General features: G+C 74.6%; 101 protein-coding genes and 1 pseudogene (1 of these 102 running past the window's edge). 26 read left to right on the plus strand and 76 right to left on the minus strand.

What is annotated here, in order from left to right:
* Positions 1-531: 531 nt before the first annotated feature.
* The 10 genes from tyrS to argC form a co-directional block, all read right to left on the minus strand.
* Entirely contained in the window at positions 532-1,878 is a 1,347-nt protein-coding gene (gene tyrS, locus FH969_RS00005; RefSeq protein WP_108719724.1) for a tyrosine--tRNA ligase, read from the minus strand.
* A 48-nt stretch (positions 1,879-1,926) separates the two neighbouring features.
* Positions 1,927-2,568, minus strand: coding sequence for a DNA-3-methyladenine glycosylase (locus FH969_RS00010; protein WP_234417992.1), 642 nt, complete (start codon positions 2,566-2,568; stop codon positions 1,927-1,929).
* A 136-nt stretch (positions 2,569-2,704) separates the two neighbouring features.
* The gene (locus tag FH969_RS00015) at positions 2,705-3,397 is read right to left on the minus strand and encodes a uridine kinase family protein (protein ID WP_246071605.1); all 693 of its coding nucleotides are present in this window, start codon (positions 3,395-3,397) and stop codon (positions 2,705-2,707) included.
* Positions 3,398-3,413: 16 nt separating this feature from the next.
* Positions 3,414-4,814: an argininosuccinate lyase gene (gene argH / locus FH969_RS00020; protein WP_218975222.1), complete on the minus strand. Its 1,401-nt coding sequence runs from the start codon at positions 4,812-4,814 to the stop codon at positions 3,414-3,416.
* Between the two features lie 119 nt (positions 4,815-4,933).
* Positions 4,934-5,533 (minus strand): arginine repressor, encoded by a 600-nt coding sequence (locus FH969_RS00025; protein ID WP_108719723.1) that lies wholly within the window; start codon positions 5,531-5,533, stop codon positions 4,934-4,936.
* Positions 5,530-6,654: an ornithine carbamoyltransferase gene (gene argF / locus FH969_RS00030; RefSeq protein WP_139985277.1), complete on the minus strand. Its 1,125-nt coding sequence runs from the start codon at positions 6,652-6,654 to the stop codon at positions 5,530-5,532. Before argF ends, FH969_RS00025 begins: the two co-directional genes overlap by 4 nt.
* Positions 6,651-7,925, minus strand: a complete 1,275-nt coding sequence (locus tag FH969_RS00035; RefSeq protein WP_139985279.1) for an acetylornithine transaminase — start codon at positions 7,923-7,925, stop codon at positions 6,651-6,653. Before FH969_RS00035 ends, argF begins: the two co-directional genes overlap by 4 nt.
* Positions 7,922-8,932: an acetylglutamate kinase gene (argB, locus tag FH969_RS00040; RefSeq protein ID WP_108720289.1), complete on the minus strand. Its 1,011-nt coding sequence runs from the start codon at positions 8,930-8,932 to the stop codon at positions 7,922-7,924. The genes FH969_RS00035 and argB overlap by 4 nt, the downstream gene beginning before the upstream one ends.
* A 20-nt stretch (positions 8,933-8,952) precedes the next feature.
* On the minus strand, positions 8,953-10,125 hold the full coding sequence (gene argJ, locus FH969_RS00045; protein ID WP_139985281.1) for a bifunctional glutamate N-acetyltransferase/amino-acid acetyltransferase ArgJ: 1,173 nt from the start codon (positions 10,123-10,125) through the stop codon (positions 8,953-8,955).
* Positions 10,126-10,171: 46 nt separating this feature from the next.
* On the minus strand, positions 10,172-11,251 hold the full coding sequence (gene argC, locus FH969_RS00050; protein WP_139985283.1) for an N-acetyl-gamma-glutamyl-phosphate reductase: 1,080 nt from the start codon (positions 11,249-11,251) through the stop codon (positions 10,172-10,174).
* A gap of 94 nt (positions 11,252-11,345) precedes the next feature.
* Here argC and FH969_RS00055 point away from each other — a divergent pair, with 94 nt between their 5' ends.
* Positions 11,346-12,326, plus strand: a complete 981-nt coding sequence (locus tag FH969_RS00055; protein WP_108719718.1) for a quinone oxidoreductase family protein — start codon at positions 11,346-11,348, stop codon at positions 12,324-12,326.
* A 1-nt stretch (position 12,327) separates the two neighbouring features.
* On the opposite strand, the gene FH969_RS00060 is transcribed toward FH969_RS00055, so the two are convergent.
* The 5 genes from FH969_RS00060 to FH969_RS00080 all read right to left on the minus strand — a co-directional run bounded on the left by FH969_RS00060 (position 12,328) and on the right by FH969_RS00080 (position 18,695).
* Positions 12,328-12,855 (minus strand): flavodoxin domain-containing protein, encoded by a 528-nt coding sequence (locus FH969_RS00060; protein ID WP_108719717.1) that lies wholly within the window; start codon positions 12,853-12,855, stop codon positions 12,328-12,330.
* A gap of 88 nt (positions 12,856-12,943) precedes the next feature.
* Positions 12,944-13,822: an SDR family oxidoreductase gene (locus FH969_RS00065; protein WP_108720288.1), complete on the minus strand. Its 879-nt coding sequence runs from the start codon at positions 13,820-13,822 to the stop codon at positions 12,944-12,946.
* Positions 13,815-16,484, minus strand: a complete 2,670-nt coding sequence (gene pheT / locus FH969_RS00070; protein ID WP_139985285.1) for a phenylalanine--tRNA ligase subunit beta — start codon at positions 16,482-16,484, stop codon at positions 13,815-13,817. Before pheT ends, FH969_RS00065 begins: the two co-directional genes overlap by 8 nt.
* Positions 16,484-17,623, minus strand: coding sequence for a phenylalanine--tRNA ligase subunit alpha (gene pheS, locus FH969_RS00075; protein ID WP_139985286.1), 1,140 nt, complete (start codon positions 17,621-17,623; stop codon positions 16,484-16,486). The genes pheT and pheS overlap by 1 nt, the downstream gene beginning before the upstream one ends.
* 262 nt (positions 17,624-17,885) lie before the next feature.
* The gene (locus FH969_RS00080; protein WP_376783474.1) at positions 17,886-18,695 is read right to left on the minus strand and encodes a TrmH family RNA methyltransferase; all 810 of its coding nucleotides are present in this window, start codon (positions 18,693-18,695) and stop codon (positions 17,886-17,888) included.
* A 70-nt stretch (positions 18,696-18,765) separates the two neighbouring features.
* On the opposite strand from FH969_RS00080, the gene FH969_RS00085 reads away from it, so the two are divergent.
* Positions 18,766-18,930 (plus strand): ribbon-helix-helix domain-containing protein, encoded by a 165-nt coding sequence (locus tag FH969_RS00085; RefSeq protein WP_108719714.1) that lies wholly within the window; start codon positions 18,766-18,768, stop codon positions 18,928-18,930.
* The gene (locus FH969_RS00090; RefSeq protein WP_139985288.1) at positions 18,927-19,796 is read left to right on the plus strand and encodes a hypothetical protein; all 870 of its coding nucleotides are present in this window, start codon (positions 18,927-18,929) and stop codon (positions 19,794-19,796) included. Before FH969_RS00085 ends, FH969_RS00090 begins: the two co-directional genes overlap by 4 nt.
* Positions 19,797-19,926: 130 nt before the next feature.
* On the opposite strand, the gene rplT is transcribed toward FH969_RS00090, so the two are convergent.
* The 3 genes from rplT to infC form a co-directional block, all read right to left on the minus strand.
* Positions 19,927-20,310, minus strand: coding sequence for a 50S ribosomal protein L20 (rplT, locus tag FH969_RS00095; RefSeq protein ID WP_108719712.1), 384 nt, complete (start codon positions 20,308-20,310; stop codon positions 19,927-19,929).
* Positions 20,311-20,339: 29 nt separating this feature from the next.
* On the minus strand, positions 20,340-20,534 hold the full coding sequence (gene rpmI / locus FH969_RS00100; RefSeq protein WP_108719711.1) for a 50S ribosomal protein L35: 195 nt from the start codon (positions 20,532-20,534) through the stop codon (positions 20,340-20,342).
* Positions 20,535-20,625: 91 nt separating this feature from the next.
* The gene (infC, locus tag FH969_RS00105; protein WP_246071606.1) at positions 20,626-21,672 is read right to left on the minus strand and encodes a translation initiation factor IF-3; all 1,047 of its coding nucleotides are present in this window, start codon (positions 21,670-21,672) and stop codon (positions 20,626-20,628) included.
* A gap of 278 nt (positions 21,673-21,950) precedes the next feature.
* Between infC and FH969_RS00110 the strand changes: the two genes are divergently transcribed.
* Complete coding sequence (locus FH969_RS00110) at positions 21,951-22,325, plus strand: DUF1844 domain-containing protein (protein ID WP_139985479.1); 375 nt, start codon at positions 21,951-21,953, stop codon at positions 22,323-22,325.
* A gap of 35 nt (positions 22,326-22,360) precedes the next feature.
* Here FH969_RS00110 and FH969_RS00115 read toward each other — a convergent pair whose 3' ends face one another.
* The 3 genes from FH969_RS00115 to FH969_RS00125 are packed head-to-tail and all read right to left on the minus strand — an operon-like array spanning position 22,361 to position 24,803.
* Positions 22,361-23,239, minus strand: coding sequence for an ADP-dependent NAD(P)H-hydrate dehydratase (locus FH969_RS00115; RefSeq protein ID WP_342776981.1), 879 nt, complete (start codon positions 23,237-23,239; stop codon positions 22,361-22,363).
* On the minus strand, positions 23,232-23,951 hold the full coding sequence (locus FH969_RS00120; protein WP_139985292.1) for a histidine phosphatase family protein: 720 nt from the start codon (positions 23,949-23,951) through the stop codon (positions 23,232-23,234). Before FH969_RS00120 ends, FH969_RS00115 begins: the two co-directional genes overlap by 8 nt.
* A 42-nt stretch (positions 23,952-23,993) precedes the next feature.
* Entirely contained in the window at positions 23,994-24,803 is an 810-nt protein-coding gene (locus tag FH969_RS00125) for an alpha/beta hydrolase (protein WP_139985294.1), read from the minus strand.
* Positions 24,804-25,048: 245 nt separating this feature from the next.
* On the opposite strand from FH969_RS00125, the gene FH969_RS15035 reads away from it, so the two are divergent.
* Positions 25,049-25,795, plus strand: a complete 747-nt coding sequence (locus FH969_RS15035) for a hypothetical protein (protein WP_180359601.1) — start codon at positions 25,049-25,051, stop codon at positions 25,793-25,795.
* A gap of 136 nt (positions 25,796-25,931) precedes the next feature.
* On the opposite strand, the gene FH969_RS00140 is transcribed toward FH969_RS15035, so the two are convergent.
* The 6 genes from FH969_RS00140 to FH969_RS00165 form a co-directional block, all read right to left on the minus strand.
* Positions 25,932-26,942, minus strand: a complete 1,011-nt coding sequence (locus FH969_RS00140; RefSeq protein ID WP_139985296.1) for an SseB family protein — start codon at positions 26,940-26,942, stop codon at positions 25,932-25,934.
* A 7-nt stretch (positions 26,943-26,949) separates the two neighbouring features.
* Entirely contained in the window at positions 26,950-27,702 is a 753-nt protein-coding gene (priA, locus tag FH969_RS00145; protein WP_108719708.1) for a bifunctional 1-(5-phosphoribosyl)-5-((5-phosphoribosylamino)methylideneamino)imidazole-4-carboxamide isomerase/phosphoribosylanthranilate isomerase PriA, read from the minus strand.
* Positions 27,703-27,839: 137 nt separating this feature from the next.
* A complete protein-coding gene (gene hisH, locus FH969_RS00150; protein WP_425462439.1) occupies positions 27,840-28,568 on the minus strand; it encodes an imidazole glycerol phosphate synthase subunit HisH in 729 nt (242 codons plus the stop codon).
* Positions 28,565-29,347, minus strand: coding sequence for a hypothetical protein (locus FH969_RS00155; RefSeq protein ID WP_139985298.1), 783 nt, complete (start codon positions 29,345-29,347; stop codon positions 28,565-28,567). The genes hisH and FH969_RS00155 overlap by 4 nt, the downstream gene beginning before the upstream one ends.
* A complete protein-coding gene (gene hisB, locus FH969_RS00160; RefSeq protein WP_139985300.1) occupies positions 29,344-29,952 on the minus strand; it encodes an imidazoleglycerol-phosphate dehydratase HisB in 609 nt (202 codons plus the stop codon). The genes FH969_RS00155 and hisB overlap by 4 nt, the downstream gene beginning before the upstream one ends.
* On the minus strand, positions 29,949-31,112 hold the full coding sequence (locus FH969_RS00165) for a histidinol-phosphate transaminase (protein WP_139985302.1): 1,164 nt from the start codon (positions 31,110-31,112) through the stop codon (positions 29,949-29,951). The genes hisB and FH969_RS00165 overlap by 4 nt, the downstream gene beginning before the upstream one ends.
* Positions 31,113-31,201: 89 nt before the next feature.
* Here FH969_RS00165 and FH969_RS00170 point away from each other — a divergent pair, with 89 nt between their 5' ends.
* On the plus strand, positions 31,202-33,790 hold the full coding sequence (locus tag FH969_RS00170) for a RecQ family ATP-dependent DNA helicase (protein ID WP_139985304.1): 2,589 nt from the start codon (positions 31,202-31,204) through the stop codon (positions 33,788-33,790).
* Between the two features lie 75 nt (positions 33,791-33,865).
* On the opposite strand, the gene FH969_RS00175 is transcribed toward FH969_RS00170, so the two are convergent.
* From FH969_RS00175 to FH969_RS00185, 3 genes are all read right to left on the minus strand, one after another.
* Positions 33,866-34,171, minus strand: a complete 306-nt coding sequence (locus FH969_RS00175; RefSeq protein WP_139985306.1) for a PspC domain-containing protein — start codon at positions 34,169-34,171, stop codon at positions 33,866-33,868.
* Between the two features lie 109 nt (positions 34,172-34,280).
* Positions 34,281-35,624 (minus strand): histidinol dehydrogenase, encoded by a 1,344-nt coding sequence (gene hisD, locus FH969_RS00180; protein WP_139985308.1) that lies wholly within the window; start codon positions 35,622-35,624, stop codon positions 34,281-34,283.
* 140 nt (positions 35,625-35,764) lie between these two features.
* Positions 35,765-36,427, minus strand: a complete 663-nt coding sequence (locus FH969_RS00185; RefSeq protein ID WP_246071607.1) for a P-loop NTPase family protein — start codon at positions 36,425-36,427, stop codon at positions 35,765-35,767.
* A gap of 46 nt (positions 36,428-36,473) precedes the next feature.
* Between FH969_RS00185 and FH969_RS00190 the strand changes: the two genes are divergently transcribed.
* On the plus strand, positions 36,474-36,695 hold the full coding sequence (locus FH969_RS00190; RefSeq protein ID WP_108719701.1) for an RNA-binding S4 domain-containing protein: 222 nt from the start codon (positions 36,474-36,476) through the stop codon (positions 36,693-36,695).
* A 46-nt stretch (positions 36,696-36,741) separates the two neighbouring features.
* Here FH969_RS00190 and dnaE read toward each other — a convergent pair whose 3' ends face one another.
* Positions 36,742-40,317: a DNA polymerase III subunit alpha gene (dnaE, locus tag FH969_RS00195; protein ID WP_139985310.1), complete on the minus strand. Its 3,576-nt coding sequence runs from the start codon at positions 40,315-40,317 to the stop codon at positions 36,742-36,744.
* A 94-nt stretch (positions 40,318-40,411) separates the two neighbouring features.
* Between dnaE and FH969_RS00200 the strand changes: the two genes are divergently transcribed.
* Together FH969_RS00200 and FH969_RS00205 are read left to right on the plus strand one after the other, a co-directional pair.
* Complete coding sequence (locus FH969_RS00200; protein WP_180359602.1) at positions 40,412-42,199, plus strand: ATP-binding cassette domain-containing protein; 1,788 nt, start codon at positions 40,412-40,414, stop codon at positions 42,197-42,199.
* 7 nt (positions 42,200-42,206) lie between these two features.
* A complete protein-coding gene (locus FH969_RS00205; RefSeq protein ID WP_139985314.1) occupies positions 42,207-43,349 on the plus strand; it encodes a hypothetical protein in 1,143 nt (380 codons plus the stop codon).
* A gap of 12 nt (positions 43,350-43,361) precedes the next feature.
* On the opposite strand, the gene FH969_RS00210 is transcribed toward FH969_RS00205, so the two are convergent.
* A complete protein-coding gene (locus FH969_RS00210) occupies positions 43,362-44,003 on the minus strand; it encodes a hypothetical protein (protein WP_108719697.1) in 642 nt (213 codons plus the stop codon).
* Between the two features lie 182 nt (positions 44,004-44,185).
* Here FH969_RS00210 and FH969_RS00215 point away from each other — a divergent pair, with 182 nt between their 5' ends.
* Entirely contained in the window at positions 44,186-45,625 is a 1,440-nt protein-coding gene (locus FH969_RS00215) for a cryptochrome/photolyase family protein (protein WP_139985316.1), read from the plus strand.
* Positions 45,626-45,646: 21 nt separating this feature from the next.
* On the opposite strand, the gene FH969_RS00220 is transcribed toward FH969_RS00215, so the two are convergent.
* The 22 genes from FH969_RS00220 to FH969_RS00325 form a co-directional block, all read right to left on the minus strand.
* A complete protein-coding gene (locus FH969_RS00220; RefSeq protein WP_108719695.1) occupies positions 45,647-46,570 on the minus strand; it encodes an RluA family pseudouridine synthase in 924 nt (307 codons plus the stop codon).
* Positions 46,567-47,286 carry a signal peptidase II gene (locus FH969_RS16005; RefSeq protein WP_139985318.1) on the minus strand — a complete coding sequence of 240 codons (720 nt, stop codon included), beginning with the start codon at positions 47,284-47,286 and terminating at the stop codon, positions 46,567-46,569. Before FH969_RS16005 ends, FH969_RS00220 begins: the two co-directional genes overlap by 4 nt.
* Before the next feature lie 125 nt (positions 47,287-47,411).
* Positions 47,412-48,083, minus strand: coding sequence for a DivIVA domain-containing protein (locus FH969_RS00230; protein WP_139985320.1), 672 nt, complete (start codon positions 48,081-48,083; stop codon positions 47,412-47,414).
* 163 nt (positions 48,084-48,246) lie between these two features.
* Positions 48,247-48,543, minus strand: a complete 297-nt coding sequence (locus FH969_RS00235) for a YggT family protein (RefSeq protein WP_370445296.1) — start codon at positions 48,541-48,543, stop codon at positions 48,247-48,249.
* 27 nt (positions 48,544-48,570) lie between these two features.
* Positions 48,571-49,020 (minus strand): cell division protein SepF, encoded by a 450-nt coding sequence (locus FH969_RS00240; RefSeq protein WP_108719692.1) that lies wholly within the window; start codon positions 49,018-49,020, stop codon positions 48,571-48,573.
* A 53-nt stretch (positions 49,021-49,073) separates the two neighbouring features.
* Positions 49,074-49,976, minus strand: coding sequence for a laccase domain-containing protein (locus FH969_RS00245; protein WP_246071608.1), 903 nt, complete (start codon positions 49,974-49,976; stop codon positions 49,074-49,076).
* A 6-nt stretch (positions 49,977-49,982) separates the two neighbouring features.
* A complete protein-coding gene (gene ftsZ, locus FH969_RS00250; RefSeq protein WP_108719691.1) occupies positions 49,983-51,257 on the minus strand; it encodes a cell division protein FtsZ in 1,275 nt (424 codons plus the stop codon).
* Positions 51,258-51,424: 167 nt separating this feature from the next.
* Complete coding sequence (locus FH969_RS00255) at positions 51,425-52,444, minus strand: cell division protein FtsQ/DivIB (protein WP_139985322.1); 1,020 nt, start codon at positions 52,442-52,444, stop codon at positions 51,425-51,427.
* 185 nt (positions 52,445-52,629) lie between these two features.
* Positions 52,630-54,180 (minus strand): UDP-N-acetylmuramate--L-alanine ligase, encoded by a 1,551-nt coding sequence (gene murC / locus FH969_RS00260; RefSeq protein WP_246071609.1) that lies wholly within the window; start codon positions 54,178-54,180, stop codon positions 52,630-52,632.
* Positions 54,173-55,312 carry an undecaprenyldiphospho-muramoylpentapeptide beta-N-acetylglucosaminyltransferase gene (gene murG, locus FH969_RS00265; RefSeq protein ID WP_108719689.1) on the minus strand — a complete coding sequence of 380 codons (1,140 nt, stop codon included), beginning with the start codon at positions 55,310-55,312 and terminating at the stop codon, positions 54,173-54,175. Before murG ends, murC begins: the two co-directional genes overlap by 8 nt.
* Positions 55,309-56,637 (minus strand): FtsW/RodA/SpoVE family cell cycle protein, encoded by a 1,329-nt coding sequence (locus FH969_RS00270; RefSeq protein ID WP_246071610.1) that lies wholly within the window; start codon positions 56,635-56,637, stop codon positions 55,309-55,311. Before FH969_RS00270 ends, murG begins: the two co-directional genes overlap by 4 nt.
* Entirely contained in the window at positions 56,634-58,190 is a 1,557-nt protein-coding gene (murD, locus tag FH969_RS00275; RefSeq protein ID WP_139985324.1) for a UDP-N-acetylmuramoyl-L-alanine--D-glutamate ligase, read from the minus strand. Before murD ends, FH969_RS00270 begins: the two co-directional genes overlap by 4 nt.
* On the minus strand, positions 58,187-59,284 hold the full coding sequence (gene mraY / locus FH969_RS00280; protein ID WP_108719687.1) for a phospho-N-acetylmuramoyl-pentapeptide-transferase: 1,098 nt from the start codon (positions 59,282-59,284) through the stop codon (positions 58,187-58,189). Before mraY ends, murD begins: the two co-directional genes overlap by 4 nt.
* Positions 59,281-60,810, minus strand: a complete 1,530-nt coding sequence (locus FH969_RS00285; RefSeq protein ID WP_139985326.1) for a UDP-N-acetylmuramoyl-tripeptide--D-alanyl-D-alanine ligase — start codon at positions 60,808-60,810, stop codon at positions 59,281-59,283. The genes mraY and FH969_RS00285 overlap by 4 nt, the downstream gene beginning before the upstream one ends.
* Complete coding sequence (locus tag FH969_RS00290; RefSeq protein WP_234417556.1) at positions 60,807-62,609, minus strand: Mur ligase family protein; 1,803 nt, start codon at positions 62,607-62,609, stop codon at positions 60,807-60,809. Before FH969_RS00290 ends, FH969_RS00285 begins: the two co-directional genes overlap by 4 nt.
* An 11-nt stretch (positions 62,610-62,620) precedes the next feature.
* Positions 62,621-64,384, minus strand: a complete 1,764-nt coding sequence (locus tag FH969_RS00295; RefSeq protein WP_159096592.1) for a peptidoglycan D,D-transpeptidase FtsI family protein — start codon at positions 64,382-64,384, stop codon at positions 62,621-62,623.
* 551 nt (positions 64,385-64,935) lie between these two features.
* Complete coding sequence (gene ftsL, locus FH969_RS00300; RefSeq protein WP_108719684.1) at positions 64,936-65,349, minus strand: cell division protein FtsL; 414 nt, start codon at positions 65,347-65,349, stop codon at positions 64,936-64,938.
* Positions 65,346-66,404: a 16S rRNA (cytosine(1402)-N(4))-methyltransferase RsmH gene (rsmH, locus tag FH969_RS00305; protein ID WP_139985328.1), complete on the minus strand. Its 1,059-nt coding sequence runs from the start codon at positions 66,402-66,404 to the stop codon at positions 65,346-65,348. Before rsmH ends, ftsL begins: the two co-directional genes overlap by 4 nt.
* 211 nt (positions 66,405-66,615) lie before the next feature.
* Complete coding sequence (mraZ, locus tag FH969_RS00310) at positions 66,616-67,044, minus strand: division/cell wall cluster transcriptional repressor MraZ (protein WP_108719682.1); 429 nt, start codon at positions 67,042-67,044, stop codon at positions 66,616-66,618.
* 633 nt (positions 67,045-67,677) lie between these two features.
* The gene (locus FH969_RS00315) at positions 67,678-68,064 is read right to left on the minus strand and encodes a DUF3040 domain-containing protein (protein ID WP_108719681.1); all 387 of its coding nucleotides are present in this window, start codon (positions 68,062-68,064) and stop codon (positions 67,678-67,680) included.
* Between the two features lie 29 nt (positions 68,065-68,093).
* Positions 68,094-69,467 carry a DNA polymerase IV gene (gene dinB / locus FH969_RS00320; RefSeq protein WP_234417555.1) on the minus strand — a complete coding sequence of 458 codons (1,374 nt, stop codon included), beginning with the start codon at positions 69,465-69,467 and terminating at the stop codon, positions 68,094-68,096.
* Between the two features lie 117 nt (positions 69,468-69,584).
* A complete protein-coding gene (locus FH969_RS00325; RefSeq protein WP_139985330.1) occupies positions 69,585-70,103 on the minus strand; it encodes a DinB family protein in 519 nt (172 codons plus the stop codon).
* A 98-nt stretch (positions 70,104-70,201) separates the two neighbouring features.
* On the opposite strand from FH969_RS00325, the gene FH969_RS00330 reads away from it, so the two are divergent.
* Positions 70,202-71,053, plus strand: a complete 852-nt coding sequence (locus FH969_RS00330; protein ID WP_139985332.1) for a spermidine synthase — start codon at positions 70,202-70,204, stop codon at positions 71,051-71,053.
* Positions 71,054-71,104: 51 nt separating this feature from the next.
* On the opposite strand, the gene FH969_RS00335 is transcribed toward FH969_RS00330, so the two are convergent.
* On the minus strand, positions 71,105-71,308 hold the full coding sequence (locus tag FH969_RS00335; protein ID WP_098468506.1) for a cold-shock protein: 204 nt from the start codon (positions 71,306-71,308) through the stop codon (positions 71,105-71,107).
* A 230-nt stretch (positions 71,309-71,538) separates the two neighbouring features.
* Complete coding sequence (locus tag FH969_RS00340) at positions 71,539-72,726, minus strand: PAC2 family protein (RefSeq protein WP_246071611.1); 1,188 nt, start codon at positions 72,724-72,726, stop codon at positions 71,539-71,541.
* A gap of 207 nt (positions 72,727-72,933) precedes the next feature.
* On the opposite strand from FH969_RS00340, the gene FH969_RS00345 reads away from it, so the two are divergent.
* Positions 72,934-75,273: a HelD family protein gene (locus tag FH969_RS00345; protein ID WP_246071612.1), complete on the plus strand. Its 2,340-nt coding sequence runs from the start codon at positions 72,934-72,936 to the stop codon at positions 75,271-75,273.
* A gap of 86 nt (positions 75,274-75,359) precedes the next feature.
* Entirely contained in the window at positions 75,360-76,562 is a 1,203-nt protein-coding gene (gene serA / locus FH969_RS00350) for a phosphoglycerate dehydrogenase (protein ID WP_139985336.1), read from the plus strand.
* Between the two features lie 159 nt (positions 76,563-76,721).
* Here the strand turns inward: serA and FH969_RS00355 are convergent, their stop codons facing one another.
* The 3 genes and pseudogenes from FH969_RS00355 to FH969_RS15040 form a co-directional block, all read right to left on the minus strand.
* The gene (locus FH969_RS00355; protein WP_108719677.1) at positions 76,722-76,910 is read right to left on the minus strand and encodes a DUF5302 domain-containing protein; all 189 of its coding nucleotides are present in this window, start codon (positions 76,908-76,910) and stop codon (positions 76,722-76,724) included.
* Between the two features lie 407 nt (positions 76,911-77,317).
* Positions 77,318-77,773, minus strand: a pseudogene (gene nrdR, locus FH969_RS00360) (transcriptional regulator NrdR); the annotation flags it as partial.
* Between the two features lie 264 nt (positions 77,774-78,037).
* Positions 78,038-78,322 carry a LysM peptidoglycan-binding domain-containing protein gene (locus FH969_RS15040; RefSeq protein ID WP_180359603.1) on the minus strand — a complete coding sequence of 95 codons (285 nt, stop codon included), beginning with the start codon at positions 78,320-78,322 and terminating at the stop codon, positions 78,038-78,040.
* Between the two features lie 344 nt (positions 78,323-78,666).
* Here FH969_RS15040 and lexA point away from each other — a divergent pair, with 344 nt between their 5' ends.
* On the plus strand, positions 78,667-79,422 hold the full coding sequence (gene lexA / locus FH969_RS00370) for a transcriptional repressor LexA (RefSeq protein WP_108719674.1): 756 nt from the start codon (positions 78,667-78,669) through the stop codon (positions 79,420-79,422).
* 124 nt (positions 79,423-79,546) lie between these two features.
* On the opposite strand, the gene FH969_RS00375 is transcribed toward lexA, so the two are convergent.
* The 3 genes from FH969_RS00375 to hflX form a co-directional block, all read right to left on the minus strand.
* Positions 79,547-80,584: an L-lactate dehydrogenase gene (locus FH969_RS00375; protein WP_139985342.1), complete on the minus strand. Its 1,038-nt coding sequence runs from the start codon at positions 80,582-80,584 to the stop codon at positions 79,547-79,549.
* A 9-nt stretch (positions 80,585-80,593) separates the two neighbouring features.
* Positions 80,594-82,597 (minus strand): ATP-dependent DNA helicase, encoded by a 2,004-nt coding sequence (locus FH969_RS00380; protein WP_370445363.1) that lies wholly within the window; start codon positions 82,595-82,597, stop codon positions 80,594-80,596.
* A gap of 156 nt (positions 82,598-82,753) precedes the next feature.
* Positions 82,754-84,274: a GTPase HflX gene (gene hflX / locus FH969_RS00385; RefSeq protein WP_108719672.1), complete on the minus strand. Its 1,521-nt coding sequence runs from the start codon at positions 84,272-84,274 to the stop codon at positions 82,754-82,756.
* A 218-nt stretch (positions 84,275-84,492) separates the two neighbouring features.
* On the opposite strand from hflX, the gene FH969_RS00390 reads away from it, so the two are divergent.
* Complete coding sequence (locus FH969_RS00390; RefSeq protein ID WP_139985344.1) at positions 84,493-85,104, plus strand: class I SAM-dependent methyltransferase; 612 nt, start codon at positions 84,493-84,495, stop codon at positions 85,102-85,104.
* Positions 85,105-85,171: 67 nt separating this feature from the next.
* Here FH969_RS00390 and dapF read toward each other — a convergent pair whose 3' ends face one another.
* The 3 genes from dapF to FH969_RS00405 form a co-directional block, all read right to left on the minus strand.
* A complete protein-coding gene (dapF, locus tag FH969_RS00395) occupies positions 85,172-86,134 on the minus strand; it encodes a diaminopimelate epimerase (protein WP_139985491.1) in 963 nt (320 codons plus the stop codon).
* Positions 86,135-86,409: 275 nt separating this feature from the next.
* Positions 86,410-87,345 (minus strand): tRNA (adenosine(37)-N6)-dimethylallyltransferase MiaA, encoded by a 936-nt coding sequence (gene miaA / locus FH969_RS00400; RefSeq protein WP_139985346.1) that lies wholly within the window; start codon positions 87,343-87,345, stop codon positions 86,410-86,412.
* Positions 87,346-87,356: 11 nt separating this feature from the next.
* Positions 87,357-88,049 (minus strand): endonuclease/exonuclease/phosphatase family protein, encoded by a 693-nt coding sequence (locus tag FH969_RS00405; RefSeq protein ID WP_108719668.1) that lies wholly within the window; start codon positions 88,047-88,049, stop codon positions 87,357-87,359.
* A 493-nt stretch (positions 88,050-88,542) separates the two neighbouring features.
* Here FH969_RS00405 and FH969_RS00410 point away from each other — a divergent pair, with 493 nt between their 5' ends.
* On the plus strand, positions 88,543-88,959 hold the full coding sequence (locus FH969_RS00410; RefSeq protein WP_139985348.1) for a YbjN domain-containing protein: 417 nt from the start codon (positions 88,543-88,545) through the stop codon (positions 88,957-88,959).
* 8 nt (positions 88,960-88,967) lie between these two features.
* Positions 88,968-89,681 (plus strand): type III secretion system chaperone family protein, encoded by a 714-nt coding sequence (locus FH969_RS00415; RefSeq protein WP_139985350.1) that lies wholly within the window; start codon positions 88,968-88,970, stop codon positions 89,679-89,681.
* On the opposite strand, the gene miaB is transcribed toward FH969_RS00415, so the two are convergent.
* On the minus strand, positions 89,678-91,252 hold the full coding sequence (miaB, locus tag FH969_RS00420) for a tRNA (N6-isopentenyl adenosine(37)-C2)-methylthiotransferase MiaB (protein ID WP_139985493.1): 1,575 nt from the start codon (positions 91,250-91,252) through the stop codon (positions 89,678-89,680). The two genes, FH969_RS00415 and miaB, sit on opposite strands and share 4 nt — an antisense overlap.
* A 279-nt stretch (positions 91,253-91,531) precedes the next feature.
* Between miaB and FH969_RS00425 the strand changes: the two genes are divergently transcribed.
* The 5 genes from FH969_RS00425 to FH969_RS00445 all read left to right on the plus strand — a co-directional run bounded on the left by FH969_RS00425 (position 91,532) and on the right by FH969_RS00445 (position 95,659).
* Positions 91,532-92,365, plus strand: a complete 834-nt coding sequence (locus tag FH969_RS00425) for an amino acid ABC transporter ATP-binding protein (RefSeq protein ID WP_108719665.1) — start codon at positions 91,532-91,534, stop codon at positions 92,363-92,365.
* 91 nt (positions 92,366-92,456) lie between these two features.
* The gene (locus FH969_RS00430; RefSeq protein ID WP_139985352.1) at positions 92,457-93,371 is read left to right on the plus strand and encodes a glutamate ABC transporter substrate-binding protein; all 915 of its coding nucleotides are present in this window, start codon (positions 92,457-92,459) and stop codon (positions 93,369-93,371) included.
* Between the two features lie 82 nt (positions 93,372-93,453).
* The gene (locus tag FH969_RS00435; RefSeq protein ID WP_108719664.1) at positions 93,454-94,140 is read left to right on the plus strand and encodes an amino acid ABC transporter permease; all 687 of its coding nucleotides are present in this window, start codon (positions 93,454-93,456) and stop codon (positions 94,138-94,140) included.
* Entirely contained in the window at positions 94,137-95,015 is an 879-nt protein-coding gene (locus tag FH969_RS00440) for an amino acid ABC transporter permease (protein WP_139985354.1), read from the plus strand. The genes FH969_RS00435 and FH969_RS00440 overlap by 4 nt, the downstream gene beginning before the upstream one ends.
* 308 nt (positions 95,016-95,323) lie before the next feature.
* Entirely contained in the window at positions 95,324-95,659 is a 336-nt protein-coding gene (locus FH969_RS00445; protein ID WP_139985356.1) for a hypothetical protein, read from the plus strand.
* Positions 95,660-95,741: 82 nt separating this feature from the next.
* Here the strand turns inward: FH969_RS00445 and FH969_RS00450 are convergent, their stop codons facing one another.
* From FH969_RS00450 to FH969_RS00460, 3 genes are all read right to left on the minus strand, one after another.
* Complete coding sequence (locus FH969_RS00450; protein ID WP_139985358.1) at positions 95,742-96,464, minus strand: regulatory protein RecX; 723 nt, start codon at positions 96,462-96,464, stop codon at positions 95,742-95,744.
* Positions 96,445-97,512, minus strand: a complete 1,068-nt coding sequence (gene recA / locus FH969_RS00455; RefSeq protein ID WP_108719660.1) for a recombinase RecA — start codon at positions 97,510-97,512, stop codon at positions 96,445-96,447. Before recA ends, FH969_RS00450 begins: the two co-directional genes overlap by 20 nt.
* A 238-nt stretch (positions 97,513-97,750) precedes the next feature.
* The gene (locus FH969_RS00460) at positions 97,751-97,990 is read right to left on the minus strand and encodes a DUF3046 domain-containing protein (protein WP_108719659.1); all 240 of its coding nucleotides are present in this window, start codon (positions 97,988-97,990) and stop codon (positions 97,751-97,753) included.
* A gap of 54 nt (positions 97,991-98,044) precedes the next feature.
* Between FH969_RS00460 and FH969_RS00465 the strand changes: the two genes are divergently transcribed.
* Both FH969_RS00465 and FH969_RS00470 read left to right on the plus strand, forming a co-directional pair.
* Positions 98,045-103,162, plus strand: coding sequence for an Lhr family ATP-dependent helicase (locus tag FH969_RS00465; RefSeq protein WP_180359604.1), 5,118 nt, complete (start codon positions 98,045-98,047; stop codon positions 103,160-103,162).
* Positions 103,149-103,937, plus strand: coding sequence for a DNA-formamidopyrimidine glycosylase family protein (locus FH969_RS00470; protein WP_139985359.1), 789 nt, complete (start codon positions 103,149-103,151; stop codon positions 103,935-103,937). Before FH969_RS00465 ends, FH969_RS00470 begins: the two co-directional genes overlap by 14 nt.
* 96 nt (positions 103,938-104,033) lie before the next feature.
* On the opposite strand, the gene FH969_RS00475 is transcribed toward FH969_RS00470, so the two are convergent.
* Positions 104,034-104,348, minus strand: a complete 315-nt coding sequence (locus FH969_RS00475) for a helix-turn-helix domain-containing protein (protein ID WP_108719656.1) — start codon at positions 104,346-104,348, stop codon at positions 104,034-104,036.
* A 370-nt stretch (positions 104,349-104,718) separates the two neighbouring features.
* Here FH969_RS00475 and FH969_RS00480 point away from each other — a divergent pair, with 370 nt between their 5' ends.
* Positions 104,719-106,053, plus strand: a complete 1,335-nt coding sequence (locus tag FH969_RS00480; RefSeq protein WP_246071614.1) for a CapA family protein — start codon at positions 104,719-104,721, stop codon at positions 106,051-106,053.
* Positions 106,054-106,066: 13 nt separating this feature from the next.
* On the opposite strand, the gene FH969_RS00485 is transcribed toward FH969_RS00480, so the two are convergent.
* The 6 genes from FH969_RS00485 to FH969_RS00510 all read right to left on the minus strand — a co-directional run bounded on the left by FH969_RS00485 (position 106,067) and on the right by FH969_RS00510 (position 114,243).
* Entirely contained in the window at positions 106,067-106,630 is a 564-nt protein-coding gene (locus tag FH969_RS00485; RefSeq protein ID WP_246071615.1) for a CinA family protein, read from the minus strand.
* Positions 106,627-107,214 carry a CDP-diacylglycerol--glycerol-3-phosphate 3-phosphatidyltransferase gene (gene pgsA, locus FH969_RS00490; RefSeq protein ID WP_234417549.1) on the minus strand — a complete coding sequence of 196 codons (588 nt, stop codon included), beginning with the start codon at positions 107,212-107,214 and terminating at the stop codon, positions 106,627-106,629. The genes FH969_RS00485 and pgsA overlap by 4 nt, the downstream gene beginning before the upstream one ends.
* A gap of 65 nt (positions 107,215-107,279) precedes the next feature.
* Positions 107,280-110,300, minus strand: coding sequence for an FtsK/SpoIIIE family DNA translocase (locus FH969_RS00495; protein ID WP_139985361.1), 3,021 nt, complete (start codon positions 110,298-110,300; stop codon positions 107,280-107,282).
* 157 nt (positions 110,301-110,457) lie between these two features.
* Positions 110,458-112,143, minus strand: a complete 1,686-nt coding sequence (locus tag FH969_RS00500) for a ribonuclease J (RefSeq protein WP_139985363.1) — start codon at positions 112,141-112,143, stop codon at positions 110,458-110,460.
* 59 nt (positions 112,144-112,202) lie between these two features.
* Complete coding sequence (dapA, locus tag FH969_RS00505; protein WP_108719652.1) at positions 112,203-113,111, minus strand: 4-hydroxy-tetrahydrodipicolinate synthase; 909 nt, start codon at positions 113,109-113,111, stop codon at positions 112,203-112,205.
* A 76-nt stretch (positions 113,112-113,187) separates the two neighbouring features.
* Positions 113,188-114,243 carry a M15 family metallopeptidase gene (locus FH969_RS00510; protein WP_139985365.1) on the minus strand — a complete coding sequence of 352 codons (1,056 nt, stop codon included), beginning with the start codon at positions 114,241-114,243 and terminating at the stop codon, positions 113,188-113,190.
* A gap of 163 nt (positions 114,244-114,406) precedes the next feature.
* On the opposite strand from FH969_RS00510, the gene FH969_RS00515 reads away from it, so the two are divergent.
* On the plus strand, positions 114,407-114,788 hold the 5' portion of the coding sequence (locus tag FH969_RS00515) for a GNAT family N-acetyltransferase (RefSeq protein WP_199916483.1). The gene runs 263 nt beyond the window's last position; 382 of the gene's 645 nt are visible here — the first part of the coding sequence; it begins with the start codon at positions 114,407-114,409; its stop codon lies beyond the right edge, outside the window.

A 114,788-nucleotide genomic window follows, 5' to 3' on the forward strand; every position in this document is an offset into this window, starting at 1 on the left:
TGTTGAGTTCTCAAACAACACACCACACCAGCCACACCAACCCACCAGGGCCAGCACCACCGGGGCAACCTCTCCAACTTACACCGGCCAGTTCGTGACTGTCAAATCGTCATTCGCTGATCTGTGTGAGTGGTGGATCTCCGTCCGGCTTGAGGCCGTCCGTTCCGATCCTGGCTGCAGCTCTCGAGTCCGGCTTTCGCTCGACCTCTCGGCGCAACGGGATGAAAACTTACGCGGTGATTCGCGCTCCCGCAAATCGAGTGAATCTCGGGCGTGTCGCGCACCCTCGACCACTGCTGACCTGCACGGATGCCGCCGGCGCCGGCCTTGGCGGGCGGCCGGCCGCACCGCCGTCGCGCTGACGGGGGCGTGTGGCGCGGACGACACTCCTACGACCGAGCGCGCCTGCTGCGCGCGCCGGCCGCGTCCCACCAACGTCACCGGTCGGTCCGCACTCCCGTCGAGCGCCCTCCGTGCGCCGGGTGGAGCGCGCGCCGGCGCTCGCACTCCACCCGGCAGGGCCTCGCTCGCTCAGGCGTCGGCGCGCGTGAGCACCCCGAGCGTGCGGCGCCCGCGGCGAACGAGGACGTGGCGCCCGTGCAGCAGGTCGTCCGCGCCGAGCGCGCGCTCGCCGTCGTCCTGCTTGACGTTGTTGACGTAGGCACCGCCCTCGGCGACGGCACGGCGAGCGTCGTTCCGTCCCCGCACCACGCCGGAGGCGACGAGCGCGTCGACCACGGTCGTCCCGGGCTGCCACGTCCCGCTCGGCAGCTCGGACACCGCGGCGTCCAGCACCCCCGCGTCCAGCTCACGCAGGTCGCCACGGCCGAACAGGGCCTGGCTCGCGCGTTCCACCGCCTCGGTGGCCGCGGCCCCGTGCACGAGCGTGGTGACGTCGCCCGCCAACGTGCGCTGGGCCAGGCGCGCGGCCGGCCGCTCGGCGTGCTCGGCGGCGATCGCCTCCAGCTCCTCCCGCGGCCGGAAGGTGAACGTCCGGAGCCAGCGCACGGCGTCGTCGTCGGCCGCGTTGACCCAGTACTGGTAGAACGCGTAGGGCGTCATCATGTCCGGCGCGAGCCAGACGGCTCCGCCCTCGGTCTTGCCGAACTTCGTCCCGTCCGCCTTCGTGATGAGCGGCGTCGTCCACGCGTGGACCGCGTGACCCTCCGCCTTGCGCACGAGTTCGACGCCGGCCAGGAGGTTGCCCCACTGGTCGCTCCCGCCGGTCTGGAGCGTGACGCCGTGCCGCCGGTACAGCTCGAGGAAGTCGTTGCCCTGGAGCAGCTGGTAGGAGAACTCGGTGAAGGAGATCCCCTCCTCCGACGCGAGCCGCCGGGCGACCGTGTCCTTCGCGAGCATCGTGCCCAGCCGGAAGTGCTTGCCGATGGTGCGCAGCAGGTCGATCGCCGTGAGGTCCCCGGTCCAGTCGAGGTTGTTCACCATCCGAGCCGCGTGCGGTCCGGTGAAGTCGAGGAACGGCTCGATCTGCGCACGCAGGCGGTCGGCCCAGCCCGCCACGACGTCGGCGGAGTTCAGCACGCGCTCCCCCGACTGGCGCGGGTCCCCGATGAGCCCCGTCGCCCCACCCACGAGCGCCACGGGGTTGTGCCCGGCGAGCTGCAGGTGGCGCAGCAGGATCAGCTGGACAAGGTGGCCGTGGTGCAGGCTCGGCGCCGTGGGGTCGAACCCCGCGTAGTAGGTCACCGGCCCGGCCGCGAGCGCGGCGCGCAGGGCGTCCTCGTCGGTGGTCTGCTGGAGGAGACCGCGCCAGCGCAGCTCCTCGATCAGGTCGGCGCCGGGGCGGGCGGCCTCGGCGGCGTGGTCGCCGTCGGGCAGGGCGGTCTCGGGCGTGGTGGTGGGGGCGTTCGTCTCGGTCATCTCGGTTCTCGTCGTCAGGAAGGTCACGGGGGCAGGGGTCGGCGGCGGCTAGACGGCGCGATATCGCGACACGGTCGTCTCCCCTGACAGCCAGTACCGCCAGGGGTACTCAGCACCGCTGCCGCCTGCGCCGGAGACACCGGTGCGCGGTCCGTGCTGCCACGGCCCCGGGCGCACCTCCGGCACGCGCAGCGAGGCGCTCACGTGTCCGGGCATCACGTGCCCGTCCTCGGCGTCGACGCTCGTACCGTCGTGCAGGCCAGTGAGGCCGAGCGCGGCGGCCAAGCGCGCGGGACCGCTCGCGAGGTCGCGGTCCTGCTTGGACGTCACGCGGCGGTGCCGAGCGAGCTCGTCGCCCCCGACCACCTCGCCGGCGCGCAGCAGCACGGCCGACGCCGTGCCCTCCGGCCCGGTCACGAGGTTGACGCACCAGTGCATGCCGTAGGTGAAGTACACGTAAAGCCGACCCGGCGGTCCGAACATGCTCGCGTTGCGCGCGGTGCGTCCGCGGTAGGCGTGCGAACCCGGGTCGTCCGAACCCCCGTAGGCCTCGACCTCCGTGAGCCGGACGGTCACCGTGCCCTCGGGCGAGGTCACCGAGAGGTGGGCCCCGAGCAGGTCGGGGGCGACCTCCAGGACGCTGCGCGCGTACCACGACCGCCCCGGCACGTAGAACGAACGGGGGGTCACCTGGCTCACGGCAGCGTCCTTCCTCTCTCGCTCTGCGGCCCGCCCGAGACCGGCAGAAATGACCCCGGCATCCTCCCACAGCAGCCGGGCGCGCCCTCCCATCGTCCGCCCCACGACCGCTCCGCCGGGGCCGCCCTCACGAGGCGGGCGGCCCGTGCACCCGGTCCGGCCACGGGCGCCCGCCGCCCCAGCGGACCACGGCGCCACGCTCGTCGAGCACGACGTCCGCCCTCGCCGTCGTGCCCTCGCGCGCCTCGAGCGTCGCCTCGTCCGCCATGAAGGCACGCCAGCTGGCCTCGAGCGCCTCGCCGTCGCGCGCGATCCCCCGGGCGAGACGCACGTCGTCGGGCGCGACCACGCGCACGACGAGCGCGGCGACGTCGTCGACCCCGCGCGGGGCGCTCCCGCACCCCTCGAGGATCACGACGGCGCAGCGCGGCACGCGCACGTGACCTCGCCATCCGCCCTCGATCCAGTCCCAGCGGCGGGCCTGCCCGTCCCGGCCGGCCGCCAGCGGGTCGACGACCTCCCGCAGCACGGTCCGCCCGACGTCGAGTAGACCCGTCCAGCCCTCGTACAGGTCGTCGAGGTGGACCACCGCGACGTCGGCGCCCGCGTCTGCCCACGCCTCGCGCAGCCGCTCCGCGAGCGTGGTCTTGCCCGCCCCGGCCAGGCCGTCGACGCAGACCAGGCGCGTGCCGGGGGTGATCTCGGGGCCGCGGGCGGCGAGGGCTGTCAGCGCAGCAACGACCTCGGCCGGCGCGCGCGGATCCTCGGGTCCGCCGGCGGCGCCGTCGGTCGCGCCGGGCGGAGGCACCGGCAGCGTCATGCGGATCGCCGCGCGGTCACTCGGCGTCGGCCCACTCCCGCAGCCACGCGGCGGCGTCGCCCGCGCTCGCGAGCTGCTCCACCACGCGCAGCGGCGCGGTGCCTCCCCGGCCGTTACGCGAGGCGATCGAGCCGGCGACCGTGAGCACCTCGCGCACCTGCGGCACCAGGCGCGGGGAGATGGCGGCCAGCTCGGCGTCGGCGAGCTCCTCCAGGCCGATCGGCGGGGTGTGCGCCTCGCACGCGCGCACGCACGCCCCGGCGAGCTCGTGCGCCTCCCGGAACGGCACGCCCTGGCGCACCAGCCACTCGGCCACGTCGGTCGCGAGCGAGTAGCCCTGGGGGGCGAGCTCGGCGAGCCGGTCGGTGTGGAACGTGAGCGTCGCGACCATCCCGGCGACGGCGGGCAGCAGGACCTCGAGCTGGTTGACCGCGTCGAACACGGGCTCCTTGTCCTCCTGCAGGTCGCGGTTGTACGCGAGCGGGAGGCCCTTGAGAGTCGCCAGGAGTCCGGTGAGGTCGCCGATCAGTCGCCCGGCCTTGCCACGCGCGAGCTCGGCGATGTCGGGGTTCTTCTTCTGCGGCATGATGCTCGACCCGGTCGAGTAGCCGTCGTCCAGCGTGACGAAGCCGAACTCCTTCGTCGCCCAGAGCACGACCTCCTCCGCGAGCCGGGACAGGTCGACGCCGATCATCGCCGCGACGAACGCGAACTCGGCCACCACGTCGCGTGCGGCCGTCCCGTCGATCGAGTTCTCCACGGACGTCGTGAAGCCGAGGTCGCGTGCGACGGCCTCGGGGTCGAGTCCGAGTGAGGACCCGGCCAGCGCGCCCGAGCCGTACGGCGAGACCGCCGCGCGGGCGTCCCAGTCGACGAGGCGGTCGACGTCGCGCAGGAGCGGCCACGCGTGGGCGAGCAGCTGGTGCGCGAGCAGGACGGGCTGGGCGTGCTGAAGGTGCGTCCGGCCGGGCATGGGCGCGTCGGGGTGCGCCGCGGCCTGGTCCACGAGCGCGTCCACGACGTCGAGCACACCGCCCGCGATCGTGCGCGCGTGGTCGCGCAGGTACATCCGCACGAGGGTGGCGATCTGGTCGTTGCGCGAGCGGCCCGCGCGGATCCGACCGCCGACCTCGGCGCCGACCCGTTCGATGAGGATCCGCTCGAGGGCCCCGTGCACGTCCTCGTCACCCGGGTCCGGGGTCAGCGCACCGGAGGCGACGTCGGCCGCCATGGCCTCCAGCGCGGCCAGCAGCGTGGCGAGGTCGGCGTCGGTGAGCAGGCCGGCGCGGTGCAGCGCGCGAGCGTGGGCACGCGAGCCGGCCAGGTCGACCTCGGCGAGGACCCAGTCGAACTGCGTGCTGCGCGACAGCGCGGCGAGCGCCGGGCTCGGGCCCGAGGCGAACCGGCCGCCCCACAGGGCGCCCGTGTTCGTGGTGCCGGGGGTCGCGTGGCCTGACTGCGCCGGCTCGTCGGCCGTCTGGTCGGCCGTCTGGTCAGCCCTCTGGTCGGCCGTCTGGTCGGCCGTCTCGTCGGTCGTCACGCGGTCGTCTCCTGGTGCTGGGCGGGGTCGGATGCGGGGGGCGCGCCGTGCGGCGCCGTCTCGGGTGCGCCGGTCGGTGCGCCGGCCTCGTCCGCGACGTGCGCCGCGAGCTCGAGCAGCCGCTCGACGACGAGCTGGGCGACGTCGGCGTCGCGCGTGATGACGAGCACGGTGTCGTCGCCGGCGATCGTGCCGAGGACTCCCGGCAGGATCGAGTGGTCGATCGCCGAGGCGAAGAAGTGAGCGGCGCCAGGCGGCGTGCGCAGCACGGCGAGATTGCCGCCGAACTCCGCGGACACGAGGAGGTCGGCCGCGAGACGCTCGAGCCGGCGGGCCAGCACGGTCTCCTGCTCCGCCAGGCGTGGGCCGTGGTAACCACCGCCCTCGGGCGGCAGCGTGTAGACGAGACCCTCCGGCGTGTGCACCTTGAGCGCGCGCAGCTCCAGGAGGTCGCGCGAGAGCGTGGCCTGCGTGACGCTCACGCCGTGCTCGGCGAGCGCCTGCGACAGGTCGCTCTGGGACCGGATCGTGCCCCGCACGATCGCCTGGGTGATGAGGGCCTGACGGGCCGCCTTCGTCGCCGGGATCTGACTCACGGCTCCTCCTCGAGGCCCGGACCTCGCGCGCCGGCCACCGTCGCTCCGGCCGCCGAGGCCGCCGAGTCCGCCGAGTCCGCCGCGTCCGCCGCGTCCGCCGCGTCCGCCGCGTCCGCCAGGCTGCGCCGCGCGAGGAACGTGAGCACCGCCTTCTGCGCGTGCAGCCGGTTCTCCGCCTCGTCCCACACCACCGCGCGAGGTCCGTCGAGCACCTCGGCCGAGATCTCCTTGCCGCGGTAGGCCGGCAGGCAGTGCAGCACCACGGCCGAGGGGTCGGCCACGTCGAGCAGGTCCTGGTCCAGCCGGAACGACACGAACGGCGCCTCGCGCAGCGCGGCCTCACTCTCCTGGCCCATCGACACCCACGTGTCGGTCGCGACCGCGTCGGCGCCGGCGACGGCGTGCCGCGCGTCGTGGTGCACCGCCACCGCGGCGCCCGTCTCGGCCGCGATGGCCTCGGCCCGGGCCAGGATGTCCGCCCGAGGGGCGTACTCGGGCGGGCAGCCGATGTGCACGTCCATCCCCGCGAGCGCGCCCGCGAGCAGGTAGGAGTGCGCCATGTTGTTGCTGCCGTCCCCGACGTAGGCGAACGTCCGCCCGGCGAGCGCCGGGCCGCGCGCCGTGAGGCCCCCGGTGTGCTCCGCGACGGTGAGTAGGTCCGCGAGGCCCTGGCACGGGTGGAAGTCGTCGGTGAGCGCGTTGACCACCGGCACGCCCGAGAAGGACGCCATCTGCTCCAGGTCGCGCTGGTGGAACGTGCGCCAGACGATCGCCGCGACCTGACGCCCCAGCACCCGCGCGACGTCCTCGACCGACTCGCGCGTCCCGATCCGCGCGAGACTGCCGTCCACCATGAGCGGGTAGCCGCCGAGCTCGGCGACGCCCGTCGTGAACGACACCTGGGTGCGCAGGGTCGGCTTGTCGAAGATGATCGCGACGCTGCGCGGCCCGGCGTAGGGCTGCTCGGCGTGCCGGTCGGACTTGAGCACGAGCGCAAGCTCGAGCACCTCACGCTGCTCGGCGCTCGTGAGGTCGTCGTCCGCGAGGAACGAGCGGGCTGCGGGCCGCGCGAGCGCCTGCGCCTGCGCCTGCGCCTGCGCCTGCGTCGAGTCGTCGGTCATCGCGTCTGCTCCTGGTCCGCGGCCCGGTCGAGCACGCTGTCGAGCGCGGCGGGCAGCGCCGCGGTGAACGAGGCCGCCTGGGCGGCCGTGAGGATGAGCGGCGGCGCGAGGCGCAGCGTCGTCGGCGTCGGGGCGTTCACGATGAAGCCCGCCTCGAGCAGCGCGGCCTGCACCGTGGGTGCCACGGCGGCGCCGAGCTCGACCCCGATGAGGAAGCCCTCGCCGCGCACCTCCCGCACCGCTGAGTGGGCGGCGGCGAGCTCCTCGCGCCATGACGCGCCCAGGTAGCGGACGTGCTCGAGCAGGCCGTCGCGCTCGATGACGTGCAGCGTCGCGAGCGTCGCCGCGGCCGCCACCGGGTTGCCCCCGAAGGTCGTGCCGTGGTTGCCCGGGCCGAACAGCGCGCCGGCCGGTCCGAACCCGATCGCCGCACCCACCGGGAAGCCGCCGCCGAGGCCCTTGGCGAGCGTCACGACGTCGGGCGTGACGCCCTCGCCCACCTGGGGCAGCTGACTGGCCAGCCACGCGCCGCAACGCCCGACGCCGGTCTGCACCTCGTCGAGCACGAGCAGCGCGCCGCTGCGCCGGGTCAGCTCGCGCGCCGCCGCGAGATACCCGGCGCGGTGCGGCCGCACACCCGCCTCGCCCTGGATCGGCTCGATCACCAGCGCCGCGACGTCACCTGCCGCGAAGGCCGCCTCGAGGGCGGCGACGTCGCCGAACGGCACGAACTCCACGCCGCCCGGCAGCGGCTCGAACGGCTCGCGGTACGCGGCCTTGGAGGTGAGCGACAGCGCCCCCATCGACCGACCGTGGAACGCCCCCTCGAGCGCGAGCACCCGGTGCGTGCCCGTGGCACGCCCGTGCAGCCGGATCATCTTGAGCGCGGCCTCGTTCGCCTCCGTGCCGGAGTTGCTGAGGAACACCCGGGAGCCGTCCTGCGCGCCCGCGCCGGTCAGGTCGAGGAGCCGCTCGGCCATGGTGACCTGGGTGGGGGTCGCGAAGAAGTTCGAGACGTGCCCGAGGGTGCCGAGCTGGGCCGAGATGGCCGAGACCAGCGTGGGGTGGGCGTGCCCGAGCGCGTTCACCGCGATGCCGGCGAGCAGGTCGAGGTAGCGTCCGCCGTCGGCGTCCCACACGTAGGCGCCGTCTCCGCGCACGAGCACGCGCTGCGGTGCGCCGAAGGTGTTCATCAGCGCTCCCGCGTACCGCGCCCCGATCTCCGCACCCGATCCGCGGACCGCTGTGCTCGCCGTCGTGACCTCGCTCATGCGAGCCCTCCCGTCTGTACCGACACGGCGTCCGCGCTCTCCAGCTCGGCCGGGCGCGAGCCCGGCAGCACCATCGTGCCGACGCCGTCGCTCGTGAAGATCTCCAGCAGCAGCGCGTGCGGCGCGCGCCCGTCGATGACGTGCGCGCGGCCGACGCCGCCGGTCACGGCCCGCAGGCACGCCTCCATCTTCGGCACCATGCCGGAGGACAGCGTCGGCAGCATCGGGGCGAGTTCGACGGCGCCGATCCGGCGCACGAGCGAGCCGCGGTCCGGCCACGCGGCATAGAGCCCCTCGACGTCGGTGAGCACCACGAGCTTCTCGGCACCGAGCGCGACGGCGAGGGCCGCGGCCGCCGTGTCGGCGTTGACGTTGAGGATCTGGGTCGGGTCGGACTCGTCCACCGCGATCGTGGACACCACCGGGATCCGGCCCGCCGCGAGCAGGTCCGTGACCGCCGCCGGGTCGACGCTCGTCACGTCCCCCACGAGGCCGACGTCGACCTCGACCCCGTCGACGACGGCGGAGCGCCGCGACGCGCGGAACAGGCCGGCGTCCTCCCCGCTCAGGCCCACGGCGAGCGGGCCGCGCGCGTTGAGCATCGTGACGAGGCGGCGCTGCACCTGACCGGTGAGCACCATCCGCACGACGTCCATCGCCTCGGGCGTCGTCACCCGCAGGCCGCCGCGGAACTCCGAGGCGATCTGCAGCCGGGCGAGCATGTCGCTGATCTGCGGGCCGCCGCCGTGCACCACGACGGGCCGCAGGCCCACCCGGCGCAGGAACTGCACGTCCTGGGCGAACGCCCGCTCCAGCTCGGCGTCGACCATGGCGTTGCCGCCGAACTTCACGACGACGACGGCGCCGGCGAACTTCTCCAGCCACGGGAGCGCCTGCACGAGCACCTCCGCCTTCTGGTAGGCGAACAGGTCTCGCTCGGTGTCGAAGTAGAAGTCGGAGCTCTCGCCCCCACCGTCGTCGTCGCTCACCACCGTCTGCGCGGCCATCCCGGTCTCCGTCCGTCGCGTCACGTCGAGTAGGCGCTGTTCTCGTGCACGTAGTCGTGCGTGAGGTCGTTGGTCCACACCGTCGCCTCGCTGTCGCCGGCGTGCAGGTCGATCCGGATGTGCACCTCGCGCGCCGCGGCGAGGTCCACGAGCGAGCGGTCCTCGCCGACGCCGCCCGCGCGGCACACCTGGACGCCGTTGATCGCGACGTCCAGCGTCAGCGGGTCGTACGGCGCGACCTCCTCCGGCACCGTGCCGACGGCCGCGAGCACGCGGCCCCAGTTCGGGTCGTTGCCGAACACGGCCGCCTTGAGCAGGTTGGACCGGGTCACGGCCCGCGCGACGGCCACGGCGGCCTGCTCGCTCGAGGCGTGCACGACCGTCACGGCGATGTCGTGGCTCGCGCCCTCGGCGTCGGCCACGAGCGCGCGGGCGAGCTCGCCGCACGCCCGCTCGAGCGCGACGGCGAACGCGGCCTGGTCAGGCGTCTCACCGCTGGCTCCCGAGGCGAGCAGCAGCACCGTGTCGTTGGTCGACATGCAGCCGTCGGAGTCGACGCGGTCGAACGTGCGCGCCGTCGCGGACCGCAGCGCCGCGTCCGCCTGCTCGGCGTCGAGCACGGCGTCGGTGGTGAGCACGACGAGCATCGTGGCGAGGCCGGGCGCGAGCATCCCGGCGCCCTTCGCCATCCCCCCGATCGACCAGGACGCGCCGTCGGGCGCGGGCACGTGGGTGCGCTTGGGCACGGTGTCGGTCGTCATGATGGCCGTCGCGGCGTCGTCCCCGCCGTCGGGCGAGAGCGCAGCCGCGGCCGCGTCGACCCCGGCCAGCAGCGTGTCCATCGGCAGCCGTTCGCCGATCAGGCCGGTCGAGCAGACGAGCACGTCGCCGAAGTCCACGCCGAGCGCCGCGCCCACGTGCTCCGCGGTGCGGTGCGTGTCGGCGAACCCCTCGGGACCCGTGCACGCGTTGGCGCCGCCGGAGTTGAGCACCACGGCGCGCGCCACGCCGTCGCCCACGGCGACGCGCGACCACGTCACGGGGGCGGCGACCACCCGGTTGGAGGTGAACACGCCGGCCGCGACGGCGAGCGGACCGTCGTTCACGACGAGCGCGAGGTCGGGCCGGCCGGACGGCTTGAGGCCGGCGGTGACGCCGGCGGCCCGGAACCCGGCGGGGGCGGTGACGGTCATGCGGTCCTCCTGGTGCGCGTGCGCGAGCGCGTGCGCGTCGAGCGTGTCACGGGGCCACGCCGAGGAGCGGCAGGCCCGCCGTCTCGGGCAGGCCGAGGGCGAGGTTGAGGGACTGCACGGCGGCGCCGGCGGTGCCCTTGACGAGGTTGTCCAGCGCGCAGGTGATCACGGCGCGGCCGGCCCGCTCGTCAAGCGCGACCTGCACGAGCACGGTGTTCGCCCCGACGACCGACGCGCTGGTGGGCTGCTGCCCCTCCGGCGGCAGGTGCACGAAGGGCTCGTCGTCGTAGGCGGTGGCCCACGCGTCGCGCAGCTGCGCCGCGGTGGTGCCCTCGGCGACGGGCGCGGTGACGGTCGCGAGGATGCCCCGGGACATCGGCACGAGCACGGGCGTGAAGGACAGCCGGACCTGCTGCGCGCCCGCGACCTGCAGGTTCTGCACGATCTCGGGGTTGTGCCGGTGCGTGCCGCCCACGCCGTAGGGCACGGCCGCTCCGTGCGCCTCGCTCGCGAGCAGGTGGGTCTTGGGCGCCTTGCCGGCGCCGGAGTACCCGACGGCGAGCACGGCCACGACGTCGTCGCTCGCCACGAGGCCGGCGGCCACGCCGGGCTGCAGCGCGAGCGTCACCGCGGTGACGTTGCAGCCCGGGACGGCGACGCGGCGCGTGTCGGCGAGCAGCGCGCGCTGCGCGCTCGCCGTCCGCTCCCCCGCGTGCAGGAGCTCTGGCATGCCGTAGGTCCAGGTCCCCGCGTGCTCGCTGTGGTAGTAGTCCCGCCAGGCCTGGGGGTCCACGAGCCGGTGGTCCGCGCCGACGTCGAGCACGAGGACGTCGGGGTCGACCTCGGCGAGCGCGGCGGCCACGGCACCGGAGGCGCCGTGCGGCAGGGCAAGGAACACGACGTCGTGCCCCGCCAGCGCGGGCGCTGAGGTGGCGTCGAAGCGGCGGCCGACGATCGCGGGGTGCGCTGCGAGGTGCGGCTGGTGCGCCGCGACGCTCTCGCCCGCGTTGCTGTGCGCCGTGAGCGCACCGAGACTCAGGTCCGGGTGGGCCAGGACGAGGCGGGCGATCTCGCCGCCGGCGTAGCCACTGGCCCCGGCGATCGCAACGGATACGGTCACGCGCATAACTATACACACGAGGGTGGGCGGCGCCGTCCCACGACGTGAGCCACCCTGATCGGACGCACCGCATCGTGGGCACGCGCGTAGGTTGACGACCATGAAGGCGATCCAGGCCCGCGCGGCGGGCGACCCCGACGTCCTTGCCCTCGTCGACCTCCCCGACCCCGAGCCCGGCCCGGGCGAGCTGCTCGTCGAGGTGGCCGCGGCAGGCGTGAACTTCATCGACACGTACCGGCGCTCGGGCGTGTACCCCGTGCCCTTCCCGCACGTCCCGGGCAGCGAGGGCGCCGGCCGCGTGGTCGCGGTGGGCGACGGCGTCGCGGACGTCGCGGCCGGGGACCGGGTGGCGTGGAGCGATGCGGCCGGCTCGTACGCCGAGCGGGTCCTCGTCCGCGCCGACCGTGCGCTGCCCGTGCCCGACGGCGTGCCGGACGACGTCGCGGCCGCACTCCCCCTCCAGGGCATGACGGCGCACTACCTCGTCGCGTCCACGTTCCCGCTCGAGCCGGGTCACCAGGTTCTCCTGCACGCGGGAGCCGGCGGGGTCGGCCTCCTGCTCACCCAGCTCGCGGTGTCCCGTGGAGCACGTGTGGTCTCCACCGTGTCGACCGAGGAGAAGGCAGAGCTCGCGCGCGCGGCGGGTGCCGCGGAGGTCATCCGGTACGACCAGCTCGAAGACCTGACCCGCGAGCTTCCGCCGCTCGTGCGCGAGGCCACCGACGGCGGCGCTCACGTGGTGTACGACGGCGTGGGGCGCGCCACGTTCGACGCCTCCCTTGCGAGCCTGCGTCGCCGCGGGCTGCTCGTGCTGTTCGGCGGGTCGAGCGGTCAGGTGCCGCCGCTGGACCTGCAGCGGCTCAACGCCGCCGGATCCTTGTTCGTCACCCGGCCCACGCTCGGCGACTACGTCGCCACCACCGAGGAGCTGCGCGAGCGCGGGTCGGCGCTGTTCGACGCGGTGCTCGACGGCTCGCTCGACGTCCGCATCGGGGCGCGCTTCCCGCTCGGCGAGGCAGCACAGGCGCACCGCGACCTCGAGGGCCGGCGCACCACCGGCAAGGTGCTGCTGGAGCCGTGAGTCAGGCGGAGCCGAGGCCCGCCGAGGGTGCGCTCGCGAGCGCGGGGTCCGCCGCGACCGCACCCGCCCAGGCGCGCACGCCGTCCCAGTCGGTGAACTCACCCTCCTTGGCGCGCACGACGGCGAGCAGCGAGCGCTCACGCATCGAGAGCGCCGAGCGGTCGATGATGCCGGCGAAGGTCACCCGAGCGCTGGCCGTCGCGGTCGTCCGCGGAGCCGTCACCGCCGGGTCCAGCACGTCCGGCGTGACGTCCAGCACCCCGACCGCGAACGCGTAGGTCCGCACGCCGCGCTCGATGAGCAGGGCCTGGGCGATCGTGGCGCGGGCGAGCCAGCTGCCGGTGTACACGGATCCCCCGATGACGGCGGCGTCGATGTCGGCGGTCTGGAGGACGGCCGCGACGTCGTCGTCCTCGAACACCTCCAGGCGCGTGACCACGTGACCTGCGTCCGCCAGCACACCTGCGATCACGTCGCCGATCCGCGTGGTCGCGCCGTGTCGGGACGCGGTCGCCACGAGGATCCTCATGGCGATCAAGGATTCCTCGACCCGTGTGCGACCGCGTGGGCCGAAGGTCCCGCACCCGTCGAGCACGCCGCGACCGCTCGCACTGACCTCAGCGCGCGGGCGGGACCAGACCCTCGCCGGCGTTCGGGTCGTCCTCGCCCCACGGGGTGATCCCCAGCCGGCGCGCCCCCGGCGCAGGGGTGCCGTGCGCGCGGAGGCTCGTGACGTCGTCGTGCGTGACGCGCAGGTAGCGCCCGGACCAGTCGTCGAGCTCACCGCGGCCGATGGCGGCGACGAGGTCCACCGTGCGCTCGACGGGCGTGAACTCGGTCCTGTTGCGGTGCACGAGCATCGACGTCGACATTCGCGTCTCGACCGTGCCCGGCGCGACGCCGAACGCGCGCAACCCACGCGCGAACCCCGCCTCGTGCACGTGCCCGACCAGCCGCAGCTGGCCCGCCTTCGTCGCCGTGTAGGCGGAGGCCACGTCCCAGTCGCGCGCCCCGGCGCCCGAGACGATGTCGACCGTCCGGCCACCGCCGCGCGCCACCATCGCGGGCAGCACGGCGCGCGAGACGTGGAAGGACCCGAGGAGGTTCGTCGCGACGACGCCGTGCCACTGCTCGACGTCGGCCTCCCACAGCGGGACCTCGGCATCGATGCGGCCGGCGTTGTTGACGAGCAGGTCCACCGGGCCGAGGTCGGCGACGAGGGCCGCGACGGCGTCGCGCACGGCCTCGGCGTCGCTCACGTCGGCGACGGCGAACGCGGCCCGTCCCCCGGCCGCGGTGAGCTCGGCCGCCGCCTCGGCGAGCGCCTCGCCGTCGCGCGCGAGCAGCCCGACGCGCAGCCCGGCGCGCGCCAGGCCGAGGGCCACCGCGCGGCCGATGCCGCGCGAGGCACCGGTGACGAGCGCGACCTCGGCCGGAGCCGGGCTGACGGCGGGCGTGCCGCCGTCGGCCGTGTCGTCCGCCGTGGCGTCAGCCACGGAGCACGCCGCCCACGCGCTCGGCCGCGAGGCGCACGACGGCGTCACGCACCTGCGCCGTCTCGGCGGCCGTGAGAGTGTGGTCACCCGCCCGAAGCCGCAGCGCGAACGCGAGCGACTTGCGGCCCTCGCCGACCTGGTCCCCGACGTAGACGTCGAACAGCTCGACCGACTCCGCGAGGTCGCCCGCGGCCTCGAGCACCACCTGGCGCACGTCCTCCGCGGGCACGTCGGCGGCCACGACGAGCGCGACGTCCTCCTTCGCCAGCGGGTACGTCGAGAGCTTCCCGGCGAGGGCGACCGCGTCGCGGGCGTGCTCGCACAGCGCGTCCAGGTCGAGCTCGAGGGCCGCCGAGCGACGCGGCAGCGCGAACGCGGCCGCGACCTTCGGCGCGAGCTCCCCCACGTGACCGAGCACGAGGTCCTCGGGTGCGTCGGCACCCGTCAGCACGACCTCGGCGCACCGCCCGGGGTGGAACGGGGCCCACGGCTCGGGCACGGGGCGCGCCCGCAGCCGCACGTCGGCACCGAGCGCGGCCGCGAGACGGTGCACGACGCCGATGAGCGCCTCCGCATGCTCCGCCGAGGTGGCCGAGCCGACCGGGCCGCCCAGCACGGCGGCGACGTGGCGCTCCTGGGCCGGCACCGACTTCAGCACCGCCGCGAGCACGTCCGGCTCGGGCCGGACGCCGCCGGGCGGCAGGACCCCGGGGCCACCGGGACGCGCGTGCGTCACCGAGCCCGTCTCGAAGACGGCCACCTCGGTGGCGCCGCGGGCGATGTTCCGCGCCGCGACCGGCAGGAGCGTCGCGAGCAGGCTCGTGCGCAGCTCGGGCTGGTCCTCGGTGAGCGGGTTGGCGAGTCTCTCGGCCCCGCGGCGCGGGTCCTCGGCCGGCTCGCCCAGCTGGTCGTGCACGTGCGGGGACACGAACGGGTACGACAGCACCTGCACGAGCCCCGACTCGGCCAGCGTGCGCTCGGCCGAGCGGCGCAGCCGCTGCGAGCGGGTCAGCCCGGTGCCGACCTGGGCGTGCGGGAGCACGGAGGGCACCTGGTCGTACCCGCGCAGCCGGACGACCTCCTCGATCAGGTCGACGGCCGCCGTGAGGTCCGGACGCCAGGTCGGGGGCACGACGACGAGCTCACGGTGGTCCGCCGTCGTGCTGCCGTTCGCCACCTCCACCACGATGTCGGTGACGGACGCGCCGAGTTGAACGAGGACGTCGTGCACCTCGTCGTAGGTGTAGGCGACGCCCACGCGCGCGGAGACCGAGGCGGGGTCGAGCGTGATCGGGGCGGGCGCCGTCGTGCGGTCGACGTCACCGACCCGGGCGTCGTCGGCCACGCCGCCGCCGTAGCGGACGAGCAGGTCGACGACGCGCTGCGCGGCGACCGCCTGCAGCCGCGTGTCGACGCCGCGCTCGAAGCGCCGCGAGGCCTCGCTCGGCAGCTTGTGCCGGCGGGCGGACCGGGCGATCGTGATCGGGTCGAAGTGTGCGGCCTCGACGAGGACGTCCGTCGTGGTCGCCGTCACCTCGGTGCTCTCCCCGCCCATGACGCCCGCGATGCCGATCGCCCGCTCGCCGCGCGCACCGGCCGGGGAGTCGGTGATGAGGAGGTCCTCGGCGTCGAGCGCGCGGTCGACGCCGTCGAGGGTCGTCATCCGCTCGCCGGGGCGCGCCCGGCGCACCACGATCGGGGCGTGCACGGTCGCGAGGTCGTAGGCGTGCAGGGGCTGCCCGAGGTCGAGCATCACGTAGTTCGTGGCGTCGACGGCGAGCGAGATCGGACGCATGCCGGCCTGCCGGAGGCGGCGCTGCAGCCACTCCGGGCTGGGCGCGGCCGCGTCCACGCCGCGCACCACGCGCGTGACGAACCGGTCGCAGCCGGGCACGCCGTGGATCGGGGCGGCGTCCTCGAACGCGACCTCGAAGGCCTCGGGCGTGGTGGGCGGCACCGCGGGGCCGCTGCCGGCCGGTGCGGACAGGCCCGGGTCGACGAACCGCGCGCCGGTGGCGTGGCCGTACTCGCGGGCGACGCCGCGCACGCTGAAGCAGTAGCCCCGGTCCGGGGTCACGTTGATCTCGAGCACCTCGTCGGCCAGACCGAGCAGCGCGAGGGCGTCGGAGCCGGGCTCGGGGGCCTCGGGCGCGGCGTCGGCGCCCTCGGAGGCGGCGTCGGCGCCCTCGGAGGCGGCGACGGAGACCGACCCGCGGGCGAGCACGATGATGCCGTGCTCGCCGTCGTCCTCCAGGCCGAGCTCGGCGGCGGAGCAGATCATCCCGTCGGACACGTGCCCGTACGTCTTGCGCGCGGCGATCGCGAAGTCGCCGGGCAGCACCGCGCCGGGCAGCGCCACGACGACCGTGTCACCGGCGTCGAAGTTGTGGGCGCCGCAGATCACGCCGCGCGGCACCACCGCCCCGGCGTCGTCCCGCTCACCGGTGTCCACCTGGCACCAGTTGACGACCTTGCCGTTCTTCTGCGGCTCGGGCGTGCGCTCGAGCACGCGGCCGACGACGACCGGGCCCGTGACGCCGCTGGTGTGGACGGCCTCCTCCTCCAGCCCGACCCGGACCAGGTCCGCGGCCAGCTGGTGCGCGGTGCGGTCGGCGGGCAGCTCGACGTGCTCGGCGAGCCACGGCAGCACGACGTACGGCATCAGGCCACTCCTCCGGTCTCGCCCGCCAGCGCGAACGCGCGCGAGAACCGCGCGTCGCCCTCGAGCAGGTCACGCATGTCCTCGATGCCGTAGCGCAGCATCACCGCTCGCTCGATGCCCATCCCGAAGGCGAAGCCCTGGTAGACGTCGGGATCCACACCGACCGAGCGCAGCACGTTCGGGTTGACCATCCCGCAGCCGCCCCACTCGATCCAGCCCGCCCCGCCCTTCTTCTGCGGGAACCACAGGTCCATCTCGGCGCTCGGCTCGGTGAACGGGAAGAAGCTCGGCCGGATCCGCGTGCGGGCCTGAGGGCCGAACATCGCGCGCGCGAAGTGGTCGAGCGTGCCCTTGAGGTGCGCCATCGTGAGGCCCTTGTCGATCGCGAGCCCCTCCACCTGATGGAAGACCGGCGAGTGCGTCGCGTCGAGCTCGTCGGTGCGGAACACCTTGCCCGGGCACGCGATGTAGACGGGCAGGTCGCGCTCGAGCAGCGCGCGCGCCTGCACCGGCGAGGTGTGCGTGCGCAGCACGAGGTGCGCGTCCTCGGCGGGGTCGGTGGCGCCGTCGGGCCCGGTCGGGTTCGCGAGGAAGAACGTGTCCTGCATCTGCCGCGCCGGGTGGTCCGGGCCGAAGTTGAGCGCGTCGAAGTTGAACCACTCGTGCTCGACCTCGGGACCCTCGGCGATCTCCCAGCCCATCGCGACGAAGAGGTCGGCGACCTCCTCCGCGATCCGCGCGATGGGGTGGCGGGCGCCGACCTGACCGGTGCTCGCGGCGCCGGCGCGGCCGCGGGCAGCGGCGAGCGTGACGTCGATCGTCTCCTCGCGCAGGATCTGCTGCGCCCGCTCGTCCTCGAGCACGGCCTCCCGCGCCTGGACGGCGGCGGTGACCTGGCCGCGCGCGCCGCCGAGCAGGCGGCCGGCGGCGGCCTTCTCGGAACCCGGCAGGTCCTTGATCCCGCGGTTGGCGAGCGCGAGCGGGCTGCGGTCGCCCGTGTGGGCGAGCCGCGCCTCCTTCAGCTCCTCGAGCGTGCCCGCACGCTCGACGGCGAGCAGGGCCTCCTCGACGGCGCGCGCGACTCCCGCGGAGTCGGTGGGGTCGAGGGCGCTGTCGTCGGCGCCGTTCTCGGTGGTCATGCGGGTCCTTCCGGAGTCGGTCGCGCGTGCGCGCCAGTCAGCGGCGGGGTTCGGGGCGCGTCCGGCACGGCCGGCGGCACCCCTCGGCACGGGCGAGTGCAGCGACAATCCTGCCACGGTGACCACCGAGGGCCGCCCCGGCCGCCGGGCGTCGGCGCGGCCGTTGGGAACCGGGCTCGGCCCCAGCTCGGTCCCAGCTCGGGCCCAGCACGGTCCGAGGTCCGGTCCCGAGCCCCGTCGCGCGCTCGGTCCCGGGACGGGCTCACCTCGAGCGGGCGTGCGCGAGCGAGGAGGCGTACAGCGTGATCGTGGCCGCCATCGCGACGTTGAGGCTCTCGGCCCGGCCGCGCAGCGGCACCCGGACCGTCGCGTCGGCGAGCGCCCGCGCGTCGTCGGAGAGCCCGTGCGCCTCGTTGCCGAAGATCCACGCCGTGGGGCGGTCGAGCAGGCTGGTGCTCTCGATGTCGTGCTCGCCCTGGCCGTCGGCTGCGAGAACGTCGAGGCCGGCGCCGCGCAGCGTCGAGACGACGTCGGCGAGGCCGACGCCGGAGATCACCGGCAGGTGGAACACGGAGCCGGCACTGGAGCGCACGACCTTGGGCGACGTCACCTCGACGCTGCCCGTGGTGAGGACCACCGCGTCGGCCCCGGCAGCGTCGGCAGCGCGGATGATCGTCCCCGCGTTGCCCGGGTCACGCACCTCCTCGCACACCGCGACGAGGCGAAGGCGACCCAGGTCAAGCGCCGACAGGTCGCTCGCCCGCAGGTCGAGCACGGCGAGCACGCCCTGGGCGTCAGCAGACATGCGCTCGAGCGCCTCGGTCGACGTCGGGTGCACGTACAGGCCGGCGTCGAGTGCGGCGTCGACGATCTCGGGCCAGCGGCTGGACGCCTGCTGCGTCACGTAGACGTCGCGCACGTCCGCTGCCGCGTACCGCACGGCCTCGCGCACCGACTGCGGGCCCTCGGCGACGTACCGGGAGGTGCGCAGCCGCGCAGCGCGCTGCCCGAGCGCGCGCACGCCCGCAACGCGCTCCGAGCGAGCGTTCGTCAGCGGGTCGGTCAGCGGCACGTGCGCAGTCTCCCATGCACGCTCACGAGAGACGGTCGCTTCCGTCGCTCTAGGTTGCTAGCATGCTGGCATGAATCCGGTGACCGAGGAGTCTCCGCCCCGCAAGGTGCAGTTCAACGTCTACCTGCCGCCGGACCTCGTCCGCGCGGTCAAGCACCGCAGCATCGACGAGGGGCTGTCCCTGTCCGAGCTCGTGCGCCAGGCGCTCGAGCGCTATCTCGAGGAGGAACGATGATCGTCCGACCCATCCACCGCACGAGCGAGCTCGCGCGCTGGCGGGAGCTCGCCGTCGCGCTCGGCGGCGTCGTCACGCACGAGTCCGACGGCTGGATCGAGCTCACGTACGGCTCCGGTGCGCTCGCGCTGCACCACGCCGAGGCCGGCGCACCCGACGACGGCGTCACCGACCTGCGACTTCTCGTCGAGGAGGACAGCCTGCCCGCGCTCGAGCGCCGGCTGGGTCCCGCCCTGGCAACGCACGGCGCGCGGCTCGAGCGTCGCGTCATGGGGCACGGCGAGGAGCTGCGCGTGATCGCGGCCGACGGCGCGGTCGTGACGTTCGATCCGGTGCTCGCGCCGGCAGCCGAGCCGCCCGCCGCGCACTCCCCCGCAGACCCGGCACCCGCGGGCCCGACGCCCACGACGGCGGTGCAGGCGATCTGGTACACCCCGGTCGTCCAGGAGGCCGCGGACCTGCTCGAGACGCTCGGGCTGCGGCGTCGGATCGCCTCCGACTCCGGCGGCTGGGTCGACCTGCGAGCCGACGGCGGGGGGCTCGCCGCGGTGCACGCCGGACGGACGGTGGGAACCGAGCTGGCCTTCGAGATCGCCGGACCCGGCGCCGTCGGCGACGCCGGAGCAGGCGACGGCGACGGCGGGCTGCTGCACGAGCTGCACGCGCGACTCACCGCGAGCGGCCACGACGCCGCGCTCATCGACGAGAGCTACGGCGTCACGCTGCGCGTGGCCAACCCCGACGCGCCCGACGACGTCGACGCTCGGATCTGGGTCAGCGAGTGGCAGGGCGAGCTGTACGGCTACACCGTCGCCCACGACGACGGCGCCGTCGACGACGCCGAGCACGAGACCGCGGCCGGCTGACGCCCGCGGCGGCGCGGGCGCCCCAGCGGGCGCCCCGACGGGCGCGCCCGACCCGATCGGCGAACGAGCGCCCGCGCACGAGAAACGGCCCGTCCCCCGAGGGGGACGGGCCGTGTCGTCTCGCAGGAGGTCAGGCCGCCTTGGGGGCGTTGACGTCCTCGGGGAGCGCCTTCTTGGCCAGCTCCACGAGCGCCGTGAACGCCGCGGGGTCGTTGACCGCGAGCTCGGCGAGCATGCGACGGTCGACCTCGATCTCCGCGGCCTTGAGGCCCTGGATGAACCGGTTGTACGTGATGCCGTTGGCGCGGGCCGCGGCGTTCACACGCTGGATCCACAGGCGACGGAAGTCACCCTTGCGGGCGCGACGGTCGCGGTAGGCGTAGCCGAGGGAGTGGGTGACCTGCTCCTTGGCCTTGCGATACAGACGCGAGCGCTGCCCGCGGTAGCCGGACGCCTGCTCGAGAACGACCCGGCGCTTCTTGTGGGCGTTGACCGCCCGCTTCACGCGTGCCACGTGAGTCTCCTTCTAGTAGTACGCGCGGCTCAGCGGCCGAGCAGCTTCTTGATCTTGCGGACGTCGGCGCTGTCCACGACCTGGTCGGAGGACAGGCGGCGCTTGCGGGTGGAGGTCTTGTGCTCGTTGAGGTGACGGATGCCCGTCTGCTCGCGCATGATCTTGCCGCTCCCGGTCACCCGGAAACGCTTCTTGGCACCGGAGTGCGTCTTGTTCTTCGGCATCTCGCCATCCTCGGTAGGGCCGCACCGTGCGGTGCGGGGCTTGCGGGTCGTGCGGGCGGGGATCCGCCCGGCAGGTGCCGGCCGGAGCCGGTCAGGACTTGGGTCGCGGTGCGGGCCGCGCGGGACGCGGTGCACCGGGCTTGGGAGCCGCGGGCCGGGGGGCCTGCGGCCGGGGTGCGGCCGACGACGTCGTGCTCGCCGTGCCAGCCTGCTCGCTCGGCCGGGAGGCGGGTCGCGGAGCCGGACGCGGCGTGGCGGGACGCGGGGCCGCGGGGGCCTTCGCGGCCGGGGCGCTCGCCTTGGCCGGCGCGCTGACCGGTGCGGGCTCGCTCACCTCGGCGACCTCCTCGACGTCGTCGCCCTGCGGCGCGACGGCCTCGGCCCGGGTCTCGGCCGGCGCCGCGGGAGCCTCGACCGTCGCGGGCGTGGCGGTCTCGGCGACCTGCTCGGCCGCCGGGGCCTCGACGACGGACTCGGGCTCGGGTGCCGGCGCCGCCGCTGCGCTCCGGTCGCCGTCCGCGGGCGACGCCACCGGGGCGTCCTCGCGGGTGCGCTCGGCGCGAGCCTTGCGCTGCTCCTGGATGGCGTCGGCCTTCCGCTTGGTCGGCGCGATGACCATCGTCATGTTTCGCCCGTCCAGCCGCGGCGAGGACTCCACCGTGCCCAGCTCGGAGACGTCCTCGGCGAGCCGCTGCAGCAGGCGCATGCCCATCTCCGGACGGGACTGCTCCCGGCCGCGGAACATGATCATGACCTTCACCTTGTCGCCGGCCTTGAGGAACCGCTCGACGTGGCCCTTCTTGGTGCCGTAGTCGTGCGGGTCGATCTTGAGCCGGAAACGGATCTCCTTCAGCACGGTGTTGGCCTGGTTGCGGCGCGCGTCGCGCGCCTTCTGGGCCGTCTCGTACTTGAACTTCCCGAAGTCCATGAGCTTGCAGACCGGGGGGCGCGCGTCCGGCGCGACCTCGACCAGGTCGAGGTCCGCCTCCTCGGCGAGGCGAAGCGCGTCCTCGACGCGAACGATGCCGACCTGCTCACCGTTCGGGCCGACCAGACGTACCTCGGGCACGCGGATCCGCTCGTTGATGCGGGGCTCGCTGATGCTGTGCTCCTTGGGTCTCTCGTCGGATGACCTCACGCACAGGAAAGGCCCCCGCACGTGAGCGCATGCGGAGGCCTCGAGCTCGGCGCACCGGGGTGCACCTGCTGGGGTGCGCGACGGCGTCGCGAACCCCGACCGAGGACCTGCTCCCCGTCGCCGCGAGGGCCGGGAGCGAGGTGGGAGGATCTCCACTTGCGCACCGATCTCGCCGTCGTGCGCCGCCGGACGGCGGGCATGAGTGAGCGTGACCGGTTGGTCGACATGCAAGACTACCAGACGTGACCGATCCCCACTCCACCGCCGCCGACGCGCCCGTGGCGGGCGGCTCCGACGAGGCCGTGGCGGGCGGCTCCGACGAGGCCACCCGCGACATCGCCGACGTCCCCGCCGTCGAGATCATCAGCTCCGCGGCCGTCCACCTCATGAGCGCGGCCGCCGTGAAGTGCGGCCTCGCGCCCGACTCCGACGACGTGCGGGGCGCCGACCTGCGCGACCTCGACGAGGCGCGCAAACTCATCACGGCGCTCGCCGGACTGGTCACCGCCGGAGCCACGGAGATCGGCGACCGGCACGCGCGCCCGCTGCGGGACGGCCTGCGCACGCTGCAGCTCGCGTTCCGCGAGGCCTCGCCCTACCCCGACGCACCGGGCGACGGCCCCGGCGAGAAGTGGACCGGCCCGGTCCGCTGACCCGCGGTCGCTGACCTCCTCGGGCGCGGTGTCGCTCAGCTCACCTCGCGCACCGCGAGCGCGAGCTCCGGGGCGAGCTCGCGGGCGAGGAAGCCGAGCCCGAGCCGTTCGGTGAGGCGCTCGCCGGCCCGCGCGTGCACCCAGGTCCCCCACACCGCGGCGCGCGCGAGGTCGAGCCCGCGGGCCGCGAACCCGGCGATCGCGCCGGACAGCACGTCCCCGCTGCCCGAAGTGCCCAGGCCGGGGCCGCCGTCGGGCACCCGCCACACGTGGCCGGTCGGGTCGGCGACCGTGCCGTAGCACGTCACGACGGCGCCGTACCGGCGCGCCACCTCGACGACGTCGGCGAGCTCGTCCCCGTCGGAGCCGTCGGACTCGCCGTCGGAGCCGTCGGACTCGCTGTCGGATCCGGCCTCCCGCAGCAGCGTGAGCTCCTCGCGGTTCGGCGTGAGCACGAGGCGCTCGGGCAGCGCCGACCGCTCGGCTCGAGGCAGGACGCCGAGGCCCCACGCGTCGAGCACGAGGCACCTCGGGTGTGCCTCGGCGACGGCGACGAGCGTGGCCAGGGTCTCCTCGGCGTCGTCGAAGCCCGGCCCGAACAGGACCGCGTCCGCCGCCGCGAGCTGGTCGCGCGGCGGCCCCTCGACCGGATCGGTCGGGTCGTCCGGGAGGGCGAAGATCGCGGCCTCCGGCAGGACGGCGCCGAGCTGGGCGTCGATCGACCCGGGCGCGAGCACGGCGAGCCGGCCCGCGCCGACCCGGAGCGCCGCCTCGCCGGCCAGCATGACGCCGCCAGGCGTGCGGCGCGACCCGCCGACGACGACGACGTCGCCGCGGTCCTTCTTCGACTCCCCCGGGTCGGGCAGCCCCCACGAGCGCAGCAGCTCGGCTGTGACGGAGACCGGCTCACGCATGGTCGACATCGGGGCTTCCCGGGTGCACGGTGACGTCGGCGCCCTCGCGCTGCAGGTGGTCGACGTCGGAGAACACCGCGAGCTGCCAGCCCTCCTCCGTCAGCTCCACGCGGGTGAGGGACGCGTTGAGCACCGTGTGCTCCGCCGCGAACGGCATGAGCTCCTCCTCGGTCATCCCCAGCAGCGCGGCCACCACGAGCATCACGACGGCGTCGTGCGCGACGACCATCGCCGTGCCCTCGGGCGTGGCGAGGGCGTCGTGCAGGAAGGACCGCAGCCGCAGCTGGACGTCCGCCCACGACTCCCCGCCGGGTGGGCGGTGGTAGTACTTCCCCAGCCGGCGCCGCCGCTCCGCCTCCTCGGGGTACCGCGCCTGGACGCCCCGCCAGGTCAGCAGGTCGAGCACGCCGAGCTCGCGGTCCCGCAGCCGTTCGTCCACGCGCGCCGGTGCGTCCAGGTCGGCCGCGGCGATCTCGAGCGTCTGCCGTGCCCGGCGGTACGGCGACACGAAGAACACGTCGATCCCGGTGCGGTGCTCCGTGAGCCACGCCCCGAGGGCCTCGGCCTGCTCGACCCCGACGTCCGACAGCGGCACGTCGGCGTCGCGCAGGTCGAGCTCGATCCGCTCGAGCCCCGCGCGCTCGGCGCTCGTCGCGGCCTGGTTGCCGACGCTCTCGCCGTGCCGGACGAGCCAGATCGTGTGGAGCGTCATGCCGCCAAGGCTAGCCACCCGGGTGGCGAGGGCGCGTCGCGCTCAGGCTGAGGCGGTGCCGGGCGCGGTCCCGGGTCCGCGGTCGGCCCCGGCCAGGGGCAGCCAGGCGAGCACGTCCTGGATGCGCGCGTCCCAGTACCCCCACTCGTGCTGCCCCGGGCCGAACGACGTGGTCACGTCGATCCCGCGCTCGGCCGCGACGGCGAGGAAGGACTCCTGCATCGGCCACAGGTCGTCCTCGGTGCCGCAGGCGACCATGAGGGCGGGCAGCGCCGCCGGGTCGGCCTCGCGCAGCAGGTGCAGCAGGTCGGCCCCTGTGCCCTGGACGTCTGCCTCGCCGAACGCGTTCGTGTAGAAGTCCTCGCGCGCGTCGCGGACGAACGGGTGCGCGATGTCGAGCGCGCCGGACAGCGACGCGGCCGCCGCGAACCGGTCGGGCCGGGCGAGCCCGAGCCGCATGGCGCCGTAGCCGCCCATCGACAGGCCCGCGACGAACGTGTCCTCGCGCCGGCTCGACACCCGGAACAGCTGCTGGACGATCGCCGGCAGCTCCTCGCTCACGTAGGTCCAGTACCGCTCACCGTGTGCCATGTCCTGGTAGAAGCTGCGCTCCACGCGTGGCATCACGACGGCGATCCCGTAGTCGGCCGCGTAGCGCTCGATCGAGGTGCGGCGCAGCCAGATGGTGTCGTCGTCGGAGAGGCCGTGCAGCAGGTAGAGGACGGACGGGTCCGCCGCGGTGCGTGTGCCGCTCATCCCGATCTGGGCGTTCGTCGCCTGCGGCAGGATCACTGTGAGCGAGGTGCTCATGAGCAGGGACTCGGAGAAGACGTAGGTGTGCGCGAGAGCCATGGCCGCAGTCTCGCCCATCCGACCGCGGTGGCGGCACCGAACACGCACCGCAGACGGGTCGAGCACCCGGTCGCGCCGACTCGTCGCCGGACCGCCGGGCGCGTCTGCGCCGCGATCCGCCGCTACCCGCCCGGCCCGTCCGCCCTGCGACACCGGCGCGCGCCTCGCCGGGTCGTCGAAGCCTGGTTGCTAGCGTCGAGACCAGGTCGTCCTGGCCGGGGCGGCCCCCCTGTTGAGGAGCAGTCATGTCAGCGCAGCCCACGTCCGCCCGCCCGACCTCCCCTCTCGCCGCGCTCACCGAGGCGGCCTCGCGCGCGCTCGGCGTCAGCCGGGTGTTCGGCGACCCGATCGAGACCCCCGCGGGCAGCGTGATCCCGGTCGCCACCGTCTTCGGCGGCCACGGCCTCGGGTTCGGCGAGGGCGACTTCACGGCCGCGGCCGCCGCCGGTGCCGGGGCCGACACCGACGCCGGTGACGGTGCGGCCAGGCCCGCCGGCTCCTCCCCCAGCGGGTCGGGCGGCGGCGGCGGGTTCGGGGTCGTCGGGTGGCCGGCGGGCGCGTACGTCACGACGAACGGCGAGACGCGGTGGCGCCCCGCGGTCGACGCCAACCTCGTCATCCTCGGCACGGCCGCGTTCGCCGGTGCCGTGGTGGCGTCCGTCGCGGCGGTCGCCGCGGCCACGGTCGTCACGCGGGGCGCGACGACGATCGCGACCGCCGGGTTCGCCGCCTTCGCCTCGGCCGCGGGCTCCGCCGCCGGCGCGTTCGGCGCGGCGACCGACCGCGTGAGCCAGGCCTTCACCTCGGTGGCAGGCTCGGCCGCCGGCGCTTTCGGCACCGCGACCGAGAAGGCCGGCGAGGCGTTCGTGGCCGGGGCCAACGCGGCGGCGCAGGCCGCGCTCGGCGTGAGCGAGCACGGCGCGCAGGCCCTGCGCGACACCGTGCCGACGACGGCGGAGAAGGTCGCCCACGCGATCGGCCGGCGCCGGTAGGCGCTGCGGCTCGCGCCGCGGCGCTGCCCCGGCGGCGCTGCCCCGGCGGCGCTCAGCCGGGTCGCCGGAGCAGCGTCCGCGCTCGCACGCGCAGTGCGGGCGCGGCGTGGGACGCCTGCGCCGTCTGCCGGCCGGGTCAGGCCGAGGTGAGCGCCAGCTCGAGGGAGTCCACGCGCTCGGCGACGACGGCGCTCTCGCCGAGCGCGGTCGCGACCGCCTGCGCCACCCCCTGAACCTGCTCGCGCGACAGCCCGGGCACGACGGCGAGGCTCACCTTGACCTCGGCGCGCGCCCCGGGTGCGACGGCGGCCGACCGCACGCCGTCGACGCCGCGCACGGTGTCGACGAGCTCGCGCACGACGGTGGGATCGGCCAGCGCTGGGACCCACGCCTCGCGCCGGGCGAGCGCCCAGACCGCGGGCCGCGGGATCAGCACAGGTGCGGGTGACCCGGCGTCGAGCACGAGCACCCCGCCGGCCTCGTCCACGGCGGCCATCGCGGCCCGGACCGCCTGGTGCGGCACGGGCCGGGCGTCACGGCGCCATGCGGTGAGCGCCGCGACCGAGGAGAACACGGGCAGCGCCTCGCGGCCGTCCGGCGTGCGCACGGTGACCATCGACGCCGAGGCGTGCCGGTCGCCGTCGTGCGCCTCGCCGTGCTCGTGCCCCGCGCCCGGGTGAGCGTCGTGTCGATGGTGCGCGCCGCCGTCGTGCGCCACGCCGTGGTGCGCGCCGTGCTGATCGTGCGCGCCGCCGTCGTGCGCTGCGTCCTGATCCGCTCCGCTGCCGGTCGGCACGCCGGGGCGCGAGTACGTGCGCCGCTCGCGGTGACCGGTCAGGCGTTCGCGGACGTCGCCGTCGTGCGCGGTCTCCTCGTGCGCGACGACCGGCACGAGCACGCGGGCGCTCGCGAGGGCCGCGACGACCGCGCGCAGCCGCTTCGAGCCGGCCACGGCGCCGGCTTCGGGGCCCGCTCCGGGGCCCGCTCCGGCGTCTGCCTCCGGGTCGGCCTGGTCGACCGGGACCGCGAGCGCGGCCGCGAGCTCGGGCGGGCAGGTGCCGTCGTCGCCGGCGAAGGCGGAGACGGGCGGCAGCTCACGGGGCGCGCGCTGCTCCCCCGTGCGCGGGAGGAAGTCCGAGATCGGCATCGCGGGCTCAGGCGCGTCCGGCGACGTCGAGCGCCTCGTCGATCGTGAAGGCGCCCGAGTACAGCGCCGTGCCGACGATCGCCCCCTCCACGCCCTCGGCCACCAGCGTGCGCAGCACGCGCAGGTCCTCGAGCGTCGAGATCCCGCCCGAGGCGATCACGGGTGAGGAGGTGCGCGCGCACACGTGTCGCAGCAGGTCGAGGTTCGGGCCGCGCAGCGTGCCGTCCTTCGTCACGTCCGTGACGACGTAGCGCGCGCAGCCGGCGGCCTCGAGCTGGTCGAGCACGTCGTCGAGCTCACCGCCCTCCTGGGTCCAGCCGCGCGCCGCGAGGCGCGACCCGCGCACGTCGAGCCCGATCGCGATCCGGTCGCCGTGCTCGGCGATCACCCGGGCGGTCCAGTCGGGGTCCTCCAGGGCGGCCGTGCCGATGTTCACGCGACGCACGCCCGTGGCGAGCGCGCGGGTCAGCGACGCGTCGTCCCGGATGCCGCCGGACAGCTCCACCTGGATCCGGCCGCTCACCCGCTCGACGATCGAGGCCAGCAGCTCGTGGTTCGATCCCCGGCCGAACGCCGCGTCGAGGTCCACGAGGTGCAGCCACGGCGCGCCCGCGTCCACCCAGCGCAGCGCCGCGTCGTACGGGTCGCCGTACTGCCCGCCCGAGCCGGCCACGCCCTGGACGAGCTGGACGGCCTGGCCCTCCGTCACGTCGACGGCGGGCAGCAGCTGGAGCACGGGGAGCTCGGCGGGGGCGGTCATGCGGGTTCACTCTCCAGGGAAGGTCGCGGCGCACGTGCCGCGGACGGGGGTCGGACGAGTCGGGTCGGGGTCGGATCAGGTCGGACGACGGCGCGCGCGCCGTCCCGAGGGAACGTGCCGCCGGCGGTGCCCAGCGGTCACAGCGCCTGGACCCAGTTGCGCAGCAGCCGCGCGCCGGCGTCACCGGACTTCTCGGGGTGGAACTGGGTGGCGGACAGCGGGCCGTTCTCGACGGCGGCGACGAACGGGCTGCCGTGCTCGGCCCACGTGACCAGCGGCGGCGAGAGCGGCGTCTCACCCGCCGCGGCGAGCGCGGCGGCCGGGTCGGTCTGCACGCCGTAGGAGTGGACGAAGTAGAACCGCTCGTGCTCGACGCCCTCGAACAGCACCGACCCCTCGGGCACGCGCACCGGGGACCACCCCATGTGCGGCACGATCGGCGCGTCGAGCCGGTCCACGCTGCCGGGCCACTGGCCCAGGCCGTCGGTGCGCTCGCCGTGCTCGACCCCCTCGGTGAAGAGGATCTGCAGGCCCACGCAGATGCCGAGCACGGGTCGCCCGCCGGCGAGCCGACGCTCGATGAGCTGGTCGCCGCGCACCGCGAGCAGCTGCTCCATCACGGCGCGGAACGCACCGACGCCGGGGACGACGAGCCCGTCGGCGGCCGCGACCGCGCGGGGGCTCGAGGTGAGCGTGACGTCCGCGCCCGCTCGCTCGAGGGCGCGCACGGCCGAGTGGGTGTTGCCCGAGCCGTAGTCCAGGACGACGACGCTGGGACGCGGGCCCGGTGTCTCCACCGGCAGCTCGGTCGCCCGTGCCGGCTGCGTCGCCCGTGCCGGCTCGTTCGCACCGGTCGCCGCGGTCACGCGTCGTCACCGCCCTTGCGGCGTCGGCCGAAGAACGAGCGGCCCGCGGGCTTGGCGAGGTCGGCCGAGCTGACGTAGCCCGGCACCTCGGGCGCCTGCACCAGGCCGATGAGGAGTCGCTCGGCCACCTGGTCCGCCTGCGCGAGCACGAGTCCCGGCGGCGGCTCGTCCGCCACCTGACCCCCGCGGTAGCGCCGGGCCTTGACCTGGCCGGCGATCTCGCCGTCGACCTCGTCGACGCGCGCCGCGAGCAGCACCACCTCCGAGCGCGTCGCGACCGACAGCGCCGCACCGAGCGCCTCGGCCTCGCGCGGGATGCCGCTGAGCGCCTCGGCGGGGTCGACGTCGGCCGCGGCCTGCTCGACGTAGCGCACCGCGAGCGCGCCGCGTGCCGAGGGCACCACGGCGGCCTCGATGCCCGTCAGGGCGAGCACACCGGCGAGCACCTTGGCCTGACGCACGGACGTGAGCACGACGGCGGTGGTGCGGACGATCGGGTCCGCGGCCTCTCCCTCGGCCGGGCCCGCGTCGGCCGCGGCAGCGGTCCCGCCGTCGCGCAGGTCGGCTCTGCCCGCGGCGTCCGCCCCCTCCGACGGCGCCGCGGCCGGAGCGCTCGCCGCTCGCGGCTCGACCCCCGCGGGCGGCGACCCGGCCGCGGACGCCTGGTCCGCCGTCGTGCCCTCGGTGTCGCCGAGGAGCGCGGACAGGTCGTCGGGGATGACGACGTCGTCGGGCCAGTCGGGCAGGTCGTCCCGCGGGTCGCCGGGCTCGCGCGTCACAGCGCACCCTTGGTCGAGGGCACGCCGACCACGCGCTCGTCCGGCGCGACCGCCGCCCGCAGCGCCCGGGCCAGCGCCTTGAACTGGGCCTCGACGATGTGGTGCGGGTCGCGTCCGGCGAGCACGCGCACGTGCAGGCAGATGCCGGCGTGCAGCGCGAGGGACTCCAGCACGTGCCGCGTGAGCGAGCCCGTGAAGTGGCCACCGATGAGGTGGTACTCCTGGCCCTCGGGCTCACCCGAGTGCACGCAGTAGGGGCGCCCGGAGATGTCCACGACGGCGAGCGCGAGCGCCTCGTCCAGCGGCACCGTGGCGTCGCCGAAGCGGGCGATCCCGGTCTTGTCGCCGAGCGCCTCGCGCATCGCCTCGCCCAGCACGATCGCGGTGTCCTCGACCGTGTGGTGCACGTCGATGTGGGTGTCGCCGCTGGCCCGCACCGTGAGGTCGAACCGCGCGTGCGTGCCGAGGGCTGTGAGCATGTGGTCCCAGAAGCCGACCGTGGTGTCGACGTCGACCACGCCGCTGCCGTCCAGGTCCAGCTCGACCAGGACGGTGGACTCCTTGGTCGTCCGCTCGATGCGGGCGTACCGCCGTCGTTCGCTCATGCCTCTCGTCCCTCTCCCGGCCCGCGCAGCACGTCCGCGAGCGCCTCGCAGAACGTCCGGGTCTCCTCCGGGGTGCCGACCGACACCCGCAGCCAGCCCGGCGGGCCGACCTCCCGGATGAGCACGCCGCGGTCCAGCAGCTGCTGCCAGACCTCGTGCCGCGCCTCAAACGTACCGAACAGGACGAAGTTGGCGTCGCTCGGGACCACCTGCAGCCCCTGTGCGGCGAGCCACGCGACGAGGCCGTCCCGCTCCTCGCGCAGCGATGCGACCTGGGCCATGAGCGCGTCGGTGTGCGCGAGCGCCGCGAGCGCGACCGCCTGCGTCACCGCCGAGAGGTGGTAGGGCAGGCGCACCACGCGCAGCGCGTCGACGAGGGCGGGCGCGGCGGCCAGGTAGCCGAGCCGCGCTCCGGCCATGCCGAACGCCTTGGACATCGTCCGCGTCACCGCGAGGTGGGGGTGCTCGGCGAGCAGCGTGAGGGCGCTCGGGGTGCCGGCGCGGCGGAACTCGGCGTACGCCTCGTCCACCACGACGACGCTCGCGGTGGGCGCGCCGTCGGGCCCGTCCGGGCCCGTGGTGCGGGCGGCGGCGAGCAGCGTGCGCACGGTCTCGAGCGGCAGCGCGGTCCCGGTGGGGTTGTTCGGACTGGGCAGGAGCACGACGGCGGGACGCACCTCGCGCAGGAGGCGCACCGCCGCGTCGGGGTCGAGCGTGAAGTCCTCCTCGCGGCGGCCCGCGACCCAGCCGGTGTTCGTGTCCCGGGCGTACTCGGGGTACATGGAGTAGGTCGGCGCAAAGCTCAGGGCCGTGCGGCCCGGGCCGCCGAACGCCTGCAGCAGGTGCAGCATGACCTCGTTCGACCCGTTCGCGGCCCAGAGGTGGTCGGCGTCCAGGCCCGTCACGCCGGCCTCGCGCGCCAGGTACGCGGCGAGCGCGGTGCGCAGTGTGCGGAACTCGCGGTCCGGGTACCGGTTGAGGCCGCGGGCGGCGTCGGCGACGGCGGCGGCGATGCTCGCGACGACCTCCTCGCTCGGCGGGTACGGGTTCTCGTTGACGTTGAGGAGCACCGGGACGTCCAGCTGCGGGGCGCCGTAGGGCACCTCGTCCGCGAGCTCGGGACGGACGGGCAGCACGCAGCCCGTGGTCGAGGGGGTCACGGGGGCAAGTCTAGGAGCCTGTGGACGACGGCACTCGGCGAGCTCCTCCGGGTCCGTCCTTGTCGGCGCCGGGACGTAGCGTTCCTCGCATGCCGATCTCTCCCGACTCCACCGGCGGGCTCGACGCCTCCGACCGGCTCGAGGTCCCGCTTGACGAACCGCCGTACGACCCGGAGTACGACGCCGCCCCGCCGGACCTGGCGGACTGGGGCGGCGCCGGTGGCCCGGCGGCGCCGTCGACCACGCCGCGTGGCCCGGCGCGGTCCCCGCGCAGCGGCGGACGAACCACCGGCCCGACGGCGCAGCGCACCGGTGACCGGACGCCTCGCCCGGCCGCTCAGCACACCGGCGACCGGTCGGTGGCTCCGACCGGCGACGCGTCCGCGACGCCGCCGGCGCGCACCGAAGTCCGCGCCGTCGACGTCACCGACGTCGACTCCCCCGAGCTGCGGGAGGAGGCGCAGGCGGCGCTGCGGGCGCTCGTCGGTCGGGACGACGCGGCGCTGCGGGAGGACCAGTGGCGCGCCGTGCACGCGCTGGTCGCGGAGCGCCGGCGAGCGCTGGTCGTGCAGCGCACCGGGTGGGGCAAGTCGGCGGTCTACTTCGTGGCCACCGCGCTGCTGCGCGCCCGCGGCGCCGGCCCCACCGTCATCGTCTCGCCGCTGCTGGCGCTCATGCGGGACCAGGTCGCGGCCGCCGCCCGGGCCGGGATCCGGGCGGAGACGATCAACTCCGCGAACGTCACCGAGTGGCAGTCGGTGCACGCCGCGATCGCCGCCGGTGACGTCGACGTGCTGCTGTGCTCGCCCGAGCGCCTCAACAACCCCGGGTTCCGTGCCGAGGTGCTGCCGCGCCTGGCCGCCGAGGCGGGGCTCGTCGTCGTGGACGAGGCGCACTGCGTCTCGGACTGGGGGCACGACTTCCGGCCGGACTACCGACGCATCCGCACGCTGCTTGCCGACCTGCCCGCGGGTACGCCGGTGCTCGCGACCACGGCGACGGCGAACGCCCGGGTGAGCGCCGACGTCGCCGAGCAGCTCGGGGTCTCGGCGGACACGGCCGGCGGAAGCGGCGTCGGCACGGGCGCGGGCATGGGCATGGGCATGGGCGCGGGCGGCGGGAACGGGCCGGACGCGGCGACCGCACCGCACGAGGACGTGCTCGTGCTGCGCGGCTCGCTGGACCGCGAGTCGCTGCGGCTCGCGGTGCTCCCGCGCGCCGACTCGGCGGTGCGCGTCACGTGGCTCGAGGGCTACCTGCGCGAGGCGGCCGCGGCGGGCAGCGGCTCCGGCATCGTCTACTGCCTCACCGTGGCGGCCGCCGAGGAGGTCGCGAGCCGGCTGCGCGCGGCCGGTCACGAGGTCGCGGCCTACACCGGACGCACCGATCCGGCCGAGCGCGAGCAGCTCGAGGCGGACCTCCTGGCCAACCGGGTGACGGCGCTCGTCGCGACGTCGGCCCTGGGCATGGGGTTCGACAAGCCGGACCTCGGGTTCGTCGTGCACCTCGGCGCACCCGGCTCGCCGATCGCCTACTACCAGCAGATCGGACGCGCCGGCCGCGGGGTGGCTCGAGCCGACGTCGTCCTCGAGCCCGGTCCCGAGGACGCCGCGATCTGGGCCTACTTCGGCTCACTCGCGTTCCCGGCGGAGGAGACGGTGCGCACGGTGCTGGACGCGCTCGAGCACGCGCCGGACCGCACGGCCTCGACCGCGCGGCTCGAGACCGAGGTCGACCTGCGGCGCTCCCGCCTGGAGATGATGCTGTCCGTGCTCGACGTCGACGGCGCCGTGGAGAAGGTGCGCGGCGGGTGGCGGGCCACGGGGCGGCCGTGGACGTACGACGCCGAGCGGTACGCCCGGGTGGCCAGGGCGCGCGAGGACGAGCAGGCCGCGATGCTCGCCTACGAGCGGCTTGCCGGTTCCGACGCCTGCCGGCTGGGGTTCCTGCGAGCGCAGCTCGACGACCCCGACCTCACGCCCGGGTGGCGGTGCGGCCGGTGCGACCTGTGCGCCGGGGCGTGGTTCGCGCCGCTGCCGGACGCCGCCGCGGTCGAGGAGGTGCGGGTCGCGCTCGCCCGGGCCGGCGTCGAGGTCGTCCCGCGGCGGCAGTGGCCGACCGGCATGGCGACGCTCGGCGTCCCGCTCGCCGGGCGGATCGCCGTCGAGGAGCGCGCCGAGGCCGGGTCGGCCGTGGCGCGGCTCGACGGCGTGGGCCTGTCCGCGGCGGTGCGCGACGCCGTCGGGCCGGGCGCGGGTGACGGACCCGTCCCGGCCGACCTGCGCCCCGCGGTGCGCTCGCTGCTCGAGCGGCTCGTGGCCGAGCGGACGAAGATCGACGGCGTGGTCCTCGTCGACTCGACGACCCGGCCGCAGCTCGTGGACCACCTGGCCAAGGGTGCCGCGCACGTGCTGGGCGTCCCGGTCGTCGGGCGGTTCGTCGCTCGGGGCGACGCCCCGCCCACCCGCCACGACGTGAACTCGGCGCAGCGGCTCGCCGCGGTCCAGCAGCGGTTGGAGCTGGACCTGTCACCTGCGGCCGCGGCGGGCCTGCCGGGCCGGTCGGTGCTGCTGGTCGACGAGTACACCGACTCCGGCTGGACGCTCACGCTCGCGGCGCGCCTGCTCCGGCTCGCCGGTGCCCGGGCCGTCCACCCGTTCGTGCTGGGCGTGCGCTGACCTCGACGACGGCCGAGGGCAGGTGCCTCGGCGGGGCACCGGCGCCTTGATCCCTCGGCCGAGGGATCTGGTGCCTCAGCGGTCCTGAGCGTGCGGCACCTGCTCGACGCCGCTCGCACGGTCCGCGTTCTGCGGCCGCACCGACCCGGTGAGCATGCTCTGCAGCGGGATCGTGCCGTCCTGCCACGGCAGCAGGAGCCAGGCGATCGCGTAGACGACCCAGCTGAGCACCGGGAGGAGCAGCAGGACCGCGACGACGAGCCGCACGATCCAGACGTCGAGACCCAGCTGACGGGCGATGCCGGCGCAGACGCCGCCGAGGATGCGGTCCGGACCACGGCGGAAGCCGGTCCGACGGATGAGGTCGAAGAAGGAGTCCATGTCCTTCACGGTAGGCGAGCGCACGCGCGGGGCGGATCGGGGCGATCCCCCATCCGCGACCCTGATCTTGGTGCCGGCGTCGGCGTCGGCGCGGGACCTCGGCTCGACGTCAGAGGAAGCGGGCCTGCGCGGCCTCGCCGTGCGCGGGCAGGTCCTCGACGTTCGCGAGCGCCACGAGCGGTCCGGTCACCTCGGCGAGCGCGTCGCGCGTGTACTCGATCACCTGCACCGACTTCGTGAAGCTCATGACGCCGAGGCCCGAGGAGTAGTGCGCGCAGCCGCCGGTGGGCAGCACGTGGTTGGACCCGGCGACGTAGTCGCCCAGGGAGACCGGCGAGTAGGCGCCGACGAAGATCGCGCCGGCCGAGCGCACGCGCTCGGCCACCGCGGCGGCGTCGGCCGTCTGGATCTCGAGGTGCTCCGCGGCGTAGGCGTCGACGACGGCCAGGCCGTGCTCGACGTCGTCCACGAGCACGATCGCGGACTGCGGGCCACCGAGAGCCGCGCACACGCGAGCGGTGTGCTTCGTCGCCGCGACCCGCTGGTCGAGGCGCTCCTCGACGGCGTCGGCGAGCCGGGTCGAGTTGGTCACCAGGACCGAGGCCGCGTTCGGGTCGTGCTCGGCCTGCGAGACGAGGTCGGCCGCGACGTGGGCGGCGTCGGCGCTCGCGTCGGCGAGGATCGCGATCTCGGTCGGCCCGGCCTCGGCGTCGATCCCGACGGCGCCGCGCACCGCGCGCTTGGCCGCCGCGACGTAGACGTTGCCCGGCCCGGTGATCACGTCGACGGGTTCGCACAGCACGGTCCCGACCGTGCTCTCGTCGCCCGCCACCGCGTCGTGCTCGACGGCGCCGTACGCGAACATGCCGATCGCCTGCGCGCCGCCGACGGCGTAGACCTCGGTCACGCCGAGCAGCGCGCACGCCGCGAGCACGGTCGGGTCGGGCAGGCCGTCGTTGTCCTTCTGCGGCGGGCTTGCGACCGCGAGGCCCTCGACCCCCGCGACCTGCGCCGCGACGACGTTCATCACCACGCTGGACGGGTACAGGGCCAGCCCGCCCGGCACGTAGAGCCCGACCCGGCGGACCGGGACCCAGCGCTGGCGCACCACCGCGCCGGGTGCGAGCTGCGTCGTCGTGGGCTGCGGGAGCTGGGCCTCGTGGCCGCGGCGCACGCGCGCCGTCGCCAGTTCGAGCGCCGCCCGCAGCTCGGGGTCGAGCGCCTCGAGCGCGGCCGCGAGCGCCGACGCCGGGACCCGCAGGTGCACCGGGCGCACGCCGTCGAACCGCTCGGCGAGGTCGCGCAGCGCCACCGAACCGGTGTCGCGGACGGCGGCGAGGATCGGCTCGACCACCCCGGTGGCGGCCTCGACGTCCAGATCCGCGCGCGGGATCGCGCGGCGCAGCTCGGCGGCGGTCAGGGTCCGACCACGCAGGTCGATGCGGGAGATCACGGGCACCGAGTCTAGGGCGCGAGCCGCCGGCGCGCCGCGAGGGCCGACCCGCGCAACCGTCGGGTCAGGACCGCCGGCCCAGGTGGTGGCGCAGAGGCACTGGCCCTGGCGTGTCAGCCCAGCGTGTCGGCTCGGGCGGGTCAGCCCAGCGTGTCGGCTCGGGCGGGCCCGAGCGAGTCCAGCCACGCGGCGACGGCGCGCCGACCACCGAGCCGCAGGAACGTCGGGTCACCCACCCGCGGGGCGAACCGGGTCCGGGTCGGACCGTGCTGGGTCCAGCCCCACAGCAGGATGTTCTCCTCCGGGTCCCGCCGGATCCAGTCCGCGGGGTTCTCCCGGTTGCCGTGCCACAGCTCCTCGCGCAGCACGCCACGCCGCACGGTCCGGCGCACCAGCCGGGACATCACGAGCGCACGCGAGTGGTCCAGCCACACCACGAGGTCGGCTCCCCCGGGTGTGCCCGGCTCGAGGAGACCCTCGAGCCTCGTGCGCCAGTTCCCGTCCGCGACCCAGCCGTCCGGGTGCGCCGCGACAAACTCCCGCACCAGTGCACGCGCCTCCTCGACGTCCCGGAACGTCCAGTCCCGGTCCCAGAACACGGCGTCGAGCTCGAGGTGCGCGACGCCGAGCCGACGCGCAGCCTCGGCGGCGAGCGTCGTCTTGCCGGCACCGGAGACCCCCACGATCCGCACCCGTCGCTTGCGGGCGGGCTCGCCGTCGGGCGTCGGGGCCGAGCGGTCCGGCCGAGGAGGCGGCGACGCCGGAACCGGCTCCGGCGACGGGTGCGCAGCGGACTCGTCCACCGCTCGATCCTGCCAGCCCCCGGCGGCCGCGGGGCACAATGGCCGGATGGACATCCCGATCCGCGATGAGTCGATCCGCCTCGGTCAGCTGCTCAAGCTGGCCGGGCTCGTCGAGGACGGCGCCCAGGCCAAGGAGCTTCTCGCCGACGACGCGGTGACGGTCGACGGCGAGCCCGAGTCCCGCCGAGGACGTCAGGTCGCGGTGGGTGCGGTGGTCGAGGTGTCGCTGCCCCGCGGCGTCGAGCGCGTCGTCGTCACCTCCGCCTGAGCCGTCGCCGACCTGAGCGCCCGCCCGGGCGACGTCAGGTGCGACGTCAGGACGCGAGGCAGTTCGGCCCGAGCAGCGCCTTGAGGTCGCCGAACAGCGCGGAGGAGCGCTCCACCCGCAGCGTGTCCTCGAGCCGCATCACGGTGGCCCGCCCGGGCTGAGTGATCCGCAGGTGCACCTCGGTCCCGCCCGGGTGCGACTCGAGCACCTCACGCAGCCGCGTCACCAGGGGCGCGGTGCACCGCATCTCGGCGAGCTGCAGCGTGATGGGGGCGGTGTCCGCCGTCGTGAGGTCGGGCAGCGAGAGCTCCTGGGCCTGCAGCGAGATGGCCTCGTCCCGACGCCGCACGCGTCCCTTGAGCACCACCACGGCGTCCTCGGCCAGCACGGTGGAGTACGCGACGTAGGTCTCGCCGAAGAACATCACCTCGACGCTGCCCTCGAGGTCCTCGATCGTGACCGCGGCCCACGGGTTGCCGTTCTTGGAGATCTTCAGGGCCACGGAGGTCACCAGGCCGGCGATCGTCACCATCGACCCGTCGGGGCGGTGCTCGTCGGCGAGCAGCGTGGCGATCGAGACGTCCGCCGCGGACGTGAGCACGTGCTCGACCCCGGCGAGCGGGTGGTCGGACACGTAGAGCCCGAGCATCTGCCGCTCGAAGGTGAGCTTCTGCTTCTTGTCCCACTCCGGCAGGTCCGGCACCGTCACGGCGAAGGCCGACGTGCCGCCCGGTCCCCCGCCCCCGCCCATGAGGTCGGCGAACAGGTCGAACTGACCCTCGGCCTCCTTGCGCTTGACCCCGATCACGGCGTCGACCGCCTGCTCGTGCACGAGGAGGAGCGAACGCCGGGTGTGTCCGAGCGAGTCGAACGCGCCCGCCTTGATGAGCGACTCGATCGTGCGCTTGTTGCAGACGACGGCGGGCACCTTGTCCAGGAAGTCCGTGAACGAGGTGAACTCGCCCTTCTCCTCCCGCGCCGCGACGATCGCGTCGACGACGTTCTGACCCACGTTGCGCACCGCGGCCATCCCGAACCGGATGTCCTGGCCGACCGGGGTGAACGTCCCGGCGGACGCGTTGACGTCCGGCGGCAGCACCGTGATCCCGAGGTGACGGCACTCGTTGAGGTAGACCGCCGACTTGTCCTTGTCGTCCCGCGTCGAGGTCAGCAGCGCGGCCATGTACTCGGTCGGGTAGTTCGCCTTGAGATAGGCCGTCCAGTAGGACACGAGGCCGTAGGCCGCGGAGTGCGCCTTGTTGAACGCGTAGTCGGAGAACGGGACGAGGATGTCCCAGAGGGTCTTGATCGCCGCCTCGGAGAAGCCGTTCTTCTTCATGCCGGTGGAGAACGGCACGTACTCCTTGTCGAGGATCTCCTTCTTCTTCTTGCCCATCGCGCGCCGCAGCAGGTCGGCCTCGCCGAGCGTGTAGCCGGCCAGGTGCTGGGCGATCGCCATCACCTGCTCCTGGTACACGATGAGTCCGTACGTGGGACCGAGCACGTCCGCCAGCGCGGTCGCCAGCTCGGGGTGGATCGGCTCGATGTCCTGCAGGCCGTTCTTGCGCAGGGCGTAGTTCGTGTGCGAGTTCGCGCCCATCGGGCCGGGCCGGTAGAGCGCGCCGACGGCGGAGATGTCCTCGAAGTTGTCCGGGCGCATCTGCCGCAGCAGCGTGCGCATCCCGCCGCCGTCGAGCTGGAAGACCCCGAGCGTGTCGCCCCGGCCCAGCAGCGCGTAGGTGGGGGCGTCGTCGAGCGGCACCTCCTCGATGACGAGCCGGTCCTTGCCGTTGACGACGATGTTCTCGAGCGCGTCGTCGAGGATCGTGAGGTTGCGCAGCCCGAGGAAGTCCATCTTCACCAGGCCCAGGTCCTCCCCGGCGGGGAAGTCGATCTGGGTGATGATCGCGCCGTCGGCCTCTCGGCGCATGATGGGGATGACGTCGAGCAGCGGCTCGCTGGAGATGATGATCCCCGCGGCGTGCACGCCCCACTGGCGCTTGAGCCCCTCGATGCCCTTCGCGCGGTCGGTGATCTTGCGGGCGTCCGGGTCGGCCTCGTACAGCGCGCGGAACTCCGCAGCCTCGGCGTAGCGCTTGTCCTGCGGGTCGAAGATGCCGCTGAGCGAGATGTCCTTGCCCATCACCGCGGGCGGCATCGCCTTCGTCAGCCGGTCCCCCATCGCGAACGGGTAGTCCAGCACGCGGCCGGCGTCCTTGAGCGCCTGCTTGGCCTTGATCGTGCCGTACGTGACGATCGAGGCGACGTTCTCCTCGCCGTACTTCTCCGTCACGTAGCGGATCACCTCGCCGCGCCTGCGCTCGTCGAAGTCGATGTCGAAGTCGGGCAGGCTCATCCGCTCGGGGTTGAGGAACCGCTCGAAGATGAGGCCGTTCGCCAGCGGGTCCAGCTCGGTGATCTTCATCGCGTACGCCGCCATCGACCCGGCACCGGAGCCACGCCCGGGCCCGACCCGGATCCCGTGGTCCTTGGCCCAGTTGATGAAGTCCGCCACCACGAGGTAGTAGCCGGCGTAGCCCTTGGAGGTGATGACCTCGATCTCGTAGGCCGCCTGCTTGCGCACCTCCTCGGGCACGTTCTCGCCGAACCGGTGCACGAGGCCCTGCTCGACCTCCTTGACGAACAGCGAGATCTCGTCCTCGCCCGGCGGCACCGGGAAGTGCGGCATGTACTTGCCCACCTGCTCCGTGAACGTGACGTCGCACCGCTCGGCGATGAGCAGCGTGTTGTCGCACGCCTGCGGCAGCTCGGCGAACAGGCTGCGCATCTGGGCGCTGGAGCGCACGTAGTAGGTGTCGCCCGTGAACGCGAAGCGGTTGCCGCCCTGCTCGTACGTGGGGTCCTTGAGGAGCGAGTTGGACTGCACCGCGAGCAGCATCTCGTGGGCGGCGGCGTCCTCCTCCTTGACGTAGTGCAGGTCGTTCGTCGCCACCAGGGGCGCACCGATGTGCCGGGACAGCTCGATGAGCTGCGTGACCACGCGGGTCTCGAGGTCCAGCCCGTGGTCCATCAGCTCGATGAAGTAGCTCTCCTTGCCGAAGATGTCCTGCATCTCGGCGGCCGCGCGGACCGCCTCGTCCCACTGCCCCAGCCGGATCCGGGTCTGGACCTCGCCCGACGGGCAGCCGGACGTCGCGATGAGCCCCTCGGAGTACCGCGTGAGCAGCTCGCGATCCATCCGCGGCTTGAAGTAGTACCCCTCGAGGCTCGCGAGCGACCCGAGCCGGAACAGGTTGTGCATGCCGCGGGTGTTCTCCGACCACAGCGTCATGTGGGTGTACGCGCCGCCACCGGAGACGTCGTCGCCCTTCTGGTGCGGCTCGCCCCACCGCACCCGGGTGCGGTCCTGGCGGGCCGTGCCGGGGGTGACGTAGGCCTCGAGGCCGATGATCGGCTTGACGCCCTCGGCGCGCGCTCGCTTCCAGAAGTCGTACGCCCCGAAGAGGTAGCCGTGGTCGGTGATCGCCACGGCGCCCTGGCCCTGCGCCTTCACCTCCGCGATGAGAGCGGGCACGCGCGCGGCGCCGTCGAGCATCGAGTAGTCGGTGTGCACGTGGAGGTGGACGAAGTCTTTCCCAGGGGTTCCCACGGCGTCCGGCATGGTCTCGATCCTAGGTCGGGTCCGGGGCGTCCCGGGGGGACGCCCGAGGCATTTCCCTGGACGCCGTGTGGGTGCGGCGACCTACGGTGGCTCGATGCGCGACACAGCCCGCGGGATCCGGTTCGTTGTCGCCCGCACCTGGCGGGCCTCGCCGCCCCGGGTCATGGTGTCCGCCGTCGTCACCCTGCTGCTCGCCTTCGTGCCGGCGCTGCAGGTGCTCGCGCTCGCCACCCTCGTCGAGCGGCTCGACGGCGAGCACACCCTGCGCGACGTGCTCGCCCCGCTGCTCGTCATCGTCGCGATCGTCGGCCTGGCCAACCCGGTGCGCGCCGTCGCCACCACGCTGCGGGTGGACGCCGATCACACCGTGATCGCCGACCTCGAGCGCGAGCTCATGCTGCGCGCCGCCCGCACCCCGCCGCGCGACCTCGCCCGCGCGGAGACGACGGCGCGGCTGCAGAAGCAGGTGGAGGTCGCCCACGCCTCGGCGCAGTACCTGTACGGGCAGCTCGTCGGCGCGATCGAGTCGGTCGTCGCCACGATCGCCGTGGTGGCCGCGCTCGCGACCTTCTCGAGGCTTGCCGCCCTGCTCACCGTGCTCGCGCTCGTCCCGGCGCTGATCGCCGGTCGACTCCTCGCGGGCGTGTGGCGGCGGTACTGGGACGTGGTCGGGCCGATCTTCGGCCGCCAGCGCTACCTGAGCAACCTGCTGGTGCGTCAGCGTTCGGCGGTCGAGCTCGCGACCCTCGGCGCGGGAGACGCGGTCGCGGCCCGCCACGGCCGGCTGTGGCGCGACCTCGTGGGGCACCGCATCCGGCTGTCGCGCCGCGAGCTCGCCTCCGACTGGATCGTCGGCGCCGTGTCCACGGTGTTCGTGCTGGGGGCGCTCGTGGCGCTCCTGGTCGGCACCGACCTGTCCCCCGTCGCGGTCGCCGGCGTCACGGGTGTCACGGGGGCCGCCGCGTCGGTCGGGATGGCCGGCGTCCAGATCGGCCGCGTGCTCAGCGCGGCGCCGCAGGTCACCGAGATTGCCGACTTCCTCGCCGGCGTCCCGCTCACGGACGACGACGGCGCGACCCGGCCCTCGCCGTCGGGCATCGAGGAGCTGCGCGTCCGGGGCCTCACGCACACCTACCCGGGACGGGCCGCGCCGGCCGTGGCCGACGTCGCCTTCGAGGCACGGCGCGGTGAGGTCGTCGCGCTGGTCGGCGCGAACGGCGCCGGCAAGACCACGGCGCTGCACGCGCTGCTGGGTCTGCTCACGCCGGACGCCGGGACGGTGACGCTCGACGGGCTGGGCCCCGACGAGGTGGGCCAACGCCCGTGGCTGCGCCGGTTCGCGACGATGGTGCAAGAGTACGAGCGCTACGAGTTCACGGTGCGCGAGAACCTCCAGCTCGGGCGCTCCCCGGACGACGCCGTGCCGGACGAGGCGCTGTGGCGCGCGCTCGAGCTCGCCGGGCTCACCGACCTCGTGCGCTCGCTGCCCGACGGCCTCGACACCCAGCTCGGGGAGCAGTGGGACGGGACCACGCTGTCGGGCGGGCAGTGGCAGCGGCTCAGCGTGGCGCGCGTGGCCGTGCGGGACGCGCCGGTGTGGGTGCTCGACGAGCCGACCTCCGCGATCGACGCCGAGAGCGAGGAAGCCATCCTCGAGCGGCTCGTCGCGGGCAAGGAGGAGCGGATCACGGTGCTCGTGTCCCACCGCGCCTGGACACTTCGCGCCGTGGACCGGATCTACGTGCTCGACGGCGGACGCGTCGTCGAGCACGGCTCCTACCGTGCGCTCGTGGCCGCCGACGGCCCGTTCTCGCGGCTGTTCCGCAACCAGCTCGCCGGGGCGGCGGACGGGTCGGGCGTGACCGACCGCGCGCTGCCATGATCGGCGCGTGAACGCACTCTCGACGCCGGACGCGGTCGTCTTCGGCCTCGTCCTGGCGGCGCGGCTGCTCGTGCCGCTGCTCATCCCCCGGTTCCCGCTGCCGGCGGTGCTGGCCGCGATGGTGATCGACGGCGTGGACGGCGGCATCTTCTCCTCGTTCACGTCGATCGACATGGGCTTCTACCAGTCCTACGACAAGGCGCTGGACGTCTACTACCTGGCGATCGCGTACCTCGCGGTGCGGCGCAACTGGCCCGGACGATTCCCGGTCGCGCTGCTGGCGGGGCTCTGGTACTACCGGCTCGTCGGCGTGCTCGCGTTCGAGCTGACCGGCGCCCGCTGGCTCCTCATGGTGTTCCCCAACACGTTCGAGTACGCGTTCATCGCGCTCGAGGTGGCACGCACCCGCTGGTCCCCCGTGCGGCTGTCCCGTCGCGCGCTCGTGCTGACGGTGGCCACGATCTGGATTGTCGTCAAGCTCCCCCAGGAGTGGTGGATCCACGTGGCCCAGCTCGACTTCACGGACGAGTTCACCCGCGTCACGTCCACCTGGCCGTGGACGTGGGCCGTGATCGCCGCCCTCGTCGCCGCTCTCGGCGTGCTCGCCCGGTGGGGACTCCCGCGGCTGCCTCGGCCCGACTGGTCGGTGACGCTCGACGCCGACGTCGTGGCCGAGCGCACGGGCTGGCGCCCGGTTCGCGAGGTCGGACCGCGCGGCTCGATGTGGAACCTCGCGCTCGTGGAGAAGCTCGTGTTCGCGGCGCTGCTCACCGCGATCCTCGCCGAGGTCTACCCCGGGGTCTCGGCGCCGGTGTCGCGGGTCGTGCTCGTCGTCGGGCTCGTGGTGCTGGCCACGGCCGCGCTCGACGTGACCCGGCGCCTCGTGCGGGCGTCGCTGCCGACGTGGGCGCGCGCCCTGGTCGCGTTCGCCCTCACGGCGGCGGCACTCGTCGTGTTCGCCGACCTCGTGGCTGGCCGGCGGGGTGCGCTCGGCTGGGTGGACGCGCTGGTCTTCGCGTACGTCATCACGCTCGTCGCGAGCCTGTACGACGTCTTCGAGCTGCGCCGCCTGCGCCGGGCGGGCTCGGTCGAGGTGCGCTCGGACGTGCCGTCCGGCGCCGCACGGACGCCGGCCGGCGCGCCGGGGTGAGGCCCGGCGGCGTCAGCCCGCCAGCCGCCGCGTCAGCTCCTCTGCCTCGGCGACGGTGAGGCGGATCTCGACGTCGCCGCGGCCGTCCGACCCGAGCGCCGCGAGCAGCTCACGGCGCGCGGCCTCGGCGTCGCCGGCCCGCCGCGCCCGCTCCGCGGGCTGCCGGCGGGCCGCGGCCGTCCCGCGGTCCACGACCGTCCGGGCGGCCTGGTAGGCGATCAGCGGCCGCGACAGCGGCACGAGCTCGAACCGGATCCCCGGCTCACGCGTCGCGCACCCGAGCGGGCGCGACCGGTCGGGGTCGAGCGGGAGCCGGAAGATCGGCGGGGGGTTGTCCGGGCCGTAGGGCGGGTACTGCGCGAGCACCCGCTCGAGCTCCTCGACGTCCACGGGTCGGCCGACGGAGCGCAGGACCAGCACGCCGACTCCTCCGCCGGGGGGCACCGGTGCGGTGTCGGCGGCGCGAGGCGTCACGCGGAAGCGGCCCATGCCGCGCTGCCAGCGCGGCGGCACGGCGGTCCACAGCGTGTCGGACGCGACCACCATCGGGGCCGGCGTGGCGCTGGCGTACCGGTTGACGGCCGTCGTGACGGCGGCACCCCGGCGCAGGGCGGCGGGGTCGAGCAGGGCGGGAAGGTCGGCGGTTGCGGTCATGGATCACCTCGGGCGCGGGGGGATCGTCCCCCGCGGATCGCGGGTCGGGAGCATCGGTCGGACCGGGCCGCGAGGGTCCCACGGCCGGGCCGCTCCTTCCAGGGTGCCACCGCCGCATGTGCGTGGCCCGCACGTCGGCGCCGTCCGCGCGTGAGGTTCGCCACCCGACGTAGGGTCGTGCGATGGCGCGCACCGTGATGTGGTTCCGCCGCGACCTGCGGCTCGCGGACAACCCCGCCCTGCTCGCCGCGGCGGGTCGGCTGGGCACCCGGGAACCGGGCGCACCGGGCGATCAGCGCGAGGTTCTCGCCCTCTACGTGCTGGATCCGCACCTGCTCTCGCGCGCCGGCGCGCCGCGCCGCGCCTACCTCCACGAATCCCTGCGTGCCCTCGCCGAGGCGATCGAGGACGCCGGTGGCCGGCTCGCCGTCGTGACCGGTGACCCGGTCGTGGAGGTTCCGCGTGTCGCGAACAGAGTCGGAGCCGAGGAGGTCCACGTCGCGGCCGACTTCGCGCCGTACGGCGCCGCCCGGGACGACGCGGTCGAGCAGGCGCTCACCGCCCAGGACCGGCGGCTCGTGCGCACGGGGTCGCCGTACGCCGTCGCGCCCGGGCGGGTGCGCAAGGGCGACGGCGAGCCGTACCGGGTGTTCACCCCGTTCCGCGCCGCGTGGCTCGACCACGGCTGGCGTGCGCCGGTCCCCGCTCCCGACGGCGTGCGCTGGCTCGAGAAGCCGCGCGGGGCGGGCGGTGCGGCCGACGGCGAGGGCACCCGTGCGCTCGCGGCGCGCCCCGACGTCGACGTGCCCGAGGCGGGCGAGGGCGCCGCGCGTGCGCTGTGGGAGGAGTTCCTCGACGACGGGCTGGACCGCTACCAGCAGGACCGCGACCGCCCCGACCTGGCCGGCACGTCGCGCCTGTCGATCGCGCTGCGCTGGGGCGAGATCCACCCCCGCACGCTCCTGGCCGACCTCACACGCCTCGGGCAGGACGGGCGACGCTCCAGCGGGATGCACGACGGCGTCGCCTCCTTCCGCTCCGAGCTCGCCTGGCGCGAGTTCTTCGCGGACGCGCTCTGGCACACCCCGACGTCCGCGCGGACGTCCCTGCACGCCGTCGTGCCCGAGGACGCCTGGGTGGACGGCGTGGACGAGGACGCCGCCCTCGAGGCGTGGGCCGCGGGCCGCACGGGCTACCCCTTCGTCGACGCCGGGATGCGCCAGCTCGCCGCGGCGGGCTGGATGCACGGGCGCGTCCGGATGGTCACGGCGTCCTTCCTCGTCAAGGACCTGCACGTGCGCTGGCAGCGCGGCGCACGCCACTTCATGCGCCACCTGCTCGACGGCGACCTCGCCTCCAACCAGCACAACTGGCAGTGGGTCGCCGGGACCGGCCTGGACGCCGCGCCCTACTTCCGCATCTTCAACCCCGTCACGCAGGGCACGAAGTTCGACCCGCACGGGGACTACGTCCGTCGCTGGGTGCCCGAGCTGCGCGACGTCCCCGGCGCCGTGGTGCACGAGCCGTGGCGGCTGCGCGAGACACCCGCGGGCTACCCCGAGCGCATGCTCGACCACGCCGTCGAGCGCAAGGTCGCGCTCGACGCGTACGGGCGCCGGTGACGAAGCCGGCCAGGTGCGCGCCTAGGCCGACCGCAGCGTCTCGAGCGCGTGGGCGAGGTCCGGCGGGTACTGCGACGTCACCACGACCGGGAACCCGGTGGTCGGGTGCTCGAAGCCCAGCCGCACGGCGTGCAGCCACTGCCGACTCAGGCCGAGCCGGCGTGCGAGCACCGGATCGGCGCCGTAGGTCACGTCGCCCACGCACGGGTGCCGCAGCGCGGAGAAGTGCACCCGGATCTGGTGGGTGCGGCCGGTCTCGAGGTGGATCTCGAGCAGGCTCGCCGCGGGCATCGCCTCGAGCGTCTCGTAGTGCGTCACGGACGGCTTGCCCGACGCCACGACGGCGAACTTCCAGTCGTGCTTCGGGTGGCGGCCGATCGGGGCGTCCACGGTTCCGGCCGACGGGTCCGGGTGGCCCTGGACGAGCGCGTGGTAGGTCTTCTCGACCGTGCGCTCCTTGAACGCGCGCTTGAGCACGGTGTAGGCGTGCTCGCTCTTCGCGACCACCATGAGGCCGGACGTGCCGACGTCGAGCCGGTGCACCACGCCCTGCCGCTCGGGAGCGCCCGACGTCGAGACCCGCACCCCCGCGGCCGCGAGGCCGCCCACCACGGTCGGACCGGTCCAGCCCGGTGACGGGTGGGCCGCGACGCCCACGGGCTTGTCGACCACCACGAGGTCGTCGTCCTCGAGCACGATCCGCATGCCCTCGACGAGGACCGGCTCGGCCACGACCGCCGCCGGCGGCTCGGGCCGCTCCACCTCGAGCCAGCCCGCCGTGACACGGTCGGACCGGCCCAGGATGCGGCCGTCCAGGCGCACGCCCCCGTCGTCGGCCAGCTGTGCCGCGCGCGAGCGCGAGAGCCCCATGAGCCGCGCCAGCGCGACGTCGACGCGCTCGCCGACGAGGCCGTCGGGAACGGGCAGCGCCAGGGCCTCGCTCACGCCGGCGAGCCGTTCGGCGCGGGACGCTCGGTGTCGGCGACGCCGACCTGCGAGGGCGACCGCTCGCCGTCGGGCGCCAAAGCGCTCGAGCCGGCGATGGCGCCCCGCGAGGGCGACCGCTCGCCGTCGGGCGTGGTCGGCTCGTCGCCCTCCCGGGCGGGGTCGGGCTCGCCGTCAGACGCGCTGTCGGGCTCGCCGTCGGACGCGTCGTCTCGCTCGTGCGGGAGCCGGCCCGGCCGGTCCCAGCCGTACCCGAGCAGCGAGAGCAGCACCATGAGCAGCGCCGAGCCGACGATCGCGATGTCGGCGACGTTGCCGATGAAGACGCCGTAGTCGATGAAGTCGACGACGTGCCCGACGCCGAAGCCCGGCTCACGCGCGAGCCGGTCCACGAGGTTGCCCATCGCGCCGCCGAGCAGCGCGCCGAGCGCAAACGCCCAGGGGCGGGAGTAGATCCGGCGCGCACCGACGAGCACCGCGACCGCGACCACGCCCATGACGACCGTGAAGATCCACGTCACGCCGGTGCCGAAGGAGAACGCGGCGCCCGGGTTGAAGACGAGGCGCCAGCCGAGCCACGAGCCGAGCACGTCGGTGCGCTCGCCGGGGACGAGGCGCTCGAGCGCGATCGCCTTGGTCGCCTGGTCGAGCAGGAGCGTCACGAGCGCGGTGACGCATAGCAGCATCACGTGGCGTCGCGGAGTGGAATCAGTCATCGGTCACATCCTGCCGCACGCACGACGGCCCGGATCCGCACCAGGTGCGGTCCGGGCCGTCGTGACGACGCGCGTGGGCGTCTCAGTGCTGCCTGGGGCAGGCTCAGCGCCGTCTCAGGGCAGCGTCAGAGCTTCGGCGTGGGGCCGTCCAGGCCCACGGTGCTGGCCTGGGAGTCGAGCTGCTCCACGAGGGTGCCGAGGTAGCCCTTGAGGCGCATCCGGTAGTCCCGCTCGAAGCTGCGCAGACCGTCGATCTTCTGCTCGAGGGTCGCCTGCTCGGTCTCGAGCTGCTTGAGCGTGCGGTTGCGCTGGCTCTCCGCCTCGCCGATGAGGCGCTCGGCCTCGGCGCGCGCCTCGGAGACCAGGCGGTCGGCCTCCTCCTTGCCGTTGCGCACGTACTCGTCGTGCAGACGCTGCGCGAGCTGGAGCATCCCCGTGGCCGACTCCGGCTCGCTGGCACCGGACGTCGCGGCGAGCGCGGCGGCCGGGGCGGCAGCGGGCTCCGGCGTAGGCTCGGGGGCCGGCTCGGGCTCCGGCGCCGCCTCCTGGACGGCGGGCTCGGGCGCGGGCACCTCGTCCTGCACCGCCGGGGTGACCTCGGTGGCGTCGACCGCCGCGGGGGCACCCTGGCCGGACTCGAGCTGCGACTTCAGGTCCGCGTTCTCGTTCTGGAGGACGCGGAGGGTGTTGACGATCTCGTCCAGGAAGTCGTCGACCTCGTCCTGGTCGTAGCCCTCCCGGAACTTCGTCGTCTGGAAGGTCTTCTTCAGCACGTCGTCTGCGGTCAGCAGCGTCATATCGTCACCTCGGTTGGGTCGAGACGCACGCACACGCACATGCGTCGATCGCGGACAACGGTAGCGGATGGGGAGGCGCGGTGCCGTCGGGAGCGTCCGCGAGTCCGGTGGTCGGACGGGTGGGGAACGGACAGGCGGGGTGCGGTCGAGGACCGGGCGGTGCTCACCGGGTCGCCAGCACCCCGAGGACCTGGAGCAGGATCCAGGCCACGAACATGACGATCAGGAACGCCAGGTCGAGCGCGACGGCGCCCAGGCGCAGCGGCGGCACCCACCGGCGGACCAGCCGGAGCGGCGGGTCGGTCGTGGTGTAGACCGCCTCGGCGGCCACGAGCGCGAGCCCGCGCGGGCGCCACTCCCGCGCCACCATCTGCACGACGTCGTACACGACCCGCACGAGCAGCGCGACCACGAACAGGAGGACCACCACGTAGGCGATCGTGGCGAGGAGGGTCAGCACACGGTCACCGTACCCGGTGGTCGCGGGTCAGCTCTGGTTGAAGACGCGCGTCCCGGTCTCGGCCGAGTACGTGTCGGACGCGACCTCCACCGAGGAGGGCGAGAGCAGGAAGACCCGCGGCGTGACGCGCTCGAGGGTGCCGTGCAGCCCGAACACGAGTCCGGCGGAGAAGTCCACGAGCCGCTTGGCGTCGGCCTCGGACATGTCCGTGAGGTTCATGATCACGGGCGTGCCGGAGCGGAAGCTCTCGCCGATCACCTTGGCGTCGTTGTACGTGCGCGGGTGCACCGTCGCGATGCGACGCAGGTCCCCGGGCGCGGCCGAGCGCGCGGCGGAGATCGGGGTCACCGGCGCGTGGTGGACCGGCTCGAGAGCCATGTCGTCGTAGCTCTCGTCGGGCACGTCGTACTCCACCTCGTCGACTCGCTCGGGCTCGGACAGCCCGAGGTACTCCATCGTCTTGCGCAGCGCTCCCATGGGCGTCCACTTCCTCCTCGTGGGACTCCCGTCGAGTCCTTCCGTCCAGGACGCTACCGAGCGGCGGGAGGACGCTGCGGGATATCCCACGGCGTGGCGTGTCGCAGCGCGACGACTCCGGCGAACCTCCCGGTCGGCGCACCACCGCGGTGGGAGAACAGCCACGGGGTCTCGAGCGTGCACAGCGCGAGTCGGCTCACCTCGACGCCGGCGCTCACGAGCTGGCGCACGACGGCGCCCGGCAGGTCGAGCGCGGGCGTCCCCGCCCGCGTGGTCGCCCGGGCACCGGGCTCGACGGCGCAGACCTCCTCCTGCAGCTCGGCCGGCACCTCGTAGCACGCGCCGCACACCGCGGGGCCTACGACGGCGCCCACCCGCACCGCGCCCGCGGCCTCGAGCGCTCGGGCCGCCGCCGGCGCCGCGCCCGCGACGACCCCCCGTCGCCCCGCGTGCGCCGCGGCCACCGCGACGGCGTGCCCCGCGGCGTCGTAGCCGGCCAGCAGCACCGGCACGCAGTCGGCCGCGAGGGCCGCGAGCCCCCGGCCGGGCGAGGAGGTCACGAGGACGTCAACAGGCGGGGCCGCGGGGTCGAGCCAGAGGTCGCGCTCGCCGTCGTGCAGGCCAGCGGTCCCGGCCGCGGCCGACCCGGGCGACGGCGAGCCCCCGGCCGGGTGCACGAGGCGCGCCTCGCCGTCGGGCAGGACGAGCGCGACGTCGGCCGCGTGCACCGGCCGCGGCCAGGTGACCGGCGCGCCAGCCACCCGTGCCACCGCGGCCCGGTTGGCGGCGACGGCGGCCGGGTCGTCACCGACGCCGGCGCCGAGGTTGGCGCCCGCGTAGGGCGGGCGGCTGACCCCGCCGCGGCGTGTGGTGAAGAACGCGCGCACGCCGGGGCCGAGGTCGGCCGCCAGCACCGCGAGGCCCGGACCGCCGTCGCCGGGACGGACGTCGGTCACGTCGGCCTACTTGAGGAAGTCGGGGACGTCCAGCTCCTCGTCGCGACGGTTGCGCACCGGCACGTGCGGCACCGGCTGGAAGGCCTGCGTCTGCGCCACCGCGACCGGCTCGGCGTCGGTCGTCACGGGGATCTCGGGCTCGTCCACCGACACCGGCACGGGCGCCGCGTTCGTGCCCGCGCTCGCGTAGGAGCCGTTCGACGAGCCGTTCGAGTGCCCGGTCGAGGAGCCGTTGGCCGACCCGTTCGAGGCGCCGTTGGCCGATCCGTTGCCCGAGGCCGGCGGCCGTGAGACCTGCCCGACCCCGCGCCGGTCGGCCGGGCGCCGCTCGGGCGTGCCCGAGTCGAAGCCGGCGGCGATGATCGTGACGCGGACCTCGTCGCCGAGCGTGTCGTCGATGACCGTTCCGAAGATGATGTTCGCCTCGGGGTGCGCGGCCTCCTGGACGAGGCGCGCGGCCTCGTTGATCTCGAACATGCCGAGGTCGCTGCCGCCCTGCACGGACAGCAGCACGCCGTGAGCGCCGTCGATGCTCGCCTCGAGCAGCGGCGAGGAGATCGCCAGCTCGGCCGCCTGCAGGGCGCGGTCCTCGCCGGTCGCCGACCCGATGCCCATGAGCGCGCTGCCGGCGCCCTGCATCACCGACTTCACGTCGGCGAAGTCGAGGTTGATGAGGCCGGGGGTGGTGATGAGGTCCGTGATGCCCTGCACGCCCGAGAGCAGCACCTGGTCGGCCGAGCGGAACGCGTCGAGCACGGAGACGCTGCGGTCGCTGATCGAGAGCAGGCGGTCGTTGGGGATCACGATGAGCGTGTCCACCTCGGCGCGCAGCTGGTCGATCCCGCTCTCCGCCTGGGTGGCCCGGCGGCGCCCCTCGAACGTGAACGGGCGCGTCACCACGCCGATCGTCAGGGCGCCGAGCTGCCGCGCCATGCGGGCCACGACGGGCGCGCCGCCGGTGCCGGTGCCGCCGCCCTCGCCGGCCGTCACAAACACCATGTCGGCGCCGCGCAGGACGTCCTCGATCTCCTCCGCGTGGTCCTCGGCGGCCTTCTTGCCGACCTCGGGGTCGGCGCCGGCGCCGAGCCCGCGGGTCAGCTCCCGGCCGACGTCGAGCTTGACGTCCGCGTCGCTCATGAGGAGCGCCTGGGCGTCGGTGTTGATGGCGATGAACTCCACGCCCTTGAGTCCGGCGTCGATCATCCGGTTGACGGCGTTCACGCCGCCGCCCCCGATGCCGACGACCTTGATGACCGCCAGGTAGTTCTGCGGTGCCGTCACGTGTGATCCCTCCGTCCGTGCCGACCGCCGGCCGACCAACCCTCACCCTCAGGTAGAGGGTGATACTTATGTCACTTTCTGACGTCGATGACGCTAGGTCGGGCGTTCGCGGTGAGCAACGACCGTCGCGGGCGTGTCGCGCGTGTCGATGTGGGAGGGAGGCTCGCTCAGCGGGTGAGCGGGGCCTCGGGCGCGCTCACGTCGTACGTGGACGCGTCCACGGGCAGCAGCGTGAGCAGCACCTGGGCCTTGAGCGCGTTCTCCTCCGCGCTCCCCCATCGCACGGTGTCCCCGCTCGTGAGGGTGAACGTCACGTCGTCCTGCGACGTGGCGCCGGCCTGCGCGACCTGGCCGAGGAGCTCCGGCGGCAGCGACGCGAGGACGTCGAGCACGGCCGTCACGGCGGAGCCGGACGCCGGGTCCGTCATGTCCACCGTGATCCGGGGCAGGTTCTCGGGCGCCGCGTCCGGGTCGACGGTCGTCACCACGACGCCGTCGGAGGCGACGAGCGACGCGGCGGAGCCGTCCGCACCGAGCGACACGGCGACGACCTCGCGCGGCACCAGCGTGACGGTCGCGCCGTGCGGCCACGAGCGCACCACGCTCGCCTCCGCGACGGCCGGCATCGCCTCGAGCTGCGCGGTGATCCCCGCGGTGTCCAGCCGCGCGAGAGGCTCGCCCTCCTGCGCGGTGGCGACGGCGAGCACGGCCGGGGCGTCCACGTACGGTCCCGCGCCGTCCACGACGACGTCCTCGGCGCGCAGCGCGAGCCACGAGGACCCGAGCAGCACCCAGCCCAGACCCGCGAGCAGCGCGAGCACCCCGACGCCGGCGGCGATCCGGACACCCGCGACCCGCCGGCGCGCGCGGCGCTTCTCCTGCAGACGGACCTGGAGCGTCTCGACGGGCGCCGGGACGTCCGCGTCGGACCAGGCGTCCGCGTCTGACCAGGCGTCCGCGTCGTCCACACCGGTCTCGTCGCGACCGTCGTCGCCGAGGAGGGCGCCGCCCGGCTCGGCGTCGCGGGCGTGCCGGTCGCCGCGGGCACCGCCGCGGCGGGACTGGCCGCCGACGCGGCGGACCGCGGGCGCGGACGTCACCAGGGCGCGCGAGCCGATCGGGCCGGTGGGGGCGGCGTCGTCCCACTCCCCCGAGCTCCAGGCGGCGAGCTCCTCCTCGCTGAGCACGAGGTCGTCGCCCGTGCGAGCGTCGACGGCCGGCCGTGGGGGGGCCGGCGTGCCACCACCTGCACCTGCACCTGCACCAGCACCTGGACGAGCACGGTGGGCGGCGCGCGGGTCGGCGCCCCCGCCTGCCCCACGCGCGCGCCCTGCGTCGCCCGGTCGCCCGGCCCGCGGCGCGCTCGGCGGCCTCATGCCGACCCCTCACGGGCGCGCAGCTCCGCCAGCACGACCGGCGCGAGCAGGGTGACGTCGCCGGAGCCCACGGTCATGACGAGGTCGCCCTCCCACGCCAGCGCCGCGACGCGCCGCGCGGCGGCGAACCGGTCCGGCACGAGCTCGTAGGGCGTGGCGCCGCGCTCGGCGCGCGCGGGCGGCTCCGCCTCGGTCACGAGGGCGGAGGTCACGCCCTCGATCGGCGATTCGCGCGAGCCGAAGATGTCGGTGACGACGACGGCGTCGGCCAGGTCCAGCGCGTCGGCGAACTCCTCGGCGAAGTCGCGCGTGCGGGTGAACAGCGCGGGCTGCAACAGCACCAAGAGGCGCCCGTCGCCGACCGCGAGCCGACCGGCCCGCAGCGCGTTCTCGACCTTGCGCGGGTTGTGCGCGTAGTCGTCCACGACGCGCACCCCCGCGGCCTCGCCGACCACCTCGAACCGGCGCCCGGCCCCGTGGAAGGCGCTCAGCGCGTCCGCCACGCGCTGCGCCGCGTCGGGTGAGCCGTCGGTCGCCTCGAGGGCCGCGGCCCACGCCGCGGCCGCGTCCAGCACGGTGTGCAGCCCGGGCGAGGCGATCGCGACGCGCACGGGCGGGAGGATCGGGACGCCGCCGCGGCCCAGCACGAACGTCGCCGCCGCCGACCCCCCGGTGAGGGTGACGTCCTCGATCGCGACGTGCTCGACGTCGAGCCGGCCGCCGAGATCGCCCGAGGCGACGTCCGCGCCCGAGCCGTCGTTCGCCGTCGTGCCCTGGTCCGCCGGCGCCTCGGCGAGGGCGGCCGTCGCGAGCCCGTAGGTCCGCACGCGGATCCCCTCGCGCGCCGCGGTGCGCAGCACCGACCGGGCGCCCGCGTCGTCGCTGCACGCGACGAGCAGCCCGCCGGGCACGATGCGGCGCGCGAAGTCCTCGAACGCCGCGAGGATCTGCGGCAGGCCGCCGGTGTAGTGCGCGAGGTGGTCGGCCTCGACGTTCGTGACGATCGCGACCCGCGGGGCGTAGTTGAGGAACGACCCGTCGGACTCGTCGGCCTCGGCCACGAACGGCCCGGTGCCCACGCGCGAGCCCGACTCCCAGTCCAGCACCGTCCCGCCGATCGCGGCGCCCGGGTCGGCGTCCGCACCGAGCTCGAGCGCGACGGCGAGCATCGCCGACGTCGTCGTCTTGCCGTGCGTGCCCGCCACGGCGTAGAAGTCGCGTCCGCGCGCCAGGCGCGCCATCGCCACGGACCGGTGGATCACCTCGATGCCGCGCCCGTGCGCCGCGACCACCTCGACGTTGTCGGCCGGGATCGCGGTCGAGACGACGACGACGTCTGCGCCCTCGACCTGCTCGGCGGCGTGCCCGAGGAAGACCCGGGCGCCGCGGGCGCGCAGGCGGGCGGTCTCCTCGCCGTCGACCTGGTCCGAGCCGGTCACGACGTGGCCGCTCGCGAGGGCGATCTCCGCGAGCACGCTCATGCCGTGCCCGCCGATCGCGACGAAGTGCCAGTGCTCGGTGGTGCGGTCCGACGCGCGCTCAGCCACGGGCCACCCTCCTCGTGCGCAGAACGAGGTCGCGCAGCCGCTCGGCGCCGTCGGCCACGCCGTGGGCGCGTGCGGCCGCGGCCATCCGGCCGCGGCGCTCGGCGTCGAGCAGGAGCGGCAGCACGATCGCCCGGACGGCGTCGGGCGTCATCGCGGCGTCCTCCACCACGACGGCGCCGCCCGCCTCCTCCAGGGCGCGCACGTTGAGCCGCTGCTCGCCGTTGCCGATCGGCAGCGGCACGTACACCCCGGGCAGCCCGACGGCGGCCTGCTCGCAGACGGTGCCAGCTCCCGACCGACCGAGCACGAGGCTGGCCGCGGCGTAGGCGCTCGCCATGTCGTCGAGGTACTCCACCAGGTGGTAGTCCTCACCCGCGGCGGCGGCGGCCGCCGCGACGCTGTCCACCTTGCCGCGGCCCGCGGCGTGCAGCACCTGGACGCCGGCGGCGGTCAGGTCGGTGGCCGCGCCCGCCATCGCGAGGTTGATCCGCTGCGCCCCGAGCGAGCCGCCGGTGACGAGGAGCACGGGCCGGGTCGGGTCCAGGCCCAGCCGCGCCGCCGCGGCGTCGTGCGCCGCCTGGCGCCCGGCATCCGGCCTGCGGGCGAGAGCGCTCACGTCCGCGCGCATCGGCAGGCCCACGTGGGTGGTCTCGCCGCGGCGCGCGCGCAACCGCGTCTCGGCGAACGTCAGGGCGACGGCCGCCGCGGTGCGGGCGCCCAGCCGGTTCGCCAGGCCGGCCCGCACGTTCTGCTCGTGGATCACGACCGGGACGCCGCGACGCGCGGCCGCACGGTACGCGGGCGTCGCCACGTACCCGCCGAACCCCACCACGACATCGGCGCCCACCGCGTCGATCGCGCGCTCGGCCTGCGCGACGGCGCGGGCGAAGTCGCGCGGGAAGCGCGCGGCCGCCGGGTCGGGCCGGCGCGGGAACGGCACCCGGGGGATCGTCGCAAGCTCGTAGCCGCGCTCGGGCACGAGGCGCGACTCCAGTCCCTCGGCGGTGCCGAGGACCAGGATCTCGGCACCGTCGGCACCGACGGCGCTGTCCCGGACGGCGTCCGCGAGCGCGAGCAGCGGGTTGACGTGCCCCGCCGTGCCGCCGCCCGCGAGCAGGAGGCGCACGGTCATCGGCCGCTCCGTCCGCCGCGCGCGAGCACGCCGAAGGAGCGCCGCACCACGCCGCGGCGCGCGGCGAGCGCCTCGCGCGCGCCGGGTTCGTCGCGGGCGAAGGCGAGCACGATGCCGAGCGCGATGAGCGTCGCGATGAGCGAGGAGCCGCCGGCGGAGACCAACGGGAGCGGCACGCCGATGACCGGGCCGCCGATCGTGACCGAGATGTTCACGAGGGCCTGGACGATGATCCAGGAGGCGACCGCTCCGGTGGCGATCTTCACGAACGGGTCGGGGTGGCGCAGCACCACGCGGGTGAGGCCGACCATGAGCACGCCGAACAGCACGAGGATGAGCAGCGTGCCCATGAGGCCGAGCTCCTCGCCGATGATCGCCATGATGAAGTCGTTCTGCGCGGCCGGCAGGTAGAGCCACTTCGTCCGCGAGCCACCGAGCCCGACGCCGGAGATGCCACCGGTGCCCAGGGCCTCGAGCGAGACCCGGGTCTGCAGGCCGAGGCCCTGCGGGTCGAGGGAGTCCGGGTCGAACACCGCCATGATCCGCGCCATGCGGGTCTCGTACTGCACGGCGAGGAATGCCACCACGGCGCCGGCCATCACGCTCATCGTGGCGAGATAGCGCAGCGGGAGGCCGGCGACCCACAGCGCCCCGGCCACGAGCGCGCCCATGATGAGCATCGTGCCGAGGTCGCCGGCGTAGATCTGGGGCGCGAGCAGCAGGGCGGCGCCGCCGATCGGCAGCAGCACGTGGCGCAGCCGGCCCAGCTGGTGCTGCTTCACCGCGAGCACGGCGCCGAGCCACAGCACGAGGCTGACCTTGACGAACTCGCTGGGCTGGATCGTCACCGGACCGGCGCAGACCCAGGCGATGTTGCCGCCGGTCCCGCACGCGAGCGGCGTGAAGAGCAGGCCCTGCAGGAGCAGGCCACCCGCGAAGGCGGGCCACGCGAGCCAGCGCAGCACCCGGATGGGCATCCGGGAGAACGCGAAGGCCAGCGGCAGCGCGATCGCGGCGAACCGCACCTGGTCGAGGAAGTGCAGCAGCGGGTTCTGCCCCGAGCTGTCCTTGAGCGAGTAGATCGAGGAGCTCGAGAGCACGAACACGAGACCGAGCGCCACGAGCACGAGCGTGGTGACGCCGATCAGGTAGTAGGAGGTGACCGGCGCGTCCCACGCCGAGCGGACCGCGGCGCGCGTGGACGCGAACGCCCGGGTGTCCGGCTGCGGGGCGGTGACCGGGCGCACCGCGCCGGGCCGGTCCGCCGTGGCACGCGGCACCTCGTCGCGGCGCCGGCCCGTGGCCCGCCCGTCGAGCGTGGTCACGCGGTGCCCAGCAGGTCCCGGACGGCCGCCGCGAAGGCGTCGCCGCGGTGACCGTAGTTGCGGAACTGGTCCCACGAGGCGCCGGCGGGCGCGAGCAGGACGGTGTCCCCCGGGCGGGCGTGGTCCCTTGCTGCTCTCACGGCGACGCGCATCACCTCGCCATCGTCGCCTTCGGGGACCTCGAACACCGGGAGGTGCGGCGCGTGTCGCCGAAGCGGGCCGAGCCACGGCGAGCGGTCCACACCCAGGAGCACGACGGCGCGCATCGCCGGCGCGTACTGCGCGATGAGCTCCTCGAGGTCCGCGCCCTTGGCGTCGCCGCCGGCCAGCCACACCACGGTGCCGGCCGGGATCGCCCGCAGCGCCGCCGCGGCGGCGTGCGCGTTGGTGGCCTTGGAGTCGTTGATCCAGGTGATCTCGTCCGCCTGCGCGACCACCGCGGAGCGGTGCGCGTCGAGCCGGAAGCCGCGCAGGCCGGGCGCCACCGCCTCGGCCGGGGTGCCGCCCGCGCGGGCGAGCGCGGCCGCGGCCATCGCGTTGGTGAGCACGTGCGGCGGGACGCCCGCGGCGCCGCCGAGGTGGGCGAGGTCGTCGGGCGTGAAGAGCGCGAGCGCCTCCGTCCAGCGTCGGGGGTGGAAGGCGCGGTCCACGACGAGGTCCTCGACCACGCCGATCTCGCTCGGGCCGGGCACGCCGAGCGTGAGCCCGACGGCGCGCGCCCCCTCGAGCACCCCGGCCTCCTCGACCATCGCGCGCGCCCCGTCCTCCCACGTGGGGTAGACGCACGCGAGCCGGACTCGGGAGTACACGCTCGCCTTGGCCGCGCGGTAGGCGGCCATCGAGCCGAAGTGGTCGAGGTGGTCCTCGGCGACGTTGAGGCAGATGCTCGCCGTCGGCTCGGCGCGGTGGGTGTCGTAGAGCTGCAGCGCCGCGATCTCGATGGGCCAGGCCTCCGGCGGGCGCACCACGCCGGCGTCGTCCGCGATCCCCTCCAGCGCAACCGTGGACACCGCGACGCCCATGTTGCCCAGCGGTGGCGCGTGCAGGCCGCCGGCGCGCAGCAGCGCGGAGGTCATCTGCGCCGTCGTCGTCTTGCCGTTCGTGCCCGTGACGAAGAGCCACGGCGCGTCGTCGGCGCGGACGAGCCACGCGAGGTCGAACTCGCTCATCACGTCCAGACCGGCGGCGCGCGGCAGCGCGATCAGCGGTGAGGCCGGCGGGATGCCGGGAGACACGACGGCGAGCCTCGGGTCGAGCGCGAGAGCGCGCTCGACGAGGGCGGACGCCGCGCGGGACCGATCGGCGGCCTCGTCCTGAGGATCACCGTGGGGGCCGCCGGCCGTCGGTTCCGGTTCGAGAACGAGCACGCCGGTCAGCGACGCCGCCGCGCGGGCGGCCACGTCGGGACGGGTGTCGATCGCGACGACGTCGGCGCCGAGCGCCGCGAGCGTGCGGGCGGCGGCCTCGCCGGTCAGGCCGAGCCCGACGACGAGGGCGCGCGCGCCGCGGAACGCGCCTCGCCGGGCGTCGACGTCGCCGATCGGGGCGCTCATGCGGACGCGATCCACTCGGCGTAGTAGATGGACACCCCGATCGCGGCGAAGACCGCCGCGATGAGCCAGAACCGGATGACGATGGTGATCTCGGCCCAGCCCAGGAGCTCGAAGTGGTGGTGCAGCGGTGCCATCCGGAACACGCGTCTGCCGCCGGAGATCTTGAAGAACCCGATCTGGATCACGCTCGAGGCGACGATGACGACGAACATGCCGCCGATCACGACGGCGAGCAGCTCGGTCCGGGTGAGGATCGACAGCCCGGCGAGGGCGCCGCCGAGGGCGAGCGAGCCCGTGTCGCCCATGAAGATCTTGGCGGGGCTCGCGTTCCACCACAGGAAGCCCACGCACGCCCCGACGATGGCCGCGGTGACGATCGCGAGGTCGAGCGGGTCGCGCACGTCGTAGCAGCGCGGCCCCGCCAGCACGCGCTGGCAGCTCTGGTTGAACTGCCACATCGTGACCAGCACGTAGGCGCCGAAGACGAAGATGCTCACGCCGGTGGCCAGCCCGTCCAGGCCGTCCGTGAGGTTCACCGCGTTGGACCACGCCGTGACGAGGAAGTTCGCCCAGACCACGAACAGCAGCAGCCCGATCACACTCCCCCACATCGCGAGGTCGAGGTTGAGGTCGCGGATGAACGAGATGCCGGTGGACGCGGGGGTCTGACCGAAGGAGTTGGGCAGCTGCAGCGCGAGCAGCGCGAACACCACGCCCACCCCGCCCTGGCCGAGGATCTTGGCGATCGGGGACAGGCCGAGGGAGCGCTGCTTGGAGATCTTCGTGAAGTCGTCGGCGAACCCCACCATGCCCAGACCCACCATGAGGAACAGCAGCAGCAGACCCGAGACGCTCGGCGTCGAGCCGGTCCGCAGGAACGAGACGAAGTTCGCCACGAAGTAGCCGAGCAGCGTCGCGGCCAGGATGACGACCCCGCCCATGGTGGGCGTGCCGCGCTTGGTGTAGTGCGCCGTCGGGCCGTCCTGACGGATGAACTGCCCGTACTGGCGGCGCACGAGGAAGCGGATGAACAGCGGCGTGCCGAACAGCGCGACGGCGAGCGCGACGCCGCCCGAGACCATGACGGGGATCATGCGTCCACCTGCTGGTCCGCCCGCTGGTCGGCGTGCGCCGCACTGGCCGCACCGGCCGCCGAGCCGTCCCTCGACCCGCGCACCGAGCCCTCGGCGACGAGGGCGTCGGCCAGCCGGTACAGACCCGCACCGTTCGAGGACTTCACGAGCACGACGTCGCCGGGCAGCACCTCGCGACGCAGCCAGGCGCGGGCCTCCTCGACGTCCTCGGCGAACGCGGCCTCCTCGCCGAAGGACCCCTCGAGCAGCGCCCCGGTGTACATCGCGCGCGCGCCGCGACCGACGACGAGCAGCCGCGAGACGTCCAGGCGCACCGCGAGCCGGCCCAGGGCGTCGTGCTCGGTGAGCGCAACCTCGCCCAGCTCGAGCATCTCCCCCAGCACGGCCACGGTCCGGCGGCCCGCGCCGATCGCGACGAGCGCCTTGAGCGCGGCGCGCATCGAGTCCGGGTTGGCGTTGTAGGAGTCGTCCACGAGCGTCACGCCGTCGGCGAGCTCGGTCACGGCCATCCGGTGCGGGCTCGCGGCGTCAGCCTGTGACAGCCGCCGCGCCACGACGTCGAGCGACAGGCCCGCAGCGATCGCCGTCGCCGCCGCGGCGAGCGCGTTCGTCACGTGGTGCTCGCCGACCAGCCGCAGCGTGACCGGCGCGGTCCGCCCGCCGTGGTGCAGCGTGAACGACGCGCGCGCGCCACCCGCGGTGACGTCGGTCGCCCGCACGTCGGCGTCCGCGCTGCGCCCGAACCTGAGCACCGCACCCGGGGCCTGCTCCGCCATGGCCGCGACGCGCGGGTCGTCCGCGTTGAGCACCGCGGTGCCGTCGGGGCGCAGACCGCGGACGATGGCGGCCTTCTCGTGGGCGATACCGTCGATCCCGCCCATCCCGGCCAGGTGCGCGCTGCCCACGACGAGCACGGCGGCGACGTCCGGCGGCGCGATCGCCGTGAGGTAGTCGATGTTCCCGGGTGCGTCCGCGCCCATCTCGAGCACGAGCGTGCGGGTCTCCTCGGTGCACCGCAGCACGGTCACCGGGAGCCCGACCTCGTTGTTGAAGGAGCGCACCGGCGCGACCGTCGGCCCGTCGGCCGCGAACACCTGCGCGAGCAGGTCCTTCGTCGTCGTCTTGCCGACCGAGCCGGTCATCGCGAGCACGCGGGGGGCGCCCTCGGGGCGCTCGCGCAGGCGCGCGAGGACGCCGCGGGCCAGCTCGCCGAGCGCCCGCACCGAGTCGGCGACCTGCACGCTCGGGAGGGGCTCGCCGTCGGGCGCGGTGTCGGGCGCGCTGTCGGAGGAGGCGAGGGGCCGCTCGGTGAGCACGAGGCTCGCGCCGGCCGCGACGGCGCCCGCCGCGTGGTCGTGCCCGTCCACGTGCTCGCCCGCGATCGCGACGAACAGCGCGCCGGGCGTCACCTCGCGCGAGTCGGTCACGACCGAGGTGACGACGACGTCCTCGGCGGCTACGCCGTCGGGCAGCGTGAGGGTGCCCCCCACGAGCGCGGCGACCTGCGCCGCGGTCAGCGCGATCACGTGGTCGCCCCGGCGGCCACCTCGCGGGGGCGGCCGTCGCGGTAGCGCGGGTCGCCGACGGCCTCGAGGTAGACGAAGCGGTCGTTGTACCGGTGGAACACGCCGGCGATCTCCTGGGTCGGCTCGTGCCCCTTGCCGGTGACGATGACGGTGTCGCCCTCGCCGGTCGTGGCGACGGCGTGGCGCAGCGCGTCGGCCCGCGACGTGGTGATCTCGACGACGTCGGTGAGGTCCGGGCGGAGGGTGCGCACGCCGTCGAGGATCGCGGCGCGGATCGCGGCCGGGTCCTCCGAGCGCGGGTTCTCGTCGGTGACGACGAGCACGTCCGCCAGGCGCGCGGCGATCTCCCCGAGCATGGGTCGCTTGCCCTGGTCGCGGTCGCCGTCGGAGCCGAACACGAGGACGAGCCGGCCGGGTGTGATGGGGCGCACCGCCTCGAGCGCGTAGACCAGGGCGTCCGGGGTGTGCGCGTAGTCCACGATGCACAGCGCGTGGCCCTGGCCGCGCTCGACGACGCGCTCCATCCGCCCCGGGATCGCGGTGGCCGCGGCGACGGCGTCGATCGCGACGGCGAGCGGGACGCCCGCCTCGTGCGCGGCGACGACGGCGGCGGCCGCGTTCGAGACGTTGACGAGCCCGGGCAGGGGGCTGTGCGCGACGTGCTCGGTGCCGTCGGGCCCGCGCAGCACGAAGGCGGACCCCACACCGTCGAGCCCGATGTCGGCCGACACGACGCGCCAGTCGGCGGCGGTCGCGGCCGCGGAGTCGTCGTCGGGGTGGGTGGCGAGGGTCGCGACGGGGATCGGCGACGCGGCGGCCAGGCGCCGGCCCCACTCGTCGTCGACGAGCACGACGCCGCGCGCGGCGCGCTCGGGCGAGAAGATCGACGCCTTCGCGGCGAAGTAGCGCTCCATCGTGCCGTGGTAGTCGAGGTGGTCGCGCTGGAGGTTCGTGAACACGACGACGTCGAACCGCATCCCCGCGAGCCGGTGCAGCGCGATGCCCTGCGAGGACGCCTCCGTGACGAGCGCGGCGACGCCCTGCTCGCGGGCCGCGGCGAGCACACCGTGCAGCGCGGGAGCCTCGAGCGTGGTGCGGGGGCTCTCGATCGCGACGTCGCCCAGGCGCACCTCGACGGTGCCGAGCAGCGCGACCGAGCCGTGCTGCGCGCGCAGCGCGGCGTCGACGAAGTAGGCGGTGGTGGTCTTCCCGTTCGTGCCGGTCACCGCGACCGTGACGAGGTCGTCGGAGGGGCGGCCGTAGACGGTGTCGGCGAGCTCGCCGGCGAGGGCGCGGGGGTCGGCGGCGACCAGGACGGGCACGGCGCGCGGCAGCGGCGGCACCTGCGGCACCGCGTCGGTGGCGCTGTCGACGGTCGCGTCGCTGTCGACGGTCGCGTCGCCGGCCTCGCCGGCGGCCGCGCGGAGCAGCGCGCGGGCGCCGACCTCGTCGGTCACCACGGCGACGGCGCCGGCCGCGACCGCGGCGGCCGCGAAGCGCGCGCCGTGGGCGCGCAGACCGGGCACGGCGACGAACAGATCGCCCGCGCGGGCCTCGTCGCTCGCGACCGTCACGCCGGTGACGAGCACGCCGTCGAGCACGGCTTCGAGCGTGCCGCGGGAGGATCCGACGGTGCCGTGGAGCGCGTCGTCAGGGACGCCGTCGAGCCCGTCCGCCGTGCCGTCCGGAGATGCCGGGACGCCCTCGGAGGCGACGGTGAGCGCGTACGCCGCAGCGAGCTCGGCCAGCGGAACGGCCGGCACGCGCGTGGGTCGCAGCTGCGCCAGGGGTGCGGTCACGTCGAGCCAATCTACCCGTCGTACCCGGGCACGCTCATGTCTCCGCCGGGGGTCAGCGGGTACAGCGGCTCGGTCACGCCGGTCGGCGGGATGCCGAGCGTGGAGAGGGCGAACGACGCGATGTCGTGGAACACCGGGGCCGCGATCGTGCCGCCGAAGAACCCGTGCTGCGGCCGGTAGATGATGACGCCGACGGCGATCTGGGGGTCGTCGGCGGGCACGACGCCCACGAACGACGCGGCCGAGTCGGTGAGCCGGCCGTCCGTGGTGTTCGCCACCTGCGCCGTCCCCGTCTTGCCCGCCACCCGGTAGCCGTCGATGGCGGCGCGGTTGCCCGTGGCGCCGTCGGCCGAGGTCACGCTCTCGAGCATGAGGAGCATCTGGTCGGCCGTCTCGGGGCTCACCACGCGCACCGGGTCCGCCACCGTCTGGGGTGTGAAGGTCCCGCTGGAGTCGGTGAAGCCGGAGACGAGGTGCAGCTGGTTGCGCACGCCGCCGTTGCCGAGGGTCGCGATGACGTTGACGTTCTGCAGCAGGTCCACGGCCACGCCCTGGCCGAACATGCTCGCGTACTTGGTGCGGCCGTCCCACCCGTCGGGGTCGAGGTTGTAGCCGCCGCTCTCCCCCGCGAGCTCCACCCCGCTCGGCTCGTCCCAGCCGAACGCCTGCATGTACTTCGCGCGGGTCGCGTCCGACATGAGCGATCCGATCTGGATCGTGCCGGTGTTGGAGGAGTCCGCGAGGATGCCCGCGACCGTGAGCCGCTCGTCAGGGTGCTCGGTGTGGTCCTTGAACACCTGGCCGTTCGGCGTCGTGTAGTGGTAGGGCACGTCGAAGTCCGACGTCGGGCTGATGAGCCCCTCCTCCATCGCCGCGGCGACCGTGAGGATCTTGCCCGTCGAGCCGGGCTCGTAGGGGCTCTGCACCGCGTTGATCTTGCCGAAGCCGGTGGGCGCGTTGGGGTCGATCATGTCCGACTCGCACAGCGCGAGGACCTCGCCGGTCTTGACGTCGACCACGGTGGCCGCCGCCCACTCGGCGCCGGTCTCTGTCTTCTTGGCGTCGATGACCTGCTGGCACTGCTGCTGGAGGTCGAGGTCGAGAGTGGTGTGCACGGTCTCGCCGTCCCGCGCCGCCACGACGGTCTGCGCGGCCCCGGGGATGACGGTGCCGCCGACCCCGATCTCGACCGTGCGGCTGCCGTTGGTGCCGGTCAGCACGTCGTCGAAGCGGGACTCCAGGCCCGCCGCACCCTGCAGCGTGCCGTCGCCGTCGGTGTCGTTCACCCAGCCGACGATGCTGCCGGCTGTGCTGCCCCCGGGGTACACGCGCTTGGTCTTCTGCTCGGTGGTCAGGCCGTTGATGCCGAGGTCCATGACCTGCTGGCGCACCTCGGGCGTGACGTCCGTCGCGATGACCTTGTACCCCGCGGTGCCGGTGAGCGTGGCCCCCAGCTCGTGCTCGCTCACGCCGAGCAGCGGCGCGAGCGCCGCAGCGGCCGCGCTCGCGCCACGCCCCTCGACGGTCGAGTTGTCCTCGCCGTAGCGGACGTACGCGGGCACCTGCCGCTGGTCCACGACGACGTCGTAGCGCACCACCGAGGTCGCGAGCACGAACCCGTCGGCGTCGACGATCTCCCCGCGCGAGGCGTGCACCGTGTAGGTGCGCTCGCGCTGGCTGCGCGCCTGCTCCGCGAGCGCGGCGCCGTCGATCACCTGGACCTGGACGAGGCGGCCCGCGAACATGAGCAGCAGCACCAGCACGACGGCGAGCATCACCTTCTGCCGGCGCTGCGAGCTTCCGACGCGGATCGACGCCGCGCCGCCCCCGCCGGAACCGCCGGACCCACCCCGACCACCCGACCCTGGACCGCCGGCGCCCGAACCGGCACCGCGGCGGGGCCGCACCGGCGTGGCACGCGGAGCGCCCGCCCGGGACCGGTTGGCCTGCCGGGGCGCGCCGGTGTGCGGGCGCGGCGCACCCTTCGCGGGTGCGCCCTGTCGCGTCGGCTGCCGCGTGGTTGTGCGTGCGGTGGTCTGGCGTGCGGTGGTCTGGCGTGCGGCGCCCTCCCGGGACGCGGTGCCGGACGTCGTGCGGGGCGTCGCGCTCGCCGTCGCGCGGGGCGACGCCGCACGGGCGGTCCGCGGGGCGGGGACGGTCGAGCGGGCAGCACCCGCTGCGCGTGCGGCCTGCTGTGCCCCCGTCATGTGCCCCGATGCTGCCCGGCCGCCCCGCGCGCCCGGCGCCGACACGCCGGGCGACTGCGCCCGCGCCTGCGACATCGACGACGCCGTCACGCGCTCTGCACGGCCCGGACCCGGACGCGTCACTTGCCCGCGCCCTGGCCGCCGATCAGGGTGTGGTCCGACAGGCGCACGTAGGTGACGCCGTCGCTCGGCACGAGCCCCAGCTGCTGAGCGCGCAGCGTGACCTGCGCCGGCGAGGTGGTGTTCTCCAGGTCGGTGGCGAGCGTCTCGCGCTGCTCCTCCAGCGACGCGAGCGTGCTCGCCCGGTCGCGCAGCGTGTAGGAGGTCGCGGCCATCGAGGTGTTCAGCGCGAGCGCGCCGAGCAGGGCCGCGACGAGGATCGCGGCGCACAGCGCGAAGAACGGCGCGCGCGTGGCGTCCGGCGCAGCGTTCGGGACGATACGCAGGCGCGCGCGCGGCGACGGCGCGGCCACCGCGGTGCGCCGGGGGGCGTAGGAGCGGGCCGTGCCGATCCGTGCGGGTGCGACGCTCATGCCGATCTCCTGCTGCCGGTGCGCTGCTCGCGCATGTGGTCGGGGGTGGGACGCGTGCGGACCGCGGCGCGCAGACGCACGGACGCGGACCTGGGGTTGTGCGCGGTCTCGACGTCGTCGGCCTTCTCCGCGCCGCGGATCAGCAGCTCGAGGTAGGGCCGGTGGGTCTCGGGCTCGACCGGCCACTCGCGCGGCGCGCTCGAGCTCGCGCCACGGGCCAGCTCGCGCTTGACGATGCGGTCCTCGAGCGAGTGGTAGGACTCCACGACGATCCGACCGCCGACGGCGAGCACCTCCACCGCGCGCGGGATCGCGTCCTGCAGGATCTCCAGCTCGCGGTTCACCGCGATGCGCAGTGCCTGGAACGTTCGCTTGGCCGGGTGGCCGCCACCCTGCTGGGCGGCCCGCGGGACGGCGCGACGGACGAGATCGGCGAGCTCGGTCGAGGTGGTGAGGGGGCGCTCGGCACGCTCGCGGACGATCGTCCCCGCAATCCTCTGAGCGAACCGCTCCTCGCCGTAGACCCGCAGGATCCGCGTGAGCTCGCGCTCGTCGGCCTCGGCGAGCAGCTCCGCCGCGGTCTCACCCCTGCTGGAGTCCATCCGCATGTCGAGGGGTGCCGGCCGGGAGTAGGAGAAGCCCCGGTCGGCGTCGTCCAGCTGGAGCGAGGAGACGCCGAGGTCGAGGAGGACGCCCTGCACCGGCCGTCCGACCTGCGCCTCCACGACGTCGTCGATCTCGTCATAGGTCGCGTGCACGGGGGCGAACCGCTCGCCGAACCGTGCCAGGCGTGCCGCGGCGAGCGCGAGCGCCTGGGGGTCCCGGTCGATCCCGACCACCCCCGTCTGCGGGCACTGGCTCAGCAGGGCCTCGGCGTGACCGCCCATGCCGAGCGTGCCGTCGACGAGCACGGACCCCGGCTCGGTGAGCGCGGGGGCCAGGAGGTCGACGCACCGCTGGAGGAGGACCGGCACGTGGAGGTCGTCGGCGCGCCGTTCGGGCTGCGGATCCGGCTGCTCGATCGGGTCGAGCGGCGGCTGGTCGTGCTGGGTCATGTCACCTCCTCGGGTCTCGGCGAGTGCTCGGGCGGACGAGCGGGCTGTGGGCGGTCGGGGCGGCGGTGCGTGGGATGTGGGTGGGATGTAGGTGGCGGTGTGGGGTCGTGCTGCGGTGTGCTGTCGGACCAGGACTCCCTCCGAGGGCGCACCTGGCGCCGGGGAAGTGCGTCAGGGGCGTCGGCGGGAGACCTCGCACGACAGCGACGTGTCAGAACCCGGGCACCACCTCCCCCGCGGCGTCGTCGAACGCCGCGGACGCGACGGTGAGGTAGGCCTCCCAGGCCGCGGAGTCCCAGACCTCGAGCTTGTTGCCGGTGCCGACGACGGCGAGCTCTCGCTCGAGCCCGGCCCACTGGCGCAGCGTGGCCGGGATCGTGACGCGGCCCTGCTTGTCGGGGATCTCGTCGTGCGCGCCGGAGAGCAGGACGCGGTTGAAGTCGCGGGCCTCGCGGGACGTGAGCGGCGCGGCGCGGAGCGTGTTGTGGAGCGTCACGAACTCCGCCATCGGAAACACGAACAGGCACTTCTCGTGCCCTCGGGTCATGACGAGCCCGCCGGCGAGCTCCTCGCGGAACTTGGCCGGGAGGATCAGGCGGCCCTTCTCGTCGAGCCGGGGCGTGAAGGTCCCGATGAGCACGGTGCCTCACCTCCCCTGTCCCTCCGGAGCGCCGCCGTGCCCCGCTGGGCTCCACATTACTCCACAACCCTCCACCTCGGCCACGTCCGTGGCCCTCCTCGCGCTACGTGTCTTTCGTTGTCGCAGGTCAGAACCGGTGGAGCGAGGTGGAGTGACACGTGCGTCGCCCTGCCTCCCGTGGCCGCTCGGTGGCGCCTTCCCGAGAGGCCGCTGTTGCGCCGGCGCTGGGCGCCCGTGGGCTCGAAGCCCCTGGAACCGCGAAAACACGGGGGAATGAAGCGCTCACGCACGCGCCGGCGGCCGATCAGGCGGCTCAGCGCGGCGCCCCGGGGAGCGACGTGGAGGCGCCCCGGGGAGCGACGTGGAGGCGTCCCGGGGAGCGACGTGGAGGCGCCCCGGGGAGCGACGTGGAGGCGTCCCGGGGAGCGACGTGGAGGCGTCCCGGGGAGCGATGTGGAACGGCGCCGTCGACTCGCGCGACTCAGCGCGCGCCGGACAGCACGACGCCCCCGTGGCACGCGTCGTCGCGCAACGATCGGGGGCGTGGTTCGAACAGGAGGAGAGCGGGGCGGCGCTCGGGGTGCCGGGTCGGCGGCGTCACGAGCGGGGCGGCCACGCCGCCCCCGGTCCGGGTCAGCCGCGCTGGTCGCGCCGCTTGTCCCACCGCTCGTCGAGCCGGTTCATGAACGAGGACTTCTTCCGGGGCGCCTTGGCAGCCGCCACGCCGGCTGCTCCGCCCGCGTCTCCCGGCCGCGACGCCGAGGAGCCCCGCGAGAGCGCGAGCAGCACACCACCGAACATTGCGAGGAACCCCAGGAGCCCGAGCCAGGTCAGCTGCTGCGAGACGCCGCCGATGAGCATGGCCAGGCCGGCCGCGACCACGACGACACCGAGAATGACGGACGAGGTTCGACGACGGACCCCGCCGCCCTTGAACGTCTGGGCGAGCTTCGGGTCGTCAGAGCTGAGCTGACGCTCCATCTGCGCCAGAACACGCTGCTCGTACTCCGACAGGGGCATGGCGTCCTCCTCGAACAACCGTCAGGGTCCTAGGATATGCGCGGTTTCGGGGTGGCGGTAGTCGAGTCCCTCCGCAGTCCACTCCTCGGCCCGGGTTCGTCCGCGCGACGGCCGGTCCGATCTCCTCGCGAACGGTCCGGGACCGGCTCGCGTGCGCCGACGGCGGGGTCCGACGGCGTCGGCTGGGTCGCCGGGACGGGCGGCGCCTGCAGCAGCGAGGCCGCGACGGCGGCGCCGCCGCCGAACCGCCGATCGACGGCGTCGACCGCGACCTCCAGCGCGCGCCTGTCGTCGCCGTCGTCGCCGAGCGTTGCCTGCACCGGTGTCCCCGCGGCGACGACGAGGTCGTCGGCGCGGACGCCGATGAGGCGCACCCCCGTCGCCGGGACGTCGACCGCCGCCAGCAGCGCACGCACCGTGCCGTGCAGCGCGGCCGCGACATCGGTCGGGACGTCGAGCCGGCGCGACCGCGTCAGCGTCGTGAAGTCCGCGAGACGGACCTTGAGCGTCACGCCGCGGGCGAGCATCCCCGCCTCACGCAGACGCCGCGCGCACGTGTGGGTCTGCGCGAGCGCCGTGCGGGCGAGCTCGGCCCGGTCGGTGACGTCGACGGGGAACGTGTGCTCGGCCGAGACCGAGCGCTCGGTGCGTTCGGGGGTCACGACGCGCGGGTCGCGACCCCACGCCAGGTCGTGCAGCCGATGCGCGGCAGCCGGCCCCAGCCGGGCCGCGAGGGAGGACCGTGGCGCCGTCGCCAGCTCGGCCACGGTCCGGATCCCGAGGTCGGCGAGCCGGCTCGCCGTCGACTCCCCCACACCCCACAGCGCGGCGACCGGAAGCGCGTGGAGGAAGTCGACCGTCGCGTGCTCGGGCACGAGGAGCATGCCGTCGGGCTTGGCGCGCGTGGAGGCGACCTTGGCGACGAACATCGTCGACGCGATGCCGACTGAGATCGGGAGCCCGACCTCGCGGCGCACGCGCTCACGCACGAGCGTGCCGATCCGTGCCGGCGAGCCCAGCCGTCGACGCGCGCCGCTGACGTCGAGGAAGGCCTCGTCGACGGACACCTGCTGCAGCTGCGGGGTGATCTCGGCCAGCACCGCCATGACCTGGCGGGAGACGCGGCGGTAGGACTCGTGGTCCGGCGGGACGACGATCACCGACGGGAGCCGGGCGATCGCCGTCGCCATCGGCATGCCCGAGCGGATGCCGAACGCACGCGCCTCGTAGGTCGCCGCGAGCACGACCCCGCGCTCACGGCCGCCGACCACCATGGCGCGGCCGCGCAGCCCGGGGCGGGCGGCCACCTCCACCGAGGCGAAGAACGCGTCCATGTCGACGTGCAGGATCGGAGTGCCGGAGTCGTCCTCCCCCCACCGCCAGGGCCCACCACGCTCGTCCACGACCTCAGCCTATCGAACGCTCGTTCGACGCGGGACGCTGCGACCCACCGCGCTGGATCACCCGGTCGCCGGACCGCGAGACCGCCGGACGGCTGGACCGCTGGACCGCTGGACGACTCACGCTCCGACGTCGCGCAGGTGGTGGTGCACGTCGTGCCAGAAGTACTGCCCGAGCGTCACGACGGTGAACTCCGAGCCGTTCGAGCGGATCCCGCGGCGCGCGTGGTCTGCCTCGGTGACCGCGTCGAACCGGGCGGCCACCCGCTCCCCCGCCTCCGTCAGCTCCGTGGCCACCGCACGAGGGTCCTGCCCGGCGTAGTCCTGCTCGAGCGCCGTGGCGTCCTGGTCCCAGTTCGCGAACGCCGCGCCGTCCGTCGCGAGCATCTGCGCGAGGCGTTCGTCGAAGACGCGGAACACGTCGCGCGCGTGACAGGCGTACTCGAGGTCGGACCAGCGCTGCGGCGAGCGCCGCACCGACGCGTCCGGGCGCGCAAGTGCGGCCGTCCAGCGCGGCAGGCTCGCACGCACGAGCAAGCCGATCTCCGCCGGGGCCACCTCGCCCGCGGCGAGGCCGCACTCCGGGCACCGCTCGCGCAGCACCCACGTCCAGTCCTTGGTGTCCGGCTCGAGGCTCATGTTGTGAGTCTGGTGCAGGCACGTCTCCGCGTCATCGGTCCGCGGCCAGCCCGCCGCCGGCCCAGCGGCGTGCCGTCCTCGCGCACTAGGATCGCCCGATGGCGCGCCGTCGTTCCCTGCCAGGAGATCTTCCCGACGGAGTGGTCCCGATCGACACCGGGACGGTGGAGCTGGAGCCCGACCCGGACCGGCCGACGGCGGTCATGGTCTACGTCAACGGCGTCGAGTCCTCCTACATCGACCTCGCGGACCCGGGGCACCTCGAGTTCGAGTACATGCAGCAGATGCGCCTCGCGATGGCCGACCTGCTCGAGCCCTCGTCGACCGCACGCGTGCTCCACCTCGGCGGTGCCGCGTGCGCCTTCGCGCGCGCGATCCACCACCAGGCGCCGCACACCAGCCAGCTCGTCGTCGAGCTCGACGGCGAGCTCGCCCGCCTCTCGCGGGACTGGTTCGACCTGCCGCGCGCCCCTCGCCTGCGCATCCGCACGGCCGAGGCGCGTGCCGCGGTGGCGAGCCTGCAGCCGGACTCGTGGGACGCCGTCGTGCGCGACGCGTTCGCGGGCGCGCGCGTGCCCTCCCACCTCACGACCGTGGAGTTCCTCGAGCAGCTCGCGGCGATCCTGCGGCCGGGCGGGCGCTACCTCGGGAACCTGGTGGACAGCCCGCCGCTGCCGATCGCACGGCGAGAAGTGGCCACGGCCCGGGAGGTGTTCGCGCACGTGGCGCTCGCCGTCGAGCCGCCGATCCTCAAGGCGCGCCGGTTCGGCAATCTCGTGGTGATCGCGGGTGACACCCCGCCGGACGCTGGCCTGGCGCGGGAGCTGCTGGGGCTGCCGGCGCCGGTGCGGCTCGTGACCGGGCGCGAGCTCGACGACTTCGTCGGGACGTCGGCGCCGCTGCGGGACGTGGAGGTCGCCCCCGGCTGGGCGACGGAGAACGCCGGGTGAGACGGCGCGTGGCCCGCACCCCGAGGGGTGCGGGCCACGCGGAGGTGCGGGTCAGAGCGGGCGAACGCTCTCGGCCTGCGGACCCTTCGGGCCCTGCGTGATCTCGAACTCCACGCGCTGAGCCTCCTCGAGCGAGCGGTAGCCGTCCGACTGAATGGCCGAGTAGTGCACGAAGACGTCGGCGCCGCCGCCGTCCTGGGCGATGAACCCGTAGCCCTTCTCAGCGTTGAACCACTTGACGGTTCCCTGTGCCATGCGTGTCCTTCCGGGGAGTGGCACCCGACCCTGTGCCGGGCGCCCGGTGCTGCAGTGATCCCCACGCCGTGCTCGAAGAACATCAGACATTAGAGAAGCTGGTGCAACGGCTCCTAGTGTGTCAGAGCGGGGCGCCGGTGCGCCAGAAGCAGCGGCTGCGAGGTCGGCGTGTTCGCTCCGGGCGTTCCGGTGCGGGCCGGGGAGGGTGAGCGCGCGCGACGCGTCGAGCGTCAGGCGCGCTCGCCGTCGCCGGCCTCGTCGGGCCGGCCGTCCTCGACCGAGCCCTGCTCGGCGAGGAACGCCTCGAACTGCGCCGCGAGCTCGTCGGCCGTCGGTACCTCCTCGCTCGCAAGCAGGCTCCGACCGGCGGCCTCCTGGTAGGCGTCGTACTGGTTCTCCAGCGCCTGGACCACGGCCGCCACCTCGGGCGACTCCGCGATCTGCCGGTCGACCTCCGAGGCCACCTCGGCCGCGGCGCGCTCGAGCGCCGTGACGTCGAGGTGCGCGCCGGTGACCCGACCCACCCGTCGGACCAGCTCGGCTGCTGCGGCCGGGTACTCGGCCTGCGCGAGGTAGTGCGGGACGTGGACGGCGAAGCCCATCGCGTCGTGACCCCAGGCACCGAGGCGGTACTCCAGCAGCGACGAGGCGCTGCCGGGGACCTGGACCGTCCCGAACACCGAGCCGTCGACGTCCACGAGGCCCTCGCGCGTGCCGTGCGAGGTGACCGCGATCGGGCGGGTGTGCGGGACGCCCATGGGGATGCCGTGCACGCCTACCGTGGTCCGCACGCCGAGGCGCTCGACGATCTCGCGCACCGCGCTGGCGAACTTCTCCCACCGCAGGTCCGGCTCCACGCCGTGCAGCAGGAGGACGCCGCCCTGGTCCGTGGCCAGGTAGTCGAGCGCGAGCTCGGGGTCGGAGTACTCGGTGAAGCTGGTCTTCTCGAACGTCATCGGCGGGCGGCGCGAGCGGTAGTCGAGCAGCTCGTCGACGTCGAAGGTCGCCACGCGCTCGGACGCGTGCGTGGCGAGCAGGTGCGAGACCACGAGCGCGCCGGCGTGGCCGGCGTCCATCGAGCCGCGCAGCGCGTGCACGAGCACGGGCACGTCGATCTCGGCGACGGCACGCGGCAGCCAGGGCGCGCTCGTCACGTCGTCGGGATGCAGTGCCTCGGCGCCGCCGGACGCGGGTCGCGCGGCGCCCTCTCCCGGCACGGTCTCGTCGAGCGTGGCCGCCTCGGGCGTGCCCGACGGCGAGGCACTGGCTCCGAGGTCGGGTGCGGCGGCGCTCTCGTCGCTCGCGCTGCCGCGTCCGGTGGTCTCGTCGCGCCCCTGATCGCCGTCGCCTCGCCCGCTCGGCACCCCGAGCGGTGGGTGATCGGCGAGGTCCCAGTGGAACAGTGCCGAGGGATCCATGTCGCCTCCCGTGCGTTCTCGTTCTTGCTCGTCCGTCGGCGCGGACCTCGTCCGCGCGGCCACCCCCGTGGCCTTCCAGGGACGACAACAGCCCCGTCGCCCCCCGCATTCCCGCCGCCGCGCCCCACCCTGTGCCGGCCCGCGCACGACCGGCCGAGCTGCGTGCGCCATAATGGACGGCCGGTCGAGACGCGAGCAGGAGGCTGGGTGGACGCAGCAGGATCCGACGACGCGCTTCTCGCCGCCCAGCTGCGCCACGAGCAGACGGTGGTCGACGGCGTGTACGCGCGCCTGGACGACCTGCGGGAGAACGCGCGGGCGCACCTGGAGCGCGTGCGCGGTGACGGCTCCAGCGGGACCCACCAGGCGCGCTCCGAGCGCGACTCGTTCGCCACGCTCTACTCCGAGCGCCTCGCGACGTACGACGCGGTGGAGCAGAAGCTGGTCTTCGGCCGCATCGACCTGCGCCCCGACGCCGAGCCCGCCGCTCGCGAGGACGGCACGCCGCCCGGCGGGACGCGCTACGTCGGGCGTATCGGGATCTCCGACGAGTTCCACTCCCCCGTGCTCACGGACTGGCGCGCCCCGGCCGCGCGTCCCTTCTACCAGGCCACCGCCGCGAACCCCGGCGGCGTCGTGCGGCGACGTCACCTCTCCACCCGGGACCGCGCCGTCGTGGGCATCGAGGACGACGTGCTCGACGCCGACGCACTGGACGAGGACTCCCGCGCGACGCTCGCCGGCGAGGGCGCGCTGCTCGCGGCGCTCGGCGAGCACCGCACCGGGCGGATGCACGACATCGTCGCCACGATCCAGGCCGAGCAGGACGAGATCATCCGGTCCGACGTCGAGGGCGTGCTCGTGGTCCAGGGCGGCCCCGGCACGGGGAAGACCGCCGTCGCGCTGCACCGCGCCGCCTACCTCCTCTACGCCCACCGTGAGCGCCTGGCGCGCTCGGGCGTGCTGCTTGTCGGGCCGTCCGACGCGTTCCTGCGGTACATCGAGCGCGTGCTCCCCGCGCTCGGCGAGACGGGCGTCGTGCCCACCACGATCGCGACCCTGCTCCCCGACGTCACCGCGACGGCGGTGGAGGAGCCGGCCGTCGCGCGCGTCAAGGGCCGCACCGCGATGGCGGGCGTGATCCAGCGCGCCGTGGCGGCGCGTCAGCGCGTGCCGGCCGAGGTGACCCGCTTCCGGCTGGGCTCGGTCGAGCTGGAGATCCGCCCGGACGACGTGGCGGCGGCGCGCGCGCGTGCCCGCCGCGCCCACCAGCCGCACAACGCCGCGCGCGTCGTGTTCGTCCGGCAGATGCTCCAGGTCCTGGCGCGGCAGTACGCCGAGGCGATCGGCGCCGACCTCGGTGGCAGCGACCTCGCCGAGGTGTCGGAGGACCTGCGCGCCCACCGCGACGTCCGCGTCGCGCTCAACCTCGCGTGGATGCCGCTGAGCCCCGAGGGGCTGCTGCGCGATCTCTGGGCGAAGCCGCACCGGCTCGCGGAGGTGGCCCCCGGGCTCGCCGCGCGCGACCGCGCACTGCTGCGCCGCGACCCCGACGCTCCGTGGACCGAGGCCGACATCCCCCTCCTGGACGAGGCCGCCGAGCTCATCGGCGAGCGGATCGACCCCGAGCGCCAGCGCGCCCAGCTGGCTGCGGCGGCGCAGGCCCGCGACGAGCTCGCGTACGCGCGGGCGACGCTGCGGTCCCTGGGCGGCTCCGGCGAGGGTCTGCCCGAGGTGACGGCCGAGATGCTCGCGTCCCGGATGGCCGAGTCCGGCCCGGCGCGGACCACCGCAGAGCGTGCGGCTGCCGACCGGGGCTGGACCTACGGCCACATCGTCGTCGACGAGGCGCAGGAGCTGTCCCCGATGGCGTGGCGCAGCCTGCTGCGGCGCTGCCCGAGCCGGTCCTTCACGGTGGTGGGAGACACCGGGCAGACCTCGTCGGCAGCGGGAACGACGCGGTGGCGGGACGTGTTCGACCGGCTCGACCGCGGGTGGCGCCTGGCGGAGCTGACGATCAACTACCGCACGCCCGCGTCCGTCATGGACGCCGCGACCGAGGTGCTGCGCGCCGCCGTCGCCCGCGAGGGGCTCGACGTCGACGTCGCACCCGTCGTGTCGGCGCGCGACGTCGAGGGCGCGCTGCAGCGCAGCGACGACCTGGCGACGGCCGTGGCCGACTCCCGCGCACTCGGCGGCACGACGTGCGTGGTCGCGCCGACCGCGGCGGTCCCGGCGCTGCGCGCCCGGCTCGGCGCGCCGCGGATCGACCTCACCCAGCCGCTCGTGGTGCTGGACCCCGTCGAGGTCAAGGGCCTGGAGTTCGACACCGTGGTGGCGCTCGACGTCGCACGGATGAGTCGCGGCGACGCGTACGTCGCGATGACGCGGGCCACGCGGCGGCTGACCCTCGTGGGCGACCTGCCCGAGGGGCTGCCCGACGGCGCGGGTGACGGCGTGCGTGACGGCGTGCGTGACGGCGTGCGTGACGACGAGCGTGACCGTCTGCCCGAGAGCGCGGCGGACGGTCTGCCCGAGAGCGCCTGAGGCGTCCCCCTCTCCCGCGCGACTGCGACCGCGCCCACCTGCCGGACCGATTTGGGACGCCGCGGAGGCCGCGCGAGAATGGTCCCGTGCCCCGCGCTCTGCTACTCGAGAACATCCACCCGCTCGCCACGACCCTCCTCGAGGAGTCCGGCTACGACGTCACCTCGCTCAAGGGAGCCCTCGACGAGTCCGAGCTCATCGAGGCCCTCGACGGCGTGTCGCTGCTCGGGATCCGTTCCAAGACCCAGGTGACCGACGCGGTCCTCGCGGCGTCGCACCTGGACGCGGTCGGAGCCTTCTGCATCGGGACCAACCAGATCGAGCTCGCCGCGGCGGCCCAGCGCGGCGTCGCGGTCTTCAACGCGCCGTTCTCCAACACCCGCTCGGTCGTCGAGCTCGTGCTCGGCGAGATCATCGCCCTGAGCCGACGACTCACCGTGCAGAACTCGGCGCTCCACAAGGGCACCTGGAACAAGTCCGCGAGCGGCGCCCACGAGGTGCGCGGCCGCACCCTCGGAATCGTCGGCTACGGCAACATCGGCACGCAGCTGTCGGTGGTCGCCGAGGCGCTCGGCATGCGCGTCGTGTTCTACGACACGGCCGAGAAGCTCGCGCTGGGCAACGCCCACCGGATGCCCTCGCTCGACGCCCTGCTCGAGGAGTCCGACGTCGTGACGCTCCACGTGGACGGACGACCCGGCAACGCCGGCATGTTCGGCGCGGCGCAGTTCGCGTCGATGCGCCCGGGTGCGCTCTTCCTCAACCTTTCCCGCGGGTTCCTCGTGGACTATGCCGCGCTGCGCGCGCGGATCGAGGACGGGTCGCTCGCGGGCGCGGCGGTCGACGTCTTCCCGACCGAGCCGAAAGCGCAGGGCGAGGCGTTCGAGAGCGACCTGCGCGGCCTGCCGAACGTGATCCTCACCCCGCACGTCGGCGGCTCCACCGAGGAGGCCCAGCACGACATCGGCCAGTTCGTGGCCGGCAAGCTGCGCGACTACCAGGAGCTGGGCGCCACGTACCTCTCGGTGAACGTGCCGGGTCTGGTGCTCGACCGCCCGCGGGAGGGGTCGCAGCGCGTGACGCTGCTGCACCAGAACGTGCCGGGCGTGATGGCCCAGCTCAACGAGGTCCTCTCCCAGCACGGTGCGAACGTGGAGTACCAGGTGCTCGGCACCTGGGGGCAGTTCGGCTACGCCGTCACCGATGTCTCCGGCACGCTCCCCGAGGGCGTCGTCGAGACGATCTCGAAGGAGTCGACGACGATCCGGGCGCGCGTCCTCGACGCCTGATCCGAGATCCGTCTCGGCGGGCTGCGCACGAGCAGGCGCTCCGGTCCTCCGGCACGCCCGCCGCGCTCCCACCCGCCTGCTCGCGGCGAGGGAGCGCGTGAGAACGAGAACGGGGACGGGCGGCTCGGAGCCGCCCGTCCCCGTTCTCACGTCGACCGCTCAGCCGGACTTGCGGCGGAAGACCTTGTGGCCGTGCCCGCCGTCGTTCGCGTGCCCCTCGAGCGCGTCGTGGCCGTGGCCCTTGGCGCCGGCGGCGTGCTGCCCGGCCTTCTTGGCCTCGAGCGCCTCGCGGAACTTGGCCTTCACGTCCTCCGGCACGGCGGCGGCCTCCTTGTCGGGGGTGGTCATCGACGACTCCTCTCCGCGCCGGTGGCGCCATTCGGTGCAGCGCACGGTGCGCTGACGTCCAGCATTCCCGACAACGCGCCCGTGGGCCAGGCCATTGCCGGGCGCGCCCGGCACGGCCGGGGCGGCGGGGCGGCGTCCTGGTGTGCGGGAACGCCGTGGGTGGCCGCGCGCCCAGGGCACTCACGGGGCGACCGTCCGCTTCGCCGACCGACCGGCCACCGTTCGCCGACCGACCGTCAGCCCCGAGAGGTGACGGTCTCGCCGATGGCCGGCTCGGCGCCGTCGACCGCGTCGCCGTCGCGCTCGGCGTCGACCGCGCGTTCGCCGTCGCGCTCCCGCCGGCTGTCCGCATTGAGGTCACCGAGCGCTGCAGAGGCACCCGCCTGCACGAGCTCCTCGGCCGTACCGGGGCGGCCCGCGCGCTCGGCGCGCAACGCGGCGATGGCGCTCTCGAAGTCGGCGAGCGAGCTGAAGTCCTGGTAGACGGAGGCGAACCGGAGGTACGCGACCTCGTCGAGCTCGCGGAGCGGTCCGAGGATCGCGAGGCCCACGTCGTGAGCATCGACCTCGGCCGTGCCGGTCGCACGCACCGCCTCCTCGACACGCTGCGCGAGGACCGCGAGGCTGTCGTCGCTGACGGGCCGGCCCTGGCACGCCTTGCGCACCCCCAAGACGACCTTGTCGCGACTGAACGGCTCGACGACGCCGGACCGCTTCACGACCGAGAGGCTCGTGGTCTCCACCGTGGAGAACCGGCGACCGCACTGGGGGCACTGGCGGCGTCTGCGGATCGATGAACCGTCGTCACTCGTGCGCGAGTCGATGACGCGGGAGTCGGTGTGGCGGCAGTACGGGCAGTGCACGACGTCTCCGTCTGGTCGGCAGACCCCTCGGCGGGGCACGGGCCCCCATCCTCGCACGCAGACCTGGGCCGACCTGGAAGCGCCCGCCGGACCATGCTCACCCCGAGGCGAGTCGCTCCAGGCCATGGCAGCCGCCCGTCCACGCCGCCGGTGCGTCCCTGCCGCCGGTGCGTCCCTGCCGCCGGTGCACACCCGGCGACGACCCCGGCGCCGACGCCTCGGGCACCGCCGGCCGGCGCGCGACCTCGGCAGGCGTCAGCCGCGTCAGCTGCCGGAGGGCAGCCGGAGCTCCTGACCCGCGACCAGGTCGCTGCTCGCCATGCCGTTGAGGTTCTGGATGTCGGCGACGACCTCCCGCACGTCGCGGTCCCCCGCGATGCCGGTGGCGATGCTCCACAGCGTCTCGCCGGGGGCCACCACGACGACCACGGAGGGGTCGGGCTGCCAGGGCTGGTCGGCCACGGCCTGCACCGCGAACGACGCGGTGCCGAGCGTGAGCAGCGTCGCCAGGACCGTCAGGACGAGGCGCCCGCGTCGCGTGAGCCTCATCCGGTGGCTCCCCGCGGTGCTCCCGTCCGCTGCGCGGACGGTGCTCGACGCAGGCCGAGCCGTCACGGAGCGGGTCTGCTGCGCTGCCGGGTACACGATCGTGCTCATCGGTTTCTCCCCTCGAACGCCTGTGCGGCGAACGTCTGTTCGAGAGCGTACGGCACGACCTCGGAGATGTCGACACACCGGTTCGAACAGATGTCGGACATTTCGTGCGGTCTCGTCGTACGCTTGTTCCACGCAGAGCACATCACCGACCACTGACATCCCCCCGGGCACCGCTGCCGGAGCCGTCAGGGGATCGGCCGGGACGCACCCCCAGGGGGCGTGGAGGGAGAGAACCGATGACCGTGAGGGACCCCCGCGTGCTCACCGTGCGTCAGCGCGCGGTGCTCGAGGTGATCCGACGCAGCGTGCAGGAGCGGGGCTACCCGCCGAGCATGCGAGAGATCGGGCTGGAGGTCGGGCTCACGTCACCCTCCAGCGTGAAGCACCAGCTCCAGCAGCTGGAGGAGAAGGGCTACCTGCGGCGCGACCCGCACCGCCCCCGTGCTATCGAGGTGGTCGCCGAGGCTCCGGTGATCTCCGCGGTGCCGGGGCGCACGCCTCGGGCCGACGCCGAGGCGGCCGCGTACGAGGACCGGCGTCAGACGTCCGGTCCGCTGCGTCCGCCGGCGCCCGGCGCGCTTCCGGCACAGGTCGTCCTGCCCGAGCCCACCGACGCACAGACGTCGTACGTCCCGGTGGTGGGCCGGATCGCGGCGGGTGGGCCGATCCTCGCCGAGCAGACCGTCGAGGACGTGTTCGCCCTGCCGCGCCGGATCGTCGGCGACGGTGAGCTGTTCCTGCTCCAGGTCGTCGGGGAGTCGATGATCGAAGCCGCGATCTGCGACGGCGACTGGGTCGTCGTCCGTCGTCAGAACGTCGCCGAGAACGGCGAGATCGTTGCCGCGATGATCGACGGCGAGGCCACCGTGAAGACGCTGCGACGCACCCCGGACGCCCTCTGGCTCCTGCCCGCGAACCCGCTCTACTCCCCCATCGACGGACGCGACGCGGAGATCCTCGGCCGCGTCGTCGCGGTGCTTCGTCGGCTCTGAGGCGCCGCGCGAGCCTCGGGGGTCGGGCCCGAACGGACCCGGCCCGACGTGCCCGCCCGGACGGCACCCGCACCGACGGCTCGGCGCCCGACCGGACTCCGGTCGAGCGCCGAGCCGATCGCGGTCAGAACCCGAGCTGGCGTGCCGCCTGGCGGATGTGCTCCGCGCTGCTGCGCAGCAGGTTGAGCTCCTGGGCGCTCATGGGGATCGCGAGCCGCGCGCCGGCGCCCGCGCGATCGACCACGGTCGGCATCGAGAGGCACACGTCCCCGACACCCGCCAGCTCGCCTGCGACCTGGGTGGAGATGGGCAGCACGCGGTGCTCGTTGCGCAGCACCGCCTCGATGATCCGGGTCACGGAGAGGCCGACCGCGTAGTTCGTCGCCCCCTTGCCCTCGATGATCGAGTACGCGGCGTGCACCACGTCGTGCCCGATGCGGCGCCGCAGCTCGTCGGTGAACACCGGCTCGCCGTCGGCCCCGAGCCACTCCAGGAGCGGGACGCCGGCGATCGAGGCCGAGCTCCACATCGGCACCTCGGAGTCGCCGTGCTCGCCGAGGATGTAGGCGTGCACGTTCTGCACGGCCACGCCGCACTCCCGGGAGATCTGGAACCGCAGGCGCGAGGAGTCCAGCACCGTGCCGGACCCGAACACCTGCGACGGCGGAAGGCCGGTGAGCTTCTGCGCGGCGTACGTCACGACGTCGACGGGGTTCGTCACCATGATCTGGATGGCGTGCGGCGCGATCTCGACGAGCGTCGGCAGCACCTTCTTCACGAGGCCGACGGTCTTGGCCGCCAGCTCCATGCGGCTCTGGCCCGGGTCCTGCTTCGCCCCCGCCGTGAAGACCACGATGTCGGCGTCGCGGCAGATCTCGATGTCGTCGCTGCCCTCGATCGTGGCCTGCGGGATGAACTCGATCCCGTGGCCGATGTCGGCCGCCTCCGCCTTCACCTTGGGGGCGTTGACGTCGTAGAGCACCACCCGGCGGGCGGCCCCGCGGACGAGTGCGGTGTAGGCGAGAGTGGAGCCCACCGACCCTGCGCCCACGATCGCGACGGTGGAGTAACGACGGAACGGGTTCTCCAGACCGTCGTCGCCGAGGAAGGACACCGACGGGCTGGCCGGCGCTGACGTGGGGTCGTGCGGCTGGTCGCTCATGGGTTGATGCTAGTGAGACTCGGCGGCAAGTCGACGCAGCGCTCCGCGAGCGATCTCGCCGTCCCGGGTCGGCCACATCGGCGGCAGGGACCGCTCGAGGAACCCGCCGTAGCGCGCGCGGACGAGCCGGGAGTCCAGGATCGCGACGACGCCGCGGTCCTGTGTCGACCGGACCAGGCGTCCCACGCCCTGCGCGAGCAGCAGGGCGGCGTGCGCCGCCGAGACGGTGAGGAACTCGTTCTTCCCGCGCCGCGCCGCCACCTCCGAGCGTGCCTGCACGACGGGGTCGTCCGGTCTCGGGAACGGGATGCGGTCGATGACCACGAGGCGGTTCGTGCGGCCGGGGACGTCCACGCCCTGCCACAGCGACAGGGTGCCGAAGAGGCTCGTGGCGTCGTTCTCGCGGAACCGGGCCACCAGGGTCGCGAGCACGTCGTCGCCCTGGCAGAGCACCTCCAGCCCGGTCGCCGCCCGCACGTGCGCGGCCGCGAGCTCGGCCGCGCGCCGCGAGGAGAACAGGCCGAGCGCACCTCCGCCCGAGGCCGTGACGAGCGAGACCAGCTCCTCGAGCATCGCGTCGCTCGGCGTCGGACCCGGCGCCGGCAGGTGCGCCGCCACGTAGCGGATCGCCTGGCGCCGGTAGTCGAACGGGCCCGGCACGGTGAGCTCGCGGTAGGTGTCGGCCCCATGCAGCCCGACGTCGTGCGCCGCCCCCTCGAACGTCCCGCCGATCCGCAGGGTCGCCGAGGTCAGGACCGCGCCGCGGTCGGTGAGCAGGTGCTCGGCGACGAGGCCGGCGACCTCGAGCGGCGCGACCCGCAGCCGCCGGGAGCCGTCGGTGAGCTCCTCGCACCACAGGACGTCGCGGCGCTGGGCGACGGCGTCGGACAGCAGGCGGTCCACGATCTCCACGCCCACCGTGAGCGCCGAGCGCGCCATCTGCAGAGCGCCGTCGGGCGCGGCCCCCGAGGCCGGCTTCGTGGCCGTCAGCGCCTCCCGGAGCGCGGCGCCCAGCAGCGTGACGATCCCCTCGAGCTCGACGCTCAGGCCCGACGGGAGCCGGCCGGGCGGTACCTCCGCGAGCGCCGCGGACAGCGCGTCCGCCGCGTCGTCGAGGCTCGCGACGACGGCGCCCGCGTGCCGGCGCACCATGCGCGCGGTGCGCCCCACGCTCGCGGCGGAGAGCTCGGCAGTCGCCGCCGCGCGGGCGCGCGCCGCCAGCTCGTGCGCCTCGTCGACCACGACGGCCTGGTGCTCGGGCAGCACCCCCGGCGAGCCAGAGGCCGCGATCCCCAGGATCGCGTGGTTGGTCACCACGACGTCGGCCGCGTGGGCGGCGACCTTGGCGCGCTCGGGGAAGCACTCGGCCAGCAGCGGGCAGCGTGGGCCGAGGCAGTCCATGGCAGGGACGGACACCTGCCGCCAAGCGCGGTCGCTCACGCCGGGCACCAGATCGTCGCGGTCGCCGGTCTCGGTCTCCTCGGCCCACGTGCGCAGCCGGACGACCTGCTCCCCCAGCGACTCCTCCTCGGCGCCCGCGGGGTGCTCGGTCGCGAGGTCGAGCGCGAAGAGGCCAGGCGCCTCGTCCGGGTACCCGCCGTCGAGCCGGTGCCGGCACAGGTAGTTGTGCCAGCCCTTGAGCAGGGCGACCTGCGGCGCCCGCGGCAGCAGCGGCTCGAGCGCACCGGACACGAGCGGGAGGTCCTTGATCAGCACCTGACGCTGGAGCGCGAGCGTCGCGGTCGAGACCACGACACGCTCGTTGCGCGTCACCGCGTGCACGACGGCGGGCACGAGGTACGCGAGCGACTTGCCGGTCCCGGTCCCGGCCTCCACGAGCAGCGGCACGCGATCCTCGAGCGCGTCCCAGACCCCGTGCGCCATCGCGTGCTGACCCTCACGACGCTCACCGCCGAGCGCGGTCACGACGGCGTCGAGCGCCTCGTCGAGGTCGACGTCCGAGCCGGAGCCGCTCGCCGACCCGCTCGCCGACGAGGCCGCGGACGCGGCCACACCGCCCTCTGCCGTCTGGACGGCGGCGGCCTCGACGTCGGCCTCCGCGCCGGCAGCGGCAGCGCCAAGGCTCGAGCGCGTTCCGCTCACGCGCGTCTCACCCACGCGCCCTCACCGACCGTCCCTCGGCCACGTGCGCGGGCAGGACCCGCGCGGTCATCCGACGGCGGCGCGCAGCTGGGCGGCGAGCGCCTCGTCGACGCGCGCGCGCAGGCGGGTGCCGTCGGCGCCGTGCTCCTCGGTCAGCACCTCACCCGTGGTGTGCGCCTGGTGCACCAGGTCGCCGCGCGTGTAGGGCACGACGACGTCGACCTCCACGGCGGGTCGCGGCAGCAGCTCGGCGACGAGGCGGCGCAGCTCTTCGATGCCCGCACCCGTGCGGGCCGAGACCGCCACGGTGTGCGGTCCGGCCGAGCGCAGCCGGGCCAGCGTGTCCGGGTCGGCGAGGTCGGCCTTGTTGAGCACGAGCACCTCGGGCACCTGCGCGAGGTCGATGTCGGCCAGCACCTCCCGCACGGCCGCGATCTGGCTCTCCGGGTCCGGGTGGGCGGCGTCGACGACGTGCAGCAGCAGGTCGGCGTCCGCCACCTCCTCCAGCGTCGAGCGGAACGCCTCGACGAGCTGGTGCGGCAGCGACCGGACGAATCCGACGGTGTCGGCGATCGTGTAGGCGCGCCCGTCGGGCGTCTCGGCCCGGCGCACGGTCGGGTCGAGCGTGGCGAACAGCGCGTTCTCGACGAGCACGCCGGCACCGGTCAGCCGGTTGAGCAGCGAGGACTTCCCGGCGTTGGTGTAGCCGGCGATCGCGACCTGCGGGACCGTGGACGCCTGGCGCTGGGCGCGCTTGGCGCCGCGCGCCGGCGCCATCGCCTTGATCTCGCGGCGCAGCTTGGCCATCCGGTTGCGGATGCGGCGCCGGTCCAGCTCGATCTTCGTCTCGCCGGGACCGCGCGAGCCCATGCCCGCACCGGCGCCGCCGACCTGACCACCGGCCTGCCGGGACATCGACTCGCCCCAGCCGCGCAGGCGCGGCAGCAGGTACTCCAGCTGTGCGAGCTCGACCTGAGCCTTACCCTCGCGGGACTTCGCGTGCTGGGCGAAGATGTCGAGGATCAGCGCCGTCCGGTCGACGACCTTGACCTTGACCACGTCCTCGAGCGCACGACGCTGCGAGGGGGCGAGCTCGCCGTCGACCACCACGGTGTCCGCCCCGGTGTCGGCGACGATGCCCGCGAGCTCGGCGGCCTTGCCGGAGCCGAGGTAGGTGCCGGGGTCCGGCGTCTGACGACGCTGCAGCAGTCCGTCGAGCACCTGCGAGCCCGCGGTCTCGGCGAGCGCCGCGAGCTCGCGCAGCGAGATCTCGGCCGCCTCGGCGTCGGAGTGCCACAGCCCCACGAGCACGACCCGCTCGAGCCGCAGCTGGCGGTACTCGACCTCGGTGACGTCCTGGAGCTCGGTCGACAGCCCGGCGACGCGCCGCAGCGCGGAGCGCTCGGCGAGATCGAGCTGATCGCCGTCGGCGTCCGAGGGGGCTCCGGCACCCTGCGCCATCACGGCGGTTCCCGAGCGGGCGAGGATGCGCTCGACGACGCGTCGCGCCTCGTCGGACTCGCGGGTGGCACCGTGCGTCGCGCGCTGGTCCGACGTGTCGGCGCCGTGGGGGGTGAGCTCGTTCATGGTCTCCTTCGTGGTCGCCGGTCCTGTGTCGGCGGCCGCTGCACGGCGTTCCGTGCGGGCATCCATGGTCCCACGGGCGCCGCGCGACGGGCGAGGGATATACACAGGCCTTCGCCCAGGGCGCACCGCGCAACGCCCCGCGCGACGGCCGCGGCACCACGCCGCACCACGCGACGGCGAGCGGCCCTCCCGTCGCGGCCTCACCTACGCTGGCGGTCGTGACCGGCGACCACTACTTCACCGCGGCGCCCGCGTCCGAGCAGGAGCGGCGCACGATCGACGTCCACCTCGCGGGCCGCGACCTGCGGCTGACCACCGCGAGCGGGGTGTTCTCCGCCGACCACCTCGACTCCGCGACGCGGATCCTGCTCGGCGCGGTCCCGCCGCCCCCGCCCGAGGGCGTGCTCGTCGACCTGGGCTGCGGATGGGGCCCGCTCGCCCTCGCGCTCGCCCTCGCCGCGCCCGGGGCGCGCGTGCTCGCCGTCGACGTCAACGAGCGCGCGCTCGAGCTGACCCGGACCAACGCCGCGGCGGTCGGTGCGACGAACGTGACGGCACTGCGACCCGAGGACGTCGAGCCCGACGTCCGGGTCGACGCGCTCTGGTCCAACCCGCCGATCCGGATCGGCAAGGCGGCGCTGCACGACCTGCTGCGGCTGTGGTTGCCCCGCCTCGCGGACGACGGCGTCGCGCACCTCGTCGTGGCCAAGCAGCTGGGCGCGGACTCGCTCGCCCGCTGGCTCGTCGAGACGCTCGGCGCACCCGTCGAGCGGGTGACGAGCCAGGGCGGCTTCCGGGTGCTCCGGGTCGGACGGCCGACGACGGCGTAGCCGTCCGGGAGATCGGCCCGTGCAGCGGCCGGCTCGGCCCCTCGGTGCGGGCCCTCGGTGCGGACCTTCAGCGCGGCCGCACGTCCGCGACGAGCACCGCGGGACCGATGAGCTCGACCTCGCCGTCGGGCGCCAGCACGACGCGCACGGTCCCGCCCGGCACGTGCACGTCCCACACGTCGGGCGCGCCGGGACCCGCCCACACGCGGGCGGCCACGGCGGCCGCGCACGCGCCGGTGCCGCACGAGAGCGTCTCGCCGACGCCGCGCTCGTGCACCCGCATCCGGATCTCGCCCACCGCAGTCCACGCCTCGACGCGCTCGCCGAGCGCCTGGACGATCTCGACGTTGGTCCCCTGCGGCGGCACGGGCACGACGGCGGGCGGCCGGGTGAGTTCCGCGGCCGCGAGCTCGGCGTCGCTCGCCACCGCGATGACCACGTGCGGGTTGGGCATCGTGATGCTGAGGCCCGGTCGCGCGCCCTCGACGCCGGCCACGCTCACCTCGGCGTCGAAGCCGGCCGCGAGCGCCGCGTCGCCCCCGGGGGCTCCCCAGCGCCCCATCGCGACGGCGACCAGGTCGCCCTCGGCACGCACGTCCAGCACGCCCGCCCGCGTCCCGACGGCGAGCGCCGCGCCGTCCGGGAGCGCCACGAGGCCCTGGTCCACGAGGTAGCGCAGGTACACCCGGATCCCGTTGCCGCACATCTCCGCGACGGAGCCGTCGGCGTTGCGGTAGTCCATGAACCACTCCGCGCGCGCCGCGTCCGCGCCGAGCACGTCGGCCAGCCCGGGCTCGACGGCGAGCAGCGCCTGCGTCCGAACGGCGCGGATCAGCCCGTCCGCGCCGAGGCCACGGTGCCGGTCCGTGAGCGAGGCGACCGCGACGGGGTCCAGGTCGAGCGCAGCGTCGGCGTCGGTGAGCAGCACGAAGTCGTTGCCCGTGCCGTGCCCCTTGACGAGGTCCGGCCAGCGCCGGACGGGCTCGGCGGAGCTCGACGCCGGGCCCGGGTTCGTCGCCGGGCCCGGCATGGTGCCCGTCGGGGTGCTCGTCACCCGGGCAGGATACGCGGGGCGCCCCGTGTGCCCGTGCCGGCCGTCCGGGCCGAGCCGGAACGGCGAGCGCGGCGAACCCAGCGATCCGTCCCGCAAACCGCCCCCGAACCGGCACGAATGACCGGCACCGCCAGACGCTCGGTCCGACCCCGGCCGCGAACCCAGCGATCCGTCCCGGTCTCGGCCCCCGACCCGGCACAGATCGCTGGCGCCGCCACGCGAGGGAACCCGAAGCGTCGGTCGGTCCGTCGTCAGCCGCGGTCAGCCGCCGCGGCCGCGAGCGCCCCGAGCGCGAGCTCGACCTGGCGGGCGAGCGGTTCCTCGCCGTCAAGGTGCACGATCCGTGGGTCGCGGCCGAACCAGCTCGTCTGACGGCGGGCGACCTGCCGGGTGGCGACCGTCGTCGCCTCGACGGCCTGCGCCGTCGTGAGCCGTCCGTCCAGGACCGCGAGGGCCTGCGCGTACCCGACCGCGCGCGAGGCCGTCACGCCGCGTTCGAGACCCGCCGCGCGCAGTGCGGCGGTCTCCTCGAGCAGCCCGCCCGCGAACATCGCCTCGGCGCGACGTGCGACGCGTTCCACGAGGACGGGGCGCGGTACGTCGAGCGCGAGGTGCAGCGTGGGCACGAGATCGGCGTAGGTCGGCAGCTGCGCCGTGTAGGGGCGACCGGTGAGCTCGATGACCTCGAGCGCGCGGACGAGCCGGCGGGTGTTGTGCCGGCCGATGCTCTCGGCCGCCGCGGGGTCGAGCCGCTCGAGCTCGCGGTGCAGGAGTCCCGGCCCCTCGCGCTCGCCGCGCGCCTCCCAGCGGGCGCGAACCTCCGGGTCGGTGTCCGGGAAGTCGAGGGCGTCGAGCGCGGCACGCACGTAGAGCCCGGAGCCGCCCACGAGCAGCGGCTGCGCACCGCGCGCGGCGATGTCGGCGAGCGCCGCGCGCGAGTCGACCTGGTAGGCGGCGACCGAGGCCTCCTGCGTCACGTCGAGCACGTCGAGCAGGTGGTGGGGCACGCCGGCGCGCTCGCCGACGGGCGTCTTCGCGGTGCCGACGTCCATGCCGCGGTACAGCTGCATCGAGTCGGCGTTGACGATCTCCCCGCCGAGCCGCCGCGCGAGCTCGATCGCGAGTGCGCTCTTGCCGCTCGCCGTGGCGCCGACGACGGCGATCACGGGCGACGGCGAGGTGGGCACGAGCGGTGAGGCTACCGTGGCCGGACCTCGAGGAGCACGGCGCGGTGGTCCGAGACCGGGCGAGCGCCCGCTCCGTGGCCGGCGGCACCAGCCGGACCGGAACCCGCCACCTGCATCCCCCGCACGAGCACCGCGTCGAGGCGGTGCCGCGCGTGCCGCCCGGCGCCGACCGGGAACGTCGGTGCACCCGCAGGGTCGGCGTCCAGCAGCCCGCCGCCGAGCGCCGTCCAGGCGGGGCCGCCGGGCGGCTCGTTGAGGTCGCCGGCCAGCACGAGTCGGGGCGCGCCAGCGAACGCGGCCGCGAGGGCGTGCGCCTGGGCGGTGCGCGCGTGCGGCGCGACGTCGAGATGAGCGGACGCGACGACGAGAGTCACGCCGTCGTGCCGCACCCGGACCCACGTGGCGCCGCGCGGGTAGGACCACCACCACCCGCGACGCTCCCGCGGGAACCGGACCACCCCGGCGCGCCCGGCCTCCGGCGCCGACCGACCAGCCCTCAGGAGCACTGCGAGCCCGGACCGTCCGCCGCCCGAGGCGAGGCGCAGTCCGGCTGCCCGCGCGGCGAGCCGGAGCACGAGTCGGCCACCCGGCCAGCGCGGACACTCCTGCAGGCACACGACGTCGGCCCTCACCTCGCGCAGCGCGCGCACCACGCGGACGGGGCCGCCCCGCAGCCCCCACACGTTCCAGGTCAGCACCCGCACCCGGGCATTCTCGCCCCGACCGCCCCGCCCGCCCCGGTCACCCGCGAGGCGCCGTGCCTACACTCCTGGGGTGGGACTCTGGGAGCGGTGGCGACGGCGGCCCGGCGTGCCCGCGCCCGCTCCGGGACCCGCGCACGAACCGCGGCCGGGCTCGGCGCGCGAGCCCGCGGCGTCCGAGGACCCCCAGCACCGCGCCGGCGCGAGCCCTCGCCCCGAGCAGCCCTCGACGCGTCCCGCGCGGGCCTCGTCCGACCCGCCCGGCCCCGGCACCGATCGTCCCGGCACCGATCGTCCGAGCGCCACCGATCCGCCCCCCGGCGTCGCCGAGCACCCCCGTCCTGTCGCGCGCCCCGTCCCCCCTGCGCGTCCCCAGGGCGCCGGCCCGGCGGGTGCGTCCGCCCCGCGTACGGCGAGGTCGGAGGTCGCGCACGCGCCGCCGTCGGACGTCTCGGCACGCGCCGGCGCGCCCGCGACGAGCGACCCCGTCCGCCCCGTGACGCGCGAGCGCCTCGCGGAGTCGATGCGCCGGCGGGAGTATCGCTACCTCACCGACGAGAACGGCGACGTCTGCGGGCTCTGGGCCTACCGGCTGTTCTCGTTCTACGTGGTGCGCGGCTCGATCCTGCAGGTCCGCGGCCGGTGGTCGCGTCAGGCCGGGATCGAGCGGCTGTGGGAGGTCCTCGCGTTCACCGACTCCTGGAACGCCACGCACGCCCACCCCAAGGTCTACGTGCGCGTCCTCGACGACGGCCGCGTGCACGTGCTGACGGAGACGTCCGTGACGATCACCAGCGGCCTCAACGACTCGCAGCTCGACCACCAGGTCGCCGTCGGCCTCGCGGCCGGCACCGCGGTGTTCGACGCGCTCGACCACCGCTACCCCGACCCCGTCCTCACGGCCGGCGGGTAGGGCCCGACGTGCCGCTGCCCCCGGTCACCCCGGTCACCCCCGAACGCCTGCGCCGACTCGTCACGCAGCGCGGGGAGTTCGTGCGCGAGATCCCCGAGGGGGTGGTGGGCCAGCACGGCGGTCGCTCCTACCAGCTCGTCCTCATCGAGTCCGACCTCGTGCTGCGCACGCGGTGGTCGCGACACCTGCCCCCGCAGGCGCGCCGCGGCGCGCTCCAGCTCGTCAACGACTGGAACCGGGACCGCATCCTGCCCACCCTGCACACCCAGGCGAGCGACGACGGCGTCTCACTCGTCGCCGTGCACACCACCAGCGTGGCCCTCGGACTCAGCCCGGCGCAGCTCGCCGAGCTCGTGGACGTCACGCTGTCCGTGACCGGCAACGCGATGTCCGCGCTGGACGGCTCCATCCCGCTCAGTGACGTCATGCCCGACGACGACGCCCCGATCGACGGGCGCGACGAGCCCGCCGATCTCGGCGACCTCGACGAGATCGGGGACCTCGACGGTCTGGACGACCTCGACATGCTCGACGGCGAGCACGAGTCGGGCGACGACGGCGGGCAGCGGGACGAGCCCGACCGGGACGGCACGGACGGGTACGGGCCCGACGAGCTCGAAGCCGACGGGTACGGGCCCGAACGGGGCGCGACCGGCACGGCGGACGGAATTGGACCCGCGGACGGCTCGTCCGGCCCGGCCGCGTCGGACGAGCGGACCTAGCGCGGACCGACGCGGAGCGTCGGCAGACCGAGCGACACCGGCCCGACGGCCGCCGCGGCGGAGCCGTCGCTCGGCGTGCCGCACGCGTCCCCGCCGTCGCGTCGCAGCTGCCACGCGTCCCCCGACCGCGTGCGACGCACCCGCAGGGGCGCGCCGTCGGCGACGAGGTGGTGCGGCGCGGCGTGGGTGACCACGGTCGTCACGACGTCCCCGGGGCGCGGGCGATCCGCCTCTGCCAGGTCGCCGAGGCCCAGGTGCACGAGGCGGTTGTCCCGCGCCCGGCCGGAGACGCGACCCGAGCGGACGTCCTTGCGGCCGTCGTGCTCCGCGACGAGCACCTCGACCTCGCTCCCCACCAGGGCGTGGTTCTCCTCGGCGCTGACCCGCTCCTGGAGCTCGATCAGGCGTCCGTAGCGCTCGCTCACCACGGCCGGGTCCAGCGGCGGCAGGTCCGCCGCCGGCGTCCCCGGCCGCGGGGAGTACTGGAAGGTGAAGGCGGCGGAGAACCGCGACGCCTCGACGACGTCGAGCGTGGCCTGGAAGTCCTCCTCGGTCTCCCCCGGGAAGCCGACGATGAGGTCGGTGGTGATCGCGGCGTCGGGGATCGCGGCACGGACCCGGTCCAGGATGCCGAGGAACTTCGCGCTGCGGTAGGAGCGCCGCATGGCCCGCAGCACCCGGTCCGAGCCGGACTGCAGCGGCATGTGCAGGCTCGGCATGACGTTCGGGGTCTCGGCCATCGCCGCGATCACGTCGTCGGTGAACGCGGCCGGGTGCGGACTGGTGAACCGCACCCGCTCGAGGCCCTCGATGGGGCCGCACGCCCGCAGGAGCTTCGCGAACGCGTCCCGCTCGCCGAACGAGACGCCGTAGGAGTTGACGTTCTGGCCGAGCAGCGTGACCTCGATCGCGCCCGCGTCGACCACCGCCTGCACCTCGGCGAGCACGTCGCCGGGCCGGCGATCGCGCTCCTTGCCGCGCAGGTGCGGGACGATGCAGAACGTGCACGTGTTGTTGCAGCCCACCGAGATCGACACCCAGCCGGCGTAGACGCTCTCGCGCTTGGTCGGCAGCGTCGAGGGGAAGACCTGGAGCGACTCGTGGATCTCGACCTGTGCGCTCGCGTTGTGCCGGGCGCGCTCCAGCAGGACGGGCAGTGCGTCGATGTTGTGGGTGCCGAACACGACGTCGACCCACGGCGCACGCGCGACGATGCCGTCGCGGTCCTGCTGCGCCATGCAGCCGCCGACGGCGATCTGCAGCCCCGGGTTCTCGCGCTTGACGGCCGCGAGCCGGCCGAGGTTGCCGTACAGCCGGGTCGCGGCGTTCTCGCGGACGGCGCACGTGTTGATGACGACGACGTCGGCGCTCGCGGCGTCCGCGGCGACGTCCGTGCCCGCACCGCCCGGAAGCGCCGGGACCATCCCGGCGGCCTCGAGGAGGCCGGCCATCCGCTCCGAGTCGTGCACGTTCATCTGGCACCCGAGGGTGCGGATCACGTACGTCCGGGGCCGGGTCCAGCGCCCGTCGTGCGCGGCGGTGGTGGCGGGATCGGGTCCGACGGCGGGCACGGTCGCCTCGGCGGACGAGGCGGGCAGTGTCGAGCCGTCCGACCCGTTCGAGAGGGCCGAGAGCGCTGACAGGGCCGGCACGGCGTGCGGGAGCGCTGCCGGCGGCGCCGCGGTGGGCAGGGTGCTCGTCACGGGGAGACAGTCTAGGCCGCGACCCGGTCTGGCCCGCCCCGCGCTTTTACCACAGCGTGTGATCGGGCGCAGCCTGCGCGGGGATCGTTTCCGAAATGTGACCGCGGCGCAACTCACCCCGTAACGAACGCCGGTTAGGTTGCATGAATGACGACAGAGCAGACGCCCGAGCACGCGCCCGAGCAGACGCCCGCCCCGAGCACCTCGCCGAGCCCGGCCCCGAGCACGAGTCAGGACGCACCGGCGCGGCCGCTCGTGCACCTCGCCCGGGTGAACAAGCACTTCGGCTCGCTGCACGTGCTGCGGGACATCGACCTCGACGTCGCCAAGGGCGAGGTCGTCGTCGTGATCGGGCCGTCGGGCTCGGGCAAGTCCACGCTGTGCCGCGCCATCAACCGGCTGGAGACGATCGACGACGGCGTGATCGAGCTCGACGGGAAGCCGCTCCCCGCGGAGGGCAAGGAGCTCGCCCGGCTGCGCTCCGACGTCGGGATGGTGTTCCAGTCCTTCAACCTGTTCGCACACCGGTCGATCCTCGAGAACGTCACGCTCGGGCCGATCAAGGTCCGCAAGGTCAAGCCGAAGGAGGCCAAGGAGCAGGCGATGGCGCTGCTCGAGCGCGTGGGCGTGGCCTCCCAGGCGGACAAGATGCCGGCGCAGCTGTCCGGCGGGCAGCAGCAGCGCGTCGCGATCGCGCGGGCGCTGGCGATGCGGCCGAAGGTCATCCTGTTCGACGAGCCGACGTCGGCGCTGGACCCGGAGATGGTCAACGAGGTCCTCGACGTGATGGTGGCCCTGGCCAAGGAGGGCATGACGATGATCGTCGTGACCCACGAGATGGGCTTCGCGCGCAAGGCCGCGGACCGCGTGGTGTTCATGTCGGACGGGCAGATCGTCGAGCAGGCCGATCCGGAGAGCTTCTTCACGAACCCGCAGTCGGGCCGCGCCCGCGACTTCCTCGGCAAGATCCTCACCCACTGACCACCGGTCGACGACCTGACCCGTCGACCGGTCGCCCCGGGAGAACCCCCAGGGCGCCCGTTGCACCGATTGGCACACGAAGGAGCACATGATGCGCAACACCCGAGTGACGATCGTCGGCCTGGCCGCGGTCGCCGCGATGACTCTCGCGGCCTGTACGTCCGACGCAGGAACCACCCCCGAGGAGACCTCAGCCGCCGGTGAGGCGACGGCGGTCGCCACCGACGACGCGAGCGGCGACGCCGCCGCTGCCGACTGCTCCGGCGGGGACGGGACGCTTCGGATCGGCATCAAGTTCGACCAGCCCGGTCTCGGCTTCCAGGACGGCTCGACGTACACCGGCTTCGACGTCGACGTCGCGAAGTACGTCGCCTGCCAGCTCGGCTACGCCGAGGACCAGATCGAGTTCGTCTCCTCGCCGTCGGCCCAGCGCGAGAACCTGCTGCAGACGGGCCAGGTCGACATGATCTTCGCGACCTACTCGATCACGGACGCCCGCAAGGAGGTCGTCGACTTCGCCGGCCCGTACTTCGTCGCAGGCCAGGACCTGCTCGTGCGCGCGGACGACGACTCGATCACCGGCCCGGAGGACCTCGAGGGCAAGAACCTCTGCTCGGTCACCGGCTCGACGTCGGCGCAGAAGATCAAGGACAACTACGCCACGGGCGTCAACCTGCTCGAGCAGCCCGGCTACGCCGACTGCGTCACCGTGCTCGAGTCGGGCCAGGTCGACGCCGTGACGACGGACGACATCATCCTCGCCGGCCTCGCCGCCACGCCCGCCAACCAGGGCAAGTTCAAGGTCGTCGGCAACCCGTTCTCCGAGGAGAACTACGGCGTCGGCCTGCCCAAGGGCAGCACCGAGCGGTGCGAGGAGATCAACGCCGCGATCACCGAGATGATCGACTCCGGCGCGTGGGAGGAGGCGGTCACGGCCAACACCGAGGGCACGGGCTACACGCCCAACGCGGACCTCAACCCGCCGACCCCGGCTGCCTGCGCCTGACCTGACCCGTCCGGGGTCGGGGCGCGCGCCGTCGACCGGCAGCGCGCCCCGGCCCCGGACCCCCGCCTGACCAGGAGGGCACGTGAGCCTGTTCGAGCAGATCGGCTTCCTCTTCACGAGCTACGACATCCCCGCCGCGTTCTGGGTGAACATCCAGCTCTCGTTCTGGGCCGCCATCGGCGCGCTCGTGATCGGGACCGTGCTCGGGCTCATGCGCGTCTCCCCCGTGCCCTCGCTGCGCTGGCTGGGCACGAGCTACGTCACACTGCTGCGCAACACCCCGCTCACGGTGATCATGCTGTTCCTCGTGCTCGGCGTCTGGGGTCAGCTCAAGATCGAGCTCGCGCCGGACTTCAACACGAACTTCTTCCTGTTCGCGATCGTGGGCCTGGCGATCTACCACGCGGCCTTCGTCTGTGAGGCCGTGCGGTCCGGCATCAACACCGTGCCCCTCGGCCAGGCGGAGGCTGCGCGGGCGATCGGCCTGTCGTTCCTGCCCGCGGCGCGACTGGTGCTGCTTCCCCAGGCCGTCCGCGGCGCCGTCGCCCCGCTGGGAAACGTCCTCATCGCCCTGATCAAGAACTCGACCGTCGCCGCCGCGGCGAGCGTGGCCACGGAGACCTCCTCGGTGATGAAGACGATGATCGAGTTCAACGGCAACATGACGGTGCTGATCTTCATGATCTTCGCCCTCGGCTACGTCATCCTCGTGGTCCCGATCGGCCTGCTCACCACCTGGGGCTCGCGTCGGCTGGCGGTGTCCCGATGAGCGGCGCGGTCCTCTTCGACACCCCGGGTCCCCGCGCCCGGCGCAACACCCTCGTCGCGAACGCCGTCGGCGGCGTCGTGCTGGTCGGCATCGTCGTCCTCGTGCTGTGGAAGCTCGGGCAGGAGGGCCAGCTCGAGGCCAGCCGCTGGACGTCGCTGCTCACCTCCGCCGCGTGGGTCAACTACTTCCTCCCCGGACTGCAGAACACGGTCGTCGCGGCGCTGTACGCCGTCGTGCTGTCCATGGCGTTCGGCCTGTTCTTCGGCCTGGGCCGGCTCGCCCCCTACGCGTGGGTGCGGTGGGTCGCGGGCACCGTCGTGGAGTTCTTCCGCGCGGTCCCGGTGCTGCTCATGATGATCGCGCTGTGGCTCGGCCTGGGCTTCGCCAAGGTCGTGCCCGCCCCGCAGATCCCGCTCGTCGCCGTCGTCGTCGCGCTCACGCTCTACAACGGCTCGGTGATCGCCGAGCTCGTGCGCTCGGGCGTGCACGGCCTGCCGAAGGGTCAGCGGGAGGCCGCGGCCGCGATCGGTATGACCCACACCCAGTCGCTGCGCCTCGTGGAGTTGCCGCAGGCCCTCATCGCGATGCTGCCGTCGCTGGTCTCCCAGTTCGTCATCATCCTCAAGGACTCCGCGCTGGGGTACATCGTCACGTTCAACGAGCTGCTGCAGCTGTCCCGCCAGTTCGGCGCCGCGAACGGCAACATGCTGCAGTCGCTCGCGCTGTGCGCGGCGATCTTCATCACCATCAACTGGCTGCTGACCCGGTTCGCGGACTGGGTCGCCACGCGGCTCTCCCACCGCACGTCCGGCCGCACGACGCCGCACGTGGCCCCGCCGCCCGGCGCCGAGCGCGAGGAGCAGGTCGCGGCCTGAGCGGGCCGGCGGTCCGGCTGGCCCATCGGTTGCGCCGCGCGGCTCGCCGTGCAGCCCCGCCATCGTGTGCGCGCCTGTGCCCCCCGCGCGGAAGTCCCGTCGCCCGAACTCGTTCTCACAGGTCTCGACTCTGCCCGAAAGGCGCTGGAACGGACCGGGTGGGGCTCCTACTCTCGGTCTGCCTCACCTTCGCCTCCCTGTCACGGAAGAGTCTGCTCATGGTGACGACCACCTGGCTCTCACGCCGGCCGCGATCCGCTCGGTCCGCCCGCACCGCCGCGCGGACCTCCGTCGCCGCAGCCTGTGCCGTGCTGATCCTGGCGGGCTGCAGCTCGCCGTCGGGCTCGGACACCGAACCCACCGCGACCGCGGCCGCGCCGACCTCCGCCGCGTCGGGCTCGGGTGAGGCGGACTGCTCGGCCGAGTCGATCGCCTCGGCGCTTCCGGAGGGTTCGGAGGTGGTGAAGTTCGACTGCGCCGACGTCAGCGGCACCGAGTGGGCCGCGGCGAGCGTCAACCCCGGGCCGACCGTGTTCTTCCTGCAGTGGGAGAGCGACGGCTGGAAGGCGGAGACCTCCGACGAGGTCTGCGGCACCGCGTCCGCCGGCCTGCCCGAGGTGCTCCTGTCCTACTGCCCGAGCTAGCTCCGTGGGGTCGGTGGCTCGATCCCGGGGATGCCGGTAGCGGCGCGAGCGGTCCGGCGACCTCCGCGCCGAGGATCTCGCGTCAGCGCGACTCGTCGACCTCGTCCGGCCAGGCGTCGTCGGCTCGCTCGAGGTCGACGGCGAGCGCGGGCTCGCCCGCCGCCTGCTCGTCGAGCACCTCGGCCACGATGCGCAGCGCGGCCCCGGGCGGGTGCCCCTTGCGCGCCAGCACGCCCACCAGGCGACGCATCCGGGTCTCTCGCGGCAGGTGTGCGGTGGCCCGTGCCCGGCGTCGCACGAGGTCTCGCGCCACGGCGTCCTCGTCCTCCCGATCGACGGCGGCGAGGGCGACCTCCGCCGTCTCCCGGTCGATGCCCTTACGGGCGAGCTCCTGCGCGAGCGCGCGCCGGGCAAGGCCACGCTCGGTGTGCCGGGTCCGCACGAGGATCGCGGCGTACTCGGCGTCGTCGATCAGGCCGACCTCCTCGAACCGGTCGAGCACCCGCTCGGCGACGCCCTCCGGGACGTCCTTGCGCGCCATCGCCTCGGCGAGCTGCGCCCGGGACCGGGGCGAGGTGGTCAGCAGCCGCAGGGCGATCGACCGGGCGACCTGCTCCTGGTCCGGCTCGTGGTCCTCGGCCGCCGCACCGACGGCCGGCGGCTCGGTGGCTCGGCGGGAGGTGCCGCGGCCACCGTGCCCGCCCCGGCCGCCACGCCCCGTGGCGGCCGCGGGGCGGTCGGCTGTTCGGGCGGGTGTGCCGGGAGCACCCGGCCCACCCGTGGGCTCAGAAGTCGACGGGTGCACCGTCGAGCTCGGAGGCGTCGTCGGGCACGGCCACGCCGATCCCCAGCTTGGTCTTGATCTTCTGCTCGATCTCGTTCGCGAGCTCGGGGTTGTCGATGAGGAACTTGCGGGCGTTCTCCTTGCCCTGACCCAGCTGGTCGCCCTCGTACGTGTACCAGGCGCCGGACTTGCGCACGATGCCCTCGTCCACGCCCATGTCGATGATGCCGCCCTCACGGGAGATGCCGCGCCCGTAGAGGATGTCGAACTCGGCCTGCTTGAAGGGCGGGGCCATCTTGTTCTTCACGACCTTGACCCGCGTGCGGTTGCCGACCGGCTCGCTGCCCTCCTTGAGGGTCTCGATCCGGCGGACGTCCAGGCGCACGGAGGCGTAGAACTTCAGCGCCTTGCCGCCCGTGGTGGTCTCGGGCGAGCCGAAGAACACGCCGATCTTCTCGCGGAGCTGGTTGATGAAGATCGCCGTGGTGCCCGAGGAGGACAGCGCACCGGTGAGCTTGCGCAGCGCCTGCGACATGAGGCGCGCCTGCAGGCCGACGTGGCTGTCCCCCATCTCGCCCTCGATCTCGGCCTTCGGCACGAGGGCCGCGACCGAGTCGATGACGATGACGTCGAGGGCACCCGAGCGGATGAGGGAGTCGGCGATCTCGAGCGCCTGCTCGCCCGTGTCCGGCTGGGACACGTACAGCGAGTCGGTGTCGACGCCGAGCTTCTTCGCGTACTCGGGGTCCAGCGCGTGCTCGGCATCGATGAACGCCGCGATGCCGCCGAGTCGCTGGGCGTTGGCGACGGCGTGCAGCGCCACCGTGGTCTTTCCCGAGCTCTCCGGGCCGTAGATCTCGATGATCCGGCCACGCGGCAGTCCGCCGATGCCGAGCGCGACGTCCAGCGCGATGGAGCTCGTCGGGATGACGGCGACGGGCGGGCGCGTGTCGTCACCCAGCTGCATCACCGACCCCTTGCCGAACTGGCGCTCGATCTGGCCGAGCGCGGCCTCGAGGGCCTTGAGCTTGTCGGGGGCACCCGACCGGTTACCGGGCTGAGCGGGCATGGTCACTCCTTCGCTGACGCCCCGGCGGGGCGGGTGGACAGGTCTGGCCTCGGCCAGCTCCTCCCTCACCGGGAGGACCTGCGGGTGACGCTATGCCCGGCCACTGACATCGCCCACCGGAGCTCCCGGACCTGGGGAGAGGGCGCCCCGGTGGTCACCCGGGGACAACTCTAGGTCGTACGCGTGTTCGACGCTCGCACGACGCGCCGACGGCGTGTCGCCCGTGGGGAACGCACCCTCAGCCGCGCGGGGGCCGGCGGCGCGCGGGGCGACCGCGGTGCAGCCACCGCACCGACTCGGGCTGGCCGGTGGCGTCGCAGAGCGCCTCCCAGACCACCCGCGGCTGCTCGCCGTCGGCCAGCGCCTGCTCGGCGGTGCGGCCGCCGAGCTGGGTCATCACGAGGTCCGCGGCGATGCTCCGCGCATAGGCCGCCCCGAAGACGTCGTCCATCACGGACCAGAACTCGGAGTGGCGCACCCTCCGACGCTACCCGCCGCACCGGATGTCGGTGGCGGGCAGCACAATGACCGGGTGCCCGACGTCGACCCCCTCGCGAGCTTCCAGGACGCCACGCGCGCCTGGTTCACCGAGGCGTTCGAGGCGCCCACGGCCGCGCAGGCCGGCGCCTGGGCCGCGATCGAGGCGGGCGACCACGCGCTCGTCGTCGCGCCCACGGGGAGCGGCAAGACCCTCTCGGCCTTCCTGTGGTCGCTCGACCGCCTCCTGCACGCCGAGCCGGTGGCGCCCGAGCGGCGTTGCCGGATCCTCTACGTCTCCCCGCTCAAGGCCCTGGCGGCGGACGTCGAGCGCAACCTGCGCTCGCCCCTCGTCGGCATCGCCCGCACCGCCGCACGCCTGGGCCGCACGGCACCGGACGTCCGCGTCGGCGTGCGCACCGGCGACACGCCGGCCGCCGAACGCCGCCGCCTGGCCGGCACGCCGCCGGACATCCTCATCACCACACCCGAGTCCCTCTTCCTCGTGCTCACGTCGGCGGCGCGCGCCGGGCTGGCCGGCGTGGAGACGGTGATCCTCGACGAGGTGCACGTCATGGCCGGCAGCAAGCGCGGCGCGCACCTCGCCGTGAGCCTCGAGCGGCTCGACGCGATGCTGGCCCGACCCGCGCAGCGCATCGGGCTGTCCGCCACCGTCCGGCCCGTCGAGACGGTGATGGGTTTTCTCGCCGGCACGCGTGCGATCGCCGACGGCGGGCGCCCGGTCACGCTCGTGCAGCCGCCCGCCACGAAGCAGCTCCAGATCGAGGTCCGCGTGCCCGTGCCGGACCTCACCGATCTCGCACCCCCGCTGGCCGCGGCGGCGCCCGCACCGGCCCGCACGCGCGCCGCCGATCAGGTCGACGACAACCCGGTCGACGACGATCCGGAGAGCAGGCCGGGACGGTCCGGCGAACCCGACCTCTCGGGCGACGCGTCCGGCGCGGTGCCCGACGCCGAGCGCACCCCCTCGATCTGGCCGCACGTCACGCGCGAGCTCACCGACCTCATCGCCGCCCACCGCACGACGCTCGTGTTCACGAACTCCCGCCGCACGGCCGAACGCCTCACGGCTCGGCTCAACGAGGAGTGGGAGCGGCGCCTCGCCGAGCGCGACGGCGAGACCGTCCCCCCGCGCGGCGCCCCCGGCGAGGTGTGGCCCGCCCAGGCCCAGGCGCAGTCCGGTGCCTCGCTCGGCGCGCCCGGCGTCATCGCCCGTGCCCACCACGGCTCGATGAGCCGCGAGGCGAGGACCCAGGTGGAGGACGACCTCAAGGCGGGTCGGCTGCCCGCCGTCGTCGCGACGTCGTCGCTCGAGCTGGGCATCGACATGGGCACGATCGACGTGGTCGTGCAGATCGGTTCGCCCCCGTCGGTCGCGGGCGCGCTGCAGCGGATCGGGCGCGCCGGCCACCAGGTCGGCGCCGTCTCCCGCGGCGTCGTCGTGCCTACGCACCGGGGCGACCTGCTGCCCGCCGTCGTGACCACGCAGCGGGCCCGCGAGGGGCGGATCGAGCAGGTCCACCCGCCCGCGAACCCCCTCGACGTGCTGGCCCAGCAGATCGTGGCGATGCTCGCCGTCGAGGACTGGACCGTGACCGACCTGGCGGCGCTGCTGCGCCGCGCGTCGCCGTTCGCCACGCTCGGCGAGGCGTCGCTCGTCTCGGTCCTGGACATGCTGGCCGGCCGGTACCCGAGCGAGGACTTCGCGTCGCTGCGCGCCCGGATCGTGTGGGACCGCGAGGCGGGCACGCTCTCGGGTCGCCCGGGCGCGCTCCGGCTCGCCGCGACGTCAGGCGGCACGATCCCGGACCGCGGCCTGTTCGGGGTCTACCTCGTGGGTGAGGACGGCGTCGCGGACCAGGTCGCGGCCCGCGGCGGGCGCCGCGTCGGCGAGCTGGACGAGGAGATGGTGTTCGAGTCGCGCGTGGGCGACACGTTCACGCTCGGCACGTCGACGTGGCGGATCGAGCAGATCACCCCCGATCGTGTGCTCGTCTCCCCCGCGCCCGGGATGCCCGGTCGACTGCCGTTCTGGAAGGGCGACCAACCCGGTCGGCCGGCGGAGCTCGGCGTCGCGCTCGGCTCGCTCGTCCACGAGATCACCACGGCGCACGGCACCGACGTCCGTGCCCTCGCCCGCACGCTCGCCTCGCTCGACCTGCCCGACTGGACGCGGGACAACCTCGCCGCCTACCTCGCCGAGCAGTCCGCCGCGACCGGCTACCTGCCCACCGACGCGACGCTGGTCGTCGAGCGGTTCCGCGACGACATCGGGGACTGGCGGCTCGTCCTGCACTCCCCCTACGGCTCGCGCGTGCACGCGCCCTGGGCGCTCGTCATCGCCGACCGGCTCCGGGAGCGGCTCGGCATCGACGTGGGCGTCATGCACGCCGACGACGGCATCGTCCTGCGCGTGCCGGACATGACCGGCGACCCGATGGCGATCTGGGACCCCCCTACCGCACCGGCGCCGCCTGCGCCGGGCGCACCCGAGTCGTCGGCCCCGGCCGGCGGCGCCGCCCCCGGCGCCACGGAGCTCACCGACTTCGGCGCGTTCCCGGAGCACGACGGCGAGCGCCCCTCGCGCGCGGACGGCGGGGTCAGCCTCGCGGACCTCCTCATCGAGCCCGACGACGTGCGACGCAGCGTCGTGGACGCCGTCGGCTCGTCCGCGCACTTCGCGGCGCGGTTCCGGGAGGCCGCCGCACGGTCGCTGCTGCTGCCGCGACGCCGGCCGGACGGCCGCCAGCCGCTGTGGCAGCAGCGTCAGCGCGCCAGCCAGCTGCTCGCCGTCGCGGCGCGCTACCCCGACTTCCCGGTGGTGCTCGAGGCGGTCCGGGAGTGCCTCCAGGACGACTTCGACACGGCCGCGCTGTCCGACCTCATGCGCCGGATCGGGACGCGCGAGGTGCGGATCGTCGAGGTGACCACCGCGAGCCCGTCGCCGTTCGCGCGGTCGCTGCTGTTCTCCTACGTCGGCACGTTCCTCTACGACGGCGACGCCCCCCTCGCCGAGCGACGCGCGGCCGCGCTCACCCTCGATCCCGAACTGCTCGCGGAGCTGCTCGGCGAGGGCATGAGCGACCTGGCGGACCTGCTCGACCCCGCCGCCGTGCTCGCGGTCGAGGACGAGGTGGGGCTGCGCACCGAGCGCTACGCCGCGCGCGACGCCGAACGGCTCGTGGACGTGCTCGCGCGGCTCGGACCGCTCGACCTCGCAGGGCTGCAGAACCGCGCGGCGGAACCGGACGCCGTCGCCGACTGGCTCACCGAGCTCGAGGCGGCCCGCCGCGTCCTGCGGGTGCGGGTCGCAGGCCGCGAGCAGTGGGCCGTGGTCGAGGACGCCGCCCGGCTGCGCGACGCGCTCGGTGTGGCGCTCCCGGTCGGCCTGCCGGAGGCGTTCCTCGCCCCCGTGCCGGACCCGCTCGGTGACCTGGTGCGACGTCACGCGCGCAGCCACGGGCCGTTCGAGGTCGCCGACCTCGCCGCGCGGTTCGGGCTCGCGCCCGGCACGCTCACGCCGACGCTCACGCTGCTCGAGCGGGCGGGCACGCTCGTCACGGGTCGCCTGCGGCCCGTGGGCGCGGTGCGGACGCGGCCGGCCGCCGATGTCGGCACTGCCGGTGCCGGTGCCGGTGACGCCGAGACTGCCGAGAGCACGACGAGCAGCTCGCCGACCGCCTCGGCGCCGGACGCACCGGCCCTCGACGCCACCCTGCCCGACGGCGCGTTCACGGACGACGCCCGCTCGGGCGCGCTGGAGTACTGCGACGCGGACATCCTGCGCCGGATGCGGCGCCGCTCGCTCGCCGCGGCACGCGCCGACGTCGAGGCGGTGCCCGCGCGTGCCCTCGGCGTGTTCGCGCCGCGGTGGCACCAGCTCGGCCAGCTGCGCGGCGCCGACGGGCTGCTCACCGCGATCGACCAGCTCGCGGGCGCGCGGCTCGACGTCGCCGACCTGGAGACGTCGATCCTGCCCGCGCGCGTCGTGGACTACACGCCGGCGCTGCTCGACGAGCTGACGAGCGCGGGCGAGGTGGTCTGGGTCGGCGCGGGACGGTCGGCCTCCGGCGGCAGCGTCGTGCTGCTGCCCGCCGATGCCGTCTCGACGCTCGCCCCCGAGCCGCTCGAACCCGCGCACCGGCTCACGCCCGCGGTGCTGGAGGCGCTTGCCGACGGCGGACGCTTCTTCCGTGACGTCGTCGCCGCGGTGCGCGGCGCGGCCGAGGCGGACGGGGAGGACGCCCCGAGCCCGGCCGACGTCGAGGAGGCGCTGTGGGACGCGGTCTGGTCCGGGCTCGTCACCAACGACACGATCGGCGCGCTCCGGGCGCGGGGGGCGCCGTCGGGCACCGGCTCCCGGCCCAGCGCCCGGCCGCGCCGACCGAGCCGGCGCGCCCTGCTCTCCCCCGCGCTCGGCGCGTCGCAGGCGCGGGTCGCGACGCCGCCCACCGCCGCCGGGCGGTGGAGCCTCGTCGAGCCGCGCCACCCCGACCCGACCGTGCGCCGCGCCGCGCTCGTCGCCAGCATGCTCGAGCGACACGGCGTGCTCCTGCGCGGGGTCGCGTCCGCCGAGGACGTCTCGGGCGGCTTCGCCGCGCTCTACCCGGTGCTCGCGCGCCTGGAGGAGACGGGCGCCGTGCGGCGCGGCTACCTCGTGGAGGGCCAGGGCGCCGCGCAGTTCGCGCTGCCCGAGTGCGTGGACCGGCTGCGCGCCGACGCGCAGCTCACACCCGGCGCCGTCGTGATCGCCGCCACCGACCCGGCCAACCCCTACGGCGCGCTGCTGCCCTGGCCCGCGGCGGTGGGCGAGGAGAGTGCGGGTCGGCCGCGGCGCGTCGCGGGCGCCGACGTCGTGCTCGTGGACGGCGAGCTCGCCCTCTTCCTCGAGCGCGGCGGGGGCAGCGTCGTGGGCCTGACCGCCGACGGCGACACGCTGGGTCGCGCGGCCGGAGCCCTGGCCGAGGCCGCCCCCACCCGGTACGCGGGCCTCACGCTGCGCCGGGTCGACGGCGAGAACGCGCTGTCCTCGACGTCGGCCACGCGTACCGCGCTCGTCGAGGCGGGGTTCGTCCCGACGCCGCGCGGGCTGCGCCTGCGCGCCCCCGGCCCGCGCACCCCGAGCCCGCGGACGTTCCGTGCCCGAGGGTGACGTCCTGCTGCGCGCGGCGCGCCGGCTGACCGCCGCGCTCGCCGACGAGCCCCTCGTGCGCGGCGAGCTGCGCTGGCCCGCCTACGGCGGCCTCGACCTCGCCGGCCTGCGCAGCCTCGGCACGGTGAGCTACGGCAAGCACCTGCTCACGCGGTTCGACGACGGCTCCACGCTGCACACGCACCTGCGGATGGACGGCACGTGGCGCGTCGAGCACGCGCCCGGCCTGCGTTCGCGGGACCGGGACCCGAACGTCCGCGCCGTGCTGGCGACCACGCGCTGGACGTGCCGGGGCTACCTGCTGGGGATGGTCGACGTGGTGCGCACGCGCGACGAGCGCGACCTCATCGGTCACCTCGGCCCGCACCTGCTCGCGGACGACGCCGAGGAGCACGTCCCTGCCGCTGCGGCAGTCCTCGTCACGCGCGCCCCCGCGACGGTCGGAGCGGCGCTGCTGGACCAGACGGTCGCCGCCGGGATCGGCACGATCTGGATGGCCGAGACCCTGTTCCGGCACCGGATCAACCCGTGGCGCCCCGTCACCGACCTCACAGTGGACGAGGCGACGGCGCTGCTCACGACCGCCAGCCGCCTCATGCTCACGTCGGCCAACTCCCCGGCGGCGCCGGGTACGCGCGGGTCGGTGCCGATCGCGGCGCACGGTCGCGAGGGTCGGCCCTGCCCCCGGTGCGGCACGCCCATCGCGGTCGGTCGCGTGGGCACGCCGCCGCAGGATCGACCCGCCTTCTACTGCCCCGCCTGCCAGCCGCGCTGACGCGGCCCGAGATCACAGACCCAGCGCAAAGACGCGGAGACGACGAACGGGCCGCCCCCGAAGGAGCGGCCCGTTCGTGCAGGCGGAGCGGAGCGGTCAGGCGACCCCGGCGAGCGGCGAGCGGCGGCGGACCGAGGCCTCGAGCTCGACCGGGACGGTGTCCGGGATGCCGGCGCCCTCGGCGACGGCGATGCGGTCGCTGACCTCGCGCAGGAGGGACCAGAGCGGCACGTCGAGGGCGTCGCAGACCGAGCTGAGGAGCTCGGAGGACGCCTCCTTCTGGCCACGCTCGATCTCGGAGAGGTAGCCGAGGGAGACTCGGGCCTGGGCCGACACCTCGCGGAGGGTCTTGCCCTGAGCCAGGCGCACGTCGCGGAGGACGTCACCGAGCTCGCGTCGCAGGAGCACCATGGCTCGTCCCTCCTTCCCGACCGCAGACACCGGCCGTGTCGTTGCCTTAGCCCTACCGTCACCGTACCCCGGTTGTGTGACACGGATGCGTCGAGGATGTGTCGTTGTCCGAACAGCGGTCAGATCGCGGACCGGGCGCGCCGCCGGGCGGCGGAAGGAGTCGTTCATCACCGGGTGCAACGCCGACGGGTGGCTGCGTGTTCCCGCGGCCACCGCGGCGGGGTGAGCGCCCGAGCGCGGGACGCGCGCCGCTGCGCGTGGGACGATTGCGGCGCAGGGCGCAGCGCCCGGTGCGACGGCCCCCGGGGCGCCGGCCGCAACCCGGTTCGCCGGCCGCCCGCCTCGTGCTCGTTCCGCCAAGGAGACCCCTGTGTCACGCCGATCCACGCACGTCTGGGTGCTCGGACTGCTCGTCCTCCTCGTCGCCGCCCTCGCGACCGCGTCGGCGCTGGCCGGCGGCCTGCACTCCTCGCCCGGAGGCGCCGCCCCCGTCGACCCGGACACGTCGGCGTCCACCCCGTCCGCCGACGCCGCAGCGTCCGCCGGAGCCGGCGCGGCGACGCCGACGAGCGCGGCACCCGAGACACCGTCGCCCGCGCCGACGCCGACGACCGAGGACGCCACGTTCACGATCGTCGCGGCGGGCGACGTCCTGCCCCACACGACGGTGCTGAAGAACGCCGAGGACGGCAGCGGCGGCTGGGACTTCACACCGCTGTGGGACGCCGTGACCCCCTGGATCTCCGCGGCGGACCTGGCGATCTGTCACCTCGAGGTGCCGGTCGTCGCGCCGGGCACCCAGCCGATCGGGTACCCGGTGTTCGGAGCCCCGACAACGATCGCCCGTGACCTGCAGGAGGCGGGCTGGGACGGCTGCTCCACCGCGTCCAACCACGCCGTCGACCAGGGCTGGCCCGGCATCGTGGCGACGCTGGACGCCCTGGACGCCGCGGGCCTCGGTCACGCCGGCACCGCCCGGACCGCCGAGGAGGCGACGCAGCCGCAGCTGTACCGGCTCAGCCGCGGCGGTCGCGACATCACGGTCGCGCACCTCGCCGCCACCTACGGCACGAACGGGCTGCCGATCCCCGCGCAGGAGCCGTGGAGCGTGCAGCTCATCGACCCGAGCCGGCTGATCGCGCAGGCGCAGGCCGCTCGAGCGGCCGGCGCGGACCTGGTGATCGCCTCGATCCACTGGGGCGTCGAGTACCAGGACGCGCCGAACGCCGACCAGACGACGCTCGCGCAGCAGCTCGCCGACTCGGGGGCGGTCGACCTCGTCATCGGGAACCACCCGCACGTCCCGCAGCCCGTCGCGCTGCTCGACGGCGGTCCGTCCGGCGAGGGCATGTGGGTCGCCTACTCGCTCGGCAACTTCATCTCCAACCAGGACTCGAAGTGCTGCCGCGCCCAGACGGCGACCGGCGCGCTGGTCTCGGTCTCGGTGTCGAGCACCGACGCGGACCCTGCGCGCGTCACCGGCCTGGAGTGGTCGGGCGTCACCGTGGACCGGCTCGGCGCGCAGCGCGTGTACCCGCTCCCGGACCTGATCGCCGGGCGACTGGACGCGCCGGCTCTCACGCTGTCGCCGACCGAGATCGCCACGCGCGAGCAGCTGCTCACCGACGTGATGGCACCCGCTCCCGAACGGACCGCGCCTCCGGTGCCGACCGGGGACCCCGCCGTCGTCGTCCCACGGAGCTGACCGCAGCGCGATATCAGCCGCCGAGCACGCCGTCGGCGAGGGCGACCGCGAGGCTCGCCGCGCTCGCCCTCAGCGCGGGGCGCAGGCCGGCGAGCCGCCAGGTCCGGGTCGCCTCGCCGTCGGGCCACACGACGGCGAGCACCACCGTGCCGGTCGGCACGCCGTCGGCGGGACCCGGCCCCGCCACACCGGTCGTCGCGATGCCGACGTCCGCGTGCAGCAGCGCGCACGCCCCCCGCGCCATCGCGCGCGCTACGTGCCCCGTCACGACCCCGTCGCGTGCGACGAGGTCACCGGGCACGCCGAGCACGCCGACCTTGACGTCGGCCGCGTAGGCGGTGACGCCGCCCCGGAGCACCGCGCTGGCGCCCGGAACGCGCACGAGCGCATCGGTGACGAGTCCGGCCGTCAGCGACTCCGCGACCGCCACGGTCCACGAGCGTCGGCGCAGCGCCGCGACCACGCGCACCGCGGCCGGCGACGCCGCGAGGGCGCTCGCACCGGACCCGGAACCGGCGCGCGAGGCCATCAGCGCGGACGAGTCCGCGCCGGGCGCCGATCGCCCGGCGTCGCTCACGAGGCCGCCGGCTGCCGCGCGAGGCGCCAGCCCCGAACGCAGTAGTCCACGCCCGTGACCACCGTGACGGCGAGCGCGGCGTAGAGCACGACGAGCGCGACGGCGTGCGGCGCCACCGCAGCGGTGAACGCTGCCCAGGGCACCACGAGCAGCACGATGGCCAGCATCTGCAGCACCGTCTTCACCTTGCCGCCCATCGAGGCGGGCATGATCGAGCGGCGCACGAGCGCCGCGCGCAGCGCCGTGATCCCGAGCTCGCGGACCGCGATCAGGATCGTCACCCACCACGGCACCTCGCCGAGCACCGACAGCGCGACGAACGCCCCGAGCGTGAGCGCCTTGTCCGCGATCGGGTCCATGAGGATGCCGAACGGCGTCACGATGTCGCGCGCCCGCGCGATGTGCCCGTCGAGCTGGTCGGTCACCGACGCCGCGACGAAGACCACCACGGCCCACCACCGGCTCGCCGTCGTGTCCTGGAGCAGCAGCACGAGGAACACGGGGACCAACGCGATCCGCACCATCGTGAGCGCGTTGGGCAGGTTCCACACCCCCCACGCGCGGGGGGTCCGCTGTTCCGCCACGCTGCTCACCCTAGGCCTTGCTCACAGGTGCCCCACCCGGGCCGGCACGCGCCCGACGGCGAGGCTCACCGTCCCGTGAGGCTCCAGGCGTCCTCGGTGTCGGAGTCGTCGCCGTAGTCCACGGCCGTCGGGTAGGAGTCGAGGTCGTCCCCGACGAGGTCGACGCCGCCGCCCCCGCCGCCCCCTGCGCCCACCGGCGCGTCCTCGCCGCGCAGCAGCGCGAGCGTGCCCGGCAGCTCCTCCGGCGTCACGAGGACGTCGCGCGCCTTGGACCCCTCGGACGGGCCGACGATCTCGCGTGACTCCAGGAGGTCCATGAGCCGCCCGGCCTTCGCGAACCCGACGCGCAGTTTGCGCTGCAGCATCGACGTCGAGCCGAACTGGGTGGTCACCACGAGCTCAGCGGCCTGGAGCAGCAGGTCCAGGTCGTCGCCGATGTCCTCGTCGACTTGCTTCTTCGCGACCGTGACGGCCACGTCCTCGCGGTAGGTCGGCTGCAGCTGGCTCTTCACGTGCTCGACGACGAGATGCACCTCGGCCTCGGACACCCACGCACCCTGCACGCGCATCGGCTTGGCCGCGCCCATGGGCAGGAACAGCGCGTCGCCCTGACCGATGAGCTTCTCGGCGCCCGGCTGGTCCAGCACCACGCGGCTGTCCGCGAGCGAGGAGGTCGCGAAGGCGAGCCGGCTCGGCACGTTGGCCTTGATGAGGCCGGTGACGACGTCGACCGAGGGCCGCTGGGTCGCGAGCACGAGGTGGATGCCCGCGGCGCGCGCGAGCTGGGTGATGCGCTGGATCGAGGCCTCGACGTCGCGCGGGGCCACCATCATGAGGTCGGCGAGCTCGTCGACCACCACGAGGAGGTAGGGGTAGGGCACGAGGACGCGCTCGCTGCCCGGCGGGGGCTGCACGCGACCGGCACGGACCGCCTTGTTGAAGTCGTCGATGTGCTTGAAGCCGAAGTTCGCGAGGTCGTCGTAGCGCGCGTCCATCTCGCGCACCACCCAGTCCAGCGCCTCGGCGGCCTTCTTCGGGTTCGTGATGATCGGCGTGATGAGGTGGGGGATCCCCTCGTACATCGTCAGCTCGACCCGCTTGGGGTCGACGAGGATCATCCGCACCTCCTCCGGGGTGGCGCGCATCATGATCGAGACGATCATCGAGTTCACGAAGCTCGACTTGCCGGCTCCCGTGGCACCCGCGACGAGGAGGTGCGGCATCTTGGCGAGGTTCGCCGTGACGTACCCACCTTCGACGTCCTTGCCCACACCCATCACCATCGGGTGCTCGTCGCGGCGCGCGACGGCGGAGCGCAGCACGTCGCCCAGCACCACGATCTCGCGGTCGGTGTTGGGGATCTCGATGCCGATCGCGGACTTGCCCGGGATCGGGGACAGGATGCGCACGTCCGCGCTCGCGACGGCGTACGCGATGTTCTTGCTCAGCGCGGTCACGCGCTCGACCTTCGTACCCGAGCCCAGCTCGACCTCGTAGCGGGTGACGGTCGGCCCGCGGGTGAACCCGGTGACGGTCGCGTCGACGTCGAACTGCTCGAGCACGTCGGTGAGCGAGTCGACCACGCGGTCGTTCGCGGCGCTGCGGGTCTTGTGCGGAGCGCCCTCGACGAGCACGTCGGAGGCGGGCAGCGTGTACGTGAGGCCGGGATCCAGCGCGAGCTGCTCGGCGCGGGGCGGCAGCTGCTGCGTCGGCGGGGCGAGCAGCTCGAGCGGCTCGGTGATCGGCTCGCTCTCGTCCACGCCCGCCACCGCCGACGTCGCCGAGCCCGCCACCGAGCCCGCCACCGAGCCCGCCGCCGGGGCCGGGCGCGGGGGCCGCACCGGCTGCACCGGGCGGGCGCCGTCGCTCGAGAGCGCCGACGGCGCGATGTGGTCGGCGTCGGTCGACGCGTCGTCCGCGAGCGCAGCGTCCGCGCCGCCCGCCAGCGCGTCGGCCGACAGGACGCGCGTGCGCCGGGCGCCCTTGCGGCGGCGGGGCGCGTCGACCGGCTCGGTCTCGATCCGGTCCTCGCGCTCCTCCGGGTGGTCGTACGGCACGGCACGACCCCCGAAGCCGCCGACGCCATCGGCGTCGAGGTCGTCGGGATCGTGCGCGTCCTCGCCCCCGAGGCCGTGCCGCAGCCGCCGACGGCGAGGCATCGCCGGGCGGTCGGGGTCGCCGTCGTCGTGGGCGTCGTCGTCGTGGTGCCCACGACCCACCAGCGCGCGCACTCGGTCGGGGATGGCGCTCACGGGCGTGGCGGTGAGGACGAGGATGCCGAAGAAGGCGACGAGCAGCAGGAGCGGTACGGCGACGACCACCGAGACCGCGGCGCTCAGCGGGTTGGCCGCCGCCCAGCCGACGATGCCGCCGGCGTCCCGCAAGCCCGCCCAGCCGTCGTGGTAGTCCGGCAGGCCGGCCTGCGCCGCCAGCAGCCCGCACACCGCAACAGTGAGGATCGCCAGGGCGATCGTGATCCGGCCGTTGGCCGGGCCGAGGTCGGGGTGGCGCATGAGCCGGACGGCGAGCGCGGCGAGCACGACGGGCAGCACGACGGCGAGCCGACCTACCGTGCCCGCGGCGGCGGCGTGCACGAGGTCCATGCCCACGCCCTCGACCGGGAACCACTCGCTCGCGGCGACCACGATCGCGAGGCCGAGGAGGAACAGCGCGAGGCCGTCGCGGCGCAGCGCGGGGTCGATGTCGCGGGCGCCCGTGCCGACCGAGCGTGCCGTGCCGGCGACGCCACGGGCGACGCCCATCCACGCACCGCGGACCATGCGCACGGGGACCGGCGGCGTGGCGGGCGTGCTGCCCGCACCGCCCCGTCCCCGGCCCGGGGACGTCTTGCCCGAGGTGGACCTGCTGCCCGACGTGGTCGCGGTGGCCCTGCTGCTCGTGGCCTTGCTCGCGCTGGTCTTGCTCGCGCCGGTCTTGCCGGACGCCTTGCCGGCGGCGGACCGGCTCGCGGACGACGTGCTCGGCGCGGCGGTGGCGCGCGACGTGCTGGCAGTCCGGGCCGCACCGGCCTGTCGGGCGCGGGCGGCCGAGGCCGTCCGTCCCGGGGACGGTCGCGGGTCAGCCATGGTGGTCCTCCTTGCAGCAGCACGTCGCAAGGCAGCGGTCATGGCGGCACACCTCGCTCGTCCACTCAACCACGCCCGCCGGAGGCAACCTTGGAGCGACACTCGACGGTTGGTCCGTGGCCCCCGTCACGCAGACGGGCCCGGCCGGTCGACCCGACTACGCCTCGACGACCACTGGGATGATCATCGGGCGGCGCTTGAGCCGCGTGCCGGCCCAGCGACCGACGACGCGCCGCATCACCTGCTGGAGCTGGTGCGTGTCCACCGCGCCCTCGCGCGTCGCGTCGTTGAGCGCCTGGCGCACCTGCGGCACGATCTCCTCGAGCACGGCGGCCGACTCCGCGAGGCCGCGGGTGTGGACCTGCGGCCCGGCCACCACGCTGCCGTCCTCGGCCGAGATGACGACGAACACGGAGATGAAGCCCTCCTCCGCGAGGATGCGCCGGTCCTTGAGGTCGGCCTCGCCGATCTCGCCCACCGACGAACCGTCGACGTACACGTACCCGCACGGCACGGCGCCCACGATGCGCGCCTTGCCGTCGATGAGGTCGACGACGACGCCGTCCTCGGCGAGCACGACCCGCTCGGGCGGCACGCCGGTCCGCACGGCGAGCGCGCCGTTGGCCACGAGGTGGCGGATCTCCCCGTGCACGGGCATGACGTTGCGCGGACGCAGGATGTTGTAGCAGTAGAGCAGCTCGCCGGCGCTGGCGTGGCCGGACACGTGCACGCGGGCGTTGCCCTGGTGCACGACCTTCGCGCCGAGCCGGGTGAGGCCGTTGATGACACGGTAGACGGAGTTCTCGTTGCCCGGGATGAGGGACGAGGCGAACACGACGGTGTCCCCCGGTCCGACCGAGACGCGGTGGTCGTGGTTCGCGATCCTCGACAGGGCGGCCATCGGCTCCCCCTGCGAGCCCGTGCACATGAGCACGATCTCGTCCGGCGGGTAGTCGTCGATCCGCTTGACGTCGACGAGCACGTCGCCCGGCAGCGTGAGGTACCCCAGGTCGACGGCGATCGTCATGTTCCGCACCATCGACCGGCCGACCAGGGCGACCTTGCGGTCGTTCGCCCACGCGGCGTCGATCACCTGCTGCACCCGGTGGACGTGCGAGGAGAAGCTCGCGACGACGATCTTGCCGGGCGCGGCCGCGAAGACCCGGTCGAGCACGGGACCGATCTCGGCCTCCGCCGTCGTGAAGCCCGGCACCTCCGCGTTGGTGGAGTCCGGCAGGAACAGGTCGACGCCGCGCTCCCCCAGCCGCGCGAAGGCGCGCAGGTCGGTGATGCGCCCGTCCAGCGGGAGCTGGTCCATCTTGAAGTCGCCGGTGTGCAGCAACGTGCCCGCGCCGGTGGTGACGGCGACGGCGAGCGCGTCCGGGATCGAGTGGTTGACGGCCACGAACTCGAGCACGAACGGACCCACGGTGAGCTCGTCGCCCTCCTTGACCTCCCGCAGCACCGGGGAGATCCGGTGCTCCTTGAGCTTCGCGGCGACGAACGCCAGCGTGAGGCGCGAGCCGATGAGCGGGATGTCGCCCCGCAGCCGCAGGAGATAGGGCACGGCGCCGATGTGGTCCTCGTGGCCGTGCGTGAGGACCACCGCCTCGATGTCCTGCAGACGGCCGGCGATGGCGGAGAAGTCCGGGAGGATCAGGTCCACGCCGGGCTGGTGGTCCTCGGGGAACAGCACGCCGCAGTCGATGACGAGCAGGCGGCCGTCGAACTCCAGCACGGTCATGTTGCGGCCGACCTCGCCGAGGCCGCCGAGCGGGATCACGCGGAGCGCCCCGGCGGGGAGCGGGCCGGGCAGGTCGAGCTCGGGATGGGGGTGGGACATCAGGTTCCTTCCGTCGGTGAGTCCGCACCCGCGGGACGCGGACGCGGACTGCCCGCGGCTCAGGCCGCGAGGATGCCGGCGGCGCGCAGCGCGTCGGCGAGGTCTGCGAGCTCGGTCTCGTCCGCCTCCACGAGGGGCGAGCGGACCGAGCGGTGCGGGATGGCGCCGAGCAGCTCGAGCGCGGCCTTGGCGTACACCGCGCCCTGCCCGGTGCCCAGGAGTGCCTCGCACACGGGGGCGAGCTCGACCGAGAGGTCCTGGGCGCGGGGCAGGTCGCCCGCGCTGATGCTCGCGACCATCTCGGCGCAGGCGCCGGCGACGACGTGCCCGGCGACGCTCACGACGCCCACGGCGCCGTGTGTCAGCCAGGCGAGGTTGAGCGCGTCGTCGCCGGAGTAGAACGCCAGGCCGGTGCGCCGCATGCGGGTGAACCCGGCCGGAACGTTCCCGGTGGCGTCCTTGACCGCGAGGACGCGGTCGTGCTCGGCGAGCCGGTCGAGCACGCCGTCGCCGATCGCGACGCCCGTGCGGCCGGGGATGTCGTAGAGCATGACGGGCAGGTCGACCGCGTCGGTGATGCTGCGGATGTGCCGGTAGACGCCCTCCTGCGAGGGCCGGTTGTAGTACGGCGACACCACGAGCAGGCCGTGCGCCCCGGTCCGCTCGGCGCTGCGAGCGATCCGGACGGCGTGCTGGGTGTCGTTGGAGCCCGCTCCGGCGACGATCCGCGCACGGTCGCCCACGGCGTCCACGACGGCACGCACGAGGGCGTCCTTCTCCGGCTGGTGGGTGGTGGGCGACTCCCCGGTGGTGCCGTTCAGCACGAGGCCGTTCGCGCCGTCGTCGACGAGACGCTCGGCCAGGGAGCACGCGGCGTCGATGTCGACGCGACCGTCGGGGTCCATCGGGGTGACCATCGCCACGAGCACGGATCCGAACGTCGCCAGTGCCTCGGCGTTGCGCGTCATGGCACCGAACCTACCGCGCCACCCCTGCTCGCGGCGCATCGGGGACGCGGCACGAGACGCCCACGGACGGGCGTGCTCACGCGTCGGGTGTGTACCGCGAGGTCACGTTGAGGTACTCCTCGAGCGTGAGGCCCTGCTGCGTGAGCGACGTCGCCAGGTCGACGCCGAGGTAGCGCACGTGCCAGGGCTCGTACTTGTAGCCCGTCACGTCCTGCTTGCCGTCGGGGAACCGGATGACGAAGCCGTACTCCGGGGCGTGCTGCGCGAGCCACGTCGCCGCGGCGGTGCCGCCGAAGTCGGGGTGGGCGTTGTTGATGTCGAGCGCGAGCCCGGTCTGGTGCTCGGAGTGGCCGGGCCGCGAGGAGAACGTGTCGGCGTAGTCGACGCTGAACTTGCTCACGTAGCCCTGGTAGGTGATCTCCTGGTCCGCGGAGGACCGGAAGCCCGAGTCGATCCACAGCGTGACCCCGTCGTTCCACGCCGCGGCCTGCATCTGGGTCCAGGCGGCGTCCACCTCGGGCAGGATCCCGGGCGCGTAGCTCGCCGGCATCGCGAACGTCTTGTTCGCGATCACGACCCCGCCGATCGTGGTCGGCCCCTCGGTGGACGTCACGATCTCGGGTACGGCGGCGGTCTCGGTCCGCACGCGCTCGGCGAGCGCGGCGAGGTCGGCCTCGCTCGCCGTCGAGCCCTCCGCGAGGGCTGCCGCGGCGTCGTCCACTGCCGCGCGGAGCGCGTCGAGCCGGCTCGCGTCGAGCACCACGGGGTCCCACTGCGCCAGTCGGGCCGTGCCTGCGGAGGCTGCCGCGGTGAGGTCGTCGACCACCGCCTGGCTCACGGCGGGCGAGCCCGGCGCCGACGGCGCGGCCGATGCGGTGCTCGCGGCCGTCGCCGCGGCGACCGGGGCCGCCGCGTCCGGCACGGCCTCGCCCCGGTGGGAGAGGCCGGCGACCAGCCACCACACGAGCGCGACCACGAGGAGCAGGCCGAGCCCGACGGCCAGTCTGCGGCGCCGGTACACGGCCGGGCTGACGGCGTGGGGGCTCGAGCCGCGTGGCGGACGGGGGGTGGGGTCCGGCCCGGGTCGGAGCTGTCCGGACCGGGTGGGCGGCGGGGTCACGACGCCTGGCACGGACACGACGGTAGCAACCGAGCCTGGGGACGCCCCGGCGACACCCGGGCGACACGAGGCGACACCCACGCGGCGCCGGACGGCACGCCCGCGACACGGGGCGTCCGCGCTGCGCCACGCGCCCGTGGGAGTGCCGAGCACGAATGTGACGAACAATGGCGGGGTGACCCTCGCCGACGTCTCCGTCCGTCCCGCCCAGCCCGCCGACGCCGAGGCGATCGCGCGCATCCAGCTCGCCGCCTGGCGGGCGACGCTGGGCGAGCAGGTCGTCGACGGCCTCGACGCCGACGCGGTCGCCGAGACCTGGCGGCGCGCCGCCGGCGCCGCACCCGACCCGCGCGCCCGCGTCCTCGTGGCCGTGGCGGGACCGACGGTGGTGGGCTTCGCGGCGTGCGCGCCGTCGTCGGGCTCGCTGCGGGTGCCCGACGGCGAGGCTTTCGACGGCGAGCGGCCCGCGCACGGCGAGCCCGCCACGGGCGAACGGCCCACCGGCGACCACCGCGACGGCGAGCCGAGCAGCGACGGCGGCGGCTGGACCGCCGAGC

The sequence above is a fragment of the Miniimonas arenae genome (genome assembly GCF_006351005.1).
GTDB classification, from domain to species: domain Bacteria; phylum Actinomycetota; class Actinomycetes; order Actinomycetales; family Beutenbergiaceae; genus Miniimonas; species Miniimonas arenae.

What these genes read in the sequence shown, in the direction of transcription:
- FH969_RS00335 (WP_098468506.1), bottom strand. Translation starts at nt 71,308, where the DNA reads ATGGCACAGGGAACCGTCAAGTGGTTCAACGCTGAGAAGGGCTACGGG.
- FH969_RS00115 (WP_342776981.1), bottom strand. Translation starts at nt 23,239, where the DNA reads ATGCGTGAGCCGGTCTCCGTCACAGCCGAGCTGCTGCGCTCGTGGGGG.
- pheS (WP_139985286.1), bottom strand. Translation starts at nt 17,623, where the DNA reads ATGACCACCGAGAACGGCGCCGACGACAGCGCCCTCGACCCCACCGAC.
- FH969_RS00330 (WP_139985332.1), top strand. Translation starts at nt 70,202, where the DNA reads ATGGCGCGCCGTCGTTCCCTGCCAGGAGATCTTCCCGACGGAGTGGTC.
- FH969_RS00140 (WP_139985296.1), bottom strand. Translation starts at nt 26,942, where the DNA reads ATGCCGATCTCGGACTTCCTCCCGCGCACGGGGGAGCAGCGCGCGCCC.
- tyrS (WP_108719724.1), bottom strand. Translation starts at nt 1,878, where the DNA reads ATGACCGAGACGAACGCCCCCACCACCACGCCCGAGACCGCCCTGCCC.
- FH969_RS00355 (WP_108719677.1), bottom strand. Translation starts at nt 76,910, where the DNA reads ATGACCACCCCCGACAAGGAGGCCGCCGCCGTGCCGGAGGACGTGAAG.
- argJ (WP_139985281.1), bottom strand. Translation starts at nt 10,125, where the DNA reads ATGACCGTCACCGCCCCCGCCGGGTTCCGGGCCGCCGGCGTCACCGCC.
- dapF (WP_139985491.1), bottom strand. Translation starts at nt 86,134, where the DNA reads ATGCCGGGCCCGGCGACGAACCCGGGCCCGGCGTCGAGCTCCGCCGAG.
- FH969_RS00375 (WP_139985342.1), bottom strand. Translation starts at nt 80,584, where the DNA reads ATGAGCGACCAGCCGCACGACCCCACGTCAGCGCCGGCCAGCCCGTCG.
- mraY (WP_108719687.1), bottom strand. Translation starts at nt 59,284, where the DNA reads ATGATCCCCGTCATGGTCTCGGGCGGCGTCGCGCTCGCCGTCGCGCTG.
- hflX (WP_108719672.1), bottom strand. Translation starts at nt 84,274, where the DNA reads ATGAACGAGCTCACCCCCCACGGCGCCGACACGTCGGACCAGCGCGCG.
- FH969_RS00430 (WP_139985352.1), top strand. Translation starts at nt 92,457, where the DNA reads ATGCGCAACACCCGAGTGACGATCGTCGGCCTGGCCGCGGTCGCCGCG.
- dapA (WP_108719652.1), bottom strand. Translation starts at nt 113,111, where the DNA reads ATGACGCGCAACGCCGAGGCACTGGCGACGTTCGGATCCGTGCTCGTG.
- FH969_RS00035 (WP_139985279.1), bottom strand. Translation starts at nt 7,925, where the DNA reads ATGAGCGAGGTCACGACGGCGAGCACAGCGGTCCGCGGATCGGGTGCG.
- FH969_RS00200 (WP_180359602.1), top strand. Translation starts at nt 40,412, where the DNA reads ATGCGCGACACAGCCCGCGGGATCCGGTTCGTTGTCGCCCGCACCTGG.
- FH969_RS00175 (WP_139985306.1), bottom strand. Translation starts at nt 34,171, where the DNA reads ATGGACTCCTTCTTCGACCTCATCCGTCGGACCGGCTTCCGCCGTGGT.
- recA (WP_108719660.1), bottom strand. Translation starts at nt 97,512, where the DNA reads ATGCCCGCTCAGCCCGGTAACCGGTCGGGTGCCCCCGACAAGCTCAAG.
- rpmI (WP_108719711.1), bottom strand. Translation starts at nt 20,534, where the DNA reads ATGCCGAAGAACAAGACGCACTCCGGTGCCAAGAAGCGTTTCCGGGTG.
- FH969_RS00085 (WP_108719714.1), top strand. Translation starts at nt 18,766, where the DNA reads ATGAATCCGGTGACCGAGGAGTCTCCGCCCCGCAAGGTGCAGTTCAAC.
- murD (WP_139985324.1), bottom strand. Translation starts at nt 58,190, where the DNA reads ATGAGCGCCCCGATCGGCGACGTCGACGCCCGGCGAGGCGCGTTCCGC.
- ftsL (WP_108719684.1), bottom strand. Translation starts at nt 65,349, where the DNA reads ATGAGCGTCGCACCCGCACGGATCGGCACGGCCCGCTCCTACGCCCCC.
- argC (WP_139985283.1), bottom strand. Translation starts at nt 11,251, where the DNA reads ATGCGCGTGACCGTATCCGTTGCGATCGCCGGGGCCAGTGGCTACGCC.
- FH969_RS00120 (WP_139985292.1), bottom strand. Translation starts at nt 23,951, where the DNA reads ATGACGCTCCACACGATCTGGCTCGTCCGGCACGGCGAGAGCGTCGGC.
- FH969_RS00125 (WP_139985294.1), bottom strand. Translation starts at nt 24,803, where the DNA reads ATGGCTCTCGCGCACACCTACGTCTTCTCCGAGTCCCTGCTCATGAGC.
- priA (WP_108719708.1), bottom strand. Translation starts at nt 27,702, where the DNA reads ATGACCGCCCCCGCCGAGCTCCCCGTGCTCCAGCTGCTGCCCGCCGTC.
- FH969_RS00210 (WP_108719697.1), bottom strand. Translation starts at nt 44,003, where the DNA reads ATGACCGCAACCGCCGACCTTCCCGCCCTGCTCGACCCCGCCGCCCTG.
- FH969_RS00190 (WP_108719701.1), top strand. Translation starts at nt 36,474, where the DNA reads ATGGACATCCCGATCCGCGATGAGTCGATCCGCCTCGGTCAGCTGCTC.
- FH969_RS00215 (WP_139985316.1), top strand. Translation starts at nt 44,186, where the DNA reads ATGGCGCGCACCGTGATGTGGTTCCGCCGCGACCTGCGGCTCGCGGAC.
- FH969_RS00475 (WP_108719656.1), bottom strand. Translation starts at nt 104,348, where the DNA reads ATGGTGCTCCTGCGACGCGAGCTCGGTGACGTCCTCCGCGACGTGCGC.
- argB (WP_108720289.1), bottom strand. Translation starts at nt 8,932, where the DNA reads ATGGCCGCGCAGACGGTGGTGAGCGACGACGACGGTGGGGGCGAGAGC.
- rsmH (WP_139985328.1), bottom strand. Translation starts at nt 66,404, where the DNA reads ATGACCCAGCACGACCAGCCGCCGCTCGACCCGATCGAGCAGCCGGAT.
- FH969_RS00425 (WP_108719665.1), top strand. Translation starts at nt 91,532, where the DNA reads ATGACGACAGAGCAGACGCCCGAGCACGCGCCCGAGCAGACGCCCGCC.
- FH969_RS00500 (WP_139985363.1), bottom strand. Translation starts at nt 112,143, where the DNA reads ATGTCCCACCCCCATCCCGAGCTCGACCTGCCCGGCCCGCTCCCCGCC.
- FH969_RS00340 (WP_246071611.1), bottom strand. Translation starts at nt 72,726, where the DNA reads ATGGATCCCTCGGCACTGTTCCACTGGGACCTCGCCGATCACCCACCG.
- FH969_RS00325 (WP_139985330.1), bottom strand. Translation starts at nt 70,103, where the DNA reads ATGAGCCTCGAGCCGGACACCAAGGACTGGACGTGGGTGCTGCGCGAG.
- FH969_RS00055 (WP_108719718.1), top strand. Translation starts at nt 11,346, where the DNA reads ATGAAGGCGATCCAGGCCCGCGCGGCGGGCGACCCCGACGTCCTTGCC.
- FH969_RS00495 (WP_139985361.1), bottom strand. Translation starts at nt 110,300, where the DNA reads ATGGCTGACCCGCGACCGTCCCCGGGACGGACGGCCTCGGCCGCCCGC.
- FH969_RS00090 (WP_139985288.1), top strand. Translation starts at nt 18,927, where the DNA reads ATGATCGTCCGACCCATCCACCGCACGAGCGAGCTCGCGCGCTGGCGG.
- FH969_RS00295 (WP_159096592.1), bottom strand. Translation starts at nt 64,384, where the DNA reads ATGCTCGCCGTCGTGCTGGTGCTGCTGCTCATGTTCGCGGGCCGCCTC.
- FH969_RS00240 (WP_108719692.1), bottom strand. Translation starts at nt 49,020, where the DNA reads ATGGGAGCGCTGCGCAAGACGATGGAGTACCTCGGGCTGTCCGAGCCC.
- pheT (WP_139985285.1), bottom strand. Translation starts at nt 16,484, where the DNA reads ATGCCGTACGTCGTGCTGCCGTGGCTCGCCGAGCACGTCGAGCTGCCC.
- FH969_RS16005 (WP_139985318.1), bottom strand. Translation starts at nt 47,286, where the DNA reads ATGACTGATTCCACTCCGCGACGCCACGTGATGCTGCTATGCGTCACC.
- FH969_RS00440 (WP_139985354.1), top strand. Translation starts at nt 94,137, where the DNA reads ATGAGCGGCGCGGTCCTCTTCGACACCCCGGGTCCCCGCGCCCGGCGC.
- FH969_RS00230 (WP_139985320.1), bottom strand. Translation starts at nt 48,083, where the DNA reads ATGACGCTGCTGACCGCAGACGACGTGCTGAAGAAGACCTTCCAGACG.
- FH969_RS00060 (WP_108719717.1), bottom strand. Translation starts at nt 12,855, where the DNA reads ATGAGGATCCTCGTGGCGACCGCGTCCCGACACGGCGCGACCACGCGG.
- hisB (WP_139985300.1), bottom strand. Translation starts at nt 29,952, where the DNA reads ATGAGCGAACGACGGCGGTACGCCCGCATCGAGCGGACGACCAAGGAG.
- FH969_RS00170 (WP_139985304.1), top strand. Translation starts at nt 31,202, where the DNA reads ATGCCGATCTCTCCCGACTCCACCGGCGGGCTCGACGCCTCCGACCGG.
- FH969_RS15040 (WP_180359603.1), bottom strand. Translation starts at nt 78,322, where the DNA reads ATGAGGCTCACGCGACGCGGGCGCCTCGTCCTGACGGTCCTGGCGACG.
- murG (WP_108719689.1), bottom strand. Translation starts at nt 55,312, where the DNA reads ATGACCGTGCGCCTCCTGCTCGCGGGCGGCGGCACGGCGGGGCACGTC.
- dnaE (WP_139985310.1), bottom strand. Translation starts at nt 40,317, where the DNA reads ATGCCGGACGCCGTGGGAACCCCTGGGAAAGACTTCGTCCACCTCCAC.
- FH969_RS00015 (WP_246071605.1), bottom strand. Translation starts at nt 3,397, where the DNA reads ATGACGCTGCCGGTGCCTCCGCCCGGCGCGACCGACGGCGCCGCCGGC.
- FH969_RS15035 (WP_180359601.1), top strand. Translation starts at nt 25,049, where the DNA reads ATGTCAGCGCAGCCCACGTCCGCCCGCCCGACCTCCCCTCTCGCCGCG.
- argF (WP_139985277.1), bottom strand. Translation starts at nt 6,654, where the DNA reads ATGACCGACGACTCGACGCAGGCGCAGGCGCAGGCGCAGGCGCAGGCG.
- lexA (WP_108719674.1), top strand. Translation starts at nt 78,667, where the DNA reads ATGACCGTGAGGGACCCCCGCGTGCTCACCGTGCGTCAGCGCGCGGTG.
- FH969_RS00315 (WP_108719681.1), bottom strand. Translation starts at nt 68,064, where the DNA reads ATGCCCCTGTCGGAGTACGAGCAGCGTGTTCTGGCGCAGATGGAGCGT.